Raw genomic sequence first — 113,470 nt, forward strand, 5'->3', positions numbered from 1 at the left:
CGCCCGTCGAATACGAGACCAACCACTACATGCAATCCACGAAACCCCAGGTCACAACCACAATCTGAGATCTCTACCGAACCCGGGGCGGTTCAAACAGCGCCTGGCCCCAAAAGCCGATACAGCGGACTCACCCTCTACCAGATCCTCGACACCATCCAGGACCTGCTGAACTGCTGGACCGGCACCTGCACCACCTGCCACCGCCCCCTGCCCAGAACGGCCGCCACCAGCCCAAACCCAAGAGCCAGGCAAACCTAACGGAGTCCTACTAGAACCCAAGGTCCCTCCAGGGGCTTCGTGCGCTCAAGGCCGCTGAACCGCGCCGGGTGCACCGTGCACCAACGGTTGCGCCTGACTGTTGTGCTGTCAGGCCCGGACTGGTCCGGGCTTTCGGGAGCCGGTCAGCGGGCCGGGCGCCGGGTGGAGCGCCAGATGGAGCGGGCCGCCAGGTAGAGCAGATCGACGATCAGAAGCAGTACGCCGATGGACATCAGGTGGAGGCGGCGTCCGCCGACCGCGTGCCCCACCGACCCCAGGGTTCTCAGGACGATGCCGACGACAACCGGCCGGTGTCTTCGAGCACGCCGTCAGGAAAGCGAGTGCGCCAGGCAGCGTGCTGTTCGTTTGATCCTCCGCGTGCCCGAACGCTCGGGTTCCAGGAATCCTGGGCGCCTCGCAGCCGGTACCCCCACGGGGCTTCGGCCTTGGGGATCTCAGGCGGTGCGTTTGGCGCGGTGGCGGGCTTCCCGGAGTCGGACCTTCGAGGGGAGGCGGTCCAGGCCGGCCGAGTCCCGTGCGTGTGCGAGTGTTTCGCGGCTCAGCCGCCCAAGAGCCCGCGCTGGATCGGCGTGAGGCTCCAGCAGCAGCCGCACGCGTGCGGTCGGAGCGGTACGTCGGCCCGTCAGCCGGACACGAGCCCGCGAGACCCCGTCCAGGGCTTGCGCCTCTTCCTTGATGGCGTTCTCCAGTGTGCGGCCGCCGAGTCGGGCTGCCGCGCCGTCTTCGCTGTCGACGAGGACCCGGTCCAGGCGGTGTCTGCGTTGCGCGAGGAGCCACCACAGCAGCAGGGCCAGCAGCACGGCGAGCACCGCGATCACGGTCGGCCACCACCAGTCCTCTTCCCGCCACCGGGTGCGTCCCTCGGCGCCCAGCACCACGTCGTCCGGCCCACGGAAGGGCCACCAGCCCGGCACGTCGAAGTCCCAGTGGCGCTGCAGGTCCAGTGCGCCCAGCAGCACGCCGCCGCCCAGGGCGAACAGTCCGAGGCCGAGCAGTGCGAGCAGCACCCGGTTCACCGTCTTGAGCATCGGATCACCTCAGCCTTTCTTGGGGCGCCGGACGCGCACGGCCAGTGTGGGTTGCCGGGCCAGGCCCAGGGACCTCACGGCTTCGCCCAGCTCGGCGTCCAGGTCCGCGCGGACCTCTTCGAGATCGCGGAAATGTGCCTGTGCCCGGGCTTTGACCTTCCGGCGGCCGACATCGACCTGTGCCGACTGGACACCGGGCACCTGCATGGCCCGGTCGCGCAGAACCAGGGCGGCCGCGCGGCGGTCGAGCCCGGCTCGGACGTCCTCTGTGCCAGGGATACCGGTGGGCCGCCCCATGGGCAGCAGCCTGCGTAGTCCCGGCGTCACCGCCAGCAGGAAAAGCCACAGGCCGAGGGCCATCGCCACCGCGGCCCCGACGATCATCCAGACGTCGTCCAGGGGCCGTGTGGCCAGTTCCTCGGCGAGCCGCCGCCGCCAGCGCATCGCGTTCCGGCCTGCCCGCACCGCGACCACGTCGTACAGGAGAAATCCGACGACCGCGGCGCACAGCAGGGCTGCCAAGGCCGCGGGAATCCGCCGCGACGACCAGAAACGGCGCGCCGACCGGCCTGATCCGTCGGTCACCTTCGTAGCGCCCTCAACCGCCCCCGGGGTGCCGTCGGCGGACGGAGCCGCCTGTCCCGGACCGGAGGAGAGGTCGCTGCCACCGGCCGGCTGCCGCGAGGTGTTCGCGCTCATCTCACCCTCTCCCGGTCCGTGTGCCGCGTATGCGCCGAGTGCAGTTGCCCGACCGATACCGCGAGGTCGGACACATCCATGCCGGCCCATGCCCTGATCCGCTCGGTGACCTCCCGGCGCACCGCGGCGCACTGCTCGCCGATGTCGGACGGATAGCCGAGCTCGACGGTGACGTGCAGCCGTGCCTCGCCGAGCACCGCCTGCCGTCCGGCGGCGGACTCGGCGTCCCGTCCTGCACTGGTCCGTTCCGGCGCCCGCCGTACGGATGTGCTCACGTGTGGCGTCCGGCGGCCGGGTGGTACGTGGCCGGCCGACTCGGCGAACCGGCTCAGCGCCTCGCGCGCCACCCGAGCCGCGATCTTCGCGACGACCCGGTCGGTGACGGCGGTCGCCCCGCGCTCCCCGCGGGGGACGCCCGGACGCTCATCGGCTTCCCCGCTCACCGCCGCCAGTCTCCCCGAGCCTGTCGCCGGTCGTCGCGGATCCGATCCTGCCGGTCCCGGCGGCGGACGAAGTCGCCCGGTTCGAGATCACCCTCCATGAACCGCCCGATGACGAGACCGACGAGGCCCAGCACCAGCACCAGCAGGAAAGCCCAGAAGTCACCGAAATACGCGGCGAAACCCAGCGCCATCCCGGCAATCAAGCCCACCACGGCCCTGCTCATTTCGCGCTCCTTCACTCACGCGGGCTGCCGCCCCGGCTACTGGATCCGCTGCCGCTCCTCCCCTTCGTCCTCCTCGTCGGGCAGCTTCACGTCGCTGACCATGATGTTGACTTCCACGACTTCCCGACCCGCCATCCGCTCCACCGCGGAGATCACGTTCTCCCGCACCGCACCGGCCACGTCCGTGATCGAGACGCCGTAGTCGACGACGATCTCCAGATCGATGGCCGCCTGCAGCTCTCCGACCTCGACACTGACCCCGCGTGTGACGGACTTGTCACTACCGGCGCCGGGCATCCGCTCCCGCATGGATCCCATCGAGCGGGCGAATCCGCTGCCCAGGGCATAGACGCCGCGTACGTCCCGTGCCGCCATTCCGGCGATCTTCTCCACCACCACATCGGCGATGGTCGTCCGGCCGCGAGAACCGGGTGCAGCGCCGAGCCTGACGCCGGTGTTCTCAGTCATCGGGCTATTCCTCCCTCGCGAGGCCACAGAGACTCATTAATCGCATTCTAGTCTTTTTAGTACCTTTTGACCGATTATAGAGCGTGAGACGGGATGGTCCGACCAGTGGCCTGAGCCCCTGGTCCGAGCTCTCGCGGACACTCCGGGCAGAGCACTGCGGGAAGAGAACCGCGGCCGTGGAGAAGGAGGGTGAGAGGCCAGTGACCGAGGCGTGGACGCAGGCAGTAGTACGAAGCCAGCTTGACCTGGGCCGACTGCTCCCGCTCGGCGGGCCTCACGACGGGACGTGGATCAGCGAGCAAGCGGCCGTCCAGGCCCTCGGGCGCACTGCCGCCGAGGTGCCCGGTGTCCGACTGGAGTCCCTGCGCATCGAGTCGGCGCCGCTTCAACCCGTGTCCGAGTCGGCCGTCCGTCCGCCGGCCAGCGCGCTACCGCCTGGCCCGCTCACCATCGAGGCCGCCTTCACCGCATCCCTCGTGCGGCCGCTACCGGAGACCGCCGACGAATTGAGGAGCACACTGCTGGGCGCGGCCACTGAACGGCTCGGGCTGGCCACGGTGACGGCTGACATGCGCGTAACGGATCTCCATGAGGTCCCGGAGGCAGGCGTGACATCTCGGACCGCGGCGACGGCCATGAGGCCCACGTCGGACGCTGCGGCCGCGCGGAGCTCGCCCCCGGTGACCGGAACAGGGTCCATGCGGGGACTCGTCGGGGAGCTGGCGGACGTCGCAGCGGGTGTGCCGGGCGTCGCCCACCTCACCGCCGTGCTGGGCAGCCGCCCGGTCAGGGTGGAGGACCATGATGATCCACCCGGCCGACACATCGAGGTTCAGCTCGCGGTCGGCCCCGGACACCATCCATTGCAAGTCGCCCGCGCCGTCCGGGAGGCGGTAGCCGAGGCAGCCACCACTGACACCCCGGGCCCGGTCACCGTCGCCGTCCTCATCACGGAAACCGCGGCCTGGCGACGGACCTCGCCGGTCACCGTGATGAGTGCCCCTCAGTGATCAGCCGGCCCCCCCTTCATCGGCCGTCCCCGGTTCTTCCCTTAAAGTGCGCGTGCGCGGACCGCTCCGCCAGCCCTGTCCTGCCGCGGTGTGAGACCTGCCTGGCAGGGAACCCGCATGCGGACGAAGGGTGTGCGCTGCCGCCGACAGACGAAGCAGACGTCGTCCTTGCTCCGCGGTCGCGCGATGTGCATCCGCAACGGCGGAAGCGCGTCCCTGCCTGTGGGCCGGTCTCAGCAACTTCCGAGGCGGCGCCTGACCATCTGCTCCTTCGGAGAGAGTTTCAGCAGCATGACCACAAACACCACGGTCCGCCCCCCGCCCTCGGAGACGTCCCGCAGTGACTTCGCCCGATTGTCGAGAAAGATCGCTGATGCCGGCCTGCTGGGGCGCCGTCCCGGCTATTACGCAGTGCGGATCACAGTGGTGGCCGCGCTCTACGTCGGTGGGTGGGCCGCTGTCGCGCTCATCGGCGACAGCTGGTGGACCCTGACCGTCGCCGGCTTCCTGGCCGTCATCTTCGGTCAGGTCGCCCTGCTCGCCCATGACGCAGCCCACCGTCAGGTGTTCCGGCGGCGCCGGGCCAGCGAGGTGTCCGGACGGATCGCCGGTGCCGGTATCGGGATGGGCTACGGGTGGTGGCAGGACAAGCACACCCGCCATCACGCCAACCCCAACCATGAGGAACTCGACCCTGACCTCGACCCCGACCTGCTGGTCTGGGCCCAGGATCAGGCCCGGGCCGCCAAGGGTCTCCCCCGCCTGATCGGCCGCTGGCAGGCGTTCCTGTTCTTTCCGCTCCTCACGCTGGAGGGCTTCAACCTGCACGTGTCGAGCGTGAAGGCGCTGGCCAATCGCTCGCTCAAGCACCGAACGCTCGACGGCGCCCTGCTGTTCGCGCACTTCGCGGTCTACCTGACCGTCCTGCTCTGGCTGCTGCCGCCCGGCATGGCGATCGCCTTCCTCGCCGTCCACCAGGGCCTGTTCGGCGTCTACCTCGGCTCCCTCTTCGCTCCGAACCACAAGGGCATGCCGATCCTGACGGGCGATGACCGCCCGGACTTCCTCCGCCGCCAGGTGCTCACCTCACGCAACGTGCGCGGCGGCCGGTTCACCGACATCGCACTGGGCGGGCTGAACCACCAGATCGAGCACCACCTGTTCCCCAGCATGCCCAGCCCCAACCTGCGCAAGGCCCGGCCCATCGTCCGCCGCTACTGCGAGGAACTGGGTCTGGACTACGTCGAGACGGGGCTGATCGCCTCCTACCGGCAGGCCCTCGCCAGCCTCCATCAGGCCGGAGCACCGCTCAGGCACCCCCGCGTCCCGGCCTAGAGAGGCGCTGCCGCAGCCATGGGTGCCCGTGATGTGGTGACGGACCACACACATCGATCCAGGGGCACGGCTGTTCGACGTACGGCGGCGACGGCGTCACCGTCGACGACGAGCTCTGGTCGGCGGTCGGGGACCGGACCCGGCGCTACAAGGTTGCCGTCGACTCGTCGTCGAACGAGGGCCTGGCAGAACGGATTCAGCACACATGAGGCCGGGAACCTCCGTGAACACGTGAGAACTACGGAGGGCATTTCCCCAGGCCAGGCACCGCAATGTCGGCGTTTCCGCAGGTCACAGCCCCGCCCAGGGAAAACTCCTAAAGCGGGTGTCGCAGGTTCGAATCCTGCCGGGGGCACCAGAAAAGGGCCAGCTCAGGAGGGTTTCCTCCCAGGCTGGCCCTTCGTCTTGTTCGAGGCCGTGCCACACGCGTGCCAGTTAGTCCACTTCAGTCCACATCCCGTAGCCGGGGGTGGCCTCTCCGCCACCCTCGCGGATCATGGCCCCGAACCGATCAGCGATGGCCCGGTCGCGGTCGCTGGTCATGTGCTGATAGATCAGCGCGGCGCGCGAGCTGCTGTGGCCCATACGGGTCATCAGCTCACGGGTGCTGGCACCGGCGGTCGAGGCCAGCGTGTTGCCGGTGTGGCGGAGATCGTGGAAGTGGAGTTCCGACGTGACGCCCGCCGCCTTCCTGGCCCACACCCACTCGTCGCGGAAATTGCTCCGACGGAGTTGGCCTCCCTGCGGGCCGACGAAAACGTGGCCGTCGCGGCCGGGCGCTGCGAACTGTTCCAGGTGGCCCGTCACGTCGTTGAGCAGCTCGGTGGGGAACGAGGTGGCACGTACCCCGGCGGCGGACTTCGGCGCTTTGTCGAAGAGGCGGCCGTCCTGCAACTCGGCTTGAGACCGGCGAACGCTGACGGTCAGTCCCTCCAAGTCGATGTCCCGACGGCGGAAGGCTGCGAGTTCGCCGAAGCGCAGAGTGGTGAACGCGGCCAGGAGGACGAGCAGCCGATAGCGCGGCGCGATGGAGTCGGCGACGGCGAAGACCTCGGCAACCGAGAGGACCGGCCGCTCGGGCACGTCGTAGCGATCGGCGCCCTTGATACGGCACGGGTTTCGCCGGATCAGTTCGTCGTCCACGGCCGTGTTCATCAAGGCGGCTCGCTCCGCTCACCGCGCGCAGGCCCGGCCCCCGGCCAGGCCTGCGCTCCTGTCTCCGCCCCGCTCCAGCCCGGCCGGCGCCCGCGCCGCGCGCACAGCAATCAGCCACCTGATGCCAGAGAAGGGGTACATCGTGGCTGGGGCGGTCGGCTCCACGGCTTTAGAGGGCATTTGATCTAGGCGTATTGCCCTGTATGCCCTAGTAGGTTCCTCGCCAGGTTGGTGTGGTCTCGTCCGTTATGCGTTTGGCGAGGTTGTCGATCGAGGCGAGGTGGATCATGGCTTCGGAACTGGCGGTGAGGGTCTCGTAGTCGCGGGCGAGACGGCGGTGCATCATGATCCACCAATACTTCGCTCTACTACCCAGCGTCTCTTTACGACGTGAAATCCGCGCTTATCCGGGTTTCTGTTGACTACTTCGACGTCGATTCCGAGGCGGGCGCCGTGTTCGATGACGGCATTTTTGAAGCCGGTGTCGACCCAACTCTTGGAGATGGTTGGGTACTTCTCCTTCGCCTGGTCGAGGAGGCGTATTCCCAGGGCGTTTTCCGGAACGCTATGTGAACGCCCACTCATAGTTGCCCGCTTCGAGCATCGGTCCCCGTGCCGGGGCGCCACACCGAGTGACGGCTACCCCAACGGCACAGACCCCAACGAGCGCTCGGCGTTGTCAATCAGTTCCTTATAGGTGAGCACCTCTACACGGTTGACGTGAGCGTTGAGGGTGCGAAGCGCCTCGTTGATCGATTGCTCGGGTACCGAAGGTTGGACTGACGGGTGTCCGATCAGCACCACTGCGCTCGCTCGGCGGGTTTCGATGCCCAGCTCCTTGCGGATCCGGTGGCGGTTCTCGTCCAGGTTCACCAGGTAGTTCACAGCCTGACCGACTGCATTGTGTACCTCGGCGGTAGGCACCCATGACCCTCGGTACTTCTTCACCAGATTGCCGGCGAGGCTTGCGGCACGCTTCAGCTCAACCACATGGAGTGCCCCGTCACCGCGGATGAGAGGTATGTCGACCTCGTCACCCGGCACCAGTCGGCGATGGGCGGCCTCTCCCACGAACCGCCCTCCGAAGATCCAGTGTTGCCCCTCCAGAGCGCGTTGCAGTTCGAGTTCCGAAGCAGTGGGGTCCTCGACCACGTTGCGCAAGGCCGCCAGGCCGGTCGACCGCCGGTGCAACTCGGCCGCCCTGAGAACCATCTGCCCTTCCGTATCAGCAGCAAGTAGGGCTATGGCCTCCGGTGAGCTGACGATTCGGTGGGCGACTTCGGCCGCATCCTCAACGTCCAGACGCTCTTGGAGAACGCGCTCCAGCCACACGGCTCTCTCCGCCCGCCCACGAAGAAGGCGGTAACGCCCGGGTCGGTCCTCCGGTGCATCGAGGAACCGCGCGTCCTCGCTGAGTGTGCCGAAGTACGCGATCAGGTCGTCCACACTCGCCTCGGGGTGCTCGTCCATGTACTCGCGGCCAGCCTCAGCGATGTACCTGTAGTTGATCGAGAGGATGTTCCCGACGTGCTTCCGTAGCCTCTTGCTGCGCGCACCGTCCTGAAAGAGGCGGTAACGCTCATCGAAGTCAGGCTGCAGGATCCGCCCTTCGGCATAATCCAGGGAATCCTGCACGAGTCGTACCACTGGCCATTCACCGGCATCCGCCGCCCGTTGGCGAGCCGTTTCCAGGAGTTGGATGAGTACCTGCCCGCCTCTGCGATGGCCCCCTTTCCCACTCTTCATGTGCTTGCGAGCAGCGGCGAGGGCGGCCTTCACCTCCGGATGGGCTGCTCCCTCAAGGACCTTCTCCACCTGAAGTTCCAACGAAAAGTCTGACCTGACACTCATACGGTGATTGTGGTCGAAGGGTCTGACAGTGGGTGTTCGTAACCTCGTCCGGCTTCGAGACGCCATGGGAAGTCGATGGGGCGAAGGGACCACGCCGTGCCTGCGAGCCATGGTCGAAGCAGACGCTAGGCCGCACCACAAGCGCACCAGATCGAGCGGGGAGCAGCGGGGAACCACGGCGAAAGCAGCCGAGCGCGACGCGACTCCAGCCCAACCATTCGTGCAGGTCAGCGCCAGAACCAGCCGCAAATGATCGCAGCTTCCCAAGCTGATGCCGCCAACGGATTCAGCACGGGCAAGCGGCCTCAGCCCTGCCCTCGCAGTGTTCGCGTGCCTAGGATCGCGCAGTGAGCTACGACATCTACTTCTTGAACCGACGCGACGGGCAGTCCTGGGATGAGGTCCTTGAGGCGATGGAGGACGCAAGCGAGGACAGCGAGCCGATCCCCACCCACTTCCTTGAAGCTTGGGACCGAATAGTGCCGCAGGCTCGGACCGTGCTGGGCGAAGTAGAGATCACGGAGTACGAGCAAGAGTCGCGGGACCTGAGCCACTCGGACACCGGCATCGACCTGTCCGTCTTCGGTGACGAGGTGAGCATCACTGTGCCCTACTGGCATGCGGGGGACGATGCTGCAGTCGTGCTCGGCCAGGTCTCCGCCCTCGCGGCCATCGTCGAGAAGGAGACCGGGCTGACTGCCTACGATCCCCAGACAGAACGTCCGCTGATGGAGACACCACCGGAAGGCTCGATTGGGCTGATGTCGCGAATCACCGAGGATTTGCGCAGCCGCTACGGCGGTTGAGCCCCGGGCACCGGCGGAGCCGGCCAGGTTCCGAGCCGTCTGCTCGCCGCGTGCCACAGTCGTGCCAGATACAAGGGTCAGCCACGATCAACGGGGTGTCTCGCGGTCGAGTTCTCGGTGGCCCGACCAGGTAACGAAGCTCCAGGTCAGCGCCCCCGCTCCCCCGCCTCTCTCCCAAAGCGGGTGTCGCAGGTTCGAATCCTGCCGGGGGCACAGTGAGAAGGGCCAGATCAGGAGGGGTTTCCTCCCTGTCTGGCCCTTTGTCGTGTTCGAGGCTGTGCCAGATGGAAGGGCCCGTCCCATAGCCCCTGCACCCCCTCGGCCCCACGACCGGCCCTTCCGGTTGCCACGGCCCGGACAGCTGCCGGACTCCTGCGACGACTTCGGTCGAGCCGGCCTGATCTTGTCGTGAGACCTGCTCCCATCAGCGGCTTCGCGTCTGTCGGAGGCCGGGGAACCCGTCCGATTCATCCCGCAATGGGAGATCAAGACAACTCACAAAGGCCATCTCGACGAAAAGACCTCGTACTAGTCTGATCACCCTCAACGGCTTTTCGGAGCACGGCACATGCGAAAGGTGACCGGTGATGTCGCTGAGCCCCGGCGATCCGGAGTCCATAGGCGGCTATGCGGTCGTCGACCGGCTCGGTAGCGGCGGCATGGGTGTCGTCTATCTGGGCCACTCGGAATCGGGACGGCGGGTCGCGGTCAAGGTCGTGCACGCGCAGTACGCGCAGGACGAGGAGTTCCGGACGCGTTTCAGGCAGGAGGTCGCGGCGGTCCGCCGGGTGAGCGGGGCGTTCACGGCCCCGGTGGTGGACGCCGATCCCGACGCCGTACAGCCGTGGATGGCGACGCTGTATGTGCCGGGCCGCACGCTGTCGGACATCGTGGCCAAGGACGGCCCACTGCGCGGACGCGAGCTGCGCACGCTCGCGCTGGGCCTTGTCGAGGCGCTGCGAGACATCCACCGGGCGGGTGTCGTGCATCGTGACCTGAAGCCCAGCAACGTCCTGATGGCCGAGGACGGACCCCGTGTCATCGACTTCGGCATCTCGTACGCCGTCGACAATGAGGCCCTCACGGTGACCGGGCGGCTGATCGGCACCCCGCCCTTCATGTCCCCGGAGCAGTTCGCCACACCGCGGGACGTCACCACAGCCTCGGACGTCTTCTCGCTGGGGTCGCTGCTGGTGTACGCGGCCACCGGCAACCGTCCGTTCGACGGAAGCAGCCCTTATCTGACGGGCTATCAGGTGATGTACGAGACACCGGACCTGGACGGAGTCGCCGAACCGCTCCGGAGCATCGCCGAACGCTGCCTGGCCAAGGACCCGGCCGCCCGGCCCGAACTCGCCGAACTGCAGCGGATGCTTCGGGCGTTGCGGGATTCTGCCGCGCCGGTCGGCCCGAACGCGCCGGTCGTGCCAGTCGTGCCGAACGCGGCTGTCGCGCCCGGAGTGGTCGACGCAGCGGAAACCCACCTCCAGGTTTCCCGTACGCCCTCCGATCCTCGAGACCCGGCCACCGCCGCGGGGACGAGGGGAATGGACAGGGCCCGCACCGGAAACAGACGCCGAGGGCGGCACATCCTCGTCGGCCTCGCCGTAGCCGTGGCCGTCACCGGGTTGAGCATCGCGGCCGTAAGAATCGGGCCGCACCAGAACGGCGGCTCTCAGTCGCCCACTGCCCACGCATCCACGGCCGCGCCCGCCACCGCGGTGGCCCTACCGCCGACACACGTGCCGTGGGACTACCAGATCGGCGGCGCGTACCCCCTGCCGACCGGTGTGCGGGTGGTCAGTCGCAGCCACGAGGATGCGGCCGCACCGCGTGCGTACAACATCTGCAATATCAACGCCTTTCAGGCGCAGGAGCACGCGGAGGGTGACTGGGATTCCGACCTGCTGCTGCGCGACGCCAACGGGGATGTCGTCTACGACAAGGACTGGGGCGAGGCGGCCCTCGACATCCGCACGGACGCCAAGCGGCAGCGCATCGCCGCCAAGCTGAACACGTGGATCGACGAGTGCGCGGCCAACGGGTACAAGGCCGTCGAGCCTGACAACTACGACTCCTTCACCCGCTTCCCGAAATACCTCACAGCCGACCAGGCCGAGGCGCTCATGAAGCTGCTGGTGGCACACGCCCACGAGAAGGGTCTGGCCGTCGCCCAGAAAAACACCGCGGAACTCGTGCGCGACCGAGCGTCGGTGGGCCTGGACTTCGCCGTGGTGGAGGAGTGCGGCCAGTGGGACGAGTGCGGCGAGTTCGCGGAGGCGTTCGACAACAACGTGTTCGTGGTCGAGTACACGGCGAAGGGCTTGTCGAAAGCGTGCTCCAGCTGGAGCAGCCAACTGAGCATTGTCCGCCGCGACCAGGATGTCGCGGCGGAGGGCGCGAGCGGCTACCTCCGCAAGACCTGCTGATCAGAGCCTGTCGAACGACGGAACACGTCAGTGGGAGCGGAGGCCGGCCGCGGGCTCGGCAATCACCGGATCCTTCGGGCAGCAGGCTCATGTACGCGCCGGTCGCCCTTGGGTGTGCGAGGTGGCGGCTTCCTCGGTGTGCCGGAGAGGGCACCGCCTTCCGGCGTGGAGAGCGTTGTTCTCGATCAGGACGAGAACGTGCTGATGGTGCCGGCCGGGCACCGACTGGCAGGCGTTTCCCAGGTCACGCTGCGGGAGATCACCGAAGAGACGGGGGGGGGGGGGGGGGGGGGGGGCGCGGGGCCCGGGGGGGGGCCCCCCCCCCCCCCCCGCGCCGCCGCCCCCCCCCCCCCCCCCCGGCCCCCCCCCCCCCCCCCCCCCCCCCCCCCCCCGGAACGGATCCAGCGACGAAGCCCTCCAGGCCGTCGGCCTCACCCGCGCCCCGCAGCCGAGATCGGCCGCCTGATCACCGCACCAGCACCCAGGAGCGCTCCCGCCCCCATGAGCAACACCACCCCACGCGTCCGCGTACTCAACCTCTACCGCCAGTACTTTGAACTCGTCGCCACAGGCACCAAAACGATCGAGGTGCGGGTCAAATACCCCCACCTCGCCGACCTCGCCGCTGGCGACACCATCCACTCTGACCGCCGGACGCGCTTCGTGGCGAGCCCTGATTGCCTGACGGGGAGAGGGACTCCCGCGCCTGCCACGCCTGAACGGCCGAGCGTTCGCTGTCAACGAGTACGGACCGCCTCCGACGTGACCGTTTCCGGCAAGTCGGTGTGCACCTCGGGGCGGTCCTGCGCCATCGGCACGCTCAGCACCATGGTCAGGCCACCGCCGGGGGTGTCCTCCGCGGTGAGGGTGCCGCCGGTCGCCTCGGCGAAGCCGCGGGCGACCGCGAGGCCGAGCCCGACGCCGTTGCCGCGCGGGACGTCGCCGTAGCGCTGGAAGGGTTCGAAGATGCGGTCCTTGGCCTCGTCGGGGACGCCTGGGCCGCGGTCCACGACCCGGACTTCCACGCGGTCGGCTATGGCGCTCGCCGACACCAGAACCCTCTCGCCCGGCGGGCTGTACTTGACGGCGTTTTCCACCACGTTGGCCACCGACCGTTCCAGCAGGCCCTTGTCCACGGCGACCATGGGCAGCGTCTCGGGGACGTCCAGGTCCACGCTGTCGTCGGGAACGCCGCCGAGCGCCATCGGGATCACCTCGTCGAGGTCGGTCTCGCGGACGATGGGAGTGACCATGCCGGTCTGCAGGCGTGACATGTCCAGCAGGTTGCCCACCAGGTGATCAAGGCGGTCGGCGCCCTCCTCGATCGCCTCCAGCAGCTCCGCCTGATCCTCCTCCGACCACTCGACATCGTCCGAACGCAGGGTGGAAACCGCCGCCTTGATGCCGGCCAGCGGGGTGCGCAGATCATGGCTGACGGCGGCCAGCAGGGCGGTGCGAATGCGGTTGCCCTCGGCCAGTTCCTTGGCCTGGTCGGCCTCGTGCTGAAGGCGCCGGCGGTCCAGGACCACGGCGGCCTGGGCGGCGAAGGCGGCCAGGACCCGACGGTCCTCGGCGGGCAGGACGCGGCCGGAGAGGGCGAGGGACATGTGGTCGCTGACGGGGACGTCGACGTCCGCCTCCTCGGGGGCGGCGCAGGGGCGCGGGCCCACACTGCCCGCGCAGGTCCACGGGGCCACGTCGCTCTCGCGTTCCAGCAGGGCGGCCGATTCCATGCCGAAGGTCTCGCGGACCCGTTCGAGGAGTGCCTCGAGGCTGGTCTCACCGCGTAGGACGTTGCCGGCGAGGAAGGACAGTATCTCCGCCTCGGCGCGCAGGCGGGCCGCCTGCTGGGTGCGTCGGGCGGCCAGGTCGACCACGGAGGCGACGGACACCGCTACGCCGACGAAGACCACGATGGCGACGATGTTCTTCGGGTCGGCGATGGTGAAGGTGTGGAAGGGCGGGGTGAAGAACCAGTTCAGCAGCAGGGACCCGGCCGCCGCCGAGGCCAGCGCCGGGTAGAGCCCGCCGAGCAGGGCCGCCGCCACTGTCATGGTCAGGAAGAGCAGCATGTCGTTGGCGAGTCCCACGTCCGGGAAGACGCTGCTGAGCGGCCAGGTCAGCAGGGCGGGTCCGCCGAGGCCCACCAGCCAGCCCCAGATCAGCCGGGAGCGGCCGAGCCGTGCGCCCTGGGCGACGGGTAGGCCGCGTCCCTTGCCCGCCTCGTCGTGGGTGATCAGGTGGACGTCGAGGTCGGGGCCCGAGTCCCGGGCGACTGTCGCGCCGACGCCGGGTCCGAGGACGTACTGCCAGCTCTTGCGGCGGGAGACGCCCAGGACGATCTGGGTGGCGTTCACCCCGCGGGCGAAGTCCAGCAGCGCGACGGGTATGTCGTCCCCGACGACCTGGTGGAAAGTGCCGCCCAGGTCCTCCGCCAGGGTGCGCTGGACGGCCAGTTCCTTGGGCGAGGCGGAGGTCAGGCCGTCGCTGCTGGAGACGTAGACCGCCAGCACCTCGCCCCCGGCGCCCTTCTCCGCCAGGCGCGCGGCCCGCCGTATCAGGGTCCTGCCCTCGGGGCCACCGGTCAGGCCGACCACGATCCGCTCCCGTGAGCCCCAGATCGCCGACACCTGGTGCTGGCTGCGGTACTCGTTGAGGTATTCGTCGACCCGGTCGGCCACCCACAGCAGCGCCAGTTCCCGCAGCGCGGTGAGGTTGCCCGGCCGGAAGTAGTTGGAGAGGGCCGCGTCGATCTTGTCCGACTTGTAGATGTTGCCGTGCGCCATGCGCCGGCGCAGGGCCTCGGGCGACATGTCGACCAGCTCGATCTGATCCGCCCGCCGCACGACTTCGTCAGGGACCGTCTCCCGCTGCCGTACGCCCGTGATCGACTCGACGACGTCACCCAGGGACTCCAGGTGCTGGATGTTGACGGTGGAGACCACATTGATCCCCGCTTCCAGCAGTTCCTCCACGTCCTGCCACCGCTTGGTGTTGCGGGAGCCGGGGACGTTGGTGTGGGCCAACTCGTCCACCAGCGCCACCTTCGGATGCCGGGCCAGGACCGCGTCGACGTCCATCTCGGTGAAGGCCGTGTCCCGGTACTCGATCTCCCGACGCGGCACCTGCTCCAGGCCGTGCAGCATCACCTCGGTGCGTGGGCGGTTGTGGTGCTCCACGAAGGCCACCACGCAGTCGGTGCCCCGCTCGATGCGACGGTGTGCCTCGGACAGCATCGCGTACGTCTTGCCGACGCCGGGTGCCGCGCCGAGGTAGATCCGGAGCTTGCCGCGTGCCATGTCGTCCCTCGGTCAGGCTTCGAAGCGGTAGCCCATGCCGGGCTCGGTGATCAGATAGCGGGGGTGGGAGGGGTCCTTCTCCAGTTTCCGCCGCAGCTGGGCCATGTAGACCCGAAGGTAATTGCTCTTGTTGGGCTGCGAGATGCCCCAGACTTCCTGGAGGAGGTGCTTCTGGGTGATCAGCTGGCCCGGATGGGTCACCAGGATCTCCAGAAGGTGCCACTCGGTCGGAGTGAGCCGCACGTCCTGCCCGCCCCGGACGACTTTCTTTGCGAGCAGGTCGATGCTGAAGTCCTCCGTCTCGACCAGCGCGGTCTCCGGGGCGAGCGGGGCTTCCTCGGTACGGCGGACGGCGGCCCGCAGCCGGGCCAGCAGTTCGTCCATGCTGAACGGCTTGGTGATGTAGTCGTCAGCGCCGGCGTCGAGCGCGGCCACCTTCTCGTCGGACGTCTGCCGGGCAGAGAGCACCAGGATCGGTACGCGGGTCCAGCCGCGCAGGGCCTTGATGACCTCGACGCCGTCCATGTCGGGCAGGCCGAGGTCCACAAACACCACGTCGGGCTGACGTGCGGCAGCGAGCCGCAGGGCCGTGGTCCCGTCGGGGGCCGCATCCACGCCGTAGTGACGCGCCTGCAAATTGATCCTGAGGGCCCGAACGAGCTGCGGGTCGTCCTCCACCAGGAGCACCCAGGTCATGGGCGTGCGCCTTTCCTGTCGTACGTGGGCCATGGGTGTCGGATGCACTGCCGTTGCCTTCCTCGGCTGCATGACGGCGGGAGCCGGCCAGGCCAGGATCGCTCCCGGGCTGCCGACTCCCTCCTGCGCCTCATCGCCATCAGCTCCTGGCCACGAGGCCCTTCAGCGCGATGTTGAGTTCGAGGACGTTCACGCGGGGTTCGCCGATGAAGCCGAGGGAACGGCCCTCGGTGTGCTTGTCCACGAGCTTCTGCACCTCGGCGACCGGAAGGCCGTTCTTCTCCGCGACGCGGTGCACCTGGAGCTCGGCGTACTGCGGGGAGATGTCCGGGTCCAGGCCGGAGGCGGAGGAGGTGACCGCGTCGGCGGGCACCTGCGAGGGCCTGACCGTGTAGCCGGGCACCGAGTTGTCCTTGACGACCGCGGCCTTGGCCGCCTCGACCTGCTTGATGAGGTCCTTGTTGTCGGCCGATAGGTTGGTCGCGCCGGACAGCAGCAGCTTGTACTGGGTGTTCACGCTGTTCGTGCCCAGGCCGTTCGCCGGGCGGCCCTGGAACCACTTCAGGTCCGGCTCCGGGGTCTCCTGCCCCTTCTCCAACGGCAGGGTGTACGACTGCCCGATCAGGGACGAGCCGACGACCTTGCCGCCCGCCTTGACCTCGGAGCCGTTCGCCTTGTCGTTGAACAGCGCCTGCGCCACGCCGGTGACGACCAGTGGGTAGATGACACCGGTCACCAGGGTCAGCACGAGGAGGGCGCGCAGGCCCGCCCCCAGCAACCGGGCCGTGTTCGCAACGGAGGTGTTCATGTCGTTCATCCGATCCCGGGGATAAGGGAGATGAGCAGGTCGAGGAGCTTGATGCCGATGAAGGGAGCGACGAGGCCGCCGAGGCCGTAGATCCCGAGGTTGCGCCGGAGCATCTTGTCGGCGCTCACCGGCCGGTACTGCACGCCCTTCAGGGCAAGCGGCACCAGCGCGATGATGATCAGCGCGTTGAAGACGACCGCGGACAGGATCGCGGAGTCCGGCGAGGACAGCTGCATGATGTTGAGCTTGTCCAGACCCGGGTAGACCGCCGCGAACAGCGCCGGGATGATCGCGAAGTACTTCGCGACGTCGTTGGCTATGGAGAACGTGGTGAGCGCGCCCCGGGTGATCAGGAGCTGTTTGCCGATCTCGACGATCTCGATGAGCTTGGTCGGGTTGGAGTCGAGGTCGACCATGTTGCCGGCCTCCTTGGCGGCCGACGTACCGGTGTTCATGGCCACGCCGACGTCCGCCTGGGCGAGCGCGGGTGCGTCGTTGGTGCCGTCGCCGGTCATGGCGACGAGCTTGCCGCCCGCCTGCTCGCGCTTGATGAGGGCCATCTTGTCCTCGGGGGTGGCCTCGGCGAGGAAGTCGTCGACGCCCGCCTCCTCCGCGATCGCCTTGGCCGTCAGCGGGTTGTCGCCCGTGATCATGACGGTCTTGATGCCCATGCGGCGCAGTTCCTCGAACCGCTCCCGCATGCCGTCCTTGACGACGTCCTTGAGGTGGATGACCCCCAGGACGCGGGCGCCCCGGCCGTCCTGGACGGCCACGAGCAGCGGGGTGCCGCCTGCCTCGGAGATGCGGTGGGCGATGGCGTCCGCGTCCTCGGCGACCGTGCCGCCCTGCTCCTCGACCCAGGCGATGACCGAACCGCCGGCGCCCTTGCGGATCTTCCGGCCGTCCACGTCGACGCCCGACATCCGGGTCTGGGCGGTGAAGGCGATCCATTCGGCGCCGACCAGCTCGCCCTGATGCCGCTCGCGTAGGCCGTACTTCTCCTTGGCGAGTACGACGATGGAGCGGCCCTCCGGGGTCTCGTCGGCCAGTGACGACAGCTGGGCCGCGTCCGCCACCTCGGCCTCGTTCGTGCCGCGCACCGGCAGGAACTCCGCCGCCTGCCGGTTGCCGAGGGTGATGGTGCCGGTCTTGTCCAGCAGCAGCGTGGAGACGTCACCGGCGGCCTCGACCGCCCGGCCGGACATGGCGAGCACGTTGCGTTGCACCAGCCGGTCCATGCCCGCGATGCCGATCGCCGACAGCAGCGCGCCGATCGTGGTCGGGATGAGGCAGACCAGCAGCGCCACCAGCACGACCATCGTCAGGTGGGTGCCCGCGTAGTCGGCGAACGGCGGCAGCGTCGCCACCGCCAGCAGGAACACGATGGTCAGCGACGCCAGCAGGATGTTCAGCGCGATCTCGTTCGGCGTCTTCTGCCGAGCCGCGCCCTCGACCAGATTGATCATCCGGTCGATGAAGGTCTCGCCCGGTTTCGTCATGATCTTGATGACGATGCGGTCGGACAGCACCTTCGTGCCGCCGGTGACGGCGGACCGGTCGCCACCCGACTCGCGGATGACCGGAGCCGACTCGCCGGTGATGGCGGACTCATCCACCGAGGCGACCCCCTCGATGACGTCCCCGTCACCGGGGATGACGTCGCCCGCCTCGCAGACGACCAGGTCGCCGACCTTCAACTCCGTACCCGGCACATGTTCCTCGCGGTCCCCCACGAGACGGCGGGCGACGGTGTCGGCCTTGGCCTGGCGCAGGGTGTCGGCCTGGGCCTTGCCGCGGCCCTCGGCGACCGCCTCCGCCAGGTTGGCGAAGACCACGGTCAGCCACAGCCACGCGCTGATCGCCCAGCCGAACCAGTCGCCCGGGTCCTTGAATGAGAAGACGGTGGTCAGCACCGAGCCGATCCACACCACGAACATCACGGGCGACTTGACCTGCACCCGCGGGTCCAGCTTGCGGAAGGCGTCCGGCAACGACCTGACCAGCTGCTTGGGGTCGAAGAGGCCCGCCCCGACACGTCCCTCGGCGGGCTTGTGTCCGGTCGGTGCGTCCTGGTGCGGCGCAAGAGTGGGAGTGGACATGGAGTCCTCGTGCTTCTTGGTGTCCGTGGTCATGCCGCCAACCCCTCGGCGAGCGGGCCCAGCGCCAGGGCCGGGAAGTACGTCAGACCGGTGATGATCAGGATCGCGCCCACCAGCAGGCCGGTGAACAGCGGCTTCTCGGTGCGCAGGGTGCCCGCAGTCACCGGCACCGGCTTCTGCTCGGCAAGCGAGCCGGCAAGCGCCAGCACGAACACCATCGGCAGGAAGCGGCCCAGCAGCATGGCGAGTCCGGTCATGGTGTTGTACCAGTCGGTGTTCGCGTTCAGGCCGGCGAAGGCCGAGCCGTTGTTGTTCGACGCGGAGGTGAAGGCGTACAGCACCTCGGAGAAGCCGTGCGCGCCGGAGTTGAGCATGGAGTGCGGCGGGGTCGGCAGCGCCATGGAGGCCGCGGTGAAGACCAGGACCAGCGCCGGGGTGATGAGGATGTAACAGGCCGCCAGCTTGATCTCGAGGGTGCCGATCTTCTTGCCTAGGTACTCCGGCGTACGGCCCACCATCAGACCGGCGATGAACACCGCGATGACCGCCATGACCAGCATGCCGTAGAGGCCGGATCCGACACCGCCGGGCGCGATCTCGCCCAGCATCATGCCCAGCATGGTGATGCCACCGCCCAGGCCGGTGAAGGAGGAGTGGAAGGAGTCCACCGCACCGGTCGAGGTGAGCGTCGTCGACACCGCGAAGATCGACGAGGAACCGACGCCGAAGCGGACCTCCTTGCCCTCCATCGCCCCGCCCGCGATCTGCAGCGCGCCCTCGTGGTGGGCGAACTCGGTCCACATCATCAGGGCGACGAAGCCGACCCAGATGGTCGCCATCGTGGCGAGGATCGCGTACCCCTGCTTCACGCTGCCGACCATCACGCCGAACGTCCGGGTCAGCGAAAACGGGATCACCAGCAGCAGGAAGATCTCGAACAGGTTCGTGAACGGCGTCGGATTCTCGAACGGATGCGCCGAGTTGGCGTTGAAATAGCCGCCGCCGTTGGTGCCGAACTCCTTGATGGCCTCCTGCGAGGCGACCGCACCGCCGTTCCACTGCTGCGAGCCGCCCATGCTGTGCCCATTGAAGAATTGCCCGACCTCATGGATCCCGGAGAAGTTCTGGATGACACCGCACGCCACCAGCACCACGGCGGCGATCGCCGCACCCGGCAGCAGGATGCGCGTGACACCACGCACCAGGTCCGACCAGAAGTTGCCGAGCTCACCGCCCCGCGACCGGGCGAAACCGCGCACCAGCGCCACCGCGACCGCCATGCCGACCGCGGCCGACACGAAGTTCTGTACGGCCAGCCCGGCGGTCTGCACGACGTGCCCCATGGCCTGCTCGCCGTAGTACGACTGCCAGTTGGTGTTGGTGACGAAGGACGCGGCGGTGTTGAACGCTTGCGCCGGGGTGATCGAGGAGAAGCCGAGCGAAGCGGGCAGGACGCCCTGGAGCCGCTGGAGCAGGTACAGGAAGAGGACGCTGACGACCGAGAAGGCCAGCACGCCGCGCAGGTACGCCGGCCAGCGCATCTCGGTGTCGGGGTCGGCACCTATGCCCTTGTAGATCCATCTCTCGACCCGCCAGTGCCGGTCGGAGGAGTAGACCTTGGCCATGTAGTTGCCAAGGGGGATGTAGGCGAGCGCCAGCGCGGCGATCAGCGCCAGCAGCTGGAGCACTCCAGCCAGCACGGGACCGATGTCTCCCGCTGCGGTAGCAGCTGATGTCACCGTCAGAACCTCTCCGGGAAGATCAGGGCCAGGACGAGATAACCCAGCAGGGCGACGGCCACGACCAGGCCGACGACGTTCTCGGCGGTCACAGCTTCGTCACCCCTTTGGCGACGAGAGCCACGAGCGCGAATACCGCGACCGTGGTGAGGACGAAGGCCGCATCGGCCATCGGGTGCTCCTGGAATGAGGTGATCCGGCAGGGACGCTTAGAAAGGAAACCGCCCCCCATGGCCGGATTCCACCGCCGTTGACGGGTCCCTGACGGCGGCCCGCCAATCCTTGACGGGACTCTTACGACGACGGAGACACAGGCACTCAGCCGGAACCGCAGTCGGCGGACGTCTGCCTCCGTCGCCGCCGCAAGGAGAAGACCCACCGCGCCGCCGGCCCAGCCGGGGCTGACGCGGCGATCGCTGCTCCGCCACAGGGGCACCGTCATCGGCGGGTGACAAGCTTGGTCGTCGGCTCGCCGCCGCTCCGGATGAGGCTGGTTACGTCTCCAGCCGATGCCTTTGAACACCCGTGTGGCCGATTCCACACCCCACAGCCGGAGACCTCGCCACCTTGCCGCGCCGTCCGGGTGCGCCCGCCGACCTTAACGCGGTCTTGACGCCTTCCGACGAGTGAGGCGTAGGCCCACGTGTCACTCTCCGCTTACGCTGATCAGACCGTCCGCGTGATGGCCGGACCCACGCTGAGCCGCACCTTGGGAGAGCACGTCGATGGCCACCACCGAACGTCCGCCCGCGAGCCGTCTGCGGACGTGGCTCCTGGAAGGACTGTCCGACATGGGCAAAGGCGGCGGCCGCACGGGGCCGCACGCCGAGCCCGAGCCCGAGCCCGAGCCCGCGCACAAGGGTCAGCGCTGGTATCGCGTGATGTGCCTGACCGGTGTCGACTACTTCTCGACCCTCGGCTACCAGCCGGGCATCGCCGCCCTGGCCGCTGGCTTGCTGTCACCGATAGCGACCATCGTGCTCGTCATCGTCACGTTGGCGGGCGCCCTGCCCGTCTACCGGCGGGTCGCCGAGGAGAGTCCCCACGGCGAGGGTTCGATCGCGATGCTGGAGCGGCTGCTCTCGTTCTGGCAGGGCAAGCTGTTCGTGCTGACCCTGCTCGGCTTCGCAGCGACCGACTTCCTGATCACCATCACCCTGTCGGCGGCCGACGCCTCCACCCACCTGATCGAGAACCCGCACCTGACCGATGTCCTGCACGGCCAGCAGATGGTGATCACCCTCATCCTGGTGGCGCTGCTCGGCGCGGTGTTCCTCAAGGGCTTCCTGGAGGCGATCGGCGTCGCGGTGGCGCTGGTGGTGACCTATCTGGGCCTCAACGCCGTCGTCGTGGTCGTCGGCTTCTGGCACGTGATCGCCGAGGGCCACGTGGTCACCGACTGGTCCAGCGCCCTGACCGCCGAGCACGGCAACGTCTTCGTCATGATCGGCGTGTCCCTGATCGTCTTCCCGAAGCTGGCGCTCGGCCTGTCCGGCTTCGAGACCGGCGTCGCGGTGATGCCGCACGTCAAGGGCGACCCGGGCGACACCGAGGAGGAGCCGAAGGGTCGCATCCGGGACACCAAGAAGCTGCTCACGGCCGCCGCGCTGATCATGAGTGTCTTCCTGATCACCACCAGCTTCATCACCACCGTGCTGATCCCGGAGAAGGAGTTCGAGGACGGCGGCAAGGCCAACGGACGCGCGCTGGCATACCTGGCGCACCAGTACCTCGGCAACGGCTTCGGCACCCTCTACGACATATCGACCATCGCCATCCTGTGGTTCGCGGGCGCCTCCGCCATGGCCGGGCTGCTCAACCTGATGCCCCGCTATCTGCCCCGCTACGGCATGGCCCCGCAGTGGGCCCGCGCGGTGCGCCCCATGGTCATCACATTCACCCTGGTCGCCTTCCTGGTGACCTGGATCTTCGACGCCGACGTCAACGCCCAGGGCGGCGCCTACGCCACCGGCGTGCTAGTGCTGATGTCCTCCGCCGCGATCGCGGCGACCATCGCCGCGCGCAAGGCCGGCCAGCGCGGCTGGACCATCACCTTCGCCGTCATCGGGGTGGTCCTGCTCTACGTCACGGTCGCGAACGTCATCGAACGCCCCGACGGCGTGAAGATCGGCGCCTGCTTCATCGCCGGCATCATCCTGATCTCGCTGCTGTCCCGGCTGGCCCGCGCCTTCGAACTCCGCGTGACCAGCGTGACGATGGACGACATGGCGGAGCGCTTCGTCCGGGACATGTCCCACCGCCGTATCCGCTTCATCGCCAACGAGCCCGACCGGCGCGACAAGGCCGAGTACCGCGACAAGACCGAGCAGATACGCAACGACAACGACCTGCCGGAGCAGGAGGACTTCGTCTTCGTTGAGGTGACCGTCACCGACCCGTCCGAGTTCGAGGCCGGCCTGACCGTACGCGGCGAGGTCCTGCACAATCGCTACCGCGTCCTGACGCTTGAGTCCTCCTCCATCCCCAACGGCCTGGCCGCCCTCCTCCTCCACGTCCGCGACACAACCAACTGCATCCCGCACATCTACTTCGAGTGGACCGAGGGCACGCCCTTCGCCAACTTCCTGCGCTTCTTCCTCTTCGGCCAGGGCGAGGTCGCTCCAGTCACCCGCGAGGTTCTCCGCGAGGCAGAGCCGAAACGGCAACAGCGGCCCAGGGTCCACGTCGGCTGACCGAGACGCAGGGCGTCAGGATCCCGTCAAGAACCGGCCACCTGGCGTAAGAGCACCGTTAACGGCAGGTGCCCCGGTCCCCGTCTCGACCTACCGTCGGCCGTATGCGCAGCAGCAGTCCCCCCGCCCCGGCCGACGACCGCCACTGGCGCGGCAGCGCCTGGTTCGCGACCGTCTGCGCCCTCGTCTTCGCCGCCCTGGCCCTCCTCCTCGACTGGGACGCGGGCACCCTGGCCGCATCCCGCGCCCTGCTGTGGACCGCTCTGTCCGCCACGCTCTTCGCCGTCCTGTTGCCGCAGCACGTCAGCGCCGGCCCCGGCTGGCTTGCCGTACGCGGCCCGCTGCGCCGCCAGGTGATACGAACCGATGCGTTGACCTCCGTATGGCAGTACGGCGACGTCAGCCCTCACCTCGTCCTCCGGGACGCATACGGCCGGCGCCTGGAACTCGACCCTCGCGTCCTCGCCGCCAACCCCCTGCTGTGGCACGAACTCGACAGGGGCGTCCGCCGCTCCCTCGAACACGGGATCCTCCTCCAGGGAGCGGACATCCTGGAACGTCTGGGCCACCAGATCGACGACACCACTGCGCAGGCGGTACTCAGCGCATCGGGAATGTCGTAAGGAGGCCCCTGTCACCGGGCCGCGCTCGCCCGACATCCGACGACAGGTCCTTCTGGGAGCGGCTGGAAGCCGGCCCGCTCCCCGAGCCCTCCCCACACCACTAGCCGGTCGAACGCGAGCCGAACGGGACTGGCTACGGACTCGCCCGTGCCCTCTCCGCCGCAGGTGGGAACGCCCCGCAGGCGTGAGCGGATGGCGTGACACGAGCGCCACCTGATCGCGCTCCGGGGCGGAGGCGTGAGCGAGACCAGCGTGCCGGACGGCAGGCAGACAGTACGTTGAATCCAGCGGGATCGGGCCCGCATCACAGTGTCGGGGAGGTGCTTCATGACGGCCGAGATGGTGGCCCCGGCGTGGATGCATGAGCAGATCACGGCAGAGGAGTACGAGTCCTGGTCCGAAGAGCAGTGCGCCGGCATTGAGATCGTGGACGGGATGGTCGTCGTGAGTCCGAGTGCGTCCAAGCGGCACAACCGGCTGGCCAGGCCGAGGCCGATCACACGAACCGCGTCGACTCGTCGCTGCTTCCTCTGAACTGGCTGCTTGGCCCAGGAACGGGTGGGATTCTCCGACGGATTCGAGTAGGAGGTACGGCGCTGCGCGGCTGCGCCGTACCATCACGGGCGGGGATCGCCTACGTGGTCAGGCTTCTCGCATCGGGAGCCTGCTTGACGGGCCTGCGGACCGTGCGCTTCCCATCGATGATCCACTCGCTCGCCCACTCCGCCGACATCAGTGCCCCCTCCTGCCAGCCAGGTAGTGCGGACGCCTGGTCGCCGATCACGAAGAAGTTGTCCTGGCCCTGTGGATAGATCACCGTCGCGTACATCTTCTTGTGCTCCGGGTCGTTCCCGCGCCAGTCGGCCCACGCACCCAGTTGGTAGGGCACCCTTTTCCATGCGATCGACATGCCGAGCCGGTCGGGGACGATGGCGTTGCTGGCGAACTCGTCATGCAGCTTCGTCGCAGCTGTGCGGGCCACGCTCAGCCGCTCCTGATGTGGGCGGTTGCCGAGCGCGATTGCGTTCTCGTACTGGTTGTACGCGCCGGTCAGCGTGCCTTTGCCCGTGGCTGAGAAATAGTCGTTGGATGGATACCAGATCTGCTCGATCTCGTGATCGATCCTGCTGATGCCTCCGTAGATCTGATACTTGTCCGACTCCCAGAAGCGCTGGTTGGCCTGCCAGCCGACCTTGCAGGCGTCCGCGAAGGGCGCGCCCCGGACGGCGGACATGAAGTCGTCGGAGAAGTTGCGGAGAGTGACTTGTTTGCGCAACACCGACATCGGGATGTTGCTCAGGCAGTAGTCAAATCGCTGACTACGCTCCGTGCCGCCTTCGGTCCAGTTGACGCTCACCGCGCTGCCGTCCAGGGCGATTTCATGGACGGGCGCCTCGTAGGTGATCGTGCCGTCCGGCAGTGCGGCGGCCGCGCGGCGCCAGATGGAGTCCATGCCGCCGACCGGCTGGAACGACGTGGTGTGCCAGTGAAACTTGGAGTCCTGATAGAAATTGTCCTCCCAGAACTCACTCGCCAGCAGATCCTTGAGGAGCAGTGGATCGACCGGCTCCTCCATCTGCAGGACCGTCGGGGTCCTGGCCAGACCGGAACGCGTGGAGCCCACGTAGCTCCTGTCGGTGGGGTCGAGTGCGCCGAACTCGACGAGAAGATCACCGAACCGTTCGCGCTGCGCGGGGGTCAGCCCGTCTTCGGCCTGCGTTCCCTTTTGCAGGGCCTGAGTGAGGTACTCGGCGATGTAGCCACGGGTGTCGTTGGCGATCCGGCGATTGGGTTTGGGCGTGCCACCCCATGCCTTGTCGGTCTGGTACAGGTTGGCTGTGGTGGTGTGGATGTACGGCTCCAGCGGAACCTTGTGCTTGCGGCAAAAACCGAGAACCCGCCGGTTCCAGTACGGGATGCGGCCGGCGCCGAGGTTGAGATAGAGGTTCGTGTCGAACTGGCAGGTCTGGCTCAGAACCGAACCGTCGTCCCCCACTTCGCTGACCTCGACGCCTGGGCGGGCGGTCAGCGTGCGACCCCCCACCCGGTTCTGGGCTTCCAGCACCGTCACCCGGTAGCCCGCCTCCGAGAACCGGATCGCGGACGCCAGGCCGGCGGGGCCGGCGCCGAGGATGACCACCGTCTTGCCGTTGTCCACCTTCCTGACCGGTTTCGTCAGCCCGTCGGTGGCAGCCGCCGCAGACGCCGGCACGGCTCCGGTCATGACCTGCGCCAGTGTCGCCGAGGCAGCGGCGGCCCCGGCCATGCTCAGGAAGTGACGACGCGAGGCACCCTCGCCCGACTGATCCATCGTTGCGCTCCTCCAGCCATGTCGTTCAGGAAAACTACAGAGAGCAACGAATATCACGCAGTGTCACCTGAAGAAAGCGTCGCGTTACGACACGCCGCCCTCCGCGAACGGCCCCTTGCGGCCACGGTGGTTTTGGGCAGGCTCTCCGCGAGAACGCCGAGCCACTGAACAGCCCAGCACCAGCGGCTCCAAAACACGGAAGTCGCCCGAAGTCGGCGGGCAGGGCCAGTCGGCCCCTCCGTGATCGGCACGGTCACCTCGGGCCGCAGTCCGTCTCAGTTTCCGTCTCGTTCAGCCCCGTTCACAGCCGTTCAGAGAAGACCGCACTACTCGGCCGCGCTCAGCCCGCAAGCTGGTGGACACGCATCAGACCAGTTCGGCTTGCGGTTCCGGTTGCCGTGCTGGTGCGGTTCTTGCTTCCCACAGGGCGACGGTCCTTACGTATCCGTAGATCACAGAGGTCATCGCCAGCATGAGAAGTGGGCCGGACAGCCACGGATGCCTGGCCATCTCCAACGGCAGATAGCGGTAGGACACCAAGAGCGCCGCGAAGACGGTTGCGCCGTAGGCGACCAGCTGGATCCCTGACCTGTCCCAGCCGCGGTCGAGCGAGCGCAGAGCTGCCTCGATCGTGAGCGTGAACACCACGCCGGCGATGAGGTCGGCGCCGTAGTGGTAGCCGAATCCCAGCGTTGCGGTGAGCGTGGCCATCAGCCAGAACGTTCCCGCGAATCGCAGCATCCATGGGCCCTTCCGGGAATGGATGAAGATCGCGGTAGCCCACGCCGTGTGCAGGCTGGGCATGCAGTTCCGTGGGGTGATGTCGTCGAATGGCATGTGGTTCGGGGCATTGATCGGCGGCGGCGTTTGCGGCCAAAGGTCGGCCACCGCCCATTGCTCGCTGGGCGGCGTTGGCGACCACAGGCTGACCGCCGCCCAGTGCTCGGCGCCGGTGCCGTAGGCGAAGACCGGTCCGACCACCGGGAAGATCATGTAGATGGTGGGCCCGAGGAGGCCGATCACCAGAAAAGTGCGCACCAGATGGTGCGTCGGGAAGCGGCGCTCGACCGCCACGTTGCGCAGTTGGTACAGCGCGACGACGACCGCGGCCACCGCGAGCTGACCGTAGACGATGTCGAGAAAATTGAAGCCGATCGAGCCGGTGGCCGTGACAATCCGGCCTACCAGCCACGACGGGTCGCCCAGCGCTTGATCGGCGGTTGCCACGTACTGGTCGAGCACCGCCGGGCGCGTCTTGGAGGTGATGAGCAGCCAGGTGTCGCCGGTCTTGCGGCCGGCCACCAGCAGCAGGCCCAGCCCGACGCCCTTCAGCAGCAGGACCCGTTCTCGGCCGGTGCGGCGAGTGACTGCGATGACCGCACAGCCCAGAATCACCCACAACGCACCGTTGCCGAAGGGGTGGCCGTCGGTCACCTTGGCGTGGACCGCCCACCTGACCACCAGGAAGGCAACGTCGATACCGATCGCGGCACCGGCCGCGATGAACCGTTGCCGCCAGGTGAGCACCACCATCATCAACGCCATACCGGCGTACAACAGGAATCCGGATTTGGGGGGGAATATCACCTCGCGCACCTGGCTGGTGATCGGCCCCGGCAGGCCGTAGCGACGTGCGGCGACCTCCAACGCGATGAGGAATCCGAGGGCCGCGACACCCGCCACGGCCCAGAGTCTCGCCCGTGGTTGAGGCCACTCGGGGGCGGTTATTCTGCATTTTATTCGCGAAAAATCCCGAAAGGGTGTATATCTCAATTTTCGGCCGATTCCATAGAATTTAGTTAAAGATCAGAGTGAGTTTCGCTCGCCACCTTTCGGCCAGGGTCACTTACTCCCGCACGAAGAGCAGCCCGTCCGACGGGAGAAGATGGAAAGAACACAGTCCGGGTTCCCGCCACGGCTCCTGAATTGTCGAGATCGACGTCCAGTCGGCGGCGTATCCCTGGAACCTCATCCCACGAAGCCACGCAGGCCGCATCGGGCCAGGCTGGGGTCAAACCTAAACGTTCACGTCAGCCTGGTGATACGGCACCTGAGGCTGATCCCGGGGAGTGGACACCGCGGAGGACTGGGAGCGCGAGCCGTCGGACACGGCCGGTTCGGACACGGCCGGTTCGGACACAGCCGGTTCGGACACAGCCGGTTCGGACACAGCCGGTTCGGACACGGCCGGTTCGGACACGGCCGGTTCGGACACGGCCGGTTTGCGGAGCAGGAGCAACGCCGCGTCGTCGTGCAGGCGGCCGCCCACATGCGCCAGCAGTTCGTCATGGAGCGCGGTGAGGGTACGGGCCGGCTCGTCGGACAAGTGGCGCGCCAGGCCTTCGGCGAGCGGGTAGAACTCGCGGCCGTGGTCGCGGGCCTCGGTGACCCCGTCGGTGTAGAGCAGCAGTTGATCGCCGTCGGCGAAGGGCAGCACCTGGAGGGCGGGGGTCTCGCCCGTGAGGGCGCGCAGCCCGAGGGGCGGAGCCGGATGGGTGGGCTCCACCGCCTCCGCCGCAAGCCCGCGCACCGGCGCCCGCGTCCGGCGGACCCGCGTGCGGAGCACGGACGGCTCCCCGCCGAAGAAGCGGGGAGCCTGGGAGGCCGTACGGCAGTCCGCGGCGGCTACCGGGGCGCGACCGCGTCCTCGGGGCTCTTCGTGCGCATCCGCTCCCGGACCAGGGAGACCGCGATCACCAGAGCGGCCACGAGCACGGAGAGCAGCACCTGGCTCCGCCCGCCGCCCTCCTTGTCGTCGGTGAGCATGTAGAGGAGTACGAACGAGATCATCGCGATCGTCGCCCACGTGAGATACGGGAACAGCCACATCCGCACGACGAGCTTGTCCGGGTTCTCGCGCAGGATGATTCCCCGCATCCGTAGTTGCGAGAAGCAGATGACCAGCCATACGAAGAGCGCGACCGCGCCCGAGGAGTTCAGCAGGAACTGGAACACCGTGTCCGGCCACAGGTAGTTGAAGCCGACGGCCACGAAGCCGAAGGCCACGGAGGCCAGGATCGCGTTCTGCGGGACACCTCGCGCGTTCGTCCGCACGAAGGACCGCGGGGCGTCGCTGCGCTGCCCGAGGGAGAAGGCCATCCGGGAGGCGGTGTAGAGGCCGGAGTTGAGACAGGACAGCACGGCGGTCAGCACGATGAAGTTCATGATCTGGCCGGCGTGCGGGATGCCGATCGAGTCCAGGGCCGCGACGTACGAGCCCTTCTCGGCGATCGAGGGATCGTTCCACGGCAACAGGGTGACCACCACGAGGATCGAGCCGACGTAGAAGACGCCGACCCGCCAGATCACGCTCCGGGTGGCCTTGGCGACCGCCCGCCGCGCATCCGAGGACTCACCGGCGGCGAGGGTGACGATCTCGCTGCCCATGAAGGAGAAGACGACCAGCAGGATGCCGGTGAGGATCGCGCTCGGTCCGTTCGGCAGGAAGCCGCCGTGCTCGGTGAGGTTGCCGAAACCCGTCGCGGCATGGTCGGAGCCGGGCAGCACACCGAAGATCGCCAGGCCGCCGAGAATGATGAAGCCCCCGATGGCGACGACCTTGATGCCGGCGAACCAGAACTCGAACTCGCCGAAGGAACCGACCGAGATCAGGTTCGTGGCGGTGAGGACCACCATCACGATCAGTGCCCAGGCCCATTGCGGTACCGCCGGCACCCACCCTTCGAGGATCACGGCGCCGGCGGTCGCCTCCACGGCGAGTACGACGACCCAGAAGAACCAGTACAGCCAGCCGATCGAGAAGCCGGCCCAGCGGCCGAGCGCCCGGTCCGCGTAGGCGGAGAAGGAGCCGGAGCTCGGGTTGGCCGCGGCCATCTCGCCGAGCATGCGCATCACGAAGACGACCAGGGCGCCGACCAGTGCGTACGAGAGCAGGATGCCGGGCCCGGCGGCGGCGATCCCGGAGGCGGAGCCCACGAAGAGACCGGCGCCGATCACGCCGCCGATGGCGATCATGGACAGATGGCGGTTCTTCAGACCGGCCTGCAGACCTGCCTGCTGCTCCGGAGGCTGACCACGGGTGGGTGGAGCGCTGTCAGAGGCCAGGGAATCAGGGGGACGTGTAGTCATGTCGACATCCATGGGGTGGTTGGGACGGAGAGCCGTGCGGGGAGTGGCTGTCCGGATCGCCGGGTCGCCGGAGCGTTCGATCGCCGGAGCGGTGTGAGCAGCGGGGGGCCGGGCATGGCCTTGAAGATTCCCGAAAGCGATCACGTTGCGGGGCGCGGTATCCGGATGCCGTACAGGTGACGGGGTCGCCACCTGTACGTCCGTGCTTCGCTCCGTCTCCTCGTGAGAGGCGGTCCACATCACTTGCGGAAATGGATTTGCGCAAGCGTATGAGGGGTCATCGGGTGATGTGTTTGTGGAGGTCGACAGACTCGCCCTCGATGGCTGTGCGACTGGCCAATGCGGAAGCCGCATCGGATGGTGGGCGGCAGCCGGAGCGGGCGGTGGGCGGCAGCCGGATCACGTGGTGGGCGGCAGCCGCAGTTGGAGCATGGCGAGCAGACGCTGGTCGGGACGGCTCAGGTCGAGACCCGTCAGCTCCTCCGCCCGGCGAAGGCGGTACCGCAGCGTGTTGGGGTGCACATGCAGCTGGGCGGCGGCCGCCCGTACATCACCGAGGGAGTTCAGGTAGGTCAGGAGGGACTCGGCCAGACCGCTCTGGTGCCGGCTGTCGTGCGAGAGGAGGGCGGTCAGTCGCGGATCCCGTATCTCGGAGTGGGCGGAAAGCAGCGTCAGTACTTCGCTGACCAGTACTTCCGCCTGGATGTCCGGCAGCGCGGCCACCGGGGTGAACACGTCGGCCCCCACCATGGCGTCGAGGATGCGGTCGGCCTCGCGGCGTGACCGTGGGACGTCTCCGAGCCCGGGAACCACGCAACCGATCGAGCCGCGCAGCGGCAGACCCAGGTGGCGGCGTGCGGCGTCGGTGATCTCCTTGCCCCAGCCGCGCAGCGTGTCTGTGTCGATGCTGCGGGGCAGCTGGGGCAGGAGTACGTAGATGCGGGGATCGACCTGGGTGACCAGTGCGCTGCGGTGCCGGGCGGCGATGTGCACGGAGACCAGGTTGGTGACCTCGGTGTGCGTCAGCTCCGGTGCGGCGACGACCTCCGCTCTCTCGTACGCCTCCGTGGTCCCGTACGAGAAGCCCAGGACGGCGGCCGGGCGGGTCGCGTCGAATCCCAGGTGGGTGGCGAGCGGCTGCGGCCCGGTGCTCCCCTCCAGCAGTCCGGCCAGCAGGGTCCGGGTGAACGTCAGGTCCTCCGGGAGCTCCCGGCGGCGGCGCACCAGGTGGAGGGCTGCGACCCGGGCGGCACCCAGCAGCGCCTGCTCCGAGCGTTCGGACAGCGCCGTCGATCCCTCCTGCACCCAGATGGTCCCCAGTTGCCGGTCCCCGGACCGGATGGCCACCGCGAGCCGGCGGCGGATCCCCAGCTCGGGGTGGCTGTCGATACTGATCACCTCGTCGCTGGAGTGCAGGTGCTGGAACACGCCCCACTCGCGCAGCTTCGCCAGATACGCCTCCGGTCCCTGCCAGCCGAGGATGGAGCGCCGCCGAAGGTCGTCGATCTCGTCGGAGTCGGTGGAACGGGAGTACGCCAGCACCCGGTTGGCGGCGTCCTCGATGCTGACGATGCCACTGGTCAGGACGGCGGTGGTCTGGGCGAGCGAGAACAGGTCACCCTCCTCGGCTCCTTCGCCGGGCCGAGCCGGCGGCGCGTCGTCGAGGGCTGCGCGGGCCAGCGCGTTCACCTGTTCCCAGCGCGCTTCGCTGCGCAACGAGAGCAGGGCGACCCCTGCCTCGGCGGCGGTCTCGCTGACGGCCGCGGCCTGGCCGGGACCGTCCAGCTTGACCACGGCGGCGGCTGCTCCGTCGCGCCCGGCGGCCCGCAGCGCCGGACAGGCGGCTCGGCCACGGGCACCGATGACCAGGACCAGCTCGCCCGGCCGGGCGGTCGGCGGATCCTCGGGGTCGAGCAGGGCGACGCCGCGGATCTCGACATCCAGTCCGGCGGGCGCGGCCTGCACCTCCACCAGCGAATCCCCCAGGGCCATCAGCAACTGACGCAGGCTGATGCCCGCTGTGAGCGGAGGTACCTCGGCCGGATCCATGATCGTCGCCTCTACTGGGAGCCACGCCGGAGCCCTGGTGCTCCTCGCGAGCTGGAGTACGACCCCGAGACTAGTAGGGCTCGGTCAGGCCGCTCGGCACGCACCGTCCGGTCGGTCGCGCGGGATCAGAGCCCGCATGCCATCAGGAACGGCAGCAGCGCACCGACGACCGTCGCCGCGACCCCGCCCAGCCAGGCCGCCCGATGCGGCCGGGACTGCGGGATGAGGACGCGGCGCAGTCGGATGAGGGTGCCGGCGCCGCCCGCGCCGAGGGCCGCCTGCGGTGCCGGGGCCGACCCGACCTCGCACATCGCGGTGGCGAGGACTTCGCGCGGATGGAGCCGCAGGGCGCGGTCGTCCGCGATCATCTCCACCAGCAGAGCCGTCTGCTCCTTGGCGTACCGAGCGAGCGGCAGGCCGGGGAAGGCACGGGAGAACGCCTCCACCAGTACCTGGAGCAGATGGTGCCGGCCCTCGATGTGCGCGCGCTCGTGTTCCAGGACGGCCCTCAACTGCGCCTCGGACAGGACGTCCAGGGCACCCCGGGTGATGACGACACGACGGCAGCGGCCGGGCAGGCAATAGACGGCCGGAACGCCGTAGTCCACGACGGTGGCGCCGAGTTCGGGAGCGGGCTCGCCGACGAGGGCAAGCGCGTCGAGGTGTCGCCGCCGCGCTCGGCGAGCCCGCCATGCGCAGTACAGCAACCAGCCGAAGGGCAGCAGGACGATCACCATGGGAACGACGAACGCCAGGGCATCGACCGAAACGGGCGCGGTCCCGCCCGCCGGGGCGTGGTCGGTCAGCGCGCATCCGATGAGCAGGCCGACAAAGCCGTCGTGCGCATGAGGCGCCGCGTGCATCACGTGGTGTACGGAGAGCGCGGTGGTGACGACGAACGTCGCCATGAGCCCGTGCCAGACGAAGACCGCGAGAACCGGTGCCCGATGAGGCCACCGTGCCCGCGACAGCAGGGACGGCACCGTGACACCCACCAGGATCGCGTATCCGGCCAGCACCACGGCTGGGATCATGCCTCGCCCCGCCTCTTCACCGCTCGGAGCGCCGAGCGCAGGGCGTTCGCCTCCTCCGGCGTCATCTGTTCCAGGAAACTGACCAGGGTTCCGGCCGGATCCGGGTTGCCGCCGAGCGCCTCCTGCATCAGCGACGCCGTGTACTGCTGACGGGTGCAGGTGGGTGTGTACACCCAGGCCCGTCCCTCCTTGTGCCGCTTGAGCAGGCCCTTGCGGTACAGGATGTCGGCCACGGTCTTGACCGTGCTGTAGGCGATGGGCCGCTGCTTGTTGATGTCGGTCAGGACGTCACGCGCGGTGGCCGGTCGCCCCCAGGCCCACAGGCGGTACATGATCTCCGCCTCGAGCTCACCCAGCTGACGCACGACCGCCCCCTTCGCTCCCGGAACGCGACTCCAGCGTCTCCGGTGTCTCCAGCGACTCCTTCGCGTGGACGTTCATCGTAGTGCGCGGCGCTCCCGCGTCCGTCCCACGGATGACGAAGCGGCCCCCACCGGGTTCTTGGGTCCCGGTGGGGGCCGTTCGGCACCGGTGGAAGGGGTCAGGCCGTTCGCCGCGGCCGGCCCGCCCTCACCCGCTCGATCATTGCCGCCCGGTGTACTTGAAGATGTAGAGCCCGTAGTCGCGGTCGGACGCGGCGACGTACTCCTGGCCCGCGAAGTCGAAGGTCTGCACTCCCCAGAAGTTGTTGCCGCCCTTGTCGATGTAGTGGCCCACCTCGACGAGACCGTTGTTCTTGACCTTCGTGACCCGGAAGCCACCCGCGTAGTAGGCGAAGTACGCGAGGTCCGGGCGGACCTGCGAGGTCGCCACCTCGTGAACCGACAGGTCACCGAAGCCCGAGGCGTACGCCGGATCGTGTGCCTCCGGGACCGCGTACGTGTCGAGTTCGGTCATCTTGCCGCGCTCGTTGCGGTACAGGTGCGCGTAACCCCAGCCGTCGAAGTGGGAGGCGAAGGTGAGCTGGTCGCCCGTGGTGCCCACGGGGACCGGCAGGGTCTGCGGTCCCGTACCCGCGAGGCAGTCGGCATCGCTGTAGGCCTGGTCGAAGATCGCGAAGCCCTGGCCGCGCGGCGCGACGCCGAAGGTGGGCAGGGTGCCCTCGACGCTCATGCCGGACTGCGCGTCGCAGGCGTCGGTGCCGGTGCGGTTGAAGACGAGGATCGCGTCGTAGCCGCCCGCGGCCTCGACGTTCGCGGCCTTCTCGGTGAAGGTGCACACACCGCGCTCGACGACGGCGACGTCCACCGTGGCCGGGTCGCCGGCGGGCACTGCCGTGTCGCCGTTGCAGGCGGTACCGACGTACACCGAGCCGCCGGTGATCGTGCGGCCCGGTTCGAGGGGGATGCCCTGCCCCGCTGTCACGGCGGTGGCGTCGGTGACGTTGCGGGCCGACAGCGCGTACGGGCCGAAGTCCTCGTCGGCGCCGATGACATAGCGGTTGTCGAGGGTGAACTCGGCCTGGTGGCCGTTGCCTTCGGGCGCCACGGTGAGACCGCTCTCGGCCGCCTCGGGGTCGGGGTCGGCGAAGTCGGTGTCGCCGATGTACTTGATCTTCTTCGGGTCGGTCACGTCGAGCATGACGTAGCCGGCGTCCCAGTAGGAGGCGACCATGATCTGCCGGCCGTTGATCCGCTTGACGACCATGTCGTGCAGGAAGATCTCGGTGAGGTTGGCCGGTGCCGCCTGGACGATCTGCGGGAAGGTCTCGTCGAGGTCGTACTCGGCGACGAGCGTGGCCTTCGTCGGGTCGGTGATGTCCATGATGTCGACGTCGGCGCCCTCTTCGTTGTCGACGAGGACGGCGTACGCCTTGTCGCCCGCGTCCCAGGCGTAGACGCTGTGGATCTCGCGGGCCAGGTCGGTCGTCTCGTCGCCGAGGGTGAAGTCGCCGACGCCGTTGGCCAGGGTCTTGGGGTGGGTCGGGTCCGTGACGTCGTAGATGTTCATGCCGCCCACGCCGCCGTCGCCGCAGATCTCGTTGTTGGTGACGAGGATGTCGCCGTTGAAGGCGGGCGTGCTGACGTGGATGGTCTGGATGCCTTCGCCCGGGGCGCTGCCCGTCTGCGGAATGAAGGCGGCCTTCTTCGGCTTGCCGGGGTTACGGATGTCGACCACGTGCACGCCGGTGTTGTCGCAGCCCACGCCGCCCCAGGAAGCGAGGTAGGCGTATCCCTTGAAGACCCCGACGTCCGCGATCTTGCCCTCCACGGTGTCGAGTTGGAGCTTGCTGACGAGGCGAACGTTGTCGCTGCTCGCCGGCAGGTGTCCGTCGGTCCCCCCGTGCTGGTCGTGGTCGTGGGTGGTCTGTGCGTTGTCGATGGCGCCGTCCGTGGAGCCGACGCCGTCGTGGGCCTGGGCCACGCCGGTCGTCCCGGCCGCCAGCAGCGATGCGACCACGACGAAGGCGCCGGCTATCTGTCTGCCCTTGTTGCGCATGTTCCATCCCCCTGCCTGTGCGGACGTGTCCGCACGCGGATGACGAGGCGGTGCCCGGCCGATCGGGCCGGGCACCGGGACCGTACTTCTCCCGTGACCCACGGGGGAAGCCGTTTAACACGAACGTATTTAACAGTCGGTGAGGCCTACGCGCCCTTCCGCGGGTCGGGCGTCAGCCGGCCCACGTCACGAACGTGATCACGGCGTTGCCCTTGCCGAAGTCGCGGACGTACGTGTCCCCGTGGGCGCTGTGTGCCACCCGCTTGCCCCAACTCGCCCTGCCGTTGCCGACCGTCTGCACGGCCGCGGACTGGTCGACCGTGCTGGTCGAGTCCAAGTGCGCGTAGATGGACTGCAGTTCGTCGTAGTCGTGCGCGTTGGGGTGGAGGTTGCCGGGCGGTCCGTCGGGGTTGTTCGTGTAGTCCATGCAGGTGCCCAGGTTCGGGTTGGTCTGGTCCTCGTCCTGATGGTCCAGGCCGAAGGTGTGCCCGACCTCCTGGCACATCACCAGTGATTTCCAGGACGCGGTGTTGTACGTCGCGGTGTTGAAGTACGTGTCGTTGACCTTGACCGTGCCCGAGGTGATGTGGGTGCCGCCGGTCACCGATATCGAGGCGAGGCCCAGCCAGCCGTTGCTGCCGTAGGTTCTGTTGCACACCTCGACCCGGCCGCTGGTGGCCCGGCAGCTGTTGTTCGACTGCCCCGCCACCACAGTGGTGTCGAGCACCGAGGACGTGGACCAGTCGCTCGACGCCGTGCTCAGGTAACTCTTCCAGCCGGAGCCGAGGTTGTCGCCGAGCTTGACGGTGAAGGGGTTGGCGGTGCGGGCCCAGTGGTAGCCGCCCCAGGAGTGGTTGGCCTGGGCGGATGTGGCGAACGTCAGGGTGGCGGCGGCCGCGGTCGCGGCAGCGGCAAGCAGCTTCAGGCGCATGAGGGATCTCCTCGGTGATCGGAGGGGGGAAGCCACAGTGCGACCCCGGATGCGCCCCTTCATCGACGGCACAGCCAAGATCGCTCGCGAACTACCTTGCGGTGGTGCGGTGGTGACTGACCGTGCGGGCCGGACGGCATACAAAAGCCCCCGTGGGGGCGTGCCGGTGGGGTTCCAGTCGATTCGAGTGGCTCGAATCGCTAGAAGCGTAGGCCAGGACTCCGATCTTTGTCATGCACATCTCGGTCAAAAAACTGCCAAGCCATTTAACAGGCAGGACGATCCGAGAGAGCGCCAGTCCCGTCATCAGCCGGCCAGTAGCCCGCGGGCATGCCTGATCCCTCCCCGTTCGCCGTCCCCACCCGCTTCGACGGTGCCCGGGACCGGGTCGCGGTTGTCGTTCCAGGCGTCGAACAGTCGCCCGCCGGGCCGCTGTTGCACTTCGCTGGTCCGGCAGTCGAAGAGGGCCGACGGGACCATCACAACCGGCGAACTCCATCACGGTGGGCGGTACCACCGGTGGTGGCGGCACTGGAAGCGGTGGATGTACCGCGACGCTCTCCGCCGGTCAGCGGTGGAGCGACCGGTACGACCTCAACGTCTGGGGCTCCGGCTCCACAAAAACGCCTTCGAGGACGGGGCGTTGTACCGCGTCGTCTTTTGAAGTGCTCTCCCCCCTTCGCAAGCTCAGGAGGGAGATTCCCGCTTACTTTGCAGCAGCGGGCTTGACGCCACGAGTGCGCCTGACGACTGCTCTCCCAGCAGCCGGGACAACCACGGTGTGGCCGATCCGGTACGAGTGCAAGATGTTCCGGGCCGCGTTGTGGTCGGCGTTGCCCGACCATCCGCAGTCCGGGTTCTTGCATACGAACGTGGCCTGGTCCTCCCGGCTTCCGGGCGTGATGAAGCCGCACGCGGAACACCTGCGGGAGGTGTTCGCAGCGGGAACCTTGACCAGGGTGCCGCCGTATCGGCCGGCCTTGTACGTCAGCAGTGTCACGGTGCGGCCCCATGCTTCTTGGCTGATGGAGCGGTTCAGACCGGACTTCTGAGCGACGTTCTTCCCCGGCTCGTCGATGGTTCCCCTGGCGGACTTGACCATGTTCGTGATGTTGAGCTGTTCCACCACGACCGTGCCATACGTACGGGCGAGGTTCGTGGTGGTCTTGTGCTGCCAGTCAGCGGCTCGGCGCGTGGCTGTTGCGCGGAGCTGCTTGATCTGGTCGTAGGTGTTCCGCAGCCGGTTCGAGCTGCGCTCTTTCGGCTTGCGGAAGCTCTTGCGGTGCGCGGCCCGCTGCTCCAGGCGAAGCAGCTTGGCCTTCTCATCCGGGTTCAGCCACTTGTCCCGGTCGGCTGTGCCGTCCGGCAGGCGGGGCGGACGGCCGTGGTCCTGGTGGTTGCCGTCCGACAGGGCGAGGGGCAGGTTCACCCCGGCGTCGATGCCGACCTCAAGGCCGGTGTGTGGCTCGGGGGCCAGTTCGAGGGTCTGGATACGGAAGGCGATATGCCAGCCGAGCGCGTCCTTGACGAGCCTGGCCCCGGTGATCCGGTTGTCCTTGTTCGCGGCCTTGCCGACCGGGAGATCCTTGGTCCAACGGAAGCGGACGCGGCCGATCTTGGGGATGTTGACCACGCCCCACCGGCGGTGCACCCGATTGATCTGCAAGTCCCGTCCCTGCGGGATGTCCACGGACATCACGGTGCGGATGCGGGCCTTGAAGCTGGGTTCCTCGGCCCGTTGGTCCCAGCAGTTTTTCCACGCCTGGAAATAGGTCTTGAGGACCGCTTGCGCGGCCTGCGCGGGCAGGACGCCGAGCCATTCGATCTCTTTGCGGGCCTGGCGTATCGCCTGGTCCAGGCGGGACGGGACCGCTGGCACTTCGGCGTCATCGTCCACAGATCGTGTACCAGGTTCCACGTCGTGCGAGCGGCATGGGCCTGGTCATCCATGAGCCGAACCTGCGCAGGGCTCAGCGCCAGTCGGGCACGGTGCCCGAACTGCCGCTTCTCCCGCATGAGTTCGCTACTCCTGATCGATAACTTAGCATAGGTTTATGTCACCGCGATGGAATCCAAATCCCGATGTCAGGCGTGGTCGTCACGTCGTCTACAACCTTCATGTCCACTTGGTTTTTGTCACTAAGTACCGGCGCAACGCCATGACCGACGAGATACTGACGCGCTGCGAAGAGATCATGCGGGAGGTCTGCACGGACTTCGAAGCCGAGCTGAAGCAGTTCAACGGCGAGCAGGACCATGTGCACCTGCTCGTGCACTACCCGCCCAAGGTCCAGCTCTCCAAGCTGGTCAACAGCCTCAAGGGCGTCTCCGCCCGGCTCCTGCGCAAGGAGTACGACGCACACATCCGCCGCTACCTGTGGGGTGGACACTTCTGGTCCGGCTCCTACTTCGCCGGAAGCTGCGGCGGAGCACCGCTGACCGTCGTCCGCCAGTACATCGAGAACCAGAGGCGACCCACCTGACCGTCACCCCGGAGACGCAGAGAACTCCGGCGCTTCGCGCCTCCGGGCCAAGGATGCGCTTCACCTCCGCCCCAAAGGACGGAGCACTGCGCAAGATCAGAGGTAGATGTCGTACGTACCGCCGTCACTGGTGACCGCCAGTTGCCCAAGCGCCCAAGCACTGACCGCCGAACCCAACGGCGGCGGCGACAACTTCGGCGTCACCATCCAGCCCAACGGCAACTGGACCTGGCCGACCGCCTCCTGCGCCACGAGCTGACAACACCGCAGCTGTGGCGCGGCGGCCCATGGCCGCCGCGCCACCCAGCCAAAGCCCAGGACCGGCTCAGTCAGCCGCCCACGTACGCCGCCAGGTGCTCCCCCGTCAGCGTCGCGCGGTCGGCGACCAGCTCGGCCGGCGTGCCCTCGAAGACGATCCGGCCGCCGTCGTGGCCGGCGCCGGGGCCGAGGTCGATGATCCAGTCGGCGTGGGCCATGACCGCCTGGTGGTGTTCGACGACGATGACCGACTTGCCGGAGTCGACGATCCGGTCGAGCAGGCCGAGCAGGTGCTCGACGTCGGCGAGGTGGAGGCCGGTGGTCGGCTCGTCGAGGATGTAGACGCCGCCCTTCTCGCCCATGTGGGTGGCCAGCTTCAGCCGCTGCCGCTCGCCGCCGGACAGCGTGGTGAGCGGCTGGCCGAGGCTGAGGTAGCCGAGCCCGACGTCGGCGAGCCGGTCGAGGATGGCGTGCGCGGCGGGCGTACGCGCCTCGCCGGCACCGAAGAACTCCTCGGCCTCGGCCACCGACATCGCGAGCACCTCGCTGATGTCACGGCCGCCGAAGTGGTACTCGAGGACCGCCGGCTGGAACCGCTTCCCCTCGCAGTCCTCACAGGTGGTGGCGACGCCGGCCATCATCGCCAGGTCGGTGTAGATGACTCCGGCGCCGTTGCAGGTGGGGCAGGCGCCCTCGGAGTTGGCGCTGAACAGTGCGGGCTTGACGCCGTTGGCCTTGGCGAACGCCTTGCGGATCGGGTCGAGCAGTCCGGTGTACGTCGCCGGGTTGCTGCGTCGTGAGCCCTTGATCGGTGCCTGGTCGACCGACACCACACCCGCGCCGGCCGGGATCGACCCGTGCACCAGCGAGCTCTTGCCGGAGCCCGCCACGCCGGTGACCACGCACAGCACCCCGAGCGGGATGTCGACGTCGACGCCCTGCAGGTTGTGCGTCGTCGCGCCGCGGATCTCCAGCGCTCCGGAGGGCTTGCGCACCGTTTCCTTCACGGACACCCGGTCGTCGAAGTGGCGGCCGGTGACGGTACCGCTGGTCCGCAGCCCCTCGACGGTCCCCTCGAAGCAGACGGTGCCGCCCCCCGTACCGGCGCCGGGGCCGAGGTCGACGACGTGGTCGGCGATCACGATCGTCTCCGGCTTGTGTTCCACGACGAGCACCGTGTTGCCCTTGTCCCGCAGTCGCAGCAGCAGGCTGTTCATCCGCTGGATGTCATGGGGGTGCAGGCCGATGGTGGGCTCGTCGAAGACGTAGGTGATGTCGGTGAGCGAGGAGCCGAGGTGGCGGATCATCTTGACGCGCTGCGCCTCGCCGCCCGACAGCGTGCCCGCCGGCCTCTCCAACGAGAGGTAGCCGAGGCCGATCTCCACGAACGAGTCGAGGCTCTGCTGCAGCGCGGTGAGCAGCGGCGCCACCGACGGCTCGTCGACGCCGCGGACCCATTCGGCCAGGTCGCGGATCTCCATCGCGCACGCGTCGGCGATGCTGATCCCCTTGATCTTCGACGAGCGGGCCCCCTCGCTGAGCCGGGTGCCGTCGCACTCGGGGCAGACGGCGAACGTCGTCGCCCGTTCCACGAAAGCGCGGACGTGCGGCTGCAGCGCGTCGATGTCCTTGGACAGCATCGACTTATGGATCTTCGGGATCAGACCCTCGTAGGTCAGGTTGATGCCCTCCACCTTGATCTTGGTCGGCTCCTTGTGGAGGAGGTCGTGCAGCTCCCTCTTGGTGTACTTGCGGATCGGCTTGTCCGGGTCGAAGAAGCCGCAGCCGGCGAAGATACGGCCGTACCAGCCGTCCATGCTGTAGCCGGGGATCGTGAGCGCGCCCTCGTTGAGCGACTTGGAGTCGTCGTAGAGCTGGGTGAGGTCGATGTCGGAGAGCGTGCCCCGGCCTTCGCAGCGCGGACACATCCCGCCGGTGCGCTGGAACGTCGCCTTCACCGCCTTCTTCGCACCGCGCTCGACCGTGATGGCGCCGCTCGCCCGGACCGAGGCGGTGTTGAAGGAGTACGCGCTGGGCGGGCCGATGTGCGGCTCACCGAGCCGGCTGAAGAGGATGCGCAGCATCGCGTTGGCGTCGGTGGCGGTGCCGACGGTGGAGCGGGGGTCGCCCCCCATCCGCTGCTGGTCGACGCTGATCACGGTCGTCAGCCCGTCGAGTACGTCGACCTCGGGCCGCGCCAGCGTCGGCATGAAGCCCTGTACGAAGGCGCTGTAGGTCTCGTTGATCAGCCGCTGCGACTCGGCGGCGATCGTGTTGAACACCAGCGAGCTCTTGCCCGAGCCGGAGACTCCGGTGAACACCGTCAGCCGGCGCTTCGGGATCTCGATGCTGACGTCCTTGAGGTTGTTCTCGCGCGCGCCGTGCACGCGGATCAGGTCGTGGCTGTCGGCGGCGTGCGGCGCAGGCGACCGCGTGTCCGTCCTCGTGGCCATGCTCATCGTGTCTCCATCTGTCGGGCGGGGGCGGCGCGGCGCCAGAACCCCGGCAGCCACGCCGCTTCGGCCCGTGGCGTGCGGGTCATGGCTTCGGTCGCCGGACGGCTCAGGACAGCTCCTGGATGCGGATCAGGTTGCCCGCGGGATCGCGGAAGGCGCAGTCGCGGATGCCGTACGGCTGCTTGGTGGGTTCCTGGACGACCTCGGCGCTGTCGGCCGCCTGCACGCGCTCGAAGGTGCCGTCGAGGTCGGTGGTGGCCAGCAGGATCCAGCCGTAGGTGCCCTTGGCCATCATCTCCGCGATGGTGCGGCGCTCGTCGTCGGTGATGCCGGGGTCGGCGGCCGGCGGTGCCAGGAGGATGGAGGTGTCGGGCTGGCCGACGGGGCCGACCGTGATCCAGCGCATCGTGCCCTGTCCGACGTCGCTGCGGACCTCGAAGCCAAGGGTGTCGCGGTAGAAGGCCAGGGAGGCCTCCGGGTCGTCGTGCGGAAGGGAGCTCGCATGAATGGTGATGTCCATGGCTGTCACGCTAGGCGCGGCTCGCGGTCGGCGCTTCTCGATTCCTGATCGGTCTGGTCACCTGTTTCGCCACGCAGGACGGCATGCCCGCCGTCGCGCGCGCCGCCTCGCGCCGGTAGACGCTGGGCGGCATGCCGACCAGCTCGGTGAAGCGGGTGCTGAAGGTGCCCAGCGAAGCGCAGCCGACCGCGAAGCACACCTCGGTGACGCTGAGGTCGCCACGCCGCAGCAAAGCCATCGCGCGCTCGATGCGCCGCGTCATCAGATAGCCGTACGGCGACTCGCCGTAGGCCCGCCGGAACTCGCGGCTGAGGTGCCCGGCCGACATGTGCGCGCCGCGGGCGAGTGCCTCCACGTCCAGCGGCTGTGCGTACTCCCGGTCGATCCGGTCGCGGACGCGGCGCAGGCGCGCGAGGTCACGCAGGTGCTGCGTTGTGTCGGGTCTGCTGGTCACCCGTGAAATCGTGCCATGGCGCGACGGTGTTGCCCAGCGCCGGTGGCCTCCCTGCGACTCGGTCATCGGCGGGCCTGCAGCCTCCGCAGGTGCCTGCGGACCTTTCGCACCGCCCGCCGGGCGGCGGGCGGCCGGGGCTTCGACGACGGCATGACGCGTCGGCTGCCCGACCAGTCCGGCACGGTGACCACGTACGCCTCGTCGGGGATTCCCGTCCGCCGGTCGCGGAAATGCGGATAGGCGAGGTGCAGACGGCCGGCGCGGCCGTGATGGACCACTTGCGGCACCGTCTTGGCCCTGACGAATTCAAGTATGTCCTTCAATTCATTCAGCCTACCCATGGCCACACAGGTGAGTATCAGTCGCTCCCCGACCTTTATCCGGTCGGCGACACCCTTGTTCCAGTACGCCGCCGTCATCGGAGCGGCCAGTTCCATTTTGTGCAGCTGCTCGCTTTCCGGTTGTTTCAGCAGGCCGGCCCCGAATTGCTGCAGCAGCCCGACCGTGAAGGGCCTGACCATGAGCTGATCGCGCTCGGCACCCGGCGGGACGAGTCTCGCGATCAGGTCCATCAGCGCCTGGAGCGACTCGAAGCGCGGCGCGTAGCCGCCTCTTGCGGTCGCGTGCTTCCCGTCATCACGGCGCACCAGGTAGTAGCAGACGTAATCGGCGACGATGGAAACGCCGTTGCCGCTCAGATAGGCCTCCATGGTGAAGAGGGCGTCCTCGCCGGTGATGAGGCCCTCCTCGAACCTGAGGCCCAGCCGCACGAGCAGTTCCCGCCGGAACAGCTTCTGGGCGCTCAGGGTGAAGATGACGTTGGAGGTGTAGACGTCGGCGCGCTCCTGCGTGCGGCCGAACATCGACCCGGGGACGCCCCGGTTGACCCCCTCCATCTTGCCGAGCACCACATCCGTACCGGCGCGGTCGGCCATCGCGACCATCCGCTCCAGGGCCTCGTCCCCCAGATAGTCGTCGGCGTCCAGAAAGAAGACATAACGGCCGCGGGCCAACCCCAGACCGACGTTGCGCGGCCCGCTGGGGCCACCGGAGTTGGCCTGCCGTAACACTCTGGTCGACACCTTCGACTCGGCGGCGAATTTCTCCAGGTATTCACCGGTGCCGTCGCTCGACCCGTCGTCGACGGCCACGATCTCGATTCGGTCCGCGCCCAGCGTCTGTGTCTCGACCGATTCCAGACAGCGGACGAGATAGGGCATGGCTTCATACGCGCCGACAATGACCGTGACGTCGGGAACAGGTTCGCTATTCATGAACAACAAGACAACCGGTATTGGACGATGGTTGTCCGGAATATCATCATCCAGATATCGTGACCGGTGGGTAATCTTCCGATTGGGCCCCGCCATCACCGGGCTCGGTGATGGCGGGGCTTGTCTTCAGGAGCCCGGTCTCACTGACCCAGTGGCGTCGGTGGCCTCCTGGTGTCGGGGATCGGGGCCGGTGTCGGTGGATGAGCCCTCGTGGCTCGTTCCTTGGTGAGGGCGCTGGTGATGCGGTGGGCGAGGAGGGGGTCCGCCGGCAGGACGTGGGAGGCGAACCAGCGGGCGGGGCCCGGGTCGGGCGACAGGTCCACGAATTCGGCGCCGGCGTAGTCGTCGAGCGGCGGGTCGTAGAGGTAGCCGCAGACGATGCCGTGGTTCACGAGGCGTTCCACCAGGGCGTCGCGGTTGTCGACCAGGAGCGGGGCGCGGAAGAGGGGGTACGGGCCGTCGTGGGCGGCCCGGTCGCGGAGGGCCGGGGAGGCCCAGGCCGTGCCCGACAGGAGGGTGACGCCGGCCCGGCGGTGGGTGAGGTCGGTGTCGAGGCGGGACATGCGCAGGGCCAACTGGCCGCGGACGACGGCCCCGTGACGGGTGCGGAAGTCGTGCAGGTCGACGCGGACCCAGCGTTCGTACGCGGTCAGGCTCGGCGCCCGGAGCCCCGAGGCGGTCAGGCGTGGGGCGTCCAGGGCCATGCGGAAGGCGTCGCGTTCGAGGAGGCCCAGGCGCTGCATCGTCCGCCATACGGGGCGGACCAGGTGGAGGGTGCGGACGGCCGATCGTGCCAAGGGGCGCAGTGTCGCGGCCAGGTCGGCGCTCAGACGGGTCGGTTCGAGCAGGTCGTCGCGCAGGAGCTCCAACTCGCGCCGGGTGCGCGCGTCCTCCACGGCGAGGAAGCCGCCCGCCATCGCCGCCACGTGCTTGGAGAGGCTGAAGGCCGCCGCCTCGCCGAACGTTCCGATCGGCTGTCCGTCCACGTGCGTGCCGATCGCGTGGGCCGCGTCCTCGATCAGAGGGATGCCCAACTCGTCGCAGCGGGCGCGTAGTTCGACTACCTGGTCGGGTATCCCGTACAGGTTCGTGGTCAGGACCGCGTCCACGTTCCGCCACGTGGACTCCGGTACGGCGGCCGGGTCGATGTTGCCGGTCCAGGCCGACACCGGGGCCAGGACCGGGCGCAGTCCGGCCGCCAGGACGACGAAGAGGATCACGTCGTCGTTCACCGGCGACATCAGCACCCGGCCGCCCGGCCGGCACCAGCGCCTGAGCGCCAGGTAAAGGGCCAGCCGCGCCGAGGGCGTGTAGACGCATTCCCGTCCGAGTCGCCGTGTCATCGTCGCGGCGAGCCGCGATCCGTACGGCATCGTCACCTCTTCCGTCGAAGGGTCCGTGAAGGACCAGAAGGAACGCCGAAGAGCCGCCGAAGCGGCAGTGAAGACCAGCCCCTCGCCCGCGCAGGGCGCCAAGCCGACAGGAGCAAGAAGCCGACAGGGGCAGGGAGAAGAGGCTCAGTGGGCGCGCCGAGCCGCCCGGCCCGACGCCGGGCGGGCCGACGTACGCAGTGAGCCGACCGTCTTCAGCAGGCGGTCGGCCGGTTCCCGCAGCGTGGGATGGGCCAGGACCGTGTTGCGCAGGCCGCGTACCGGTCTGCGCCACATCCGGTGGGCCGCCGCGACCGGGTGGGGCCGGGTCACGAACCCTTCGCCCACGCGCAGTTCACGGGTCTTGAGCCAGTCCTTGTACTCCTTGTCGCCGCGCCCCATGTCCATGAACCGCACGCCGTCCCGGCCGGCCGACTCGGCCATCCGCAGGTGCATGATCAGGCCGGGCGAGTAGTAGTGGAAATCGGGGTCGTACGCGGTGAACCAGGCCGCGAACACGGTGCGCGACCTCGGGCCGAAGTGCGCGGCCACCGGCCGGTCCCCGGCGTACACCACGGACAGGATGCCGGTGAAGTGCTCCTCGCGGACGCGGAAGAGGTGCTCCACGAGGTCTACGATCCACGGGCGCGCGAACCGGTCCATCCGGCCCGTCCGGCGGTACTGGGCGGACTTCCACTCCATGAGCCGGCGCAGCATGCGCGGGTCGCGCTCGTCGTAGACGAACCTCATCTCGCCCACGTTGCGGGTCAGCCGGCGTTCCTTCTTCAACGTCGTCTTGGCCAGCCCCGGGTACGCGGCGCGCAGCCATTCCGGGTAGCTGGTGTCGCCGCCGTCCTTGAGGTCGACGACCGGTGAGGCGAACGTGCCCGTCACGTAGTCGCCGAAGGGCTTCTGCTCCTCGACGAGGTGGTCGAACTCGAGGACGGACAGCCCGCAGGCCCGCAGCAGTTCCTGGGCGTCCCAGGTGACGCCGGGTCGGTGCACGAGGGCCTGGCAGTCGGAGAGGCCGAGGCCGATGGCCCGGCCGACACCGAAGGCGCCCCGCTCGTACGGGAGGAAGCCGACCGGCTCCCCCTGTTCGTGCAGGACGGCCACCCGGGCCGCCCCGGCGCGGTGTATGCCGACCCCGGCCGCGAACTCCGGTGCCAGGAACGGGTTCGCGTAGTCGGGCGACTCGTCCATCGCCCCGTGCCAGGCCTCGCGGAGCTCGGTGCTCAGCTCCTCGGGTCTGTGGATCGTGATGTCCGCCTCGACCTTGCTCATGGCTCGCACGGGCGACCGCCCCCCTGTATTCCCCCATGACGCGTCGACCGCGTCCTGCCCCAAGGCTCAAACGTCGCGAAACAGTACGCACACTGTCAAGAGTGTCGGTCGTAGTAGGCCGTAACGGAAGAGGGCGGAAGGGAATGGGCCCGCCTGTCCTGATACCGGGTGGCCGGGGCTTCATCCGGCGGAGCTAGCATCCGTTCATGACGACTGTGGACAGCAATGGTGTTTCCCCCCTCGACGCCGAGATCGATGCCCTTAAGGGCGGCTCCGCGAACCTCGCCCAGTACGCCGGCCGGGCCGTGCTCGTGGTGAACGTGGCTTCCAAGTGCGGCCTGACCCCTCAGTACACCGGCCTGGAGCGGCTGCACGAGCAGTACGCGGAGCGCGGCCTCACCGTGCTCGGCGTGCCCTGCAACCAGTTCCTCGGACAGGAGCCCGGCAGCGCCGAGGAGATCGCCGAGTTCTGCTCGGCGACGTACGGCGTGAGCTTCCCGATGACCGAGAAGGTCGAGGTCAACGGGGAGGGCAGGCACCCGCTGTACGACCGCCTGGTCGGCTTCGCCGACGCCGAGGGGCACAGCGGCGACATCCGCTGGAACTTCGAGAAGTTCCTCATCGGCCGGGACGGCAAGGTCGTCGCCCGCTTCTCGCCGCAGACCGAGCCGGAGTCGGCCGAGGTCGTGGCGGCCGTCGAGGCCCAGCTGGCCGGTTGACCTTGCCCCTGGGGCAGGGCCGAACGTCTTCGTCACCGGGTGGAAGAGCCGCCCGGTGACGGAGGATGACGTGGTGAACGAAGGACTGCTCACCATCGGTGCGTTCGCCGCGCGGGCCCGGCTGTCCGCCAAGGCGCTGCGACTGTACGACCGACTCGGGCTGCTGGCCCCGGCGCACGTCGACGAGGTCAGCGGCTACCGCTACTACCACGCGGGCCAGGTGGAACGCGCCCGGCTCGTGGCGATGCTGCGCCAGGTCGACATGCCGCTGGCGCGGATCGCCGAGGTGGTCGAGGCGGCGGACACCGAGGGCGCCGACCGGCTCGCCGCGTACTGGGCGGACGTCGAGGCGCGGGTGGCCGGGCAGCGGACGCTCGTCGAGTACCTCCGTGGGCGACTGTCCGGGAGGAGCTCCGAGTTGTACGGGAAGTTCGAGGTCGAGACGGTGGACGTGCCGGCGCAGCTGGTCATCACCGAGACCCGGCACACGCTGGCGGACGAACTGCCGGCCTGGATCGGCGCGTCGCTGGGACGCCTCGAGGCGGCGGCCTGGGAGAGCGGGGGTGTGACGGCGGCGCCGTTCGTCGTCTACCACTCCGAGGTGTCGATGGAGAGCGACGGACCGGCCGAGTCGTGCGTGCCGGTCGCCGACGAGGCGGCGGCGCGGGCATGGGTCGCACGGCAGGGGCGGGGGCGGGAGTTCGGGGTGCGGGTGGAACCGGCCCGGCGGCTCGCCTACACGCGGGTCTCCAAGGCACAGGTGGCCCATCCCCAGATCCTGGCCGCGTTCGAAGCGGTGGAGGCGTGGCTGAAGCGGGAGGGCCTGGAGTACGACGGGCCGTGCCGGGAGGTGTACTTCGCGGACTGGGACGCGGCGGGCGCCGAGGACCCGGTGTGCGACGTGGCGTTCCCGGTGCGCTGACATCTACGTCCGGGCACAAGCCGAGCCCCCTCGGCAAGGACGGCGAGCTGGTCGAGAGGGCTCTTTCAGTGCTGCTTGTGCGGTTGTCGGTGGTGCGCTCGGCTGGGGACGAGGATCAGAAAGACCCTCTCCCTACGCCTTGACCGAGGCCACGAACACGTTCCACGCCTCGGTGGGGAAGGCCAGCGTCGGCCCGTCGGTGACCTTGGAGTCGCGGACGTCCAGCGCCGCGACGGTGGGCGACTTGACCTCGACACAGGCGCCGTTGTTGTTGGAGTACGAGGACTTCGTCCACGAGTCCTGGGCGCCCTGAAGAATTGCCATTTTTGCTCCGTAAGCCAGTTGCGCAGTTCGGTTTCCGCCAACCTTTGCTGATCGTTGGCGTGATCGACGCTACTCGCTCACATCCCCTTCTGGAGCAGTCGTTCACTCTTCCGGATGGCATATTCCAGGGGACTCTTCCAGGGGAGCCCGACCGGGGTGTAACATCCGGCCCTTCGCCCTCACGGGTCCGATTCCGGAGCCTTCTCGGGGCTCAGCGGGCGTACTCCTTGGCCACGTCCTCGATGAGCCGGGTCGACTGGTCGACGTTCAGCGCCTGCGCCCTCAAGTGCTCGTACATCACCGTGTATTTCTGCACGTCGTGAGCCTTCTCGAGGTAGAGGTCGCTGGTGACGCCCTCGATGTACACGACGCTCGAGTCGGCCGCGTCGGCGAACTCCAGGATCGAGTACTGGCCGTTGATGCCGGGATGCGCGCCGACCTCGAACGGCAGGACCTGCACGGTGATGTGCGGGCGCTGGGACATCTCCGCGAGGTGCTCCAGCTGCTCGCGCATCACGGGCCGGCTCCCGACGACCCGGCGCAGCGACGCCTCGTCCAGCACGACCCACAGCCGCAGCGGTTCCCCCTCGGCGGCGATACGATCCTGCCGCCGCATCCGGACCTGCACGCGCTTGTCGATCTCGGTGTCCGAGGTCTCGGGCGAGCCGCCCCTGATGATGGCCTCGGCATAGGCACGGGTCTGCAACAGTCCGGTGATGATCTGGGGTTCGTAGACGCGCAGCGACTCGGCATCGGTCTCCAGGCCGATGTACACGCTGTACGGGATGTCCCCGAACGCGTGCCACCAGCCCTGCTGCCGCGAGTCCTTCGCCATCTGCATCAGCGACTCGACGATCCGCTGGTCCTCGACCTCGTACACCCCGCACAGATCGCGGACGTCGCGCTGGCTGATGCTGCGCCGGCCGTTCTCCAGCCGGCTGATCTTCGACTGCGACACCAGCAGTCGCTCGGCGACCTCCTCGGCCGTCATGCCCTTGAGCTCGCGGAGCCGGCGCAGCTCCTGGCCCAGCCGGCGCCGCCTGACGGTGGGATTGACATTGGACGCCACGGGACGTGCACCTCCGGCTGCGTGCCTCAGACTTGCCACTTTGCGTATCTGCTGTTGAGCAGACTGCCACCAAGGTGCTTTGTACCGCTGGGAAACGGTGGATATGCGCAGGCCCCACACACGCCCGCGCGGGGCGGCGGAACCGCGTCGTCGTCCGGACGTACGGTTCCGTCGCCCCGCGCGGTCCAGCGGCTCCCGTACCGGTCTTGGGGACTGCGGTGCGGCGCGTGGTAGTGCGGGTCGTACTGCTGCGGTGCCCTGTCGTGGGACTGCGGCTCAGTGGGCCACGACGCGCGCCATCGATCCTCGGCGCGGTTGCATCGGAACGCCGCGTGCGGGTTCCGGCGCGGGCCTGGCTCCGGGTGCGGCCTGGCGGCCGGCCGGTGCCGGGTTGCGACGCGGCTGGGCAGCCGCGCCGTTCTGGACGTCCATCACGGCGTGCGCCACGAGGCCGCCCATGGGGTCGTGCCTGATCAGGTCCCGCAGCCGGGATCGGGACGAACGTCCCTCGTTCCCCGGATACAGGTGCTTGCCGAGGCCGACCGCATGCGCCAGCGCGGCGAGCGCCGCGGTCCGCGGGTCCGGTGGTACGCCGGTGCGGATCGCGGAGTCCAGTCGGGCTCTGATCTCCCGGCTGATCTCGGTCTGACTCGCCTGGTAGCGAGTCGTCGGCAGCACTCCGCACATCTGTCCCGCCACGGCATGCACCATGCCGCACCGCTCCAGATGCGAGAGGTAGGTCTGGCGGAGCCCGAGACGCGGCCCGCCAATCCAGTGGATAGCACGTACCGGAGCGCCACGCCTTCGCAGCAACTCCAACGCGCAGTCCAAAGTCGGATCTCCAGTCGGCCGTGGGGACACCACGGCGATACGATCCCCGTCTGGGGCTATCCGTCCGGCCAGCGCCAGCTCCACTAGCTGCGCTCCGGCCAGACCAAGGTCGAGCGACTGCGGCTGTGCGGTGGTACCCGTGGTCGGGTCCAGCGCCAGTAGCAGAAGCTCCTCCGGAAGTGTTCTGCGGCTCATGCCCATCCATGCCTCCCCGCGTGGATGAATGACAGGGTGACCCCTCTCACATTGGTCTGTCGAGGGCACGTGACCTCTTTGTGAGGGAACCGGCAGGTATGTCGTTCTCGTCTACCGCCTCGGGCAAGCCCACACACAGGACACTGGTACATGGTTCGGACACGGCGGGGGAGCGGTGTTCCGGGCGGCGGTTCACGGTTCGATAGGCGCACGGACACGAGTGGTGTCCGACGCATGGAGGAGGCATCGGTGGCGGGCGAGTCCCCCGACAGGTCGAAGCAGCGCGAGTCGTCGGCAGAACCGACGTCGGGGAGCGCGGGCCCGGTTCCGGAGGCCAGGACGGAATCCCCCGACCCCACCGAGAAGCGCGACCCACGCCTCGCGGTGGCCCGCGACTCCACGACCGCCTCGACGGCCCGCGGCGGCGTCGACACGGCGACCCGGGTCTTCTCGGTACGGGAACTCACCGCGGAGGCGGAGCCGGCCGAGGAGGCCGCACCGGACGCCGGGGAGCCTGAGACGGCCGCGCGGGACGCCGGAGAGCCGGAGGGCGCCGCGGGAGCCACTCGGGACACCGGAGAGGCGAAGGCTGACGCCGGGAAGCCGGAGGCCGGTGAGACCGCGCAGGGCGCCCTGGAGGCGGGTACGGCCGAAGGGCCAACCGAGGACGCTGCGGAGCCGGAGGCCGGCGAGACCGACGGCGCGGCGGCCGGGAAGGCCGCCGGGGAGCCGGAGGCCGACGCCGAGGAGGCGGAGGCCGATGAGGCCGCGCAGGACGTCACGGAGGCCGAGACGGCCGAGGAGGCCGCTGAGGACGCCGTAGAGCCGCAGGCCGGGGACACCGGCGGCGCAGCGGCCGGGAAGGCCGCGCAGGGCGGCACGGCGCCGGAAGCGGACGCCGCGGAGGCGGAGCCCGGTGCTGCCGAGGCCGAGGACGGGCAGTATCCCGCGGAGCCCCGGGACGAAGACACCGCGCAAGGCGTCACCGAGCCGGAGGCCGACACCGCTGACGCGCAGGCCCGTGAGGCCGCGCAGGGCGCCACGGAGGCCGAGACGGCCGAGGAGGCCGCTGAGGACGCCGTAGAGCCGCAGGCCGGGGACACCGGCACCGGAGAGGTCGGGAAGACCGCCGCGGAGGCGGAGCCCGGTGCTGCCGAGGCCGAGGACGGGCAGTATCCCGCGGAGCCCCGGGAGGAAGACACCGCGCAAGGCGTCACCGAGCCGGAGGCCGACGCCGCTGACGCGCAGGCCGAGGACGCCGGCGCCGGGGGGTCCGACGCGGCCGCTTCCGGTGCGGCGGGCAACGCCCGGCTGCGTGACGCCGTGGCCGCGTGGGTGGCGTCGGCGGACGAGGAGACGGAGGCCGGGGACGCCAAGGGCCCCGTAGCCGCCGAGACCGACGTGGACACCGACCAGGCCGCGGGCCCGGACGCGGACGCAGACGGCCCGGCGGCCGACGAGCGCGCCGGCCACGGCACGGACGCCGGTACGAAGGCGGGCGCGGAGCCCGCGCCGAAGGCCGACGGCGCGGCGGGGGGCGAGCCCGACGACGAGCCCACCTCCGGCACCGAGCCGAACGCCGGGCGTACCGACACCGACACCGACACCGACGCTGACACCGACGCCGTCGCCGAGGCGGCCGATGCCGACGGCACCGCCGCTCCGGAGCGGTCCGGCGAGCCCGGCGGGGCCTCCGGTGACGGCAGGCCCCGTGTGGACCAGCCGACCGCCGTCTTCAAGGCCGTACGGCCCTCCGCGCCGGCCGTGGATCAGCCGACGACCATGTTGAAGCTCGGCGAGGCCGGGAAGCAGGCCGGGAAGCAGGCCGGCGACAAGGGCGAGTCGCCCGCCGAGCGGACCAGCAAGTTCGTCGCGCTCAGGCCGTTGGACGATCCGGCGACGCGTAAGCCGACGGCGAAGCCGGCCGACGGCGCCGCCGCGGTGCCGCAGGCCAAGCCGCGCGCCGACGCCACCTCGCCCGTCCCGCAGGTCGGCCCGGAGCGGACGACTCAGCAGCCGCTGCCGCCGAGGCCGCCGCTGGATCTCCTGGCGGAGCTGACGAACACGCCGCCGCCTCCGGAGACGCCGGTCCGGACGATCGTGCGACGGGTCAAGATCTGGACCCCGCTGGTGCTGCTGCTGGCGGTCGTGTTTGCGATCGTGCAGGCCGTACGCCCGCTGCCGGCCCCCGAGCTGACGCTGACCGCCGACGAGTCGTACACCTTCGAGGGCAGCAAGGCCGACCTGCCCTGGCCGAGCGAGGGCCAGGGCTGGATGGACGTCAACGACATCGGCACGATGGGCGACTTCGGCAAGCAGACGCCGGTCGCCATCGGATCCGTCGCCAAGGCCATGACCGCGTATGTCGTGCTGAAGGACCACCCGCTGAAGTCGGGCGCGGAGGGACCGAACATCCCCGTCGACGCCACCGCCGAGAAGGAGGGCGGCTACGACAAGGACAACGAGTCCACGCTGAACACCGTCAAGGAGGGCGACAAGCTCACCCTGCGGCAGGCCCTCGCGGCCATCATGATCCCGTCCGCGAACAACATCGCGCGCCTGCTGGCCCGCTGGGACGCGAACAGCGAGGCGGCCTTCATCAAGAAGATGAACGACGCCGCCAAGGACCTCGGGATGAAGAACACGACGTACACCGACGCGTCGGGTCTGAAGGAGACCACCGTCTCGACCGCCGAGGACCAGGTGAAGCTCGGCAACGAGCTGGTGAAGATGCCCGCCCTGATGGAGATCACCTCCATGGGCCAGTGGATCGATCCGTCCGGGCAGAAGTGGTACAACTACAACTATCTCGTCCCCTACAACGGTGCCATCGGCATCAAGACGGGCACGACGACCGCCGCCGGCGGCAACCTCCTCTTCGCGGCCCGCAAGGAGGTCGGCGGTGAGACCGTCACCCTCGTGGGCGCGATCCTCGGCCAGCACAAGTCGCCGATCATCCAGACCGTCAATGACGTCAGCAAGACCGCGATGCTGGCCGCCCAGGACGAGATGGCCTCGGCGAAGATCCTGAAGAAGGGCGACGTCGTCGGGTACGTGGACGACGGGCTCGGCGGGCGGACGCCGGTGGTCCTCACCAAGGACGTCACCGCGGTCGGCTGGGCCGGCTTCAAGGTGAAGCTGTCCTTCGACGCCGACGACCTGCCGCACTCCGCGAAGGCCGGCACCAAGGTCGGCACGCTCACCGTCGGTGACGGCGCGAGCGGCGCGGTCAAGGTCCCCGTCGGCCTCCAGAAGGATCTCGTCGAGCCGGGGTACCCGGACAAGCTGACGCGTCTCGGCTGATCCGGGCCCATAAGCGCGCCGCGCACTCCGCCGACCGGATACCGCCCGGGTTCGGGTCGGCGGCGTGCGTGCTAGCGTCACGAATCGGGGCAGGTCGCTCACGGGACGCGGCCGAGAACAGAAGACGGGACACCACGGGGAGTGCCTTCAGGTGGCCACAGCGGAGCCGACACGCGCCGACGACACCGATCCGAGCCCGGTATCCGGCCCGCGAATACGCGAGCCCGCACCGGACACGGAGGAGCACGAGCACGGCCGTAGACCCTCCTCGGCCGAATCCGGGCTCAGCTCCCGGTTCAGCTCCGGATTCAGGTCCCGCTTCGGTCCCACGTCCAGGTTCGGTTCCAGGTTCAGGACCGCCTTCCTCGCCCTCCGCGAGCGCCTCCTTCGCCACCCCGTCCTCTCCCTCACCGCCCTCTCCGGCGTGCTGCACATCGTCTGGTTCTTCACGTTCGCCAACAGTGGCGGCGACCTCGCGGCGCAGGACGCGTGGGCGGAGTTCGTCGGTCGGCATCCGGACTCGGCGTACAACCTCGCCTGGTACGGCGGGATGCACCCGGTGTCGTACAGCGTGGTGTCGCCGTACCTGATGTCGGTCCTCGGCGTCCGTACGACGATGATGATCGCCGGTACGCTCTCGGCCGGCCTGCTGACGATGGTCCTCATCCGCAGCCGCCCCCACTCTCGGCTTCACTCGAGCGGGGGCACCCTCATGGTGAAGAACCCCCTGTGGGCGTCGCTCGCGGGCGTCTTCGCCTTCCTGTGCAACGCGGCGTCGGGGCGGGTGACGTTCGGGCTCGGCACGATGTTCGCGCTGGGCGCGGTCGCCGTCGTGTTCTGCTGGCCGTACCGCTGGCGCTACAAACGGTGGGTGAAGGCGCTGTGCGCGGCCCCGCTGGCCGCGCTCGCGACCATGGCCTCGCCGGTGGCGGGCCTGTTCGTGGGGCTCGTGGCGGCGGCGCTGTTCCTGCAGAGGCGCCGGCCCGGCGCCTGGGCGCTGGGCCTCGCGCCCTCGGCGGTCGTCGCGGTCTCCGCCTGGCTGTTCCCCTTCGCCGGCACCCAGCCGATGAAGATCGGCTCGGTGATACTGCCGCTGGCGTACGCCCTCCTCGTGCTCTTCCTCGTCCCGCGGGAGTGGAAGACGGTCCGGCTCACGGCCGGGGTGTACGCCCTCTCGATCGTCCTGGTGTGGCTGGTCAGCTCGCAGATCGGCTCCAACATCTCGCGCCTGGCGATGCTGTTCGCGGGGGTGGCGCTGGTGGCCGCGCTGCCGTTCGCGGTGCCGCGCACCCGCAAGTGGTACGCGATCGTGGTGGCCTTCGTCGGCTTCACCACGTGGATCGGCTTCAAGTCGGTCGACGACGTCGTCCATACGACCCCGGCGGCGTCCTGGGCGCGTGAGCTGGCGCCTCTCGTCAACGAGCTCCAGGAGGTCGGGGCCGAGAAGGGCCGCGTGGAGGTCGTACCGGCCCGCTCCCACCGCGAGGCGTCCGCCCTCGCGCCGTACGTCAACCTGGCCCGCGGCTGGAACCGCCAGGCCGACATGGAGCGCAACCCGCTCTTCTACGACGACACGCTCAACTCGGCGAACTACCACGAATGGCTGGGGCGCTGGGCCGTGCACTTCGTGGTGGTGCCGAAGGACGAGCCGGACGGCGACGGGGGCGAGCGGGAGCGGGAGCTGGTCCAGCGGGGGATGCCGTATCTGAAGCAGATCTGGGGCGACGCCAACTGGCAGCTGTTCCGGGTGACCGATCCGGCGCCGCTGGCCGAGCCGAACGCGGTTGTCGAGCGGGCCGCGCAGGGTGAGATGACCATGCAGGTGAGGAAGGCGGGGCGGATCCTCATCCGCATCCCCTACTCGCCCTGGCTGAGCATCGTCGACGCCGACGGCAACAAGCTGAAGCCGCCGCAGGAGACCGACGCGTCCAAGGATCGGGCCGACGGGGTGCCAAAGACGTACGAGAACGTCAACGGGTGCCTGATGGAGACGGAGGAGGACGCGGAGGGGGACAGGTGGACGATGCTCCTTGCCCCGCGGGCGGGGGAGTATCGGCTTGCCGCGCCTTACACGGTGCCGCGGGGGACGCCGTGTCCCGACGAGTTGAAGTGAACCCTGAGGTCAGCGCAGCTGGTCCACGTACTTGTCGGTGCCCGGCAGCGTGGGGACGAACGGCGCCAGTAGCTCCACCCTCCCCAGCCCCGACTCCCCCACCGTCTCCTCCAGCCCGCCGAAGTACGGCTCCCAGCACTCCCTGGGGTCCGTTTCCAGGAACCACAGGAGGGTCAGGCGGGTGTCGACGCCCTCGACCTGCTTGACGTACGACATGCGGTCGCCGGGCAGTGGGGTCGGGCGGAAGACGGTCACCAGGGCCGTCGGTGAGCCCGCCACCCGCTTCGGGAGGTGCCGGGAGACCAGCCATTCCAGCAACTCCGCGCGCTGCTCGGCCGACTCGGCGTCGACGACCTGGAGGACCAGGCCCGCGTAGGGGTGGTCGAGGGCGTGGAAGTCCCTCGGCCCGGCCGCTCCGTCCCGGTAGACGGTCGCCTCGTGGTCCTGGAACGCCGTGAAGACGTGCGTACGGTCCCGGTACACGCGGCCGTCGCGGTTGAGGCGCTTGTTGATGGCGACGGTCCAGCGCATGTGGTCGTCGTGGCGGCCGTCGGTGATCCAGTACGTCGAGAGGTAGCAGCCGGCGGTGACCGGCTCGGCGATCGCCGACGTGTCGGGACGGCGCAGGAGTTGGAGGTCGCGGGTGGCCACCCAGCGGCGGCCGGCGTACATCCAGGGCATGGCCATCGCGCCGGCGTAGTAGTGGTCGTCCTCGTACCAGCGGTTGTAGGCGTACTCGTGGCCCGGGTGCGGTTCGACCATGGTGATCAGCGCGTGGCCGGGGCGGACTCCGTACGGTCCTACGGCGGCCAGGTCGGCGTACGTCTCGCTGCGGGTGTCCTCGGACATGGGCACTTCCCCTCCGTCTTCCCTTCCGTCCTCCTGTGGTCGCCCCTACTCTGACGCTCCGTCAGATATTGCGCCATAGCCGGGGAGGCCATCGATGTCACTGCTCGCGGGCAAGACCGTCGTCGTGTCGGGAGTCGGGGCCGGGCTCGGCCGTCAGGTCGCGGCGGCCGTCGTGCGGGACGGCGGGAACGCGGTGCTGGGTGCGCGGACGGAGGCGAACCTCGCGAAGAGCGCGGCCGAGATCGATCCGGACGGGGCGCACACGGCGTGCCGGGCGACCGACGTCACCGACGAGGGCCAGTGCGTGGCGCTGGCCGAGCTGGCGCGGGAGCGGTTCGGGCGGGTCGACGCGGTGGTCCATGTGGCCGCCTGGGACAGCTACTTCGGCGGCCTGGAGGACGCCGACTTCACGACCTGGCAGTCCGTCATCGACGTGAACCTGCTGGGGACGCTGCGGATGACGCGGGCGTGTCTGCCGGCACTGAAGGCGGGCGGGGGTTCGGTGGTGTTCATCGGCACGCAGTCGGCGGTGGCGGCTCCCTCGCAGGTGCGGCAGGCGGCGTACGCGGCGTCGAAGGGGGCGCTGACGAGCGCGATGTACTCGCTGGCGCGGGAGCTCGGGCCGTACCGCGTCCGCGTCAACACGGTGCTGCCCGGCTGGATGTGGGGTCCGCCGGTACGGGCGTACGTACAGTTCACGGCGCAGACGGAGGGCGTTCCGGAGGCGGAGGTGCTGGAGCGGCTGACTGGCCGGATGGCGCTGCCCGAGCTGGCCTCGGACGCGGATGTGGCGGACGCGGCGGTGTTCCTGGCCTCGGACCGGGCGCGTGCGATCACGGGGCAGTCGCTCCTGGTCAACGCGGGGGAGTTGATGCGCTGAAACCCGATCTTTTCAGCCAACCTGTGGTTCATATACGTAAACTCAGAACACCTGTCAGAACAATTTTACGTGCTCTTGACCTTCCTCTTGCTTGCCGCGAGCATGCCACCGAACCCAGAGTTCACATGCCTGACCCTGGCCACGGACTCTGGAAGGGGGCACATGAACAGTCTGGACTGGGCCGTGCTCATCGGCTACTTCGGCGTGATGGTCGCAATCGGCGTCTGGTCGCACAAGCGGGTGGACAACGTCAGCGACTTCTTCACGGCCGGCGGCAAGATGCCGTGGTGGCTGTCCGGCATCTCCCACCACATGTCGGGCTACAGCGCGGTGATGTTCACCGGGTACGCGGGCATCGCCTACACCTACGGCGTGACGTCCTTCGTGACGTGGTCCTTCCCCATCGCGCTCGGCATCGCCATCGGCTCGAAGCTGTTCGCCCCGCGGATCAACCGACTGCGTTCACGACTCCATGTCGCCTCGCCGCTCGAATACCTGAAGAACCGTTACGACCTGAAGACCCAGCAGGCCCTGGCCTGGTCCGGCATGCTGCTGAAGATCGTGGACGTCGGCGCGAAGTGGGCCGCGATCGCGACCCTGCTGTCCGTCTTCACGGGCATCACGCTCAACCAGGGCATCCTCATCACCGGCACCATCACGGCGGTCTACTGCACGATCGGCGGCCTGTGGGCGGACGCGCTGACGGAGCTGGGCCAGTTCGTCATCCAACTCCTCGCCGGTGTCGCGATGTTCGTCGCCGCGGTGCTCGAACTCGGCGACAAGGGCATCGGGTTCCTCGACGCCTGGGACCAGCCGGCCCTGCAGGGCCATCGCGATCCGCTGGTCGCCGACTACGGCGCCGTGTTCCTGCTCGCCTTCCTCTTCATCAAGCTCTTCGAGTACAACGGCGGCATGCTCAACCAGGCCCAGCGCTACATGGCCACGTCCAGTCCTCGCGAGGCCGAGCGCTCGGCACGGCTGTCGGCGGTCCTCTGGCTGGTCTGGCCCCTGGTCCTCTTCTACCCCATGTGGATGTCGCCGCTGCTGGTGGAGTCGCAGAAGCCCGACGGCTCCGACTCCTACGGCCTGATGACCGAACAGCTCCTCCCGCACGGCCTGTTGGGCCTGGTCATCGTCGGCTTCTTCTCCCACACCATGGCCATGTGCTCCTCCGACGCCAACGCGATCGCCGCCGTCTTCACCCGGGACTGCGCGCCGGTGATCTCGGCACGGGCCCGGGGCTGGAGCCAGCGCTCGGGGCTGATCGCGGCCCGTATCGCGACGGTCGTCTTCCTCGGCCTGTCGATGGCGGCGGCCACGCAGGTCAACTCCCCCGCCTTCAAGGACATCATCACCGTCGTCATCAAGTGGGTCGCCGGTCTGATGGGCCCGATGGCCATCCCGATGATGCTCGGCCTGCTCCGCCCGTTCCGCCGCTCCGGCCCGACGGCCGCGCTCACCAGCTGGTCCATGGGCCTGCTCGCCTTCTGGCTGGTCAACTACCCGATCAACTGGAACGTCGACGGCGGCGTCCCGCTCCAGTACCAGGTGTCGATCCCGCTGGCCGTCTCCCTGGTCCTCTACATCCTCATCGGCTTCCTCAAGCCGGAGGACACCCCGGAACGCCTCGCGATCATCGAGACGATCAACACGGACGACGATGGGGCCGCCGCGGCGGCGATTCCGACGCCGGCGGGTGGCGTGGAGGACGTGGTGCGGGCGCCGGTGAAGGACTGACAGGCGAGGCACTGGCCGGCGCGGACCGGCCGGCCTATCGGCCTCAGGCCCTCGGATATCTGGCCAGCCAACCCGGGGAGGAGCCCGTGGGTCCGTGCAGTGCGGGCCCCTGGGTCATCTCCATCGCGAAGTCGTCCGCCAGTTCCAGCAGTGTGGGACGGCCCTCCAGCTCGGCCAGCCAGGCCGGCGGGAGGGCCGTCTCGCCGTGCAGGGCGCCCAGTAGGCCGCCGGTCAGGGCCCCGGCGGCGGCGGAGGGGCCGTCGTGGTTCACCGAGAGGCACAGTCCGTGCCGTACGTCCTCTCCCACGAGCGCGCAGTACACGGCGGCGGACAGCAGCCCCTCCGCCGTACCGGCCCCGATGAGCTCCTCGACCCGGGCCGCGTCCGGCATCCCCTGCCGTACGGCGCCGAGCGCGTGCTGCAACCCGTCCGAGACCGGCTGGTGCCCGGGTCTGGCGGCGAGCAGCGCGAGCGCCTGCTGCACGGCAGCGTCGAGAGACTCGCTGCGGGCGAGCGCGTGCACGATCACGGCATACGCGCCGGCCGCCAGGCACGCGGTGGGATGCCCGTGGGTCTGCGCGGCACACTCCACGGCGAGCTGTACGACCAGCTGCGGCTCCCACCCCACCAGCAGCCCGAAGGGCGCGGACCGGGCGGCGGCCTCCGGACCGGCCTCACCGGCGTTCTTGGGCGCGTCCAGGGTCCCCATGGTGTCGTCGCCGAGCCCGAGGAGCAGGGCCCGGGTGGGATCCCTCCTCGCATACAGCCACTCCTCCCGCGCGAGCCACCCGTCGTCCTTGCGCCGCTCATCCGGCCCCCAGTCGCGCTGGGTGGCGAACCAGCGCCGATACGCCCGGTGCACGTCGGTGGGCGGATGCCAGGCGCCGGTGTCGCGCCGCACCTGGGCGCGTATCAGCCCGTCCACGGTGAACAGCGTGAGCTGCGTGAGATGACCGACCGCACCGCGCCGCCCGTACCCGAACCCGAGATCGACCAGCCCCTCGGGCCCGTACGCCTCCCGGATCTCGTCCAGCCCGAGCCCGTCCACGGGCGCGCCCAACGCATCCCCGACGGCCACCCCGAGCAGGGTCCCCCGCACCCGCCCCCGAAAATCCTGCTGCTCGGCACGCCCCCAGAGGGCCCCGGTTGTCGCGCCCACCAAGACCTCCCACGGCAACCGTCCAGACGTACGACAGCTCAGCACTGTAATCGAACGGAGACGGTCGGTTCAGGGGCGAATCGGTATGCCGGGAGTTACCGAAGTGATCCGGTGTGGTCGAGCGTGGTCGTGACTGTCCGGTATCAGCCGTACCAGGTGAGGTTGCAGAATCGACGCACTTCGTCTTTGGCGTCGGCCCCTGCCGGGTCACCGGGCCACGCGGTCCGGCAGCACCTCAAGTGCCCCCGAATCACAGCCCGTTCGGCGTCCCCGAGTGAATTTCCGCCGCCGTCATTCTGGCTCAATGCGTATGGAGGTGCCGCACCGTGCGGGGAAGATGGCCGCCATGGCCACTACAACCTCACGCAGCGCTCTCTCCCTCACCGCCACCGTTCTCACCGGCACTGTCGCCCTCTACATGCTTCTCGTCGCCTTCGGGAACATCACCGACTTCGGGACCAACCAGCAGTTCGTGCAGCACGTGCTCGCCATGGATACGACGTTCAAGGACGACGACCTGATGTGGAGAGCCATCACCAGCAAGGGACTTCAGGACGCGGCGTACGTGGCGATCATCGTGTGGGAGACGGTCGCCGCGCTCGTCCTCCTCTACGGGACGTGGCTGTGGGCGCGCCGGGACCACGCGGGCGCACGGCGCTTTTCGACGTACGGCCTGCTCATGGTCATGCTGCTGTTCGGTGCCGGGTTCATCGCGATCGGCGGGGAGTGGTTCGCGATGTGGCAGTCCGGGGACTGGAACGGGCTGGACGCGGCGACGCGGGCGTTCGTGTTCAGCGGGATCGTGCTGCTGGTGGTCAATCTGCCGCTCGGCGACGCGGGCACCCGGTCCGCCGCCTGACCGGAACCAGCTACTCGACCACCACGACCGTCGTCCCCGTCTCCCCGAACGTCCACAGCGCGTCTCCGTCGGCCGTCTTCATGCGGATGCCGCCCGTCTGGACGCCCGCGGCCGGCGGGGGCGGCGAGGACCCGTCGACGGCGCTGGAGAAGGCGACGTTCACACCGGACGCGGTGGCGAAGTAGACGATGTGCTCGATCTGCACGCCGTCCGAGCCCGTCGTCGCGTCCGTGCGGGCTCCGACCGTGTAGGTGCCCGGGGCGGGATCGACCGTGCCCGGCCACACCGCGAAGGTACGGCGGGACGCGTCGCTCGCGTCGACCAGCCAGACCCGCTTCTGCCCGAGGGAGTAGACGATGCGCCGCCCCGTGCCGGAGCCGTCCGGCACGGCGGCAGGCGCCGCGGACTTCGTGGGCGTGGGCTGCGCACCCGCCGAGGCGGAGGCGCTCGGTCTGGTGGCCGTGGCGGTCGGGTGCGGGCCCTTGTCCGCCTCCACGGCCAGGACGGAGACCGCCACCACCGCACCCACCGTCAGGCCGGTCACCCAGACCCACGAGGGAAGCCGTCGGGCAGGCACGGGCACGCATCTCCTCAGCTACAGGACCCCGCACATCGGGGGTCCGATCATCGTACTGTGAGCCTCACCCCGTCCCCCGCGACGACCGCCCCATGGTGTGCGCGGCCCGGGTCAGTCCAGCACCGGCAGCAGCTCCGGCAGATGCCCGTCCGACACCGACGCCGCCCGCTGCCGTTCCTCGGACACCTCGCCGTACAGGGTCGTCCGTGGCCGGGCCGGGCGGCCGGCCGCCTCCGCCACCTCGATCAGGTCCTTGACGGACTTGTACGAGCCGTAGGAGGAGCCCGCCATGCGGGAGATGGTCTCCTCCATGAGGGTGCCGCCGAGGTCGTTCGCGCCGGAGCGGAGCATCTCGGCCGCGCCCTCGGTGCCCAGCTTCACCCAGCTGGTCTGGATGTTGGGGATGTGCGGGTGGAGCAGGAGACGGGCCATCGCCGTCACCGCCCGGTTGTCCCGCATGGTCGGGCCGGGGCGGGCGATGCCCGCCAGGTACACCGGCGCGTTCGTGTGGATGAACGGCAGCGTCACGAACTCCGTGAAGCCGCCCGTCCGTTGCTGGATGCCGGCCAGCGTGCGCAGGTGCCCCAGCCAGTGCCTCGGCTGGTCCACGTGGCCGTACATCATCGTCGAGCTCGAGCGGATGCCCAGCTCGTGGGCCGTGCTGACGACCTCGATCCAGGTGGCCGTCGGCAGCTTGCCCTTGGTGAGGATCCAGCGGACCTCGTCGTCGAGGATCTCGGCGGCCGTGCCGGGGATGGAGTCGAGGCCGGCCTCCTTCGCCGCCGTGAGCCACTCGCGGATGGACATTCCGGTGCGCGTCGCGCCGTTGACGACCTCCATCGGGGAGAAGGCGTGCACGTGCATCCCGGGGACGCGGGTCTTCACCGCCTTCGCGATGTCGAAGTACGCCGTCCCGGGCAGGTCGGGGTGAATGCCGCCCTGCATGCAGACCTCCACCGCGCCCACCTCCCAGGCCTGTTGGGCGCGGTCGGCGACCTGGTCCAGGGACAGCGTGTAGGCGTCGGCGTCCGTGCGGCGCTGGGCGAAGGCGCAGAAACGGCAGCCGGTGTAGCAGACGTTGGTGAAGTTGATGTTCCGCGTGACGATGTACGTGACGTCGTCGCCGACCATCGACTTGCGGACGTCGTCCGCGATACGCGTCAACGCGTCCAGCGCCGGGCCGTCCGCGTGCAGCAACGCCAGCGCCTCGGCGTCGGTCAACCGCGTCGGGTCGTCCGCCGCCGTCGCCAGCGCCGCGCGTACGTCCGTGTCGATGCGCTCCGGCACCATGCCGGGGGCGGCCGCCTCGCGCAGGGCGCCCCAGTCGCCGTACACCTCGTCGAAGTCGTCGCGGCGGTCGGACGTACGGCCCTCCGTGTCGATCGACACATGGAGATCCGTACGGCCGGAAGCGGCGAACGCCTCCTCCGGCTCCTGCCACGGGTGACCCTCGACCACCGCGTCCGGGAGGGCGAGCCCTGTCTCCGGGTCCGCGAGCGCCCGGACGTGCGGACGCAGCCGCGGGTCCAGCCAGGGCTCGCCGCGCTGGACGAACTCGGGGTACACGCACAGACGTTCCCGCAGTTCGAAGCCGACGGCCGCCGACCTCTCGGACAGCTCGTCGATCTGCGGCCACGGCCGCTCCGGATTGACATGGTCGATCGTCAGCGGGGACACCCCGCCCCAGTCGTCGATACCCGCCCCGATCAGCCGCTCGTACTCGGAGTCCACGAGGTTCGGCGGAGCCTGCAGACAGGCCGACGGGCCCATGATGTGCCGGGCCACCGCCACCGTCGCCACCAGCTCGTCCAGTTCCGCGTCCGGCATGCCGCGCATCGCGGTGTCCGGCTTGGCACGGAAGTTCTGGATGATCAGTTCCTGGATGCCGTGGTACGACCGGGACACGCGCCGCAACGCGAAGAGGGACTCGGCGCGCTCCTCGTACGTCTCGCCGATCCCGATGAGGATGCCGGACGTGAAGGGGACCGAGGACCGGCCCGCGTCCTCAAGGACCCGCAGCCGAACGGCGGGCTCCTTGTCCGGGGAGCCGTGGTGCGGGCCGCCGGGCTCGGACCAGAGGCGGGTGGCGGTCGTCTCCAGCATCATGCCCATCGAAGGCGCGACCGGCTTCAGTCGCTGGAAGTCCGTCCAGGACATGACCCCGGGATTGAGATGGGGCAGCAGGCCGGTCTCCTCCAGGATGCGGATGGAGATGGCGCGGACGTACGCGATCGTGTCGTCGTAGCCGTGCGCGTCGAGCCATTCGCGCGCCTCGGGCCAGCGCTCCTCGGGCTTGTCGCCGAGGGTGATGAGGGCTTCCTTGCAGCCGAGGGCGGCACCGCGGCGGGCGATGTCCAGGACCTCGTCCGGGGACATGAACATGCCGTGCCCGGCGCGGCGCAGCTTGCCGGGCACGGTGACGAAGGTGCAGTAGTGGCACTTGTCACGGCACAGCCGGGTGAGGGGGATGAAGACGCTCTTCGAGTAGGTGATGACGCCGGGGCGTCCCGCCGCCTCCAGGCCCGCGTCCCGTACCCGGGCGGCGGACGCGGTGAGGTCCTCCAGGGCCTCACCGCGGGCCTGGAGCAGCACCGTGGCCTCGGCGGCGTCGAGGGCGACGCCGTCCCGGGCGCGTTTGAGGGCGCGACGCATGGAGTTCTCGGTGGGGCCGGTTCCGGGGGTCGCGGAAGTCGTCATCCTTCGAGCATACGAGCGACGTGATCAGAGCCGGCAGGAGCCGTCCGATTCGTCCCCGCCCGCCGGGCGTTACACGGTGTCACTGGTGGTGCCACCGACGGAGGAGAGATAACCGGCGCAGTCGTCCAGCAGAGCGAGCACCTCCGCCTCTCCGGCCGGCGGCAGCTGCACCACGACCTCCTCGATGCCCAGCTCGGCGTAGTGCGCGAGCTTGCCCGGCGAGGGTTGAACGGCGTACGGGACGATCTGGAGGGCGGCCGGGTCGCGGCCCGCGTCCGCCCAGGCGGTGCGCAGCACGGGCAGTGACTCCGACAGACCGCGCCCGCCGATCGGCAGCCACCCGTCGGCGTACTCGCAGATGTGCGCGAAGAGTTTGGGCCCGGCCGCCCCGCCGACCAGCGTGCGCGGACCGACCACCGGACCGCGCGGCTTCTGTGCGGGTTTGGGGTACGCGAAGCTCGCCCGGACACTCCCGAACTCCCCCTCGTACGCCGTCGGTTCCTCGCTCCACAGCGCCCGCATCAGCGCCATCCGGTCGCGCACGAGCTCGCGGCGCGTACGCCACTCCACCCCGTGGTCGGCGGCCTCCTCGACGTTCCAGCCGAAGCCGAGGCCGAGGGTGAACCGGCCGCCGGAGAGGTGGTCGACGGTCGCGATCTGCTTCGCGAGGTCGATCGGGTCGTGCTGAGCGACCAGCGTGATGCCGGTACCGAGGCCGAGCCGCTCGGTGACCGCCGCGGCCTGGCCGAGCGCGACGAAGGGGTCGAGGGTGCGGCCGTACTCGGGCGGCAGCTCGCCGCCCGCCGGGTAGGGGGAGGTCCGCTCGACGGGGATATGCGTGTGCTCGGGCAGGTACAGCCCGGCGAACCCGCGCTGCTCCAGCTCACGGGCGAGCCGGGTCGGGGTGATCGTCTCGTCGGTGAGGAAGATCGTCACGGAGATGCGCATGCCTCATCTGTACCGGTTACTCGCCCATCTGTCCATACCGACCGGTCGGCATCTCTTTTGGATGTCAGTGAGGGCGTCGGTGACGGGAGCCGCCGCCGCGCTTACGTTGGGAAGCGTGACCTTCGCTTCAGCGGCCGGGGCGGCCGACGGGGCCCAGGAGAGGCGGACGCTCCGCGGCACCCTGCCCGCCGGCTCCCCCGACTTCGTGTACGTACCCGTCGAAGTCCCCTCCGGCGTACGGGAGATCAGGGTCGCGTACACCTACGACCGCCCGTCCGTCCCGGTCGGCACCGCGGGCAACGCCCTCGACATCGGCATCTTCGACGAGCGGGGCACGGAGCTGGGCGGGAAGGGCTTCCGGGGCTGGTCGGGCGGCGCGCGGACCGAGTTCCTCCTCCGCGCGGACGACGCCACGCCGGGGTACATCGCGGGCCCGGTGCGGGAGGGCACCTGGCACATCGCGCTCGGCCCGTACACGGTCTCCCCGCAGGGGCTGTCGTACGAGATCACGGTCACGCTGACGTACGGCGAGCCGGGCGCGGCCGTCCGGCCGGCGTACCCGCCCTCGCGCGCCAACGGCCGGGGCCGCGACTGGTACCGCGGAGACTGCCATCTGCACTCCTGGTACTCCGACGGCCGCCGCACCCCCGCCGAGATCGCGGCGCTGGCACGGGCGGCCGGCCTGGACTTCATCAACTCCTCGGAACACAACACGCATGCCGCGCACGCCCATTGGGCCCCCGAGGCCGACGACGACCTGCTGATCATGCTGGGCGAGGAGGTCACGACGAGGAACGGCCATGTCGTAGCCCTCGGCACCGAACCCGGCACCTTCGTCGACTGGCGCTTCCGGGCCCGCGACAACCGCTTCGGCCGCTACGCCCGGCAGATCCGCCGCGCCGGCGGCCTGGTCGTCCCGGCCCACCCGCACGCCACCTGCATCGGCTGCAACTGGAAGTTCGGCTTCGGCGAGGCGGACGCCGTGGAGGTGTGGAACGGGCCGTACACCCCGGACGACGAGGTCTCGCTCGCGGACTGGGACGGGATGCTGGTGGCGTCCGTGCGCGGCGGCGGCCGGGAGTGGATCCCGGCGATGGGCAACAGCGACGCGCACCGGGACCCGGACGTGATCGGCCTCCCGCAGACGGTCGTCCTGGCCGACGACCTGACCCGCGAGGCCATCCAGGACGGCATCCGGGCGGGGCGTTCGTACGTCGCCGAGTCGAAGAACCTGTCCCTCGCCTTCACGGCCTCGGGGGGGCGCGGCGAACACGCGGGCATCGGGGAGCGGTTGGAGACGGACGGGGACACGCCGGTGACGGTCCGCCTGGAGGTCCCGGGCGCCCCGCGCTGCACGGTCCGTCTGGTCACCGACCAGGGGGTGCTGTTCACGAGCGCGCCACTGCCGGTGACGGGATCGGGGGTCGTCGAGTGGCGTACGACCCCTGCCTACGCGGCCTACGTGCGGGCGGAGGTGAGGCACGAGGTGGCGGTGGGGCCGCTGCCGGGGGCGCTGGCGGCGTTCACGAACCCGATCTTCCTGGGGCGCTCGTAGGCCACCGTCAGTCTTGCGCAGCGCGCGCCCTCGTCAGGTACTTGAGCTCGATGATTGTCGCGACGGCTCCCAGCCAGCGGGCCGCCGCCTCGTCGGCGGGGGCGCCGCCCGCGAGCTGCGTGGCGGCCTCCAGCCACTCGCGCCGCGCCTTTGGGACCACCACCCACTTTTGATCCACGGTGCCGCATCACGTGAAGCGCGCGAGCTCAATCCACCACCTGTGGATCACGGAAGTAGTAGACGACTGTCACTCCCATGCCGGGCGTGTGCGTGTAAACGATCGTGATCGCCTCGGCCGAGTCGTGGGCGAGGGGGGTCGTGTACGTGTATTCCACGGACGGAGGCCGCCAGCCGGGGATCTCGCGGCCCACCGTGCGATCACGGCGGATCACCACGAGCGCCTCCCGGACGACTTCCCGCTCCCCCTCCGTCAGGTCGCCGAACGCCTTCCTTGCCGGCTCGGCCTCCTCCAACGGGATTTCGTTCACGTACCGCCGCCTGTGGAACGCGCCTCTTCGAGGGCGGCCATGATCTCGGGCGAGTTCCTGATCAGGACCCGGTGCCGGTAGGCCCGGACCACAGCGGCGGCGCCTTGGAAGTCGTTGGTCGGGGAGGCTCCTATGGCAGCCGCCAGCTCCTCCTCGAACCGCTCCCGGTCGCCCGGGAAGCCGTAGCGGCTGAGCGCACTGCGCAGGTCGTCCACGGTACGGATCTCGGGCAGCGGCATCGCTCCCCAGCCCCGGTGCTCAGGCTGTGCGCTCATCGTCTGCTCCTGGTGAAAGGGCGTAAGTCCACTTCCCAGTATGGCGCCGCCCGGCAGGGACGGACATCGCGTCACCACGCCGCCGCCCCGCCCCCGCACTCGGCCCACGGAAGCTTGCCGCCTTTCGACGCGCCCAGCTCACGGAGCACTGAGGCGCCCCAGTTGTCCGCGCAGGCCTGGACGAGGTGCAGGCCGCGGCCGTCCTCGGCGTCCAGGTCCAGTGGGTGCACCGGGGAATCCCGGTCCAAGAAGCCGGGCGGGACGCGCGGATCCGTGTCCCGTACCGCCACCCGCAGCCGGCCGGGCTCCGCCGAGCGGACGCGGAGGGCGTACGGGCCCTTGGTGTGGCGGTGCGAATTGGTCAGCAGTTCCGCCGCGAGCAGCTCCGCGGTGGGCGTGAGCTCGGGCATCTCGTGGGCGGCCAGGATCAGCCGGAGGGCACCCCGCGCGATACCCGGGGCGCGTGGATCGTGCGGGAGGTGCAGGGTGTAGTTCCAGGACGGGGATACGGTGGTCACGGGAAGTCTCCGATCACTGAGTGGAGTTGGACGGTGACAGGACCCGGTGTCTCTGCCGTGGCGTCCCACGGTGCGCTTCCGGGCGGGGCGCCTGGTTCAGTAAGCTACCGGCGCACCACTTAATACATTTCCCATTTCGGCAATCACATGAGGTTTTCCCTCGTGTGGGTGACATCAAAGCCCGGCTTTCCAAGGAGAGTTGGCCCATGGCCCCCAAGACCGCCACGACCGCCCGCCGCCTCCGCCTGGGCACGGAGCTGCGCAGGCTTCGTGAAAGGGCGGGCCTGTCCGTCACCGAGGGGGCTCGTCAACTCGGCGTCAGTCAGGCACAGCTCAGCAACATCGAGGCCAGCCGATTCGGAGTGAGCGCGGACCGCCTGGGTGCCCTGGCCCGCATCTACCGTTGCTGCGACACCGCCTACCTCGACGGATTGATCGAGCTGGCCGGCGAGCGCAAGGGTGGCTGGTGGGAGACCTTTCGCGAAGCGCTCCCAGCAGGGCTGCTCGACTTGGCGGAGATCGAACACCACGCCGTCCGACTTCAGGCCGCCAACACGGCACACGTCCCCGGCCTGCTCCAACTCGCCGATCACGCCCGCGCCATCTACGAACAAGCCGTGCCCGAGTTCAGCCGCCGCGAGGTCGAGCTCCGGGTGAATCATCGACTCCAGCGGCAGGCCCTACTGGACCAAGACAACTCGGTGCCGTACCAGGCGATCATTCACGAGGCCGCTCTCCGCGTGCCCGTGGGCGGGACGTCGGTCGCCAAGCGTCAGCTGAAGCACCTGCTGGCCCAGAGCGAGCGCGACGGCATCACGATTCAGGTGATCCCCTTCGCCATCGGGGCCTACCCGGGTTCCGGCCAGACGTTCCTCTACATCCACGGCTCCGTCCCCCGGCTCGACACGGTCTCCCTGGACCAGTCGCACGGCCCCGCACTGGTCGACGCCGAGGCCGAACTGGACACGTATCGGAATCTGCTGCACCGCATGGAATCCGTGGCTCTCCCTCCGGAAGAGACCCGGGACTTCATCCACAACCTGGCCACCGAACTGTGAGAGGACCCTCATGACCGCCTACGCATGGCAGAAGTCGTCCTACTGCGCCCAGGGCGAATCGTGCCTCCACGTCGCCACCACAGCGCAGAAGTCGTCCTACTGCCAGGAAGGCGACGCCTGCGTCCACATATCCGCCCCCACCAGAACCACCGTCCACCTCACCGAAAGCGCCGACCCCACCGAGACCATCCTGACCACCGACCCCGTCGCCTTCGGCGCCCTGCTGGACGTACTGAAGGCCTCGGAAAGCACATGAGCCGGACTCACCAGAAGGGAGCCGCCTGAAGATGTCCCGCCTCAACGACCTCCGATTCCGTGCCGCCACCGGCTTCCAACGCCGCGTCGGCAATCCGGTCCTGCGCCGCCTCCCCCTCCAGACGGTCCTGGAGACCACGGGCCGCGTCTCCGGCCTGCCCCGCCACACCCCGGTGGGCGGCCGCCGCGTCGGCGACTCCTTCTGGCTGGTCTCCGAGTTCGGCGAGAGATCCCAGTACGTCCGCAACATCAAGGCCGATCAGCGAGTACGGGTACGGATCCGGGGACGCTGGCACACCGGCACGGCCCACCTGCTGCCCGACGACGACCCGGTGGCACGACTGCGCAGCCTGCCGCGGGTCAACAGCGCGGGGGTGCGAGTGCTGGGGACCGGGCTGTTGACGGTGCGGGTGGATCTGGCGGATTGAAGAAAGCTGGTTGTGCCCCCTGTCGAGCCTCCTCGGGGGGCACGGTCGCGGGCCCGCACTCGGCCCACAGCAGTTTGCCGCCGTGCCCCTCGCCCAGCGCGTACCCGCCCCACGCATCGGCACAAGCCCGCACGAGCTGCAACCCACGGCCGCCCTCGGCGTCCTCCGCCGGTACGGCGGCGAGGGCGCCACCGCCGCCGAAACCTGGCGGGAGTCGGGAGTCGGCGTCCCAGACGGCGACCCGCAGCCGACCGGGCCCGACGGAGCGGATACGGAGGGCGTAGGTGCCGCTCGTGTGCCGGTGGGCGTTGGTCAGCAGCTCCGAGACCAGCAGCTCGGCGGTGGAGGTGAGCCGGGCGAGGCCATGGGCGGCCAGGACCGTGCGCAGGGTGGCGCGGGCGATACCCGGTGCGCGGGGATCGCGCGGAAGGTCGAGGGTGTAGGCCCAGGGCGGAGATGACGTCGCCATCGGAGGTCTCCGATCACTGAGGAGAGACGGGTGGCGCCGGGGCCCTGGCCATGGCGTCCCACGGTGCGCTCCGAGACGAGGCGCCTGAGCATGACGATAGGGACCGCAGATGACGTACGGGGGTCCGGGATCCTTCCGCTCGCACTTGGGTCGTGTGAGCAGAGCGGCCCGGGCCGTTTTCGACCTGGAGGCCTACCGCGGGACCGCCGAAGTCCTCACGTCACCCCGGCCACACGATCGCCTGAACCTCGCTGTAGGCGTGCAGCGCGTACGACCCCACGTCCCGCCCGACCCCGCTCCTCTTGAACCCCCCGAACGGCGCCTCCATGTTCCGCCCGACCGTGTTCACGCCGACCCCGCCGGCCCGTAGCCGCCGTGCCACGCGGAAGGCGCGGGCGACGTCCGCCGACCAGACGTAGTCGATGAGGCCGTAGTCGGTGTCGTTGGCCAGTGCCACGCCCTCCTCCTCTTCCTCGAAGGGGAGGACCGACACGACCGGGCCGAAGATCTCCTCGCGGGCCACGCGCATGTCGTTCGTGCAGTCGGCGAGGAGGGTGGGGGTGACGAAGAACCCCCGGTCCAGCGGCGGCCGTTCGCCGCCCGTCACCACCACCGCGCCCTCCTTCCGGCCGAGTTCGACGTACGACTCCACCCGGTCCCGGTGGGCCGCCGAGATCACCGGTCCGACCACCGTGTCCGGCTCGCTCGGAGCTCCTACCTTCAATCGACCCGCGTACGCGGCCAGTTGCTCGACCAAGCGGTCGTACACGCCCCGCTGCGCCAGCACCCGCGTAGGCGCCGTGCAGATCTGCCCGCTGTAGAAGGAGAAGGTCGTCCCGATCCCGGCGACCGCCGACCCGATGTCCGCGTCGTCGAATACGACGGCCGCCCCCTTGCCGCCCAGCTCCATCAACTGGCGTTTCATGTCCCGCCCGCAGACGGAGGCGATGCGCTGTCCGACGGCGGTGGAGCCGGTGAAGCTGACCATGTCGACGTCGGGGGACGAGACGGCCGCCTCGCCCACCTCCACCGACCTGCCGGAGACGACGTTCACCACCCCGCGCGGCACCCCGGCCGCCTCCAACGCCTCCGCCATCCGGTAGACGGAGAGGGGATCCTGCGGAGCGGGCTTCACCACCACCGTGTTGCCCATCGCGAGCGCCGGGGCGAGCTTCCCCGCCGGGTTCGCCCAGGGGTTGTTGTACGAGGTGATGCAGGTGACGACCCCGACCGGCTGCCGTACGGCCAGCGCGCCCAGCACCGCCGCCCGCCCCATCGGCCCGGCCTCGTTGATCTGCGGCGGGATCGCCCACTCGGCGGGCTCCACGCGCGCGTACCGCCGGAACCGGGCGGCGGCCACCCCGACCTGCATACGCCGGGCCGTCGCCGTGGTCGCCCCGGTCTCGGCCCGGGCGAGCTCGGCGTACGAGTCCAGGCGGGTCCCGATGATCCCCGCGGCCCGCGCGAGGATCGCCGCCCGCTCCTCCGGCGTCGTACGCGACCACGGCCCGAAGGCCTCGCGGGCCGCGGCACAAGCCGCGCGCACCTGATCCCGCGAGGCCTCCGGCGCCCAGCCGACGGTCTGTTCGGTCGCCGGGTCGACGACCTCGTAGTGACCGCCGTCCGGCTCGACCCACGCACCGCCGATGAACAGCCGCTGTCCCTCCGAGAAGGTCACTTGGTCGCCACCGTCCGGGTGTCCCGCCCCGAGCGCAGCACCTTCCCCGGTACGGCCCCGCTCACCACGTCGTCCCGGATCGCCTCGACCCCGTTGACCCAGACGGCCCGTATCCCGATGGCCTTGGAGTCCAGCCGGGGGCTGTCTCCCGGCAGGTCGTGCACCAGGGTGGCCGTGCCCGCGGCGATCCGTTCCGGGTCGAAGAGGACGAGGTCGGCATGGAAGCCCTCCCGTATCCGGCCCCTTTCCCTGAGGCCGAAGAGCTGTGCCGGATCGTCCGTCAGCATCTTCACCGCCTGCTCCAGGCCCACCAGCTTCCGGCCGCGCAGACAGTCCCCGATGAACCGGGTCGTGTACGGGGCTCCGCACATCCGGTCCAGATGCGCGCCCGCGTCCGAGCCGCCGAGCAGCACGTCCTCGTGCTGCCAGGTCTCGGCGCGCAGGGACCAGGACGCCGGGTCGTTGTCGGTCGGCATGGGCCACAGGACCGTTCGCAGCTCGTCGGCCGCGCAGATTTCGACCAGGCACTCGAAGGGGTCCTGGCCGCGTTCCGCCGCGATGTCCTGCACCACCCGCCCGCTCAGACCCCGGTTCGCCTCGCTGTAGGTGTCGCCGATGACGTACCGCCCGAAGTGCGTCAGCCGCCGGAAGACGCCCGCCTCCTTGGACCCGGCCCGCTCCAGCATCTCGGCCCGGACGGAGGGGTCGCGTAGCTTCTCGATCCGCTCCGGGACGGGCAGGCCGAGGATCGGACCCCACCCCGGGATGAGGTTGAGGGCGCAGAAGGTGCCGAGCGACATGTTCATCGGCGTGAGGATCGGCATGGTGAGCGCGACGACCCTGCCGCCCGCCTTCCGCGCCTGCTCGCTCGCGAGGAGCTGCCTGGGCACCCGCTCGGGGACGGACGCGTCGATCGTGAGGACGTTCCAGTTCAGGGGCCGTCCGGCCGCCGCGCTCATCTCCACGAGCAGGTCGATCTCCGCGTCGCTGAACTGGTCGAGACAGCCGGCGACGATCGCCTCGATCTGCGTGCCCTCGTGCTCACCGACGGCCCGTGAGAGCGCCAGCAGCTCGGCGGGCAGGGCGTGCCGGGAGGCGACCGGCTTGCCGTCACCGTCGGAGTGGGTGGACGACTGGGTGGTGGAGAGCCCCCAGGCCCCGGCGTCCATGGCCTCGTGGAACAACCGGAGCATCGCCGCGAGCTGCTCCTCGCTCGGCTGCCCGCCGACCGCGTCCGGGCCCATGACGTACCGCCGCAGCGCACAATGCCCCACCATGAAGCCCGCGTTGACGGCGATCCGCCCCTCCAGCGCGTCCAGGTACTCCCCGAAGCCGTGCCAGCTCCAGGGCGCCCCCTCCTCCAGCGCGACCAGGGACATGCCCTCGACCTTGGACATCATGCGGCGCGTGTAGTCGGCGTCCTCGGGGCGCGCCGGGTTCAGGGGCGCGAGGGTGAACCCGCAGTTGCCGGCCGCGACCGTGGTGACGCCGTGGTTGAGCGACGGGGTCGCGTACGGGTCCCAGAACAGCTGGGCGTCGTAGTGCGTGTGCGGGTCGACGAAGCCGGGGGCGAGCACGAGGCCGTGCGCGTCCTCGGTGGTCCGGGCTTCTTCGGTGATCTTCCCGACCATCGCGATACGACCGTCCCGGATGCCGACGTCCGCAGTGAACGCGGGAGCGCCCGTGCCATCGACGACGGTCGCACCCTTGATGACGTGATCAAGCATGGGCTTGCCTCCTTGAACTCCGGGCCGGTGTACGTACCTCAGGGGCGCGGGGCTGTGACATATGCGGCTCCGCCGCGTGGGCGCGACCAGCCACAGACGGCCCGTAGCCGCAAACGGCCCGCAGGCCCACGGCGATCAGGCGGACTGCCGGAACCGAGACGTCCGATGCACCGGATCCGTATCGATCTTCGGAATCACGTGTTCGCCGATGAGGCGAATCGTCTGCAGCGTCTCCTCCTTCGGCACCCCCACCGGCAGCCCGAAGCTCAGCTGATCCGCCCCCGCCTGCTCCCACCGCTTGCACTGCCGGAACACCTCGTCCGGATCTCCGCAGATCAACAACTCCTCCTCGATGAGGAGCTCGACAAACTCCGCGGTGTACTCGGGCAAGGTCTCCGGCCACACCGGGAACCCCTCGGGACGAGGAAACGTGTCGTGGTACCGGAACACCAGCGACGGCAGGTAGTGCAGCCCGCCGTTGACCGCGATCTCGATCGCCTCGGCGTGCGTGGGCGCGCAGATCGCCGTGGTCGTCACCATCACGTTGTCGTTGACGAAGTCGCCGATCGGCTCGGCGTCCACGACCGCCGTCTTGTACTGCTCGAGGACCCACTCCATGTCGGAGACCTTCTGCACGCTGAAGCCGAGCACCCCGAGGCCCTTGCGGGCGGCCATGGCGTACGAGGGCGGCGACCCGGCGGCGTACCACATCGCGGGGTGCGACTTCCCGTACGGCTTGGGGAGCACCTTCCTCGGCGGGAGCTGCCAGTGCTTGCCCTGGAACCCGACGTACTCGTCCTGGAGCCACATCTTCGGGAACTCGGCGATGGTCTCTTCCCAGATCTCCTTCGTGAAGTTCATGTCGGTGATGCCGGGGAGGAAGCCGAGGATCTCGTGCGAGCCGGCCCCGCGTCCGCTGCCGAACTCGAAGCGGTTGGCGGTGAGATGGTCGAGCATGGCCACCTTCTCGGCGACCTTCACGGGGTGGTTGACCTGGGCGAGCGGGTTGAAGATCCCGGAGCCGAGGTGGATCCGTTCGGTCGCGTGGGCGAGGTAGCCGAGGAAGACGTCGTTGGCGGAGAGGTGCGAGTACTCCTCCAGGAAGTGGTGCTCGGACGCCCAGGCGTACTTGAAGCCCGACCTGTCCGCCTGGATGACGTACTCGGTCTCCTCCATCAGCGCCTTGTGTTCGGCCAGCGGGTCGGTCTCGGCTCGCTTGCCCACGTATCCCTGTACAAAGAGCCCGAATTCCAAGGAGGTTCACCGTCCCCGGTTCTGAAGTTCACTGGTTTCTGACGTACCGTCAGATTCATCGGTGGGGCCGACTGTGGCACCGCCCGCATGCACCGTCAATAGCTGATGGTCAGTCAGGCGACGGCCACTCCCGCGAGCCAGCCCCCGTCGATCACGAACGGCTGCCCCGTGATGTAGGAGGAGTCCTCGGACGTGAGGAAGAGCGCGAGCCGCGCCACCTCCTGCGGCCTCCCGATCCGCCCGAGCGGCACGAGCTTGCGGTAGAGCGCGTCCGTCGCTCCCTCGGCGGCGCCACCCGGATTGCTCATCGCGGTGTCGATGGCTCCCGGGCACATGGCGTTGACCCGTATCCCCCGGTCCGCCAGCTCCAGTGCGGCCACCCGCGTGAGCCCGACGATCGCGTGCTTGGTGGCCGCGTACGCCCCCACGTACGCCATGCCGGTCATCCCGGTGTACGAGGCGGTGTTGACGATCGTGCCCCCGTCGGACATCCGGGGTGCCACGGTCCTGATCCCCAGGAAGCAGCCGACCTGGTTGACCCGCAGGACGGTCATGAACTCGTCGAGGGGCGTGTCGAGGAGGCTGTTGAAGCGGAGGATGCCGGCGTTGTTGACGAGCCCGTCGATATGGCCGTACGCCTCCATCACGGCATCGGTCGCGGCCCCCCACTCCTCCTCCCGCCCCACGTCGAGATGCACGTACAGCGCGCCGATCTCCTTCGCGAGGGCCTGCCCCTGCTCGTCGAGCACGTCCGCCACGACGACCTCGGCCCCCTCCTCTCGGAACAGCCGCGCCTCCTGCTCCCCCTGCCCGCGCGCGGCCCCGGTGACGAGAACGACGCGTCCGTCCAGCTTGCCCATGCGGACCCCCTCGGGATCGGTGTATGGGGGCATCGTAGCGCCGTATCTGACGCTTCGTCAGATAACCGAGGAGTAGGGACATTTGACTCTGTCTATACCGTCGCAGGGCTTCAATAATCACTCGCATGTCCAAGCGCAAATTACGCAACAGAAAAGTCAGGTACGTGGCGATCGGGGCGGCACTCGCCACCGGCGGTGCCGTCGTCACGCTTCTTCCGTCGGCGAACGCGGCCGAGGAGGAGAAGACCCCCGAGCAGATCATGTCGATGTGTCACAAGTCCGCCGTGATCAACGGCCAGCGGCGAGCGACCAGGGATTTCGGGGGCGGTCTCGGAGACGGTTTCGCCGCCGACAACTGCGACTTCGTGGAGACGAAGTTCGAGACCTTCGAGGGCCCCACCGAGAAATCCTCCATCGACTTCCCGAACTGCGAGACGAACGCCACCGATCCGGCGAAGGTCTCGGTCACCTGGTCGGCGACGGTCGCCCAGGGCAAGGGCAAGTACACCGTGACCCAACAGGGCGGCGGCCTGGGGATCTTCGGTTTCCTCAGCGGGTCCTGGCTCAAGCACAACGGCACCCTCGACATGACCGTCGAGTCGGCCACCGCGGGCGACACGGAACAGCGGGAAGTACCGGTCGGCAAGGTGCTCCACATGGAGTTCACGCCGAAGATTCAGCGCATGACCGGCGAGTGGCGGGTACGGATCGACGCCAACCCCGGCAGCTTCGCGGTGAACCCCTCCCCCGAGAAGAACTTCGTGGCGCCCGAGGTCGTCGAGGGGCCGGTCGTCCTGCCGGGCGCCGCGGGCGCTCCCGGTGTCGTGGACGGCACGTCCAAGGCCGTCCTGACCGACTGCTGACCCCCACCCCCACCCTCAACCCTCACCTCTCAACCCTCAACCCCCACAGGAGAAACCCATGCCGAGAAGGCATCGGAGCAAGAAGAAGCGCATCACCCTCGTCCTGGCCCCGGTCGCGGCCGTCGCGGTGGCCGTCCCGCTGATGAACCAGGCGGGCGCCGCGACCCCCGACGAGGTGACCGCCGACTGCTCGGCGGACTCGGACAAGCTGGAGAACTGCGAGTTCGTCGATGTGCAGTTCAAGGCGAACAGCCTGGGGCCCAATCAGCGCGTCTCCACGGTGACCGACAACTGCGGGTCGACCGGCACGGCCACGAAGACCTTCAACGTCAGCACTTCGGTGACCCGGACCATTCAGTTGGAGGACGGATTCACCGCCGCCGCCGACACGAAGATCGGGAATTCGGTCTTCGAGATCGGCGTCAAATTCAACACGTCGGAAATCAACATCACGCGAGACGACAAGGCGACAGCCCTGGCGTTCAGCCGCACGGACACCGTGCGGGCGAACAGCCTCGGCTTCTTCATGTGGTCCGCCAAGCGCACCGACGTCAGCGGATTCCTCAAGGCCACCTACAAGGAGGAGCAGAACGGCCAGAAGGTCTTCTTCTCCCCCAGTGAGGGCGGCACGAGCGTGCACGTGTTCTATCCGCAGATCCTGAAGAACGGAACCCCCGACGGCCGGTTGTGGCTGCGGACTGTGGAGTGCGGTACACCCGAGGCCTCCGGCATTCAGAATTCCACGCGCGCCCTCAGGTCGGAACCGGGATTCGGTGCGGGCGGCGAGAACGTCACCGACATCGAAATACCACTGTCGGAAATTCCGGCGCCCTGAGTCCCTGAGCTCACGGACATTCTCAGATGCGAAGCACGGGCGCGGCTCCCAGCCACCGCAGGACCGCGTCCGTGCTTCCGCGTGCGTCCAGCTTGGCGTAGATGTTGCTGAGGTTGTTGCGCACGGTCTTCTCACTGAGCCGTAGTCGCAGCCCGATCTCCTGTGCGCCCAGACCGGTGGACAGCAGCTCCATGATCTGCCGTTCGCGCGGGGACAGCAGCCCGCGCAGCCGTTCCATCGCGTCGCCGCCCGTGGGCACCCGCCGGGCCCCCTCCCGCAGGGCGGCGCACGCCGTCGGGGAGAGATAGGTGTGCCCGACGGTGGCCCCGACCACGGCGGAGGACAACATGCAGGTGCAGTAGTCCCCCTCGACCAGGTAGCCCGCTCCGTCCCGGAACACCTCGACGATCGTGTCGACGTCCCGGCGGGGGCTGACGACGATCACCGGGACGCCCGTGACTCCCAGGCTCCGCAGGGCGTCCGACGGTTCGTCGCAGCGCAGGACGACGACGTCCACGCCCCCGGGAACCCGGAAGGGCGGGGCCAGGCGCACCACCCGGCCCACGTGCGGATCGTCCGGCGCCGGCCAGTCGTCGTGCGGCCACTCTCCCTCCACGCAGGCGAGGGCGACGGAGAGTCGCTCGACCGGGAATCGCTGGGAGGATCGCACGTCACGTGTCCTTCCGCCGGAGTTGTCACGTCCGTACGTCCGTACATACGTGACCCGGCGTGGACATGTTCAAAGTTTCAAGAGGAGCGGGGCCACCTCCTCCCCGAACGCCGCGATCTGGTCCGTGAGTTCGGCACGGCTCCGGCTGCGGAACCGCACCTGGATCTGGTCCACACCCATCGCGGAGTACGCCCGCAACGACTCGGCGAGTTCCCCCGGACCGCCGGCGAGAGTCCGCCGACCGACGTCCCACCCGGGCTCACCGACGTACAGCGGCTCGGTGATGGCCCCGATGGTGAGGGGCTCCTCGATCCCCGCCTCCGCCCGCAGCCGCTTCAGCCCGGAGATCTGCGCGGGCAGCCGATCCCTCGGATCGCCCTGCGGCAGCCAGCCGTCCCCCTTGAGGGCGGCCCGGCGTACGGCAGCGGGGGACGATCCGCCGACCCACAGGGGGACTTGGGTCTGCGCCGGCCTGGGTCGCTGACCGAGTCCCTCGAAGTCGTAGAGCCTGCCGTGGTGTTCGGGGAACTCGTCGGGACCGAGGGCGGTCCTCAGCGCGTCGACACACTCGTCGAGCACGGCGCCACGCCGCCCGAAGTCGACGCCCAGCACCTCGAACTCCTCCCGCACGTGCCCGGCCCCGACTCCGAGGATCAGCCGCCCCCCGCTCAGGTGATCCAGGGTCGCGTACTGCTTGGCGGTCAGCAGGGGATGCCGTAGACCCACGACCGCCACATGACTGAGCAGCCGTACGTGTTCGGTCACGCCCACCAGGAAGGCGAGGGTGGCGACCGGGTCGTACCAGACCGTGCTCATCGCGGGGGCCAGGCGGCGCGGGATCGCCACGTGGTCGCAGGAGGCGATGTACGCGAACCCGGCCCGATCGGCGGCCCGGGCGATCTCGACGAGGTCGGCGGGGCCGGCGGCGGCCTCCCAGGGCTCGGCGTAGATCGTGCTCTGGGACTGGACGGGGAGCTGGATGCCGTACTTCATGCACCGCTCCACAGACCGTAGGGAGTCAGTCCCAGCAGCTCGATCGCGTTTCCTCGTACGATCCGCTCGACGACGTCGGCGTCCAGGTGCCCCATCTGGGCCTCGCCGACCTCCCGCGACTTCGGCCAGGTGGAGTCGGAGTGGGGGTAGTCGGTCTCGTAGAGGACGTTCCCGACCCCGATGGCGTCCAGGTTCCGCAGCCCGAAGGCGTCGTCGAAGAAGCAGCCGTAGACGTGCTCGGCGAACAGCTCGGACGGCGGCCGGTGAACCTTGTCGGCGACACCGCCCCAGCCCCGGTTCTCCTCCCACACCACGTCGGCGCGTTCGAGGATGTAGGGGATCCAGCCGATCTGGCCTTCCGCGTACATGACCTTGAGGTGGGGGAAGCGCTCGAACTTGCCGCTCATCAGCCAGTCCACCATCGAGAAACAGCAGTTGGCGAAGGTGATGGTGGAGCCGACGGCGGGCGGTGCGTCGGCGGAGGTGGACGGCATACGGCTGCTGGAGCCGATGTGCATGGCGACGACCGTGCCGGTCTCGTCGCAGGCGGCGAGGAAGGGATCCCAGTCGTCGGTGTGGACGGACGGCAGGCCGAGGTGCGGGGGTATCTCGGAGAAGGCGACGGCACGGACGCCGCGGGCGGCGTTGCGCCGTACCTCCTGGGCCGCGAGTTCTGCGTCCCAGAGGGGGATGAGGGTGAGCGGTATGAGCCGGCCCTGCGCCTGCGGGCCGCACCACTCCTCCACCATCCAGTCGTTGTAGGCCTGGACGCAGAGCAGACCGAGTTCGTGGTCCTTGGCCTCCGTGAAGGTCTGGCCGCAGAAGCGGGGGAAGGTCGGGAAGCAGACGGCGGACTGGACGTGGTTGACGTCCATGTCGGCGAGGCGGGCGGGCACGTCGTACGAGCCCGGCCGCATCTGCTCGTAGGTGATGACCTCCAGCTTGATCTCGTCCCTGCTGTAGCCGACGGCGGTGTCCAGGCGGGTGAGGGGGCGGTGCAGGTCCTCGTAGACCCACCAGTCGCCGATCGGGCCGTCGTCGCCTGGCCGGCCCATCACGGGCTTGAAGCGGCCGCCGAGGAACGACATCTCCTTCAGGGGGGCGCGGACCGTGCGGGGGCCGATGTCGAGGTACTTCTTCGGGAGCCGGTCCTGCCAGACGGTGGGGGGTTCGACGGTGTGGTCGTCGACGGAGATGATCAAAGGAAGGGGTGAGTTGGTCTCCATGGGGGCACGGTAGCGCCGATCTGACGGTCCGTCAGCTAGCGGGATGGGGCTTCTGGGTTCCCGGGCGGGTGGGGAGAGAGCGTGAGGGCCTTGTGACATCCCGCGCGCCTGCCTGTGATCGGCCTCTCCACAGCTGACGCATCTGCCATGAACAAGGCAAACTGGCGGGGTGGCTCAGGACATCTAGGGGGACGACGGCGATGGACGGTGTACCGCGAGTGCCGGAGGTACCGCGTGTACCGGAGCAGAGGGGGCGCCCCGGGTTCTCCGAGGAGGAGGCGGTGGTGCTGGGAACGGACACGCGCCGGGCCGGAACGGCGACCGTGACTCCGGGATCCGTTGCGCCCGGGGCTGACGAGGGGGGCGTGGGGGGCCTGGGGGCCGGGTCCGGCGAGGCGGCCGTGGCGCTGCGCTTCGGCGTGCTCGGTCCAGTGCGTGCCTGGCGTGGCGAGGAGTCGCTGAGCACCGGTTCGCCCCAGCAACGCGCCCTCCTGGCGGCCCTGTTGCTCCGCGAGGGCCGTACGGCCACCGCCGCCGAGCTGATCGACGCCCTGTGGGGCGAGGAGCCGCCCTCGCAGGCGCTGGCGGCGCTGCGGACGTACGCCTCCCGGCTCCGGAAGGTGCTGGACCCCGGTGTCCTGGTCAGCGAGTCGGGTGGGTACGCGGTGCGTGGCCTGCGCGAGGGCGCCCTGGACCTCTCCGTCGTCCAGGACCTGGCGGCGGAGGCGGACAAGGCCCGGTCGTCCGGCGACCTGTGCCATGCCCGTGACGCCCTGGGCCGGGCCCTGGCCCTCTGGGACGGCGAGGCGCTGGCCGGCGTGCCGGGCCCGTACGCGGAGGCGCAACGGGTGCGCCTGGAGGAATGGCGCCTCCAACTGCTCGAGTCCCGCCTGGACATGGACCTCGAGCAGGGCTGCCACGCGGAGGCGGTCTCCGAGCTGACGGCCCTGACGGCGGCACACCCCCTGCGGGAGCGCCTGCGCGAACTGCTCATGCTCGCGCTGTACCGCAGCGGACGCCAGGCGGAGGCCCTCGCGGTCTACGCGGACACCCGCCGCCTGCTGACCAACGAACTCGGCGTGGACCCCCGCCCCGGCCTCAGGGAACTCCAGCACCGCATCCTGCAGGCGGACCCCGGCCTGGCGGAACCGTCGGCCCCGCAGGCCGAGCCGTCCGCCGTGCCGGTCCGCCCCGCCCAACTCCCGGCGACCGTCGCGGACTTCACCGGCCGGTCCGCCTTCGTGTCCGAGCTCGGCGACGTGCTGGCATCCGCCGAGGGCCGCGTCATGGCGGTCTCGGCCCTGGCCGGAATCGGCGGGGTCGGCAAGACGACCCTGGCGGTCCACGTGGCCCACCAGGCGCGAAGCGCCTTCCCCGACGGCCAGCTCTACGTCGATCTCCAGGGCGCCGGCACGAGGGCGGCGGAGCCGGAGACGGTCCTGGGCTCCTTCCTGCGGGCCCTGGGCACCGCCGACTCCGCCATCCCCGACTCCCTGGAGGAACGGGCGGCGCTCTACCGCTCGGTACTGGACGGCCGCCGGGTGCTCGTGCTGCTCGACAACGCCCGCGACGCCGCCCAGGTACGCCCCCTGCTCCCCGGCACGGAGGGCTGCGCGGCCCTGATCACCTCCCGGGTCCGGATGGTCGACCTGGCGGGGGCCCACCTGGTGGACCTGGACGTCATGTCCCCGGACGAAGCACTGCAACTGTTCACGAAGATCGTCGGCGAGGAGCGGGTGCGTTCCGAGCGCGAGGCCGCCCTGGACGTCGTGGCGGCCTGCGGCTTCCTTCCCCTGGCGATCCGCATCGCCGCCTCCCGCCTGGCAGCCCGCCGCACCTGGACCGTCTCGGTCCTCGCGGCCAAGCTGGCCGACGAACGCCGCCGCCTCGACGAACTGCAGGCCGGCGACCTCGCGGTGAAGGCCACCTTCGAACTCGGCTACGGAGCCCTGGAGCCCGCCCAGGCCCGCGCGTTCCGGCTGCTCGGCCTGGCGGACGGACCGGACATCTCGCTCGCCGCGGCCGCAGCGGTCCTGGACCTGCCGGCGGAGCAGACGGAGGACCTGCTGGAGTCCCTCGTCGACACGTCGCTGCTGGAATCGGCGGCGCCGGGCCGCTACCGCTACCACGATCTGGTCCGGCTCTACGCGCGTGCCTGTGCGGAGAGGGACGAGTGGCCGCCCAGTGAGCGGGAGGCGGCGCTTTCCCGGTTGCTGGACTTCTACTTGGCCACCGTGGCGGGGGTCTACCTGATAGAACGGCCCGAGGACCGGCTCGTGGATCACCTGGAGCCCACGGACTACCCGGGGCTGGCCTTCTCGGACCGGCACGCGGCCCAGGACTGGCTGTACGCCGAGGCGGTGTCGCTTCTCGCGTGCGTACGTCAGTCCTCACGGCGCGGAACCTTGCGACGCGCCGTCGACGTCCTGTGGGCGGCGGTCGACCTGGCCGAGTCGGGTGCCAACTCCAAGGAGTACGAAGCGGTTGCGGAACTCCTGCGGAACGCGGCACGGGAGGCCGGGGATCCCCGCACGGAGGGACGAGCACTGACCACACTGGCCTTCGTCCACCACATCTCCGGCAGCAGGTTCGACGTGGCCCTCCAGGAGGCCGAGCGAGCCACGAAACTGGCCCGGGAGGCCGACGATCCGCTCACGGGCTGCTGGTCGTCCAACATCAGCGGTGTGGTCGCGCTGTACCAGAACCGGCACCAGGAGGGTGAGGAGCACTTCACCCGCGCCATCGAGAGTTTCCGGACCGTCGGTGACCGACCGGGTGAGGCCAGCGCCCTCTGCAACCTCTCGCGCATCCATCTGGCCACCGGACGGACCCAGACCGCGGTGGCGATGGCCCAGCAGGGCGCGGCGATGTACGACGACATGGGGCACGCCCTGAGGGGAGCCAACGGCCGGTACGCGCTGGGTCTCGCCCTCACCCAGAGCGGGAAGCTGTCCGAGGCGACCGAGTGCCTGCACGAGGCCCTGCGGGTGTTCCGGGACAGCCGCCAGCGCCTGTGGGAGGGCATGACCCTGTTCCGCCTCGCCGAACTCGACCTCGCCGCGCGACGCCCGGCCCAGGCCGCGGTCAACGCCGAGACGGCGCTGACCCTGCTGCGGGGGATCGGCGGGGAATGGCGACGTGGAAACGTCCTCACGGTGCTGGGGCGGGCGCTCAACGGGATCGGTCAGATCGACCGGGCCCAGGTGTGCTGGCGCGAAGCCATCGACATCTTCGAGGCGCTGGGCTCGCCGGAGGCGGCCGAGGTCAGAAGCCTGCTGCAGCCCACGGCCGTCGCCTGAGACGGGCGCCCCGCCCGCCGGGAGAGACGCGTTCATCATTCGTTTATCGCCGCCCGGCACTCTCAACCGTGTCGAGCCGTCGCGTCGGGGGGCAGGCGGAGCGACGAGAGGCCGGACCTCTTAGGGTGAACCGGCCCAGCGGATCCGTCCGGCAACCCTCGGGGGAGTTGCCGGGCGGATCTCTCAGTCCATCGCAGAACACTGTCAGGGGAGTCAGCGACATGACCGACGAGAACAGCACCGACAACGTCCACGCCACGGACGAGCCGACCGGCGACGCCACGACGGACAACGTCCACGCCACCAGCGAGCCGCTCACGACCAAGAACGTGCATGCCACCACCGAGCCGCTCAAGCTGACCGGTGACGACACGGGCGAGGCGTCGACGGACAACGTCCACGCCACGGACGAGCCGGTCTGACCAGACCTTCTTCCCACACGGGGGATCGACCGCGGCGGCGCGGAGGGGAAGCCGCCGCGGTCGATGCGTGTGCGGCATCCGCCTCAGGGCTTTCCGTGACCGAGCCGACCCCGCTCGACGCCTACCGCCCCCGCAACTCCCTCTTCACCACCTTCCCCCCGGCATTCCGGGGCAGCTCCGCCAAGAACTCCACCGACCTCGGCACCTTGTAGTTGGCCATCTCGCGCCGGGCCCAGGCGATCAGGTCGTCGCCCGTCAGCACGGAGCCCGGGCGGCGGACCACGTACGCCTTGCCGACCTCCCCCAGCCGGGGATCCGGGACCCCGATCACCGCGACGTCGGCCACGTCCGGGTGGAGGCCGAGCAGCTGCTCGATCTCCGCCGGGTAGGCGTTGAAGCCGCCGACGATGAACATGTCCTTGAGGCGGTCGGTGATGCGGAGATTGCCGGCGCCGTCCAGTACACCCACGTCACCCGTGCGCAGCCAGCCGTCCGGCCCCAGCACCTCGGCCGTGGCCGCCTCGTCCTCGTAGTAGCCCCGCATGACGTTGAAGCCGCGGACCAGGACCTCGCCGGGGACGCCGGGCTCCACCGCGCGGCCCCCGGCGTCCACCACGCGCACCTCCGTGCCCGGTATCGGGCGGCCCGACGTCGATGCGATCACCGAGGGGTCGTCGCCGCGGCGGCACATCGTGACGATGCCGCTCGCCTCCGAGAGGCCGTACGCCGTGAGGACCGTCCCGACACCCAACTCCCCCCGCAGCCGCTCCACCAGCCGCAACGGCACCACCGCCGCGCCCGTCACCACCAGGCGCAGGGCAAGGAGGTCGTGCGCGTCCCTCGCCGGATGGTCCAGCAGCGACTGGTGCAGGGTAGGCGGGCCCGGCAGCACCGACACCCGCTCCGCCGCGATGTTGGCCAGCACCGTGTCGACGTTGAAGACCGGTTGGGGAATCATCGTCGCGCCCCGCATCAGGCAGGCAACCACCCCGGCCTTGTAGCCGAAGGTGTGGAAGAAGGGGTTCACGATCAGGTAGCGGTCGCCCTGCCGGAGGCCCGCCAGGTCGCTCCACACCTCGTACGCACGCAGGGTCTGCGCGTGGGTGATCACGGCGCCCTTGGGGCGGCCCGTCGTACCGGAGGTGTAGATGATGTCCGAGGGCGCCGAGCCGGGTATCGCCGAGGCCCGCGCCCGTACCTCCGCGTCCTCCACCGCGTCCCCGCTCGCCAGGAAGTCCTTCCAGGTGCGGAAGTCGGCGGGTGCGTCGTCGGACAGGACGACCACCTGCCTGAGGGCCGGCAACCCCGGCAGCACTCCGTCGCCCGTCCCCTCCCCCGCCGCCCTCCTCAGCGAGGCCAGGTACGACGTCCCCAGGAACGTCCCCGTCACGAACAGCAGCCGCGCGCCGCTGCGTTGCAGTACGTCCGCCGCTTCCGTCCCCTTGAAGCGGGTGTTCAGCGGCACCAGCACCGCCCCCGCCGAGACCGCGCCGAGGGCGGAGACGATCCAGTCGACGGTGTTCGGGGCCCAGATCCCGACCCGGTCGCCGGCCGCGACGCCGTTCGCGATGCACGCCGCCGCCGCGCGCTCCACACGGGCGCCCAACTCGCAGTAGGTGATCCGGGTGCGGCCGTCCACCACCGCCTCGACGTCCGCGTACCGTTCGGCCGCCCACCCGACCAGTCCCGGAATGCTGCGCCACTCCACGTCACCGCGCACGGCAGGCCGCCTCTCCAGGGTCCCACTAGCTGACTACCCGTCAGATTAGCTGTAGTCTGACGGTCTGTCAGCCGCCCAGCGAGCGTGCGGAGGTAGCGCCCAGCATGGCCGGAGCAGCGGGATCAGCGGGATCAGCAGGAGCGGTGGGATCAGCGGGAATCAAGGACGCCACCGCCATCGTCGGCATCGGTCAGACACCCTTCGCGAAGCATCTCCCCGAGGACGAGAAGACCCTCGCCTGCCGGGCCGTTCTCGCCGCTCTCGACGACGCGGGGATCGCGCCCGGCGAGGTCGACGCCCTCGCCTCGTACACGATGGAGGAGACCGACGAGGTCGAGCTGGCGAAGGCCGTCGGCTTCGGTGACCTCACCTTCTTCGGCAGGATCGGGTACGGCGGCGGCGGTTCCTGCGCCACCGTCGCCCATCTCGCCGCCGCCATCGCCACCGGGCAGGCGACGGTGGGGGTCGCCTGGCGGTCGCGGAAGCGGGGCTCGGGGCCCCGGCCCTGGAAGAACACCGCCGTCCAACTGCCCACCCCGGCCCAGTGGACCCGGCCCTTCGGCCTGCTCCGGCCCGTCGACGAGATCGCCATGCTCGCCCGCCGCTACCTGCACGAGTACGGCGCCACCCGCGACCACCTCTTCAACGTCGCCCTCGCCTGCCGGAACAGGGCCAACCAGAACCCCGACGCGATCATGTACGACCGCCCCCTCACCCGCGAGATGTACATGACCTCCCGCTGGATCAGCGAGCCCCTCTGCCTCTTCGACAACTGCCTGGAGACGGACGGGGCGCTGGCCTGCGTGATCGTCAGCCGGGAGCGGGCCCGGGACTGCCGCCGCAGACCCGTGTACATCCACTCCGCCGCCCAAGGACTGCCCGCCCAGCACCACGGCATGGTCAACTACTGGAACGACGACCCCCTCACCGGCCCCGCCTGGACCGCCGCCCGGCACCTGTGGAAACACGCCGACTTCACGCCGCAGGACGTGGACGTCGCCCAGATCTACGACGCGTTCACGGCCCTCGTCCCCCTCTCCCTTGAGGGCTACGGCTTCTGTGACCGCGGCGAGGGCGGGGCCTTCACGGAGGGAGGCGCCCTGGAGACCGGCGGGCGGCTACCGCTCAACACCGGGGGCGGCGGGCTCTCCGAGGCGTATGTCCACGGCTTCAACCTCATCAACGAGGGCGTGAAGCAGCTCCGGGGGACCAGCACGGCACAGGTCCCGGGCGCCGCCACCTGTCTCGTCACCGCGGGCGAGGGTGTCCCCACCTCCGCCCTGCTGCTGAGGAACTGACCCATGGAGCCGCCATGCTGACCCCCGTCACCGACCCCGACGGCGCCCCCTTCTGGGAGTACGCCGCCCGGGGCGAGCTGCGCATCCAGGCCTGCGCCGACTGCGGCGAGCTCCGCTTCCCGCCCCGGCCGTGCTGTCCGCACTGCCAGTCCTTCGCGAGTGAATGGCGGGCGATGTCCGGGCGGGGCCGCGTCTGGTCGTACGTCGTTCCGCATCCCCCGCTCCTGCCGGACTACGCGGCGCTGGCGCCGTACAACGTCATCGTCGTCGAGCTCTACGAGGCGCCGCACATACGGCTCGTCGGCAACCTGGTCAGCGAGGTCGGGGCGCCTCTCAACTCCCTCGATCCGCACGGCATTCGGATCGGCGCCAGGGCCTGTTTCGGGTACGACGAGACGACCGGGCTCCCGCAATGGGTGCTGGAGCGGCCGTGAGCCTGCGCGTCAGCACCGACAAGGACAGCGGCGTCGCCGTCGTCACCCTCGACCGGCCGGACCGACTCAACGCCATCGACCTCGGCATGGTCGCGGAACTCAAGAAGTGCTGGCGGGAGTTGAGGTTCGACGACTCCGTGCGGGCCGTTGTCCTCACCGGGGCCGGGGGGCGGGCGTTCTGCACCGGGATCGACCGGGACGCCGTGGTGCCGCAGCCGGACTCGCCGTACATGCAGGACGATCCGCTGCTCACGGTCGGGCCGAAGGCCAACGACCTGTGGAAGCCGGTCGTCGCGGCCGTGGAGGGGATGGCGTGCGGGGGCGCCTTCTATCTGCTCGGGGAGGCCGAGTTCGTCGTCGCGGGCACGACCGCGACCTTCTTCGATCCGCACACCACGTACGGCATGGTCAGCGCGTACGAGTCGGTGCTGATGGCGCAGCGGATGCCGTTCGGGGAGGTCGCGCGGATGGTGCTGATGGGCACGGCGGAGCGGATCTCCGCGCGGCGGGCCCACGACATCGGGCTGGTCTCCGAACTCACCCAAGAGGGCGGGGCGTTGGAGGCGGCGACCGCCTGCGCCGCCGTCATCGCCGGGTATCCGGCCGAGGCCACCCAGGGGACGGTCCGTGCGCTGTGGTCGGCGAAGGAGGCGGCGCGTGCGCAAGGGTTCGCGCAGGCGCCGCATCTCGTCTCGCTGGGGAATCTGCCCGCCGACCGCCAGGCCGGGTTGTTCGCCGCCCGGCGGCGCGACGGGTTCCGTGTGCGGTGAGCCGTACGCCCGTCAGGACACCGGCGGGGCGTACAGGTCGACCTCGCAGTGGTCGATGCGGGACAGGAGACCGGCGTCGTCCACGTTCACCTTCACCTTGGCCGTGCTGCGCGTCGACACGTACGCCTGCTTGCTGCGCAGGACGACCTGGTCGCCCTGCTTGTCCAGGAAGGCGAGGTCGACGGTGAAGGTGCCCGGGCTGTCGTTCGGGTTGGTGACACTGACCGTCGCGTACGGGGTCTTCCCGGTGGCACAGCTGATCAGCTCCACCTCGGCGTCCTGCAGCGTCGTCGCCGTCGCCGTGGCGCCACCGGAGCCGCTTCCGCTGCCGTTGGTGTCGTAGTCGTCATCGTCGTAGTCGTGGTAGGTGCTGCCCCCGGACGTCGTCGACGACGAACTGTCGTGGTTCTGGCTGGAACTGCTGCAGCCGCCTCCGCCGCTGCTGTCACTCTTGTGGCCATGACCGCGCCCCGAAGAGAATCCGGTGAGCGACAGCACCACCAGTGCCGCCACCGCTGTGAACTTGAGCCTGCGTCCCCGTAGATGCATGCCGTCACTCTACGCAACGCCTGTCACGGTCATGTCACCGCCTGGTGGTGGTCGCGTACCCGGCGTAGCGACCGGGGTGAACGACCAGGGTGAACGACCGGGATCGCAGCCGCGTCAGCCGGTCCTGGCCGTTCCCGTCCCCTTCTCCGCGTCCAGCGCGTACACGCACCGGTCCTTGCTGCACGCGTACACGACGCCGTCCTTCACGACCGGGGAGCCGGTGATCTCGCCACCCGTCGCCAGCTTCCAGCGCAGGCGGCCGTCGTCGGCCTTGAGCGTGTAGAGCAGGTGGTCCGTCGAGCCGAAGTGGATACGGCCCTCGGCGACCGCGGGGGCGCCGACGATGTCGCCGCCCGCCTGGAAGCGCCACTTGGGCGTGCCGGTGACCGCGTCAAGTGTGTAGAGCCCTTTGCCGCTGCCGACGTGGACGTGCCCGCCGGCCACCAGCACGGAGTCGACGGAGGACCGGGCCTCGGTGGCGATGCGCCAGCGGTCGCGGCCGTCGGTGGCGTCGAGGGCGTAGACCGTGCCGAGGTAGTCCACCAGGTACACGCCACCGCCGGTGACCGCGGGGCCGGGTACGAAGGTGGGCGGGCAGAGGAAGACGGCCGGGGCCTCGAAGTGCCAGCGGACGTGGCCGCTCGCCGCGTCGAGCGCGAGGACCCGGGTGCCTGCACAGACGTAGACGTTGCCGTCGTGCGCCTGGGCCACCCGGACCGGCACGCCGCCGCAGGAGGCCATGTCGCCGATGGGGTACGACCAGCGCTCCTCGCCCGTGCGGGCGTCCAGGGCGCGCAGGCGGCCGTCGTGCCAGACGTAGACCGTGCCCTCGTGCAGGGTGGGTCCGGCCTCCGGGGACTCGAAGTCGGTCTGGCAGCCGCTGAGCTCCCACAGCTTCTGGCCGCCGGATGCCTCCCAGGCCTGGACGCCGCCGCCGCGCGTCCCGGTGATCACGGTGCCGCGGTCGGCCTTGAGGGAGTACACCCAGGCGTCCGTGGACAGCCGCCACAGGTCACCGCCCTCGCGGGCGTCGAGGGCGAAGAGGGTGGGCCCGTCGGAGGCGTGGATACGGCCGTCCGCGACCGCCATCGACCAGGCCACGTCCCTGGTCTTGAAGCGCCGGCGGCCGGTGGCCACGTCCAGGGCGTGCACCTCGAAGGAGGTGACGTAGACGAGGTCGCCGGCGACGGAGGGGGTGCCCCAGACGTCGTTCGACATGCGGAAGCGCCAGGGACGCCAGCCGGTCGCGGTCTCCGGCGGTACGGGAGGCGCGGCGGTCACGGCGGGGTCGGCGCCGTTGACGCCGGGGCGGGGCTTGGACCAGGAGGCGACCAGGCCGGCCTCGGGAGGGGGCGCCTTGACGGCGGCGGCGCGGGCGTCGGCGACGCGCGGGCCGGGCCCGATGGGCACCTGGGCGCCGGCGAGGCGCACGGGGCCGGTGTCGGGGGCGGCGCCGACGGATACCGGGCCCGGCACGGGCCCCGGGAACACGGGGTCGCGGGAGGGTTGGGGCGGGAGGGGAGCGACCCGTCCGCCTCCGCTTCGTCCGCCGCTCTGCGTCGGCTGCACCGGCGGCCGTCCGCCGCGCCGCGCCTCTATGAGGGCCACCGCCCGCTCGGGCAGCCACGCCGACGCCGTACCGCTGTCGTCGGAGCCGGAGCCGAACAGGTGGGGGGCGAGCTGGGCCTGGAGGTCGGCCGGGTTGGGGCGGGCCGTGGCCTCCATCTGCATACAGGACTCGATGAGGGGGCGCAGCTCGTCCGGGAGGCCTTCGAGGTCCGGGCCCTCGCGCAGCAGCATGAAGACGGTCTCGACGGGGTTGGCGCCGTGGAAGGGCGGGTGGCCCGTGGCGGCGAAGACCAGCATGGAGCCGAGCGAGAAGACGTCGCTCGCGCCCGTGACGCTGCGGGAGTCCTTGGCCTGTTCGGGGGACATGTAGGCGGGGGTGCCCACGGCGACGTTCGTCATCGTCAAACGTGTGTTCGAGACGCCGGACGCGATACCGAAGTCGATGACCCGGGGGCCGTCCTCGACCACCAACACGTTCGACGGTTTCAGGTCACGGTGGACCAGCCCGGCGCCGTGGATCGACTGCAGCGCCTCCGCGACACCCGCCGCCAGCCAGCGCACCGCCTGGGCCGGCATCGGCCCGCACTCGTTCACTATCTCCTCGAGCGAGGGGGCGGGGACGTACGCGGTGGCCAGCCACGGCACCGCCGCCCGCGGATCGGCATCGACCACGGCCGCCGTATAGAACCCCGAGACCGCCCGGGCCGCCTCCACCTCACGGGTGAAACGGACCCGGAAGAGCTGGTCCTCGGCGAGCTCCGTACGGACGGTCTTGATCGCCACGCGCCGGCCGGAAGCCGAGCGCGCGAGATAGACCAGCCCCATGCCGCCGGCACCCAGCCGTCCCAGCACCTCGAACGGCCCGATGCGCCGCGGATCGTGCTGCGTCAGCTGATCCACCACTTGCCTGCCACCTCCCCGTACGGGCCACGTCATTCCACATATGTACGCGACCCCGTGCAGCGTCTCACCACCGCACCGCCATGGCGGCACGCACCCCGATTCTTCCTGGCCGGGGCGCTGGTTGCGAACCCGGAAACAAATGGGGTGTCTCACATCAAAGCAGGCTTCCCTGTCGCTCCGGCAGCAGACTCTGCGGCTCCGGCAGCGCGCTTCACCACTCCCGCGGTGCGGTTCGTCCCTCCGGCACTGGCCTTTATCGCTCCGACACTGGCCTTTATCGCTCCGACACTGGTGCTCTTATCGCTCCAGCACTGGGCTCTATCGCTCCAGCAGCGCGAACGACGCCCCCTGATTGTCGGTGACCACGGCCACCCGCCCGTACGAAGTCTCGAAGGGCGGCGCCTGGACGCGTCCGCCCAGTCGGTTCACCGTCCCGAGGGCGGCCGCGCAGTCCTCCACCGCGAAGTGGACGAGGAAGTGGGGCGGCATCTCCGCCGGGAAGACGGCGGAGACGGGTGCGCGGCCGAAGTCGGGGTGGGCGTCCGGCCCGAACAGGGCCTCGTGGAAGAGGCCGCCGTAGAAGGTGTTGGCGGTCTCGGTGTCCCGGGTGTACAGCTCGGCCCAGACGAAGGTGCCCGGCTCGTGCCGTCTGCCGAAACCGCGGTGCGTGCCAGGCTCCCAGAGGCCGAAGACGGCACCCTCGGGGTCGGCGACCAGCGCGGCCGTGCCCAGGTCACCGACCGGCAGGGGCGCGGTGACGACCTGCCCGCCGGCCGCCCAGACCCGGTCGGCGAGCCCCTCGACGTCCGGGGTGGCGAAGTACACCGTCCAGACGGTGGGCATACGGCCGTCCGCCTTGCGGGCGAGCGCGGCGACGGGTTCGCCGTCCCTCAGGGCCCACGTGGATCCGCCGTAAGCCTCCTCGAAGGTCCAGCCGAAAAGCTCACCGTAGAACCGCTTCCCCGCCTCGACGTCGGGGAGCTGTGCGTCCACCCAGCAGGGGACGCCCTCTCCGTAGACGTCCTCTCCGTACCCGGATGCCCTGTTTTCGGCCATGTCGCCAAAGTAACGGCGACGCGCGCACCGCGCAGACCAGGCACACCAGCCGCTCCTCGCACTGGCACCCCATTTGCAGTCGGCCGAATAGCGCTCCGATCACCCGTCGGTAAGCTGACGTCATGACAGGACAAGTGCGTACCGTCGACGGCCGCGTGGCCGGCCGGCGTGGGCAGGCGACCCGGCAGAAGCTGCTCGACTGCCTCAGCGAGATGCTCAGCTCCTCCCCCTACCGGGACGTCAAAGTCATCGATGTCGCCCGGAAGGCGGGTACTTCACCCGCGACCTTCTACCAGTACTTCCCGGACGTCGAAGGCGCCGTCCTGCAGATCGCCGAGCAAATGGCCGCCGAGGGCGCCGAGTTGACCGAGCTGGTTGTCGGCCGCTCCTGGGTCGGCAAGGCCGGCTGGCAGACCGCGCAGGAACTCGTGGACGGCTTCCTCGACTTCTGGCGCCGCAACGACGCGATCCTCAGGGTCGTCGACCTCGGGGCCGCCGAGGGCGACAAACGGTTCTACAAACTCCGCATGAAGATCTTGAACTCCGTGAACAACTCCCTCTCCGACACGGTCGCCGAACTGCAGTCCAAGGGCAGGGTGGACAAGGACGTGAACCCGGCTGCCGTGGCGGGCTCGATCGTCGCGATGCTCGCGGCCGTCGCCTCGCACCAGAAGGGGTTCCAGACATGGGGCGTGAAGCCGGCCGAACTCAAGCCGAACCTCGCTCTGTTGGTGTACCTGGGCGTGACCGGGAAGAAGCCGACGAAGTAACGCACGCCTTTTGCACCGTTCCCAAGTCCTGTCTGCCAGGCGGTAGTTCACTCAGGTGGACTACCGCCTGCCGCTGTGCGTGCGACGCTGCGGCGAGTACCTACTTCCGTACGATCCTGAAGAGCCGTATCTCCCGCTCCACCCGTGCCTGGTACGTCGCGTACGGCGGCCAGAAGGCCAGCACCGCCTTCCAGGCGGCCGCCCGCTCCTCGTCCTCCAGCAGCCGGGCCGTGACGGGGATGTCCTGCCCCTTCCAGCTGACCGTGGCGTCCGGATGGGCGAGGAGGTTGGCGGTCCAGGCGGGGTGACCGGTCCGGCCGAAGTTGGAGCCGATCAGGATCCAGCTCTCGCCGGCCGACCCCGTGCCCGCCTCCGGCATGCAGGCCAGCGGCGTACGCCGGGGCAGGCCGCTTCTCGCGCCGGTCGAGGTGAGGATCACGCCCGGCAGCAGCTGGGCGCTGAGCAGGAACCTTCCGCGGGTCAGCCGGTGCAGGGCGCGGTCGAGCGCGGGGATCACATGGGGCGCGATCTTGGCGAAGCCCCGCGTCGACGACACCTTCTGGACCACTCGCTCGCCGATCACACCGTCACCTCCGCGCTCTCGAAAAGGTGCGCAGCGCCGGCGGCGTGCGCTCGCAGCCGGTGCACCGGCCCGAACAGCAGCTCGTCGCCACAGGCGCGCTTGAAGTACAAGTGAGCCTCGTGTTCCCAGGTGAAACCGATGCCGCCGTGCAGCTGTATCCCCTCGGCGGCGGCGGAGCGCAGGGCCTCCAGGGCCTGTGCGAGGGCGAGCCCGCCGACTCGCTGTCCGTGCGTGGCCGCCCAGGCCGCGTAGTACGCCGCGGAGCGCGCCGCCTGCACCTGTACGTACACGTCGGCGAGCCGGTGCTTCACCGCCTGGAAGGACCCGATCGGACGCCCGAACTGCTCGCGCTGCCGCACGTACCCGACGGTCAGGCCCAGCACCTGGTCGGCGGCCCCGACGGCCTCGCCCGCGAGGACGGCGGCGGCGCTGTCGCCGAGGGCGGCGAGCGCGGTGAGCACGTCCGCCTCCTCGCCTCCCAGCAACTCGGCCTCAGTGTCCCGTAGTTGGAGGCGGGCCTGCGGCCGGGTCACGTCGAGCGCGGTCTGCCGGGTCCGCACGAGGCCGTCCGCGTCCCCGCGCACGAGGAAGAGCAGCGTCCGTGAGCGCGCGAACCCGCCCGCGTGGGCGGCGACCAGCAGCAGCCGCGCGCTGTGCCCGTCGAGCACCTGGTCGGTCTGGCCGTAAAGACGCCAGACGTCCCCCGCCCGCCTGGCCTGCACGCCCCCGGCCCGGCCGCCGCCCGCCCAGGCGCCGTCGTTGTCGCCGGTGAGGGTGAGGGCGGTGGCGAGGTGGGTGCCGGGTACGGCGAGGGCGGCGGTGAGGGAGCCGTCGGCGATCCGCGGGAGCAGCTCGGCCCGCTGGGCGTCCGTACCGAGGGCCAGCAGAAGCGGGGCAGTGAGGGCGGCGGTGGCGAGCAGGGGCGAGGGGGCGAGGAAGCGGCCCGTCTCCTCGCAGGCGAGGGCGAGTTCGGTCACCGAGCAGCCGACGCCGCCGTAGGCCTCGGGGAGGGCGAGGCCGGGCAGACCGAGCTGTACGGCGAGGGCGGTCCACAGGGCGGAGTCGTGCCCCGCGGGAGTGTCGACGGCGGCCCTCAGCTCGGCCGGACCGCACCGCTTGCGCAGCAACTCCCGGAGGGTACGGCGGATCTCGTCCTGCTCGGCGGTGAAACCGGCGTCCATGGGTCGCCCCCGTTCATCCGGATCTGACGGGCCGTCATGTTAGGGCCGCGAGGGTGGGATGCCCAGCCCCGTGACACTTGCCGTAGACCGCTCCATCTGATGTACCGTCAGGTTTATGGAGGAACGGGTCGGGTTCATGAGGACGGGTTCATGAGGACGGGCTCCCGGAACGTCGCGATCGTCGGTGTCTCCCTCTCCGACTGCGGCCGCGTGGACGACGTGACCCCGTACGCCCTGCACGCCCAGGCGGCCCGCCGGGCCCTCGCGGACGCGGGGCTCGGCAGGGAGGTGGTCGACGGCTTCGCGTCGGCCGGCACCGGCACCCTCGCGCCGGTGGAGGTCGCCGAGTACCTGGGCCTGCGTCCCACCTGGGTCGACTCGACGTCAGTGGGCGGCTCGACGTGGGAGGTCATGGCGGCGCACGCGGCGGACGCGATCGCCGCCGGCCACGCGAACGCGGTACTGCTCGCGTACGGCTCGACGGCCCGCGCGGACATCAGGGCGGGCCGCCGCACGGGGAACCTGTCCTTCGGCTCACGCGGCCCCCTCCAGTTCGAGGTCCCGTACGGCCATACGCTGATCGCCAAGTACGCCATGGCGGCCCGTCGTCACATGATCGAACACGGCACGACGATCGAGCAGTTGGCGGAGGTGGCGGTCCAGACACGCGCCAACGCCGCCCTCAACACCGAGGCGATGTTCCGCGACCCGATCACCGTCGACGACGTCCTGTCCGGCCCGGTGATCGCGGACCCCTTCACCAAACTCCACTGCTGCCTACGGTCCGACGGCGGGGCGGCGGTGCTGCTCGCAGCCGAGGAGTACGTACCGGACTGCCGTACGGCACCGGTGTGGATCCTCGGCAGCGGCGAGCACGTCTCCCACGCGGCCATGTCCGAGTGGCCCGACTTCACCGTGTCCCCGGCCGCGGTGAGCGGGCGGATCGCCTTCGAACGGGCGGGAGTCCGGCCCGAGGACATCGACTTCGCGGAGATCTACGACGCGTTCACCTACATGACGTTGGTGACGCTGGAGGACCTTGGCTTCTGCGGCAAGGGCGAGGGCGGGGCGTTCGTCGAGAAGGGGCGGCTGAGGGTCGAGGGCGGGGAGCTGCCGGTGAACACGGACGGGGGCGGGCTGTCCGCCCAGCACCCCGGCATGCGGGGGCTCTTCCTGCTGGTGGAGGCGGTACGGCAGTTGCGGGGGGAGGCGGAGGGCCGCCAGGTGCGCAAGGACGGGGGGCGACTGCCGGAGCTGGCGGTGGCCTCGGGGACGGGCGGGTGGTTCTGCTCCTCGGGGACTGTCGTGCTGGGGCGGACGCGTCTGTAGGACGGTTGCGGCGGTCGGGCGGTAGCGGCGGTTGCTCAAGGGGCGGGAACAGAGCTCCCCACGGTCGGTGTTCGGTCGTAGAAGAGGACGATGACGCCCGAGCCGCTGGAGGAGACCGCATGGCCCTGACCCGCGAAGAGCGTGAGAAGTTCCTGGCCGAGCCGCACATCGCCGCACTCGCGGTGGACGCGGGAGCGGGGCGCGGCCCGCTGACGGTGCCGATCTGGTACCAGTACGAGTCCGACGGCACCGTGTGGATCATGACGGGGCTGGACTCCCGCAAGAACGAACTGATCCGGGCCGCGGGCCGCTTCACGCTGATGGTCGACCGGCTGGAACCCACCATCCGGTACGTGTCCGTCGAGGGGCCGGTCATCGACACCGTCCCCGCCACCTTCGAGCAACTCCGGGAGATCTCCGCGCGCTACCTCCCGGCCGACAAGGTGGACGGGTACGTCGACACCGCCTGGAAGGAGCACGGCGAGCAGGTCGTGATCCGGATGCGGCCCGAGCGGTGGGTGTCGTCGGACCTAGGTACGGTCTGAGGCGCGGGGGCGCGGGGCGCCTGACGCGGACGCGGGGGCGCGAGTGACAATCGGCGCATGGGAACGGATCTTCACGAACTGCTGAGGTCACTGCGGGTGTGGGACCCGGAGGTCACCTCACTACCGCCCTTCGACCCGACCACCGCCCCCGACGCCCCACTCCCCCTGTTCACCACGTGGTTCGCGGAGGCGGTGGCGGCCGGGCAGACCGAGCCGCACACCATGTCCCTCGCGACGTCGGACGAGGAGGGCCGGCCGGACGTACGGATCGTGATGCTGCACGGTGCCGACCCGGACGGCTGGTCCTTCGCGACCCACGTGACCAGCACGAAGGGCGCCCAGCTGGCCGCCCGTCCGTGCGCCGCCCTCGCCTTCTACTGGCCGGTCCTGGGCCGTCAGGTGCGGGTACGGGGACCGGTCACGGCCGCCCCGTCCGAGGAGGGGCAGGCGGATCTGCATGCCCGCTCGACGGGGGCGCTGGCGGCTGCCCTCACCGGGCGGCAGAGCGAGCCCCTCGATTCCCTCGACGAACTCGCCCGCGCCTCGGGGGCCGCCTGGGACCGGGCCCAGGAGGACCCGGACGCCCCCGTCCCGACCTGGACGCTCTACCGGCTACGGCCCGACGAGGTGGAGTTCTTCCAGGGGGATGCGCGACGGCAGCACGTCCGGCTGGTGTACCGGCGCGGGGAGGGTGGCTGGGCACGGGGGCTGCTCTGGCCCTGACGAGTCTCCTCCGAGAGCCCGACGGGCCTTCTCCGAGAGCCTGACTGGCCTCCGTGAACCCGACTGGCCGACTCCGCGATCTCGACTGGCCTACTCCGAGGGCTCACGGGCCTGATCCGAGAAGCCGTACACCGCGAAGTCGGCCACCGGCCGGTAACCGATGCGCTGGTACAGCGCGTTGCTGGTCGGATTGGCCAGGTCCGTGAACAGCAGCACCTCGTCCGCGCCCGCGACCCGCGCCGCCCGGCTGACCTCGGCGGTGACGGCACCTGCGTAACCGCGTCCGCGCAGGTGGGCCGGGGTGTAGACGGGGGCGACCCGGACCTGGCCGGCGACCGTCGGGGTCACGCCGGCCATGGAGACGGGGGTGCCGTCCGGGGTCTCCCAGAAGGTGACGCCTCCGTAGGCGATGCGGGCGTCGGCCCAGTCGCCGGAGTTCCCGGCGGCGCCCTCACCGACCGCCGCGGCGAACTCGTCGTGCCACCGTACGAGTTGGGCTCGGTCCGGTTCCGCGGCGACCCGCGCCCGGCCCTTCGGGACCGACTCGGGCACGGTCAACGTACCTAGCCTGTACAGCCGTTTGCGCTCCTGGAGGGTGACATCGGCTCCCGTGCGCGCTCGCCACGCCTCGGCGAAGGCGGCGGCACTCTCGCGGTCCGCGCCGACTCCGGGGAGCGGTCGGCCGACCTCGGCCAGGTGGGCGGCGAGGGAGTCGGCCTCCTCGGCGGTGAGGCCGGTGAGCTGCAGCAGGCGGGGCGGTGTCTGGAAGTAGGCCGCCCGTATCGTCCCCTCCCGTTCCAGCAGACCGAAGACGGGCTGCCCTTCGCCGTAGGTGTGCGGGCCGCGGGTGCGGAGTCCCTCGGTCACCGTCAGGGCGAGGGTGTGCAGGGCGGGCCGGGAGCGCAGGAAGTCTCCGGCGCGGGCGAGGTAGGCGTCAAGGTCTTCGGTGCGGTGCCAGGTGCCTGCGGCGCGGGGTCGGTCGGCTTCGGCGCGGGGTCGGTCGTCGGGGCGCATGCCTTCATGATCCCGCCGACCGACTGACAACTCCCGTGATTTTTCGGCGATCAGGACGGGTGCGACAGCTCCGGCTCGGGCTGGAGCTCCGGCTCGGGCTACAGCTCCGGGTCCGGGTCCGTCGCCAGTCGTGCGTGCAGGTGTACGTCCCGGAAGGCGTCCTTCCGGTCCGCCTCGAACATCGCACCCCGCAGCGTGCCCTCGTAACGGAACCCGCAGCGTTCGGCGACCCGGCAGGAGGCGCCGTGGCCGAGAGCGTGACCGAGTTCGAGGCGGTGGAGGCCGAGGTCGGTGAAGGCCCAGCGGGCGGTGAGGGCGAGGGCGCTGGTGGCGACGTGGCGGCCGCGGGCCTCGGGGAGGACCCAGTAGCCAACGCGGGCGAGGCGCAGGTCCTGCTCAATCGCGTTGACGCCGATGTGGCCCAGTTGCGTACCGGTGTCGGCGTCCGTCACGCAGTACGACGCCGAGGTCCCCTCGACCGCCTGGACCGCCTTGGAACGCAGCGTTTCGCGGGCACCGTCGAGATCGGTGACCGGCCTGAGCGGCGTGTTCCAGCGCCGGAACTCGGGGTCGGTCGTGCCGCGCAGCCAGGCCGCGACATCGGCTTCGGACCTGGGGTCCCAGGCGCGCAGGCGTATGCCGGGGGCGTGCAGGTCGGGGAAGGGACGGGCGAGGTGCTGGTCGTCGACGTGGGTCATCGAGCCATTGAAACCGGTCGGCCGCGCCTGCAGAAGCCGGTTTCCCTGACCGGAGCGACCGGAGCGACCACAGCGACCGGAACCCGCGAAGCCCCCGCCCTCACCCGCCCGCCCGGAAAACCGGCAGCCCCTCCCGGAAGGCGACCTCCAGCTCCATCCCGGCCCGCAGCCGGTCAGGGTCGCACTCCACGACCTCTGTCATCATCCGCGGCCCCTCGGCGAGGTCGACGACCGCGGCGACGTACGGTGTGCGCCCGGCGAAGGGCGGCAGGTCGTTGCGGTGGACGACGGACCATGTGTAGAGCGCGGCGCGGCCGCTCGCCCGCTCCCAGCGCACGTCCTCGCTCCAGCAGTGCGGGCAGAACTCGCGCGGGTAGTGGTGGGGCCGCGCGCACGCCCCGCAGCGCCGGATCAGCAGCCGCCCCTGCGCCGCCGCGTCCCAGTACGTGCGGGTGAAGGCGTCCGCTTCGGGGACGTCGAAACGCGTACTCATCGGAAGAAGCCCAGCGCGCTGTCGAGCGACCACGTCTGCCAGGACATCCCGAACAACGCCACCACCGAGATCAACGCCATCATCGAGTTCTGCCCCTGCTCGGCCCAGTCGTGGATCATCAGCACGAGGTAGAGCAGGTTGAGCAGCAGTCCGCCGACCAGGGCGACAGGGGTCAGGAACCCGAGGATCAGGCCGAGGCCGAGGGCGAGTTCCGCGTAGACGACGACGTACGCCATGGTCCTCGGGCGCGGCGTGACGACGACGTCGAAGCCGCTGCGCACCGCGTTCCACCGGTGCTTGGCCGCCACGTCCGCGGCCCAGGTGATCCCGGCTCCCTCGAACCAGGTCTTCTTGTCCTTGTGTCGCCAGCTCTCCAGCCACCACAGCCCGAGCCCTATGCGCAGCACGGCCAGCCACTGCGCTCCGGTGAGCCAGAACGTGTCCATGGACCTGACGGTACGTCAGATGCGGACCTCCGTGAACCCCGCGTCACATGTGAGGGAGCTGTGCGCTCGCCCTGAAGCTATGGGTCCCCGATGAATCCGCCGGAATTGTTGGCAATATTGCTGGCGCTTAAATACGTTCACTGACGCAAGCACCGAGGCCGAAGCGTCCCGAGGAGTCCAGATCGTGAAGCACAGGGCAGTCAAGCGCAGGAATGTGGTCATGGCGATCGGCGCCACCGCCGGGGTCGCCGCGGTCGGCGGCATCGCGCTCAGCGCACAGGCCTCCACCGAGTCCGACAGCTCGGCCGGCTCCTCCTCCTCGGACCGTTCCTAAACACTGAGCGGGAGCGAGTCCTGTTGCCAGGACTGCTGCTCGGTGGCGCTGCCCCGAACGGTGCTGGGCAGGCTGGTCCCCCGCTTTCGCTCCACTACCGGGCGGCGCACATCTGGTGCGTGGTCCGGGAATGTGGGGGCGGGTTTCCTCACGCCTGCGGGTGTCCGGTCGGGCCTGGACGGTCCGATGCCCACCACGATCGCTCTGGTCGGGGTGGGGCGGTGCCGTCCGTCGCCTGATCGGATGCCCGAGGGCGCGTCGCCCGACCGCGATGCTCGCCGCATCGTGCCAACCCCCTGAACGCGGCTCCGGTTTCCCGTCAGACGCCGGCCGCCGCCCCACGGCGCCGAGCCCCTCCGCACCATGCGGGCTCGGCGCCGTGGCCTTTGCGGTGCCTGTGTGGGTGGTGCCTCTGTGATGTCCGTATCGCACCCCGCCACCACAACCAGACGCCCTACGTCACAGGCCCCACCCATCCCTCCTACAGTCGTGATCAATCCGCAACCAATTCCGGTCTTGACCGAGACCCATCAACCCTGGACGTCATTACGCTCGCGCACATGGCCGACTCCACAGCGTCCCCTCCCGCCTCCGCGCACCCCACGGAGCCGAACCACGCAGACCGCCCCGTGTACGTCATCGGCGGCGGCCCGGGCGGACTCGCCGCCGCGTACAGCCTGCGGGCCCAGGGCCTGCGCGCCGTCGTCCTGGAGAAGTCCGACCGCGTCGGGACGTCCTGGCGAGGCCACTACGACCGGCTGCACCTGCACACCACCCGCCGCCTTTCGGGCCTGCCCGGCCTCGCGATGCCGCGCCAGTTCGGGCGCTGGGTCTCCCGGGACAACGTCGTGCGGTACCTGGAGAAGTACGCCGAGCACCACGAGCTGGAGATCGTCACCGGCGTCGAGGTCTCCCGGATCGAGCGCGCCCCCGACGGCACCGGCTGGCTGCTGCACGCCACCGGCGGCCGGGAGCTGACCGGCGCCGCGGTGGTCGTCGCCACCGGCTACAACCACACGCCCCACGTGCCCGACTGGCCGGGACGCGACACCTACAAGGGCGAGCTCCTGCACGCCGGCGGCTACCGCAACCCCGAGCCCTACGCCGGCCGCGACGTCCTCGTCGTCGGCATCGGCAACACCGGCGCCGAGATCGCCGTCGACCTGGTGGAGGGCGGCGCCTCCCGGGTACGGCTGTCCGTCCGCACCGCCCCGCACATCCTGCGCCGCTCCACCGCCGGCTGGGCCGCCCAGTACACGGGCGTACTCGTACGGCGCCTGCCGGTGTCCCTCGTCGACCGGCTCGCGGGGCCGGTGGGCAAGCTCAGCGTGCCCGACCTCTCCGCCCACGGCCTGCCCCGCCCCGACACCGGCCTCTACTCCCGCGTCAACGAAGGCTCGATCCCTGTCCAGGACGTCGGCCTGATCGATGCCGTCCGCAAGGGCACGGTCGAGGTCGTGGCCGCCGTCGAGGGCTTCGAGGACGGCAAGGTCGCCCTCGCCGACGGCACCCGCATCGAGCCGGACACCGTGATCGCCGCCACCGGATACGCCCGCGCGCTGGCAAGCCTGGTCGGCCACCTCGACGTGCTGGACGCCCGCGGCAAGCCGGTCGTGCACGGCGCCCGCACACCCGAGAACGCGCCCGGCCTCTATTTCACCGGCTTCACCAACCCCATCAGCGGCATGCTCCGCGAGCTGGCCATCGACGCGCAGAAGATCGCGAAGGCCATCGCCAAGGACGGGGCAGGACGGGTGTCCCGTCTCCCGGTGACGTAGAAAACGTCAACTCGCTTACGTACACCGCCTGTTGCGTATGGATCAGATGTGCCGCGCGTATGCGCCGGGAGGGTCGTTTCTCGCCACGCATGTGACGCACGTGACCAGAATGTGAGCCCTGCTCACTTTCCGGCTCCACCCACCTCTCGCTATGACGGAGGATGCACGTGGCACGCGAAAGACAGCTCTCCCGACGCACCCTGCTCGGCGGCGCCGCCGCGACCGCCGGCGCCGTCACCCTCACCACCACCGCCGCCGGTACCGCCTCCGCGGCCACCCGCGACGTGGAGGTCGCCGTCGTCGGCGGCGGCCTCGCCGGGCTCACCGCGGCCCGTGACCTGGTCGCGGCCGGAAGGACGGTGGCCGTCCTGGAGGCCCGCGACCGCGTCGGCGGCCGGGTGGTGAACCTTCCGCTCGGCAACGGCCAGGTCACCGAGGGCGGCGGCGAGTTCATCGGCCCCACCCAGGACCGCATCAAGGCGCTCGCCGACTCCCTGGGTGTGGCGACCTTCCCCACCTACAACACCGGCAAGAACCTCCTCTACAAGGACGGCAAGAAGACGGCCTACGCCACCGACGGACTGCTCGGCGCCGTCCCGCCCGTCGACGTGGCCGGCCTCGCCAACGCGGCGATCGTGCAGGCCTCGCTCGACGACATGGCCAAGCAGGTCCCGCTCGACGCCCCCTGGTCGGCGGCGAAGGCGGCCGAGTGGGACAAGCAGACCTTCGAGAGCTGGCTGAACGCCAACGCGGTGGTTCCCTCCGCCAAGTTCCTCCTCGACGTGGCCTGCACGTCGATCTTCTCCGCGCAGCCCCGTGAACTCTCCCTCCTCTTCGTCCTCTTCTACATCGCCGCCGCCGGCAACGAGTCCGCCCCCGGCACCCTGGAACGCCTCACCGAGACCGCGGGCGGCGCCCAGGAGTCCCGCTTCGTCGGCGGCTCCCAGCAGGTGCCGGTCAGGCTGGCGGCCACCCTCGGCGACCGAGTCGTGCTGAACGCCCCCGTGCGCTCGATCACCCGGTCCGGCACCAAGTACGTGGTCACCGCGGACGGCGTGACGGTCACCGCCCGCCGCGTGGTCGTCGCTCTGCCGCCTCCGCTGGCCGCCCGCATCACCTACGACCCGCTGCTGCCGGCCGCCCGGGACCAGCTGACCCAGCGGATGCCGATGGGCTCGATCGGCAAGGCGATCGCCGTCTACGACACCCCGTTCTGGCGGGCCGACGGCCTCAACGGCCAGGTCGTCAGCGACACCGGTGTCGTCCGCTCCACCTTCGACAACTCCCCGCCCGACGCCTCCCACGGCGCCCTGATGGGGTTCATCGAGGCCGACGAGATGCGGGCGTACGACGCGGCGAGCGCCGACGAGGTCAAGGCGGCCGTGCTCAAGGACTACGCGGTCTACTTCGGGGACAAGGCGAAGTCACCCACCTCCTTCGTACTGCAGCGCTGGGACAACGAGAGCTTCTCGCGGGGCGGCCCGGTCGCCTTCGCCCCGCCGGGGGTACTGACCCAGTACGGGGCCGCTCTGCGCAGGCCGGTCGGGGACATTCACTGGGCGGGCACGGAGACCTCCACGTACTGGAACGGGTTCATGGACGGGGCGGTGCGGTCGGGAGAGCGGGTGGCGAAGGAGGTGCTGGCGGCGCTGTGACAGACGCCTTGCGCGCAGGGGGCTCGCCGGGGGTTCGCCAACTTTGCCTGCACAACCATTCCTGACGAAGCGTCAGTTCAGTAATCTGACACTGCGTCAGTTATTGGCTGTCACACAGGAGCGGGCGGACCGATGCTTGGATCAACCCACGGCACCCTCACCACCGACTCCCGCGGCGCCCGGGTCATCGCCTGTGGCGAGCAACCCGGGCCCGCCGTCCACGGCCGGCCCGCCGAGGTCGACGACCTCGACGTCAGCGGACGTCCGCTGTACTCCGACGTCCCCGATCTGGACCGCTTCTTCCGTCCCGAGTCCGTCGCGGTGATCGGCGCCTCGGACACGGAGGGGCGGCCCAACACCGGCGTCACCCGCCAGCTCCTCGCCTGGTCGGAGCGCGTCGGGGCCCGACTGCACCCCGTGCACCCCACCCGCCCGGCTGTCTTCGGCATCGCCTGCTTCCCTTCCGTCGCCGACCTGCCCGAGCAGGTCGATCTCGCCGTACTGCTGGTCGCCGACCCCCTTCCCGTGATCGAGGAACTCACCGAGGCCAAGGTGAGGTTCGCGGTCGTCTTCGCGTCCGGTTTCGCGGAGACCGGCGAGGAGGGTGCCGCCGCGCAGGCCCGCCTCGCCGCGGCTGTGCGCAGGTCCGGGATACGACTCCTGGGCCCCAACACCAACCTCAACGCCTTCGAGCACTTCCGGGACGACCTCGACGGTCCCGCGATCGCGTTGATAACCCAGTCCGGCCACCAGGGCCGTCCCGTCTTCGCCCTTCAGGAGCTCGGCATCCGCCTCTCCCACTGGGCGCCCACCGGCAACGAGGCCGATCTGGAGACCGCCGACTTCCTCTCCTACTTCGCGGAGCAGCCCGAGGTGGGCGCCATCGCCTGCTATGTCGAGGGGTTGAAGGACGGCCGTTCCTTCCTGCTCGCCGCCGACCGGGCCGCCCGGCGCGGAGTGCCGGTCGTCGCGGTCAAGGTGGGCCGCACCGAGACCGGCGCCCGCACGGCCGCCTCACACACCGGCAAGCTGACCGGAGCGGACACGGTGGTGGATGCGGCGATGCGGCAGTACGGGGTGATCCGCGTCGACGGTCTCGACGAACTCCAGGACACCGCTGCCTTGTTGGCCCGCGCCCGGCCGCCCCGCGCCGACGGGGTCGTCGTCTATTCGATCTCGGGCGGCACGGGCGCGCACGTCGCCGACCTGGCCACCGAGGCGGGGCTGCGGCTGCCGGAGCTGTCGCAGGCGAAGCAGGCCGAGCTGCATCAGTGGATACCCGAGTACCTGAACGTGGCCAACCCCGTCGACAACGGCGGGCACCCGGTCGGCGACCAGCGCGGCCGGAAGATCATCGACGCGATCCTCGCCGACCCGGAGGTCGGCGTCCTGATCTGTCCGATCACCGGGCCCTTCCCGCCGCTGAGCGACAAGCTCGTCCAGGACCTGGTGGACGCCGCCGAGCGGACGGACAAGCTGGTGTGCGTGGTGTGGGGCTCGCCGGTCGGCACCGAGCCGGCGTACCGCGAGGTCCTGCTCGGCTCGTCGCGGGTGGCGACCTTCCGGACGGTCGCGAACTGCCTCACCGCCGTCCGCGCCCACCTCGACCACCACCGCTTCGTGACCGGCTACCGCTCCCCCTTCGACTCGGCGCCGCGCACCCCCTCGCCGTCCTTCCGCAAGGCGCGCGAGCTGATGCGCCCGGGACAGCAGCTGAGCGAGCACGCGGCGAAGCAGCTGCTGCGGGCGTACGGAATCCGCGTGCCGCGCGAGCAGTTGGTGACCAGCGCGGCGGCGGCCGTGCGCGCGGCCGGGCTGGTGGGCTACCCGGTGGTGATGAAGGCGTCCGGCGCGCGGATCGCCCACAAGACAGAGCTCGGCCTGGTGAAGATCGGCCTGACCTCGGCCAGTCAGGTCCGGGACACCTACCGGGAGTTGACCGACATCGCCCGCCACGAGGACGTCTCCCTGGACGGCGTACTCGTCTGCCAGATGGTCGAACGGGGCGTGGAGATGGTCGTCGGCGTCACGCACGACCAGCTCTTCGGGCCGACGGTGACCGTCGGGCTCGGCGGTGTGCTCGTCGAGGTGCTGCGGGACGTGGCCGTACGGGTGCCGCCCTTCGGCGAGAGGCAGGCGCGGGACATGTGCGACGAGCTCCGGGGGCGGGCCCTCCTCGACGGGGTCCGGGGGCGCCCCCCGGCGGACCTCGACGCGCTCGTCGAAGTCGTCCTGCGTGTGCAGCGCATGGCACTGGAACTCGGGGACCATCTCGCGGAACTCGACATCAACCCGCTGATGGTCCTGCCCAGGGGCCAGGGGGCGGTGGCGCTCGACGCGCTGGTGGTGTGCAGCTGAAATGGACGCAGCCGACGTGGACGCAGCTGAGATGAACATGGCCAATTCCCCCCGAGAGCCCCGAAATTCCATTGATTCATTGGTACAGCACGCCACTGACAACCAGGTCTCCCGCATTACCCTCAATCGCCCCGAAGCCCTCAATGCCATCACCCCTGACCAGCGCGAACGCGTCATCCGGCTGCTGTCGGAGGCCTCCGCCGACCCTGACGTCCGGGCGGTCGTGATCACCGGAACCGGCCGCGGCTTCTGTGCGGGCGCGGATCTGCGCGGCGGACCGCCGGCCGACGACCGCGTCGCCGGTGACGTGGCCCGCACGATCCGCGCCGGCGCCCAGCGCCTCGTCGCCGCGGTCCTCGACTGCGAGAAGCCGGTCATCGCCGCCGTGAACGGCACGGCGGCGGGCCTCGGCGCTCATCTCGCGTTCGCCTGTGACCTCGTACTCGCCGCGGAGTCCGCCAGGTTCATCGAGGTGTTCGTACGACGCGGGCTCGTACCCGACGGCGGCGGCGCGTATCTGCTCCCCCGTCTGATCGGCCCGCAGCGTGCGAAAGAGCTGATGTTCTTCGGCGACGCGCTGACCGCACCGGACGCGGCACGGCTCGGCCTGGTCAACCGGGTCGTCCCGGACGGTGAGTTGGACAAGACGGCCCGCGAGTGGGCCGAACGCCTCGCCACCGGCCCCACCCGCGCCCTCGCCCTCACCAAGCAGCTGGTCAACGCCTCCCTGGACACCGACCGCGCCACGGCCTTCGCCGCGGAGGCCGCCGCGCAGGAGATCAACATGACGACAGCGGACGCGCGGGAGGGGATACGCAGCTTCGCGGAGCGGCGCAGCCCGGAGTACGGGGGCCGTTGACGCAGCGGCCCCTCGACCCTTCCTATCTGACGCTCCGTCAGCTTCAATGGGAGTCATGATGGGACAAGCAGGGACGGCGGCAGCCGCCGTCCGCTACCTCAGGTCAGGGCCCCGCCCCGACCCCGTCGAGGCCTTGCCGCGCCCCGAGCTGCGGTGCGTCCGCGAGGACGAACCTCTGCCGGTCGACCCGGCCGAGTTCCGGCGAGTGCTGGGGAACTTCGCCACCGGCGTGACCGTCGTCACCGCACCCGCACCCGACGCGGAACCCCATCCCGCCGGCTTCGCCTGCCAGTCCTTCTCCTCCCTCTCCCTGGACCCACCCCTCGTCGCCTTCATGGTCGGCCGTACGTCGACGACATGGCCCCGCATCGCCCGCGCGGGCTTCTTCTGCGTCAACATCCTGGGCGCCCATCAGGGCGACCTGTGCCGTGGCTTCGCGGTGCCCGGCGCGGACAAGTTCGCGGGCGTCGCGTACGACGCGGCCCCGGCCTCCGGCTCGCCGCGCCTGGCGGGCACACTCGCGTGGATCGACTGCACGATCCACGCGGTGCACACAGGCGGCGACCATCTCATCGTGGTCGGGCGCGTGGACGCCCTGGGCGCGGGCGACGAGGACCAGGCACCCCTGCTGTTCCACAAGGGTCGCTTCCTCTAGGTCTGTCGGCGCCCTGTCCGGTCAGCACACCTAGCGCGTGGTGCACTTGGGGTAGCTCGACCCCTCGACGCAGTTGCCGTAGGCGCTGCTGCTGACGTCGATCTCTTCCTCGTCCCCGCCCTTCGTGTGGACCGTCAGTTCGTACTCGGTGTGGCAGCTGCGGGTCTTCTTCGTACCCTTCTTCTTCGTCTTGCACTCGTAGTTCGTGTCCTTGCTGACGACAGTGCCAGTGACGGTCTTCGACTTGCTGCTACAACCGGCCAGTGGCGCGGTGAGTGCGGCGACGGTGAGCAGGACTGCGAGCGTGCGCTTCATGCGGTCTTCCCCCGGGACGTGGGTTGGGGCGGCGTTCTCCGGACGATGGTGCCCGATGCGCCGTCATGTCGGAACGGCGGGGCTGTATGCGAGTCCGGTCATTGTGACGGGGAAACGGGCCGCGGTCGGCTGCCGTGACCCGTTTCCCTTTCCATGCCGCCGAGGAGGCCCCACGTACTCCTCATCCAGGCGGCTCCCCGTGACCCGACGGGGAGGTCGTGCTCAGTCCGTTCCGGCCTGCGCTCAGCCGGTGAAGGCGTCCAGGCCCTCGGGGGTGCCCCAGCCGGTCGGGCCGTCGTAGCCCGACGTCGCGGTGCAGAAGGAGCTGGTGGAGCAGGAGCCGTTGCTGCCGCTGGTCACGTCGTTGAGGGCGGACGTGCCAGCCGCGTTGTACGGGTGCTGGGCCGGGTAGTCGCTGCTGCGGTTCAACTCCCGCTCCGCGATCGCCAGTTCGTCCCGATCGACCTGGACTTCCTGAAGCTGCTTGGTCAACTGCTGGGCGAGGGTGTCCAGTTCGCTCCGGCGAGCGGTGATCCACTGCCGCTCCTGCATCCCCGCAGCCTCCCGCAGTCTCATGGCGCGCCGACCTGCTGACGGATCGCAGGCGGGGGTCGGTCGCGGGCGCAGCCGAACCCGGCATCCCGCCGGAACCGGACTCGCCCGATGATCTACACCATGGTCATCGGCCACCGACCAGCGCGAGTACCCGAGTCGTCACTCAAACCAGACCCGTGACCTACGAATTCACGATGCACACCACTCAGTGCTGCCAGAGCCGCGCTTCATCGATACCTACCCGCGGCAACTCGCGTTCGAGGACTTCGTGGAACCAACGTCCCCGGACAGCACACCTAGCCCGCGACCAGCACCGGATCCGCCGCCCGCCGCCGGATCACCAGCGCCATCAGCGCCGCCGCCGCACACAGCGCCCCCGACGCGTACCAGATCATGTCGTACTCGCCGAAGACGTCACGGACGACGCCCGCGATGAAGGCGACGAGCGCGGCACCGACCTGGTGGGAGGCGAGGACCCAGCCGAAGACGATGGCACTGTCCTCGCCGTACAGCTCCCGGCACAGGGCCACGGTGGGCGGAACGGTGGCGACCCAGTCGAGGCCGTAGAAGACGACGAAGAAGAGCATCGGCGGGTGGACCGACGGGGCCAGCAGCATCGGGAGGAAGAGCAGCGACATGCCCCTCAGCGCGTAGTACACCGCCAGCAGCCGGCGCGGTTCGAAGCGGTCGGTGAACCAGCCGGAGGCGATCGTGCCGACGACGTCGAACACACCGATGACCGCGAGCAGCGAGGCCGCCGCCCTGACGGGCATGTGGGCGTCGTGGGCGGCGGGCACGAAGTGGGTCTGGATCAGGCCGTTGGTGGAGGCGCCGCAGATCGCGAAGGTGCCGGCCAGCAGCCAGAAGGGGCCGGTACGGGCGGCCTTGAAGAGGACGGTCACGGTCCTGCGCGCGGCACCGGTCACCGGGGCCGGCTTCGGCAGGAACTCCGGCGCGCCGTACGGCCTCAGGCCCACGTCGGCCGGGTGGTCGCGCAGCAGCAGCCATACGAAGGGGACGACGGCGAGGGCTGTCAGCGCCACCGTTATGGCCGCCGGGCGCCAGCTGTGCGTCTCGACCATCCAGGACAGCACGGGGAGGAAGATCAGCTGGCCGGAGGCCGAGGCGGCGGTGAGGATGCCGGTGACCAGACCGCGCCGCTCGGTGAACCAGCGGTTGGTGACCGTCGCGGCGAAGGCCAGCGCCATCGACCCGGAGCCCAGACCGACCAGCACGCCCCAGCACAGCAGCAGTTGCCAGGCCGCCGTCATCCACACGGTCAGGCCGGACCCGACCGCGATGACCGTCAGGGCCACGGCGACGACCCGGCGGATGCCGAAGCGGTCCATCAGCGCCGCCGCGAAGGGGGCGGTCAGCCCGTACAGCGCGAGGTTGATGGAGACCGCGGCGCTGATCGTGCCGCGCGACCAGTCGAACTCCCGGTGCAGCGGGTCGATGAGCAGCCCGGGCAGGGAACGGAAGGCGGCGGCACCGAGGATCGTCACAAAGGCGACAGCGGCCACGAACCACGCCCGGTGCAGTGCCGTCAGGCGGCTCCGCCGCGAGCGGGCCGGCTTCTTTCCGGCGCGGGCTGCCTCTGCGGCGGCTTCGGTTGTCTGGGTCACGACATAGAGCTTCCATCCCGACCGCCCCTCCGTTCGAGTGGCCCGGAGGACAGCATTCGCTAGGATCGGGCCATGGAAACGGCCACAGGCTTCCGTCCGCACCGCGTCGTCGTCCTGGCTATCGACGGCCTGCTCCCTTTCGAGCTGGGCATCCCGCACCGCATCTTCGGCCACCCCAAGGACGCCGAGCGCCGACACCTCTACGAGGTCGTGACCTGCTCGATCCGCCCGCCCGGCCCGGTCGAGACCGACGCCGACTTCGCCATCCAGGTCGCCCACGGCCCGGAGGCGCTGGCCACCGCCGACACCGTGATCATCCCGGCGTCGTACGAACTCGGCCCGGTCTTCGAGCAGGGCGTGCTGACCGACGATCTGGCCGCCGCACTGGCCCACATCCGCCCCGGCACCCGCCTCGCCTCCATCTGCACCGGCGTCTACGTCCTGGCTGCCGCCGGCCTCCTCGACGGCCGCCCCGCCACCACGCACTGGGCGGACGCCGAGCGTCTCCAGCGCCTCTTCCCGCGGATCAAGGTCGACGCCGACGTCCTGTTCATCGACGACGGCGACGTCCTGACCTCGGCGGGCGTCGCGGCCGGGGTCGACCTGTGCCTGCACATGGTGCGCCGCGACCACGGCACGGCCGTAGCCAACGAGGTGGCCCGCCGTACGGTCGTGCCGCCGCACCGCGACGGCGGACAGGCGCAGTACATCCACCGCCCCGTGCCCGACCCGCAGCTCGCGACCACGACCGCCGCCCGCGCCTGGGCGCTGGGCCGCCTCCACGAGCCGATCCAGCTGCGGGACATGGCCGAGCAGGAGTCCATGTCGGTACGCACCTTCACGCGCCGCTTCCGCGAGGAGGTCGGCGTCAGCCCCGGCCAGTGGCTCACCCAGCAGCGGGTCGAACGGGCCAGGCACCTCCTGGAGTCCACCGACCTCTCCATCGACCAGGTGGCCCGGGACGCCGGTTTCGGCACCGCCCAGTCGATGCGGCAGCACCTACAGACGGCCCTCGGCGTCACCCCGACCGCGTATCGCCGCACCTTCCGGGCCGGCAACGGCGGGACGGGAATCGGCGAGTCCGAACGGTACGGCGATGTCGGCGCCCTGCGGTGAACGGCCGGCGCGGCGCACCTCGCGCTGAAGGCCGGGACTGACAACATCCCAGGGCATGTCCAGCACCTGTGGAAAACCCCTGACATCCCCCCGGGGCATGCCCGGGACACCACGGGACACACCCGGGGACATGCCCCCGACCTGCTCAGAAAGTCAGCACTCCCCGAGCCACCCGCCCCGCCTCCGCGTCCGCCGCCGCCTTCTCGAAGTCCTCGATCGGGTACGTCTCGGTCACCAACTCGTCGAGCAGCAGCCGCCCTTCCCGGTACAGCTCGGCGTACAGCGCGATGTCCCGCTGCGGCCGCGAGGACCCGTACCGGCAGCCGAGGATCGACTTGTCCAGGTACATCGACGACACGAGGAAGGACGCCTCGGCGGTCGCCGGAGGGACGCCGAGCAGCACCGCTTGGCCATGACGGTCCAACAGGTCGATCGCCTGCCGGATCAGCTCCACCCGGCCGACGCACTCGAAGGCGTGGTCCGCGCCGGTGGGCAGGATGTCCCGCACTCCCTCCGTCGAGGTCAGGAAGTGGGTCGCGCCGAACCTCCGCGCCACGCCCTCCTTCGCCGGGTTCGCGTCCACCGCCACGATCCGCAGGGCGCCCGCGATCCGTGCGCCCTGGAGGACGTTCAGCCCGATCCCGCCCGTGCCGATCACCAACACGCTGTCCCCGCGGTCCACCTTGGCCCGGTTGAGCACGGCGCCCACCCCGGTCAGCACCCCGCACCCGATGAGCGCCGCGGACGGCGAGGGGATGTCCTTCGGGATGCGCACCGCCTGCACGGCCTTCACCACGGTCCGTTCCGCGAAGGCGGAGTTGGACGCGAACTGGAACAGGGGCCGCCCGCTCCGCGTGAACGGCTGCCCCGGCCGCCCGATCGCCCGCCGGCACATCGTCGGCCGCCCCCGGTCGCACTCCGCGCACGCACCGCAGTTGGCGAGCGTCGACAGGGCCACGTGATCCCCGGGCGCCACATGCGTGACACCGGCCCCGACAGCCTCCACCACCCCCGCCCCCTCATGGCCGAGCACCACAGGAACGGCGAAGGGTATGGTCCCGTCCACCACGGACAGATCGCTGTGGCACAGCCCCGCCGCCGAGATCGCGACCAGCACCTCCCCGGGCCCAGGATCCCGTACGTCGAGATCGTCCACGACCTCGATCCGCGTCCCGTCGAACACCACGCCTCGCATCACGCAGCCCCCTGGCCCTTGGGTTCTCTCGGCAGACCGAGCACCCGCTCGGCGATGATCGTGCGCTGGATCTGGTCGGAGCCGCCGTAGATCGTGTCGGCCCTCGAGAACAGGAACAGATGCTGCAACACGTCGAGTTCGTACGGGGCCGATGCCGACCACGCCGCCGGCCCGACCGTCCCGGCAGCGCCCCGCACCAGCAACGCCAGCTCGCCGAGCCGCTGATGCCAGCCGCCCCACAACAGCTTTG

The 113,470-nt window shown here is 69.8% G+C and carries 99 protein-coding genes and 8 pseudogenes (1 of these 107 cut by a window edge); 39 read left to right on the forward strand and 68 right to left on the reverse strand.

Going from position 1 to position 113,470, the window contains the following annotated elements; all coding sequences use genetic code 11:
• Positions 1–404: 404 nt before the first annotated feature.
• The 6 genes from ACFYO2_RS29590 to ACFYO2_RS29615 all read right to left on the reverse strand — a co-directional run bounded on the left by ACFYO2_RS29590 (position 405) and on the right by ACFYO2_RS29615 (position 3,144).
• Positions 405–530, reverse strand: coding sequence for a hypothetical protein (locus tag ACFYO2_RS29590; RefSeq protein WP_388355155.1), 126 nt, complete (start codon positions 528–530; stop codon positions 405–407).
• 186 nt (positions 531–716) lie between these two features.
• On the reverse strand, positions 717–1,310 hold the full coding sequence (gene amaP / locus ACFYO2_RS29595) for an alkaline shock response membrane anchor protein AmaP (RefSeq protein WP_388355157.1): 594 nt from the start codon (positions 1,308–1,310) through the stop codon (positions 717–719).
• A 9-nt stretch (positions 1,311–1,319) separates the two neighbouring features.
• On the reverse strand, positions 1,320–2,009 hold the full coding sequence (locus ACFYO2_RS29600; protein ID WP_388355159.1) for a DUF6286 domain-containing protein: 690 nt from the start codon (positions 2,007–2,009) through the stop codon (positions 1,320–1,322).
• The gene (locus ACFYO2_RS29605; RefSeq protein ID WP_388355161.1) at positions 2,006–2,452 is read right to left on the reverse strand and encodes an Asp23/Gls24 family envelope stress response protein; all 447 of its coding nucleotides are present in this window, start codon (positions 2,450–2,452) and stop codon (positions 2,006–2,008) included. Before ACFYO2_RS29605 ends, ACFYO2_RS29600 begins: the two co-directional genes overlap by 4 nt.
• Complete coding sequence (locus ACFYO2_RS29610; RefSeq protein ID WP_388355162.1) at positions 2,449–2,676, reverse strand: hypothetical protein; 228 nt, start codon at positions 2,674–2,676, stop codon at positions 2,449–2,451. The genes ACFYO2_RS29605 and ACFYO2_RS29610 overlap by 4 nt, the downstream gene beginning before the upstream one ends.
• A 36-nt stretch (positions 2,677–2,712) precedes the next feature.
• Positions 2,713–3,144, reverse strand: coding sequence for an Asp23/Gls24 family envelope stress response protein (locus ACFYO2_RS29615; RefSeq protein WP_388355163.1), 432 nt, complete (start codon positions 3,142–3,144; stop codon positions 2,713–2,715).
• 200 nt (positions 3,145–3,344) lie between these two features.
• Here ACFYO2_RS29615 and ACFYO2_RS29620 point away from each other — a divergent pair, with 200 nt between their 5' ends.
• The gene (locus ACFYO2_RS29620; protein WP_388355165.1) at positions 3,345–4,154 is read left to right on the forward strand and encodes a hypothetical protein; all 810 of its coding nucleotides are present in this window, start codon (positions 3,345–3,347) and stop codon (positions 4,152–4,154) included.
• Positions 4,155–4,445: 291 nt separating this feature from the next.
• The gene (locus ACFYO2_RS29625) at positions 4,446–5,489 is read left to right on the forward strand and encodes a fatty acid desaturase family protein (RefSeq protein WP_388355166.1); all 1,044 of its coding nucleotides are present in this window, start codon (positions 4,446–4,448) and stop codon (positions 5,487–5,489) included.
• Positions 5,490–5,924: 435 nt separating this feature from the next.
• On the opposite strand, the pseudogene ACFYO2_RS29630 reads toward ACFYO2_RS29625, so the two are convergent.
• From ACFYO2_RS29630 to ACFYO2_RS29640, 3 genes and pseudogenes are all read right to left on the reverse strand, one after another.
• Positions 5,925–6,650: pseudogene (locus ACFYO2_RS29630) on the reverse strand (tyrosine-type recombinase/integrase); the annotation flags it as partial.
• A 202-nt stretch (positions 6,651–6,852) separates the two neighbouring features.
• Positions 6,853–7,202: pseudogene (locus tag ACFYO2_RS29635) on the reverse strand (transposase); the annotation flags it as partial.
• 81 nt (positions 7,203–7,283) lie between these two features.
• On the reverse strand, positions 7,284–8,495 hold the full coding sequence (locus tag ACFYO2_RS29640) for a Shedu anti-phage system protein SduA domain-containing protein (protein WP_388355168.1): 1,212 nt from the start codon (positions 8,493–8,495) through the stop codon (positions 7,284–7,286).
• Between the two features lie 347 nt (positions 8,496–8,842).
• Here ACFYO2_RS29640 and ACFYO2_RS29645 point away from each other — a divergent pair, with 347 nt between their 5' ends.
• The 3 genes and pseudogenes from ACFYO2_RS29645 to ACFYO2_RS29655 all read left to right on the forward strand — a co-directional run.
• The gene (locus ACFYO2_RS29645; RefSeq protein ID WP_388355170.1) at positions 8,843–9,301 is read left to right on the forward strand and encodes a hypothetical protein; all 459 of its coding nucleotides are present in this window, start codon (positions 8,843–8,845) and stop codon (positions 9,299–9,301) included.
• Positions 9,302–9,888: 587 nt separating this feature from the next.
• A complete protein-coding gene (locus tag ACFYO2_RS29650) occupies positions 9,889–11,730 on the forward strand; it encodes an endo alpha-1,4 polygalactosaminidase (protein ID WP_388355172.1) in 1,842 nt (613 codons plus the stop codon).
• Positions 11,731–12,231: 501 nt separating this feature from the next.
• Positions 12,232–12,369, forward strand: a pseudogene (locus ACFYO2_RS29655) (ASCH domain-containing protein); the annotation flags it as partial.
• 98 nt (positions 12,370–12,467) lie between these two features.
• Here ACFYO2_RS29655 and ACFYO2_RS29660 read toward each other — a convergent pair.
• The 7 genes from ACFYO2_RS29660 to ACFYO2_RS29690 all read right to left on the reverse strand — a co-directional run bounded on the left by ACFYO2_RS29660 (position 12,468) and on the right by ACFYO2_RS29690 (position 20,603).
• The gene (locus ACFYO2_RS29660; RefSeq protein WP_388355174.1) at positions 12,468–15,029 is read right to left on the reverse strand and encodes a DUF4118 domain-containing protein; all 2,562 of its coding nucleotides are present in this window, start codon (positions 15,027–15,029) and stop codon (positions 12,468–12,470) included.
• Positions 15,030–15,041: 12 nt separating this feature from the next.
• The gene (locus tag ACFYO2_RS29665) at positions 15,042–15,725 is read right to left on the reverse strand and encodes a response regulator (RefSeq protein ID WP_388355176.1); all 684 of its coding nucleotides are present in this window, start codon (positions 15,723–15,725) and stop codon (positions 15,042–15,044) included.
• 139 nt (positions 15,726–15,864) lie between these two features.
• Positions 15,865–16,533: a potassium-transporting ATPase subunit C gene (locus ACFYO2_RS29670; RefSeq protein ID WP_388355178.1), complete on the reverse strand. Its 669-nt coding sequence runs from the start codon at positions 16,531–16,533 to the stop codon at positions 15,865–15,867.
• Between the two features lie 5 nt (positions 16,534–16,538).
• A complete protein-coding gene (gene kdpB / locus ACFYO2_RS29675) occupies positions 16,539–18,665 on the reverse strand; it encodes a potassium-transporting ATPase subunit KdpB (RefSeq protein ID WP_388355180.1) in 2,127 nt (708 codons plus the stop codon).
• Entirely contained in the window at positions 18,662–20,341 is a 1,680-nt protein-coding gene (kdpA, locus tag ACFYO2_RS29680) for a potassium-transporting ATPase subunit KdpA (protein WP_388355436.1), read from the reverse strand. The genes kdpB and kdpA overlap by 4 nt, the downstream gene beginning before the upstream one ends.
• 32 nt (positions 20,342–20,373) lie before the next feature.
• Positions 20,374–20,463 (reverse strand): K(+)-transporting ATPase subunit F, encoded by a 90-nt coding sequence (gene kdpF / locus ACFYO2_RS29685; protein ID WP_009326374.1) that lies wholly within the window; start codon positions 20,461–20,463, stop codon positions 20,374–20,376.
• A complete protein-coding gene (locus ACFYO2_RS29690; RefSeq protein ID WP_388355182.1) occupies positions 20,460–20,603 on the reverse strand; it encodes a hypothetical protein in 144 nt (47 codons plus the stop codon). Before ACFYO2_RS29690 ends, kdpF begins: the two co-directional genes overlap by 4 nt.
• Before the next feature lie 493 nt (positions 20,604–21,096).
• Between ACFYO2_RS29690 and ACFYO2_RS29695 the strand changes: the two genes are divergently transcribed.
• The 3 genes and pseudogenes from ACFYO2_RS29695 to ACFYO2_RS29705 all read left to right on the forward strand — a co-directional run.
• The gene (locus tag ACFYO2_RS29695; RefSeq protein ID WP_388355184.1) at positions 21,097–23,064 is read left to right on the forward strand and encodes an amino acid transporter; all 1,968 of its coding nucleotides are present in this window, start codon (positions 21,097–21,099) and stop codon (positions 23,062–23,064) included.
• Between the two features lie 104 nt (positions 23,065–23,168).
• Positions 23,169–23,687 carry a hypothetical protein gene (locus ACFYO2_RS29700; protein WP_388355186.1) on the forward strand — a complete coding sequence of 173 codons (519 nt, stop codon included), beginning with the start codon at positions 23,169–23,171 and terminating at the stop codon, positions 23,685–23,687.
• Positions 23,688–24,014: 327 nt separating this feature from the next.
• Positions 24,015–24,173 (forward strand): annotated as a pseudogene (locus ACFYO2_RS29705) (Uma2 family endonuclease); the annotation flags it as partial.
• Positions 24,174–24,321: 148 nt separating this feature from the next.
• On the opposite strand, the gene ACFYO2_RS29710 reads toward ACFYO2_RS29705, so the two are convergent.
• From ACFYO2_RS29710 to ACFYO2_RS29755, 10 genes and pseudogenes are all read right to left on the reverse strand, one after another.
• Positions 24,322–25,998: a flavin monoamine oxidase family protein gene (locus ACFYO2_RS29710; RefSeq protein WP_388355188.1), complete on the reverse strand. Its 1,677-nt coding sequence runs from the start codon at positions 25,996–25,998 to the stop codon at positions 24,322–24,324.
• Between the two features lie 366 nt (positions 25,999–26,364).
• A complete protein-coding gene (locus ACFYO2_RS29715; protein ID WP_388355190.1) occupies positions 26,365–27,681 on the reverse strand; it encodes a phosphatase PAP2 family protein in 1,317 nt (438 codons plus the stop codon).
• Positions 27,682–28,198: 517 nt separating this feature from the next.
• Positions 28,199–28,507: pseudogene (locus ACFYO2_RS29720) on the reverse strand (SpoIIE family protein phosphatase); the annotation flags it as partial.
• 116 nt (positions 28,508–28,623) lie between these two features.
• Positions 28,624–30,087: an amino acid permease gene (locus ACFYO2_RS29725; RefSeq protein ID WP_388355191.1), complete on the reverse strand. Its 1,464-nt coding sequence runs from the start codon at positions 30,085–30,087 to the stop codon at positions 28,624–28,626.
• 399 nt (positions 30,088–30,486) lie between these two features.
• Complete coding sequence (locus ACFYO2_RS29730; protein ID WP_388355192.1) at positions 30,487–32,136, reverse strand: PucR family transcriptional regulator; 1,650 nt, start codon at positions 32,134–32,136, stop codon at positions 30,487–30,489.
• A 125-nt stretch (positions 32,137–32,261) separates the two neighbouring features.
• Complete coding sequence (locus tag ACFYO2_RS29735; protein ID WP_388355193.1) at positions 32,262–33,170, reverse strand: M56 family metallopeptidase; 909 nt, start codon at positions 33,168–33,170, stop codon at positions 32,262–32,264.
• Complete coding sequence (locus ACFYO2_RS29740; RefSeq protein WP_388355195.1) at positions 33,167–33,535, reverse strand: BlaI/MecI/CopY family transcriptional regulator; 369 nt, start codon at positions 33,533–33,535, stop codon at positions 33,167–33,169. The genes ACFYO2_RS29735 and ACFYO2_RS29740 overlap by 4 nt, the downstream gene beginning before the upstream one ends.
• Before the next feature lie 217 nt (positions 33,536–33,752).
• On the reverse strand, positions 33,753–35,609 hold the full coding sequence (locus ACFYO2_RS29745; RefSeq protein WP_388355197.1) for a PA domain-containing protein: 1,857 nt from the start codon (positions 35,607–35,609) through the stop codon (positions 33,753–33,755).
• Between the two features lie 172 nt (positions 35,610–35,781).
• Complete coding sequence (locus ACFYO2_RS29750; protein WP_388355198.1) at positions 35,782–36,540, reverse strand: hypothetical protein; 759 nt, start codon at positions 36,538–36,540, stop codon at positions 35,782–35,784.
• Positions 36,541–37,246: 706 nt separating this feature from the next.
• Positions 37,247–38,490 (reverse strand): annotated as a pseudogene (locus tag ACFYO2_RS29755) (RNA-guided endonuclease InsQ/TnpB family protein).
• A gap of 104 nt (positions 38,491–38,594) precedes the next feature.
• Here ACFYO2_RS29755 and tnpA point away from each other — a divergent pair.
• Together tnpA and ACFYO2_RS29765 are read left to right on the forward strand one after the other, a co-directional pair.
• A complete protein-coding gene (tnpA, locus tag ACFYO2_RS29760; RefSeq protein ID WP_388355199.1) occupies positions 38,595–39,023 on the forward strand; it encodes an IS200/IS605 family transposase in 429 nt (142 codons plus the stop codon).
• A gap of 106 nt (positions 39,024–39,129) precedes the next feature.
• The gene (locus ACFYO2_RS29765; protein WP_388355201.1) at positions 39,130–39,282 is read left to right on the forward strand and encodes a hypothetical protein; all 153 of its coding nucleotides are present in this window, start codon (positions 39,130–39,132) and stop codon (positions 39,280–39,282) included.
• A gap of 70 nt (positions 39,283–39,352) precedes the next feature.
• Here the strand turns inward: ACFYO2_RS29765 and ACFYO2_RS29770 are convergent, their stop codons facing one another.
• The 6 genes from ACFYO2_RS29770 to ACFYO2_RS29795 all read right to left on the reverse strand — a co-directional run bounded on the left by ACFYO2_RS29770 (position 39,353) and on the right by ACFYO2_RS29795 (position 46,639).
• Positions 39,353–41,740, reverse strand: a complete 2,388-nt coding sequence (locus ACFYO2_RS29770; protein WP_388355203.1) for an ATP-binding cassette domain-containing protein — start codon at positions 41,738–41,740, stop codon at positions 39,353–39,355.
• A 103-nt stretch (positions 41,741–41,843) separates the two neighbouring features.
• Entirely contained in the window at positions 41,844–42,257 is a 414-nt protein-coding gene (locus tag ACFYO2_RS29775; RefSeq protein WP_388355205.1) for a VOC family protein, read from the reverse strand.
• A 10-nt stretch (positions 42,258–42,267) separates the two neighbouring features.
• Positions 42,268–42,711 (reverse strand): helix-turn-helix transcriptional regulator, encoded by a 444-nt coding sequence (locus tag ACFYO2_RS29780; protein ID WP_388355207.1) that lies wholly within the window; start codon positions 42,709–42,711, stop codon positions 42,268–42,270.
• Between the two features lie 62 nt (positions 42,712–42,773).
• On the reverse strand, positions 42,774–43,985 hold the full coding sequence (locus ACFYO2_RS29785; protein WP_388355208.1) for a glycosyltransferase family 2 protein: 1,212 nt from the start codon (positions 43,983–43,985) through the stop codon (positions 42,774–42,776).
• A gap of 140 nt (positions 43,986–44,125) precedes the next feature.
• A complete protein-coding gene (locus ACFYO2_RS29790; protein WP_388355210.1) occupies positions 44,126–45,358 on the reverse strand; it encodes a DegT/DnrJ/EryC1/StrS family aminotransferase in 1,233 nt (410 codons plus the stop codon).
• A 144-nt stretch (positions 45,359–45,502) separates the two neighbouring features.
• Positions 45,503–46,639, reverse strand: a complete 1,137-nt coding sequence (locus ACFYO2_RS29795; RefSeq protein WP_388355211.1) for a GNAT family N-acetyltransferase — start codon at positions 46,637–46,639, stop codon at positions 45,503–45,505.
• A gap of 206 nt (positions 46,640–46,845) precedes the next feature.
• Here ACFYO2_RS29795 and ACFYO2_RS29800 point away from each other — a divergent pair, with 206 nt between their 5' ends.
• On the forward strand, positions 46,846–47,358 hold the full coding sequence (locus ACFYO2_RS29800; RefSeq protein ID WP_388355213.1) for a glutathione peroxidase: 513 nt from the start codon (positions 46,846–46,848) through the stop codon (positions 47,356–47,358).
• 55 nt (positions 47,359–47,413) lie between these two features.
• Complete coding sequence (locus ACFYO2_RS29805; RefSeq protein ID WP_388355215.1) at positions 47,414–48,280, forward strand: MerR family transcriptional regulator; 867 nt, start codon at positions 47,414–47,416, stop codon at positions 48,278–48,280.
• A gap of 132 nt (positions 48,281–48,412) precedes the next feature.
• On the opposite strand, the gene ACFYO2_RS29810 is transcribed toward ACFYO2_RS29805, so the two are convergent.
• From ACFYO2_RS29810 to ACFYO2_RS29820, 3 genes are all read right to left on the reverse strand, one after another.
• Entirely contained in the window at positions 48,413–48,604 is a 192-nt protein-coding gene (locus tag ACFYO2_RS29810) for a DUF397 domain-containing protein (protein ID WP_388355216.1), read from the reverse strand.
• 211 nt (positions 48,605–48,815) lie between these two features.
• On the reverse strand, positions 48,816–49,673 hold the full coding sequence (locus ACFYO2_RS29815) for a helix-turn-helix transcriptional regulator (RefSeq protein ID WP_053747518.1): 858 nt from the start codon (positions 49,671–49,673) through the stop codon (positions 48,816–48,818).
• Between the two features lie 276 nt (positions 49,674–49,949).
• Complete coding sequence (locus ACFYO2_RS29820) at positions 49,950–50,705, reverse strand: GPP34 family phosphoprotein (protein WP_388355218.1); 756 nt, start codon at positions 50,703–50,705, stop codon at positions 49,950–49,952.
• 228 nt (positions 50,706–50,933) lie between these two features.
• Between ACFYO2_RS29820 and ACFYO2_RS29825 the strand changes: the two genes are divergently transcribed.
• Both ACFYO2_RS29825 and ACFYO2_RS29830 read left to right on the forward strand, forming a co-directional pair.
• Positions 50,934–54,002, forward strand: coding sequence for a D-alanyl-D-alanine carboxypeptidase (locus tag ACFYO2_RS29825; RefSeq protein ID WP_388355219.1), 3,069 nt, complete (start codon positions 50,934–50,936; stop codon positions 54,000–54,002).
• 151 nt (positions 54,003–54,153) lie between these two features.
• Positions 54,154–56,115, forward strand: a complete 1,962-nt coding sequence (locus tag ACFYO2_RS29830) for an MFS transporter (protein WP_388355220.1) — start codon at positions 54,154–54,156, stop codon at positions 56,113–56,115.
• A 9-nt stretch (positions 56,116–56,124) separates the two neighbouring features.
• Here the strand turns inward: ACFYO2_RS29830 and ACFYO2_RS29835 are convergent, their stop codons facing one another.
• Positions 56,125–56,964 carry a hypothetical protein gene (locus ACFYO2_RS29835; protein ID WP_388355221.1) on the reverse strand — a complete coding sequence of 280 codons (840 nt, stop codon included), beginning with the start codon at positions 56,962–56,964 and terminating at the stop codon, positions 56,125–56,127.
• 94 nt (positions 56,965–57,058) lie between these two features.
• Here ACFYO2_RS29835 and ACFYO2_RS29840 point away from each other — a divergent pair, with 94 nt between their 5' ends.
• Complete coding sequence (locus ACFYO2_RS29840) at positions 57,059–57,844, forward strand: SDR family oxidoreductase (protein ID WP_388355223.1); 786 nt, start codon at positions 57,059–57,061, stop codon at positions 57,842–57,844.
• Positions 57,845–58,006: 162 nt separating this feature from the next.
• Complete coding sequence (locus ACFYO2_RS29845; RefSeq protein WP_388355225.1) at positions 58,007–59,581, forward strand: sodium:solute symporter family protein; 1,575 nt, start codon at positions 58,007–58,009, stop codon at positions 59,579–59,581.
• A gap of 43 nt (positions 59,582–59,624) precedes the next feature.
• On the opposite strand, the gene ACFYO2_RS29850 is transcribed toward ACFYO2_RS29845, so the two are convergent.
• A complete protein-coding gene (locus ACFYO2_RS29850) occupies positions 59,625–60,740 on the reverse strand; it encodes an ADP-ribosylglycohydrolase family protein (RefSeq protein WP_388355226.1) in 1,116 nt (371 codons plus the stop codon).
• A gap of 346 nt (positions 60,741–61,086) precedes the next feature.
• On the opposite strand from ACFYO2_RS29850, the gene ACFYO2_RS29855 reads away from it, so the two are divergent.
• Positions 61,087–61,599: a DUF2165 domain-containing protein gene (locus tag ACFYO2_RS29855; protein WP_388355228.1), complete on the forward strand. Its 513-nt coding sequence runs from the start codon at positions 61,087–61,089 to the stop codon at positions 61,597–61,599.
• A gap of 10 nt (positions 61,600–61,609) precedes the next feature.
• Here the strand turns inward: ACFYO2_RS29855 and ACFYO2_RS29860 are convergent, their stop codons facing one another.
• From ACFYO2_RS29860 to ACFYO2_RS29870, 3 genes are all read right to left on the reverse strand, one after another.
• Positions 61,610–62,182, reverse strand: coding sequence for a hypothetical protein (locus ACFYO2_RS29860; protein WP_388355229.1), 573 nt, complete (start codon positions 62,180–62,182; stop codon positions 61,610–61,612).
• 105 nt (positions 62,183–62,287) lie between these two features.
• Positions 62,288–64,873, reverse strand: a complete 2,586-nt coding sequence (locus ACFYO2_RS29865) for a bifunctional FO biosynthesis protein CofGH (protein ID WP_388355231.1) — start codon at positions 64,871–64,873, stop codon at positions 62,288–62,290.
• A 69-nt stretch (positions 64,874–64,942) separates the two neighbouring features.
• Positions 64,943–65,821 (reverse strand): LLM class F420-dependent oxidoreductase, encoded by an 879-nt coding sequence (locus ACFYO2_RS29870; protein WP_388355233.1) that lies wholly within the window; start codon positions 65,819–65,821, stop codon positions 64,943–64,945.
• A gap of 61 nt (positions 65,822–65,882) precedes the next feature.
• Between ACFYO2_RS29870 and ACFYO2_RS29875 the strand changes: the two genes are divergently transcribed.
• Positions 65,883–67,376: a CehA/McbA family metallohydrolase gene (locus ACFYO2_RS29875; RefSeq protein WP_388355235.1), complete on the forward strand. Its 1,494-nt coding sequence runs from the start codon at positions 65,883–65,885 to the stop codon at positions 67,374–67,376.
• 7 nt (positions 67,377–67,383) lie between these two features.
• Here the strand turns inward: ACFYO2_RS29875 and ACFYO2_RS29880 are convergent, their stop codons facing one another.
• From ACFYO2_RS29880 to ACFYO2_RS29895, 4 genes are all read right to left on the reverse strand, one after another.
• Entirely contained in the window at positions 67,384–67,539 is a 156-nt protein-coding gene (locus ACFYO2_RS29880) for a hypothetical protein (RefSeq protein ID WP_388355236.1), read from the reverse strand.
• Between the two features lie 43 nt (positions 67,540–67,582).
• Entirely contained in the window at positions 67,583–67,864 is a 282-nt protein-coding gene (locus tag ACFYO2_RS29885; RefSeq protein ID WP_388355238.1) for a hypothetical protein, read from the reverse strand.
• On the reverse strand, positions 67,861–68,139 hold the full coding sequence (locus tag ACFYO2_RS29890; RefSeq protein ID WP_388355239.1) for a hypothetical protein: 279 nt from the start codon (positions 68,137–68,139) through the stop codon (positions 67,861–67,863). Before ACFYO2_RS29890 ends, ACFYO2_RS29885 begins: the two co-directional genes overlap by 4 nt.
• 71 nt (positions 68,140–68,210) lie before the next feature.
• Positions 68,211–68,657 (reverse strand): ATP-binding protein, encoded by a 447-nt coding sequence (locus ACFYO2_RS29895; protein WP_388355240.1) that lies wholly within the window; start codon positions 68,655–68,657, stop codon positions 68,211–68,213.
• A gap of 206 nt (positions 68,658–68,863) precedes the next feature.
• Here ACFYO2_RS29895 and ACFYO2_RS29900 point away from each other — a divergent pair, with 206 nt between their 5' ends.
• Genes ACFYO2_RS29900 through ACFYO2_RS29910 form a run of 3 tightly spaced genes read left to right on the forward strand, consistent with a single transcriptional unit; the run spans position 68,864 to position 70,398 of the window.
• Complete coding sequence (locus tag ACFYO2_RS29900) at positions 68,864–69,715, forward strand: helix-turn-helix domain-containing protein (RefSeq protein ID WP_388355242.1); 852 nt, start codon at positions 68,864–68,866, stop codon at positions 69,713–69,715.
• Between the two features lie 10 nt (positions 69,716–69,725).
• Complete coding sequence (locus ACFYO2_RS29905) at positions 69,726–69,971, forward strand: DUF397 domain-containing protein (protein WP_388355244.1); 246 nt, start codon at positions 69,726–69,728, stop codon at positions 69,969–69,971.
• A 31-nt stretch (positions 69,972–70,002) separates the two neighbouring features.
• Positions 70,003–70,398 carry a nitroreductase/quinone reductase family protein gene (locus ACFYO2_RS29910; protein WP_388355246.1) on the forward strand — a complete coding sequence of 132 codons (396 nt, stop codon included), beginning with the start codon at positions 70,003–70,005 and terminating at the stop codon, positions 70,396–70,398.
• Here the strand turns inward: ACFYO2_RS29910 and ACFYO2_RS29915 are convergent.
• The 5 genes from ACFYO2_RS29915 to ACFYO2_RS29935 form a co-directional block, all read right to left on the reverse strand.
• Positions 70,331–70,867 carry an ATP-binding protein gene (locus ACFYO2_RS29915; protein WP_388355248.1) on the reverse strand — a complete coding sequence of 179 codons (537 nt, stop codon included), beginning with the start codon at positions 70,865–70,867 and terminating at the stop codon, positions 70,331–70,333. The two genes, ACFYO2_RS29910 and ACFYO2_RS29915, sit on opposite strands and share 68 nt — an antisense overlap.
• 220 nt (positions 70,868–71,087) lie before the next feature.
• Complete coding sequence (locus tag ACFYO2_RS29920) at positions 71,088–72,545, reverse strand: aldehyde dehydrogenase family protein (RefSeq protein ID WP_388355250.1); 1,458 nt, start codon at positions 72,543–72,545, stop codon at positions 71,088–71,090.
• Positions 72,542–74,272, reverse strand: coding sequence for an amidohydrolase family protein (locus ACFYO2_RS29925; protein ID WP_388355252.1), 1,731 nt, complete (start codon positions 74,270–74,272; stop codon positions 72,542–72,544). The genes ACFYO2_RS29920 and ACFYO2_RS29925 overlap by 4 nt, the downstream gene beginning before the upstream one ends.
• Positions 74,273–74,407: 135 nt before the next feature.
• Positions 74,408–75,526 (reverse strand): LLM class flavin-dependent oxidoreductase, encoded by a 1,119-nt coding sequence (locus tag ACFYO2_RS29930; RefSeq protein WP_388355254.1) that lies wholly within the window; start codon positions 75,524–75,526, stop codon positions 74,408–74,410.
• 113 nt (positions 75,527–75,639) lie between these two features.
• Positions 75,640–76,386 (reverse strand): SDR family NAD(P)-dependent oxidoreductase, encoded by a 747-nt coding sequence (locus tag ACFYO2_RS29935; protein WP_388355439.1) that lies wholly within the window; start codon positions 76,384–76,386, stop codon positions 75,640–75,642.
• 125 nt (positions 76,387–76,511) lie between these two features.
• On the opposite strand from ACFYO2_RS29935, the gene ACFYO2_RS29940 reads away from it, so the two are divergent.
• Both ACFYO2_RS29940 and ACFYO2_RS29945 read left to right on the forward strand, forming a co-directional pair.
• Positions 76,512–77,249: a hypothetical protein gene (locus ACFYO2_RS29940; RefSeq protein ID WP_388355256.1), complete on the forward strand. Its 738-nt coding sequence runs from the start codon at positions 76,512–76,514 to the stop codon at positions 77,247–77,249.
• 58 nt (positions 77,250–77,307) lie between these two features.
• A complete protein-coding gene (locus ACFYO2_RS29945; protein ID WP_388355258.1) occupies positions 77,308–78,084 on the forward strand; it encodes a hypothetical protein in 777 nt (258 codons plus the stop codon).
• A 22-nt stretch (positions 78,085–78,106) separates the two neighbouring features.
• On the opposite strand, the gene ACFYO2_RS29950 is transcribed toward ACFYO2_RS29945, so the two are convergent.
• From ACFYO2_RS29950 to ACFYO2_RS29960, 3 genes are all read right to left on the reverse strand, one after another.
• Positions 78,107–78,754 carry a response regulator transcription factor gene (locus ACFYO2_RS29950; RefSeq protein WP_388355260.1) on the reverse strand — a complete coding sequence of 216 codons (648 nt, stop codon included), beginning with the start codon at positions 78,752–78,754 and terminating at the stop codon, positions 78,107–78,109.
• A gap of 69 nt (positions 78,755–78,823) precedes the next feature.
• Positions 78,824–79,747 (reverse strand): LLM class F420-dependent oxidoreductase, encoded by a 924-nt coding sequence (locus tag ACFYO2_RS29955; protein WP_388355262.1) that lies wholly within the window; start codon positions 79,745–79,747, stop codon positions 78,824–78,826.
• Complete coding sequence (locus tag ACFYO2_RS29960) at positions 79,744–80,973, reverse strand: amidohydrolase family protein (RefSeq protein WP_388355263.1); 1,230 nt, start codon at positions 80,971–80,973, stop codon at positions 79,744–79,746. Before ACFYO2_RS29960 ends, ACFYO2_RS29955 begins: the two co-directional genes overlap by 4 nt.
• Before the next feature lie 200 nt (positions 80,974–81,173).
• Between ACFYO2_RS29960 and ACFYO2_RS29965 the strand changes: the two genes are divergently transcribed.
• Both ACFYO2_RS29965 and ACFYO2_RS29970 read left to right on the forward strand, forming a co-directional pair.
• Positions 81,174–84,272 carry a BTAD domain-containing putative transcriptional regulator gene (locus ACFYO2_RS29965; RefSeq protein WP_388355265.1) on the forward strand — a complete coding sequence of 1,033 codons (3,099 nt, stop codon included), beginning with the start codon at positions 81,174–81,176 and terminating at the stop codon, positions 84,270–84,272.
• Between the two features lie 221 nt (positions 84,273–84,493).
• A complete protein-coding gene (locus tag ACFYO2_RS29970) occupies positions 84,494–84,694 on the forward strand; it encodes a hypothetical protein (protein ID WP_388355267.1) in 201 nt (66 codons plus the stop codon).
• Between the two features lie 121 nt (positions 84,695–84,815).
• Here ACFYO2_RS29970 and ACFYO2_RS29975 read toward each other — a convergent pair whose 3' ends face one another.
• Positions 84,816–86,414 (reverse strand): FadD3 family acyl-CoA ligase, encoded by a 1,599-nt coding sequence (locus ACFYO2_RS29975; RefSeq protein ID WP_388355268.1) that lies wholly within the window; start codon positions 86,412–86,414, stop codon positions 84,816–84,818.
• Between the two features lie 104 nt (positions 86,415–86,518).
• On the opposite strand from ACFYO2_RS29975, the gene ACFYO2_RS29980 reads away from it, so the two are divergent.
• The 3 genes from ACFYO2_RS29980 to ACFYO2_RS29990 are packed head-to-tail and all read left to right on the forward strand — an operon-like array spanning position 86,519 to position 88,916.
• Positions 86,519–87,712: a lipid-transfer protein gene (locus ACFYO2_RS29980; protein ID WP_388355270.1), complete on the forward strand. Its 1,194-nt coding sequence runs from the start codon at positions 86,519–86,521 to the stop codon at positions 87,710–87,712.
• A 14-nt stretch (positions 87,713–87,726) separates the two neighbouring features.
• Positions 87,727–88,146: a Zn-ribbon domain-containing OB-fold protein gene (locus tag ACFYO2_RS29985; protein WP_388355272.1), complete on the forward strand. Its 420-nt coding sequence runs from the start codon at positions 87,727–87,729 to the stop codon at positions 88,144–88,146.
• Positions 88,125–88,916 (forward strand): enoyl-CoA hydratase/isomerase family protein, encoded by a 792-nt coding sequence (locus ACFYO2_RS29990; protein WP_388355273.1) that lies wholly within the window; start codon positions 88,125–88,127, stop codon positions 88,914–88,916. The genes ACFYO2_RS29985 and ACFYO2_RS29990 overlap by 22 nt, the downstream gene beginning before the upstream one ends.
• Positions 88,917–88,928: 12 nt before the next feature.
• Here the strand turns inward: ACFYO2_RS29990 and ACFYO2_RS29995 are convergent, their stop codons facing one another.
• The 3 genes from ACFYO2_RS29995 to ACFYO2_RS30005 form a co-directional block, all read right to left on the reverse strand.
• The gene (locus tag ACFYO2_RS29995; RefSeq protein ID WP_388355275.1) at positions 88,929–89,465 is read right to left on the reverse strand and encodes a hypothetical protein; all 537 of its coding nucleotides are present in this window, start codon (positions 89,463–89,465) and stop codon (positions 88,929–88,931) included.
• A gap of 114 nt (positions 89,466–89,579) precedes the next feature.
• Complete coding sequence (locus tag ACFYO2_RS30000; RefSeq protein ID WP_388355276.1) at positions 89,580–91,937, reverse strand: PQQ-binding-like beta-propeller repeat protein; 2,358 nt, start codon at positions 91,935–91,937, stop codon at positions 89,580–89,582.
• A 318-nt stretch (positions 91,938–92,255) separates the two neighbouring features.
• Positions 92,256–92,993: a VOC family protein gene (locus tag ACFYO2_RS30005; protein WP_388355278.1), complete on the reverse strand. Its 738-nt coding sequence runs from the start codon at positions 92,991–92,993 to the stop codon at positions 92,256–92,258.
• Between the two features lie 134 nt (positions 92,994–93,127).
• Here ACFYO2_RS30005 and ACFYO2_RS30010 point away from each other — a divergent pair, with 134 nt between their 5' ends.
• Positions 93,128–93,763 (forward strand): TetR family transcriptional regulator, encoded by a 636-nt coding sequence (locus ACFYO2_RS30010; protein WP_388355441.1) that lies wholly within the window; start codon positions 93,128–93,130, stop codon positions 93,761–93,763.
• Positions 93,764–93,863: 100 nt separating this feature from the next.
• On the opposite strand, the gene ACFYO2_RS30015 is transcribed toward ACFYO2_RS30010, so the two are convergent.
• Entirely contained in the window at positions 93,864–94,346 is a 483-nt protein-coding gene (locus ACFYO2_RS30015; protein WP_388355280.1) for a nitroreductase family deazaflavin-dependent oxidoreductase, read from the reverse strand.
• Positions 94,343–95,527, reverse strand: a complete 1,185-nt coding sequence (locus tag ACFYO2_RS30020; protein WP_388355282.1) for an acyl-CoA dehydrogenase family protein — start codon at positions 95,525–95,527, stop codon at positions 94,343–94,345. Before ACFYO2_RS30020 ends, ACFYO2_RS30015 begins: the two co-directional genes overlap by 4 nt.
• A 150-nt stretch (positions 95,528–95,677) precedes the next feature.
• On the opposite strand from ACFYO2_RS30020, the gene ACFYO2_RS30025 reads away from it, so the two are divergent.
• The 3 genes from ACFYO2_RS30025 (at position 95,678) to ACFYO2_RS30035 (ending at position 98,124) form a co-directional block, all read left to right on the forward strand.
• Complete coding sequence (locus ACFYO2_RS30025; protein ID WP_388355284.1) at positions 95,678–96,856, forward strand: acetyl-CoA acetyltransferase; 1,179 nt, start codon at positions 95,678–95,680, stop codon at positions 96,854–96,856.
• Between the two features lie 119 nt (positions 96,857–96,975).
• Positions 96,976–97,401, forward strand: coding sequence for a pyridoxamine 5'-phosphate oxidase family protein (locus ACFYO2_RS30030; RefSeq protein WP_388355286.1), 426 nt, complete (start codon positions 96,976–96,978; stop codon positions 97,399–97,401).
• Positions 97,402–97,458: 57 nt separating this feature from the next.
• Positions 97,459–98,124: a pyridoxal 5'-phosphate synthase gene (locus ACFYO2_RS30035; RefSeq protein WP_388355288.1), complete on the forward strand. Its 666-nt coding sequence runs from the start codon at positions 97,459–97,461 to the stop codon at positions 98,122–98,124.
• A gap of 90 nt (positions 98,125–98,214) precedes the next feature.
• Here ACFYO2_RS30035 and ACFYO2_RS30040 read toward each other — a convergent pair whose 3' ends face one another.
• The 4 genes from ACFYO2_RS30040 to ACFYO2_RS30055 form a co-directional block, all read right to left on the reverse strand.
• Positions 98,215–99,138, reverse strand: a complete 924-nt coding sequence (locus ACFYO2_RS30040) for a GNAT family N-acetyltransferase (protein ID WP_388355290.1) — start codon at positions 99,136–99,138, stop codon at positions 98,215–98,217.
• A gap of 98 nt (positions 99,139–99,236) precedes the next feature.
• Positions 99,237–99,836 carry a GNAT family N-acetyltransferase gene (locus tag ACFYO2_RS30045; RefSeq protein WP_388355292.1) on the reverse strand — a complete coding sequence of 200 codons (600 nt, stop codon included), beginning with the start codon at positions 99,834–99,836 and terminating at the stop codon, positions 99,237–99,239.
• A gap of 100 nt (positions 99,837–99,936) precedes the next feature.
• Positions 99,937–100,329, reverse strand: a complete 393-nt coding sequence (locus ACFYO2_RS30050; RefSeq protein WP_388355293.1) for a Zn-ribbon domain-containing OB-fold protein — start codon at positions 100,327–100,329, stop codon at positions 99,937–99,939.
• Positions 100,326–100,775, reverse strand: coding sequence for a DoxX family protein (locus tag ACFYO2_RS30055; protein ID WP_388355295.1), 450 nt, complete (start codon positions 100,773–100,775; stop codon positions 100,326–100,328). The genes ACFYO2_RS30050 and ACFYO2_RS30055 overlap by 4 nt, the downstream gene beginning before the upstream one ends.
• A 184-nt stretch (positions 100,776–100,959) precedes the next feature.
• Here ACFYO2_RS30055 and ACFYO2_RS30060 point away from each other — a divergent pair, with 184 nt between their 5' ends.
• Positions 100,960–101,109 (forward strand): hypothetical protein, encoded by a 150-nt coding sequence (locus tag ACFYO2_RS30060; protein ID WP_388355297.1) that lies wholly within the window; start codon positions 100,960–100,962, stop codon positions 101,107–101,109.
• On the opposite strand, the pseudogene ACFYO2_RS30065 reads toward ACFYO2_RS30060, so the two are convergent.
• Positions 101,106–101,397: pseudogene (locus tag ACFYO2_RS30065) on the reverse strand (IS200/IS605 family accessory protein TnpB-related protein); the annotation flags it as partial. The gene ACFYO2_RS30060 and the pseudogene ACFYO2_RS30065 sit on opposite strands and share 4 nt — an antisense overlap.
• Positions 101,398–101,669: 272 nt before the next feature.
• Here ACFYO2_RS30065 and ACFYO2_RS30070 point away from each other — a divergent pair.
• The 5 genes from ACFYO2_RS30070 to ACFYO2_RS30090 all read left to right on the forward strand — a co-directional run bounded on the left by ACFYO2_RS30070 (position 101,670) and on the right by ACFYO2_RS30090 (position 108,414).
• Entirely contained in the window at positions 101,670–102,887 is a 1,218-nt protein-coding gene (locus ACFYO2_RS30070; protein WP_388355299.1) for a flavin-containing monooxygenase, read from the forward strand.
• 161 nt (positions 102,888–103,048) lie between these two features.
• Positions 103,049–104,542: a flavin monoamine oxidase family protein gene (locus tag ACFYO2_RS30075; protein WP_388355301.1), complete on the forward strand. Its 1,494-nt coding sequence runs from the start codon at positions 103,049–103,051 to the stop codon at positions 104,540–104,542.
• A gap of 132 nt (positions 104,543–104,674) precedes the next feature.
• Positions 104,675–106,900, forward strand: coding sequence for an acetate--CoA ligase family protein (locus tag ACFYO2_RS30080; RefSeq protein ID WP_388355303.1), 2,226 nt, complete (start codon positions 104,675–104,677; stop codon positions 106,898–106,900).
• A gap of 37 nt (positions 106,901–106,937) precedes the next feature.
• Positions 106,938–107,759, forward strand: a complete 822-nt coding sequence (locus ACFYO2_RS30085) for an enoyl-CoA hydratase/isomerase family protein (protein WP_388355442.1) — start codon at positions 106,938–106,940, stop codon at positions 107,757–107,759.
• A 58-nt stretch (positions 107,760–107,817) separates the two neighbouring features.
• Positions 107,818–108,414: a flavin reductase family protein gene (locus ACFYO2_RS30090; RefSeq protein ID WP_388355444.1), complete on the forward strand. Its 597-nt coding sequence runs from the start codon at positions 107,818–107,820 to the stop codon at positions 108,412–108,414.
• A gap of 30 nt (positions 108,415–108,444) precedes the next feature.
• Here ACFYO2_RS30090 and ACFYO2_RS30095 read toward each other — a convergent pair whose 3' ends face one another.
• The 3 genes and pseudogenes from ACFYO2_RS30095 to ACFYO2_RS30105 form a co-directional block, all read right to left on the reverse strand.
• Positions 108,445–108,729, reverse strand: a complete 285-nt coding sequence (locus ACFYO2_RS30095) for a hypothetical protein (protein ID WP_388355305.1) — start codon at positions 108,727–108,729, stop codon at positions 108,445–108,447.
• Positions 108,730–108,972: 243 nt separating this feature from the next.
• Positions 108,973–109,149: pseudogene (locus ACFYO2_RS30100) on the reverse strand (peptidase S8); the annotation flags it as partial.
• A 431-nt stretch (positions 109,150–109,580) separates the two neighbouring features.
• A complete protein-coding gene (locus tag ACFYO2_RS30105) occupies positions 109,581–110,909 on the reverse strand; it encodes an MFS transporter (RefSeq protein WP_388355307.1) in 1,329 nt (442 codons plus the stop codon).
• Positions 110,910–110,981: 72 nt separating this feature from the next.
• Between ACFYO2_RS30105 and ACFYO2_RS30110 the strand changes: the two genes are divergently transcribed.
• Positions 110,982–112,025 carry a GlxA family transcriptional regulator gene (locus tag ACFYO2_RS30110; protein WP_388355308.1) on the forward strand — a complete coding sequence of 348 codons (1,044 nt, stop codon included), beginning with the start codon at positions 110,982–110,984 and terminating at the stop codon, positions 112,023–112,025.
• A gap of 145 nt (positions 112,026–112,170) precedes the next feature.
• On the opposite strand, the gene ACFYO2_RS30115 is transcribed toward ACFYO2_RS30110, so the two are convergent.
• On the reverse strand, positions 112,171–113,220 hold the full coding sequence (locus ACFYO2_RS30115) for a Zn-dependent alcohol dehydrogenase (RefSeq protein ID WP_388355310.1): 1,050 nt from the start codon (positions 113,218–113,220) through the stop codon (positions 112,171–112,173).
• Positions 113,220–113,470: the 3' portion of an acyl-CoA dehydrogenase family protein gene (locus tag ACFYO2_RS30120; protein WP_388355312.1), read on the reverse strand. It continues 907 nt past the right edge of the window; only the last 251 of its 1,158 coding nucleotides appear in the window; its start codon lies beyond the right edge, outside the window; it ends in the stop codon at positions 113,220–113,222. Before ACFYO2_RS30120 ends, ACFYO2_RS30115 begins: the two co-directional genes overlap by 1 nt.

The organism is Streptomyces sp. NPDC006602, assembly GCF_042870385.1.
In the GTDB taxonomy this organism is placed as follows: Bacteria; Actinomycetota; Actinomycetes; order Streptomycetales; family Streptomycetaceae; genus Streptomyces.

Bases quoted from the DNA above. Each gene is read 5' to 3' on its own strand.
- amaP (WP_388355157.1), bottom strand. From the start codon at position 1,310: ATGCTCAAGACGGTGAACCGGGTGCTGCTCGCACTGCTCGGCCTCGGA.
- ACFYO2_RS29600 (WP_388355159.1), bottom strand. From the start codon at position 2,009: ATGAGCGCGAACACCTCGCGGCAGCCGGCCGGTGGCAGCGACCTCTCC.
- ACFYO2_RS29610 (WP_388355162.1), bottom strand. From the start codon at position 2,676: ATGAGCAGGGCCGTGGTGGGCTTGATTGCCGGGATGGCGCTGGGTTTC.
- ACFYO2_RS29615 (WP_388355163.1), bottom strand. From the start codon at position 3,144: ATGACTGAGAACACCGGCGTCAGGCTCGGCGCTGCACCCGGTTCTCGC.
- ACFYO2_RS29625 (WP_388355166.1), top strand. From the start codon at position 4,446: ATGACCACAAACACCACGGTCCGCCCCCCGCCCTCGGAGACGTCCCGC.
- ACFYO2_RS29640 (WP_388355168.1), bottom strand. From the start codon at position 8,495: ATGAGTGTCAGGTCAGACTTTTCGTTGGAACTTCAGGTGGAGAAGGTC.
- ACFYO2_RS29650 (WP_388355172.1), top strand. From the start codon at position 9,889: ATGTCGCTGAGCCCCGGCGATCCGGAGTCCATAGGCGGCTATGCGGTC.
- ACFYO2_RS29660 (WP_388355174.1), bottom strand. From the start codon at position 15,029: ATGGCACGCGGCAAGCTCCGGATCTACCTCGGCGCGGCACCCGGCGTC.
- ACFYO2_RS29665 (WP_388355176.1), bottom strand. From the start codon at position 15,725: ATGACCTGGGTGCTCCTGGTGGAGGACGACCCGCAGCTCGTTCGGGCC.
- ACFYO2_RS29670 (WP_388355178.1), bottom strand. From the start codon at position 16,533: ATGAACACCTCCGTTGCGAACACGGCCCGGTTGCTGGGGGCGGGCCTG.
- kdpB (WP_388355180.1), bottom strand. From the start codon at position 18,665: ATGACCACGGACACCAAGAAGCACGAGGACTCCATGTCCACTCCCACT.
- ACFYO2_RS29690 (WP_388355182.1), bottom strand. From the start codon at position 20,603: ATGGGGGGCGGTTTCCTTTCTAAGCGTCCCTGCCGGATCACCTCATTC.
- ACFYO2_RS29695 (WP_388355184.1), top strand. From the start codon at position 21,097: ATGGCCACCACCGAACGTCCGCCCGCGAGCCGTCTGCGGACGTGGCTC.
- ACFYO2_RS29700 (WP_388355186.1), top strand. From the start codon at position 23,169: ATGCGCAGCAGCAGTCCCCCCGCCCCGGCCGACGACCGCCACTGGCGC.
- ACFYO2_RS29710 (WP_388355188.1), bottom strand. From the start codon at position 25,998: ATGGATCAGTCGGGCGAGGGTGCCTCGCGTCGTCACTTCCTGAGCATG.
- ACFYO2_RS29725 (WP_388355191.1), bottom strand. From the start codon at position 30,087: ATGACTACACGTCCCCCTGATTCCCTGGCCTCTGACAGCGCTCCACCC.
- ACFYO2_RS29730 (WP_388355192.1), bottom strand. From the start codon at position 32,136: ATGGATCCGGCCGAGGTACCTCCGCTCACAGCGGGCATCAGCCTGCGT.
- ACFYO2_RS29735 (WP_388355193.1), bottom strand. From the start codon at position 33,170: ATGATCCCAGCCGTGGTGCTGGCCGGATACGCGATCCTGGTGGGTGTC.
- ACFYO2_RS29745 (WP_388355197.1), bottom strand. From the start codon at position 35,609: ATGCGCAACAAGGGCAGACAGATAGCCGGCGCCTTCGTCGTGGTCGCA.
- ACFYO2_RS29750 (WP_388355198.1), bottom strand. From the start codon at position 36,540: ATGCGCCTGAAGCTGCTTGCCGCTGCCGCGACCGCGGCCGCCGCCACC.
- tnpA (WP_388355199.1), top strand. From the start codon at position 38,595: ATGTCACCGCGATGGAATCCAAATCCCGATGTCAGGCGTGGTCGTCAC.
- ACFYO2_RS29765 (WP_388355201.1), top strand. From the start codon at position 39,130: ATGTCGTACGTACCGCCGTCACTGGTGACCGCCAGTTGCCCAAGCGCC.
- ACFYO2_RS29770 (WP_388355203.1), bottom strand. From the start codon at position 41,740: ATGAGCATGGCCACGAGGACGGACACGCGGTCGCCTGCGCCGCACGCC.
- ACFYO2_RS29775 (WP_388355205.1), bottom strand. From the start codon at position 42,257: ATGGACATCACCATTCATGCGAGCTCCCTTCCGCACGACGACCCGGAG.
- ACFYO2_RS29785 (WP_388355208.1), bottom strand. From the start codon at position 43,985: ATGAATAGCGAACCTGTTCCCGACGTCACGGTCATTGTCGGCGCGTAT.
- ACFYO2_RS29790 (WP_388355210.1), bottom strand. From the start codon at position 45,358: ATGCCGTACGGATCGCGGCTCGCCGCGACGATGACACGGCGACTCGGA.
- ACFYO2_RS29795 (WP_388355211.1), bottom strand. From the start codon at position 46,639: ATGAGCAAGGTCGAGGCGGACATCACGATCCACAGACCCGAGGAGCTG.
- ACFYO2_RS29800 (WP_388355213.1), top strand. From the start codon at position 46,846: ATGACGACTGTGGACAGCAATGGTGTTTCCCCCCTCGACGCCGAGATC.
- ACFYO2_RS29810 (WP_388355216.1), bottom strand. From the start codon at position 48,604: ATGGCAATTCTTCAGGGCGCCCAGGACTCGTGGACGAAGTCCTCGTAC.
- ACFYO2_RS29820 (WP_388355218.1), bottom strand. From the start codon at position 50,705: ATGGGCATGAGCCGCAGAACACTTCCGGAGGAGCTTCTGCTACTGGCG.
- ACFYO2_RS29825 (WP_388355219.1), top strand. From the start codon at position 50,934: ATGGAGGAGGCATCGGTGGCGGGCGAGTCCCCCGACAGGTCGAAGCAG.
- ACFYO2_RS29835 (WP_388355221.1), bottom strand. From the start codon at position 56,964: ATGTCCGAGGACACCCGCAGCGAGACGTACGCCGACCTGGCCGCCGTA.
- ACFYO2_RS29840 (WP_388355223.1), top strand. From the start codon at position 57,059: ATGTCACTGCTCGCGGGCAAGACCGTCGTCGTGTCGGGAGTCGGGGCC.
- ACFYO2_RS29845 (WP_388355225.1), top strand. From the start codon at position 58,007: ATGAACAGTCTGGACTGGGCCGTGCTCATCGGCTACTTCGGCGTGATG.
- ACFYO2_RS29855 (WP_388355228.1), top strand. From the start codon at position 61,087: ATGGCCACTACAACCTCACGCAGCGCTCTCTCCCTCACCGCCACCGTT.
- ACFYO2_RS29865 (WP_388355231.1), bottom strand. From the start codon at position 64,873: ATGACGACTTCCGCGACCCCCGGAACCGGCCCCACCGAGAACTCCATG.
- ACFYO2_RS29870 (WP_388355233.1), bottom strand. From the start codon at position 65,821: ATGCGCATCTCCGTGACGATCTTCCTCACCGACGAGACGATCACCCCG.
- ACFYO2_RS29875 (WP_388355235.1), top strand. From the start codon at position 65,883: ATGTCAGTGAGGGCGTCGGTGACGGGAGCCGCCGCCGCGCTTACGTTG.
- ACFYO2_RS29890 (WP_388355239.1), bottom strand. From the start codon at position 68,139: ATGAGCGCACAGCCTGAGCACCGGGGCTGGGGAGCGATGCCGCTGCCC.
- ACFYO2_RS29900 (WP_388355242.1), top strand. From the start codon at position 68,864: ATGGCCCCCAAGACCGCCACGACCGCCCGCCGCCTCCGCCTGGGCACG.
- ACFYO2_RS29905 (WP_388355244.1), top strand. From the start codon at position 69,726: ATGACCGCCTACGCATGGCAGAAGTCGTCCTACTGCGCCCAGGGCGAA.
- ACFYO2_RS29910 (WP_388355246.1), top strand. From the start codon at position 70,003: ATGTCCCGCCTCAACGACCTCCGATTCCGTGCCGCCACCGGCTTCCAA.
- ACFYO2_RS29915 (WP_388355248.1), bottom strand. From the start codon at position 70,867: ATGGCGACGTCATCTCCGCCCTGGGCCTACACCCTCGACCTTCCGCGC.
- ACFYO2_RS29925 (WP_388355252.1), bottom strand. From the start codon at position 74,272: ATGCTTGATCACGTCATCAAGGGTGCGACCGTCGTCGATGGCACGGGC.
- ACFYO2_RS29935 (WP_388355439.1), bottom strand. From the start codon at position 76,386: ATGGGCAAGCTGGACGGACGCGTCGTTCTCGTCACCGGGGCCGCGCGC.
- ACFYO2_RS29940 (WP_388355256.1), top strand. From the start codon at position 76,512: ATGTCCAAGCGCAAATTACGCAACAGAAAAGTCAGGTACGTGGCGATC.
- ACFYO2_RS29945 (WP_388355258.1), top strand. From the start codon at position 77,308: ATGCCGAGAAGGCATCGGAGCAAGAAGAAGCGCATCACCCTCGTCCTG.
- ACFYO2_RS29955 (WP_388355262.1), bottom strand. From the start codon at position 79,747: ATGAAGTACGGCATCCAGCTCCCCGTCCAGTCCCAGAGCACGATCTAC.
- ACFYO2_RS29960 (WP_388355263.1), bottom strand. From the start codon at position 80,973: ATGGAGACCAACTCACCCCTTCCTTTGATCATCTCCGTCGACGACCAC.
- ACFYO2_RS29965 (WP_388355265.1), top strand. From the start codon at position 81,174: ATGGACGGTGTACCGCGAGTGCCGGAGGTACCGCGTGTACCGGAGCAG.
- ACFYO2_RS29970 (WP_388355267.1), top strand. From the start codon at position 84,494: ATGACCGACGAGAACAGCACCGACAACGTCCACGCCACGGACGAGCCG.
- ACFYO2_RS29980 (WP_388355270.1), top strand. From the start codon at position 86,519: ATGGCCGGAGCAGCGGGATCAGCGGGATCAGCAGGAGCGGTGGGATCA.
- ACFYO2_RS29985 (WP_388355272.1), top strand. From the start codon at position 87,727: ATGCTGACCCCCGTCACCGACCCCGACGGCGCCCCCTTCTGGGAGTAC.
- ACFYO2_RS29990 (WP_388355273.1), top strand. From the start codon at position 88,125: ATGGGTGCTGGAGCGGCCGTGAGCCTGCGCGTCAGCACCGACAAGGAC.
- ACFYO2_RS29995 (WP_388355275.1), bottom strand. From the start codon at position 89,465: ATGCATCTACGGGGACGCAGGCTCAAGTTCACAGCGGTGGCGGCACTG.
- ACFYO2_RS30005 (WP_388355278.1), bottom strand. From the start codon at position 92,993: ATGGCCGAAAACAGGGCATCCGGGTACGGAGAGGACGTCTACGGAGAG.
- ACFYO2_RS30020 (WP_388355282.1), bottom strand. From the start codon at position 95,527: ATGGACGCCGGTTTCACCGCCGAGCAGGACGAGATCCGCCGTACCCTC.
- ACFYO2_RS30025 (WP_388355284.1), top strand. From the start codon at position 95,678: ATGAGGACGGGCTCCCGGAACGTCGCGATCGTCGGTGTCTCCCTCTCC.
- ACFYO2_RS30030 (WP_388355286.1), top strand. From the start codon at position 96,976: ATGGCCCTGACCCGCGAAGAGCGTGAGAAGTTCCTGGCCGAGCCGCAC.
- ACFYO2_RS30035 (WP_388355288.1), top strand. From the start codon at position 97,459: ATGGGAACGGATCTTCACGAACTGCTGAGGTCACTGCGGGTGTGGGAC.
- ACFYO2_RS30040 (WP_388355290.1), bottom strand. From the start codon at position 99,138: ATGCGCCCCGACGACCGACCCCGCGCCGAAGCCGACCGACCCCGCGCC.
- ACFYO2_RS30045 (WP_388355292.1), bottom strand. From the start codon at position 99,836: ATGACCCACGTCGACGACCAGCACCTCGCCCGTCCCTTCCCCGACCTG.
- ACFYO2_RS30050 (WP_388355293.1), bottom strand. From the start codon at position 100,329: ATGAGTACGCGTTTCGACGTCCCCGAAGCGGACGCCTTCACCCGCACG.
- ACFYO2_RS30055 (WP_388355295.1), bottom strand. From the start codon at position 100,775: ATGGACACGTTCTGGCTCACCGGAGCGCAGTGGCTGGCCGTGCTGCGC.
- ACFYO2_RS30070 (WP_388355299.1), top strand. From the start codon at position 101,670: ATGGCCGACTCCACAGCGTCCCCTCCCGCCTCCGCGCACCCCACGGAG.
- ACFYO2_RS30075 (WP_388355301.1), top strand. From the start codon at position 103,049: ATGCACGTGGCACGCGAAAGACAGCTCTCCCGACGCACCCTGCTCGGC.
- ACFYO2_RS30080 (WP_388355303.1), top strand. From the start codon at position 104,675: ATGCTTGGATCAACCCACGGCACCCTCACCACCGACTCCCGCGGCGCC.
- ACFYO2_RS30085 (WP_388355442.1), top strand. From the start codon at position 106,938: ATGGCCAATTCCCCCCGAGAGCCCCGAAATTCCATTGATTCATTGGTA.
- ACFYO2_RS30090 (WP_388355444.1), top strand. From the start codon at position 107,818: ATGGGACAAGCAGGGACGGCGGCAGCCGCCGTCCGCTACCTCAGGTCA.
- ACFYO2_RS30095 (WP_388355305.1), bottom strand. From the start codon at position 108,729: ATGAAGCGCACGCTCGCAGTCCTGCTCACCGTCGCCGCACTCACCGCG.
- ACFYO2_RS30110 (WP_388355308.1), top strand. From the start codon at position 110,982: ATGGAAACGGCCACAGGCTTCCGTCCGCACCGCGTCGTCGTCCTGGCT.
- ACFYO2_RS30115 (WP_388355310.1), bottom strand. From the start codon at position 113,220: ATGCGAGGCGTGGTGTTCGACGGGACGCGGATCGAGGTCGTGGACGAT.